116 protein-coding genes and 1 tRNA gene (1 of these 117 running past the window's edge) are annotated in these 115343 nt (G+C 49.7%); 88 read left to right on the top strand and 29 right to left on the bottom strand.

The window, feature by feature from the left end:
• From EKM73_RS06005 to EKM73_RS05995, 3 genes are all read right to left on the bottom strand, one after another.
• Positions 1 to 191, bottom strand: partial view of a cupredoxin domain-containing protein gene (locus EKM73_RS06005; protein WP_125701072.1) — the 5' portion only. It extends 181 nt beyond the left edge of the window; the window shows 191 of its 372 coding nt (coding positions 1-191); it begins with the start codon at positions 189 to 191; its stop codon lies beyond the left edge, outside the window.
• A 192-nt stretch (positions 192 to 383) separates the two neighbouring features.
• Complete coding sequence (locus EKM73_RS06000; protein WP_125701071.1) at positions 384 to 1214, bottom strand: DNA-binding domain-containing protein; 831 nt, start codon at positions 1212 to 1214, stop codon at positions 384 to 386.
• On the bottom strand, positions 1211 to 2509 hold the full coding sequence (locus tag EKM73_RS05995; protein WP_125701070.1) for a sensor histidine kinase: 1299 nt from the start codon (positions 2507 to 2509) through the stop codon (positions 1211 to 1213). The genes EKM73_RS06000 and EKM73_RS05995 overlap by 4 nt, the downstream gene beginning before the upstream one ends.
• Positions 2510 to 3148: 639 nt before the next feature.
• Between EKM73_RS05995 and argF the strand changes: the two genes are divergently transcribed.
• The 3 genes from argF to EKM73_RS05975 all read left to right on the top strand — a co-directional run bounded on the left by argF (position 3149) and on the right by EKM73_RS05975 (position 6842).
• On the top strand, positions 3149 to 4147 hold the full coding sequence (gene argF / locus EKM73_RS05985; protein ID WP_020089358.1) for an ornithine carbamoyltransferase: 999 nt from the start codon (positions 3149 to 3151) through the stop codon (positions 4145 to 4147).
• 15 nt (positions 4148 to 4162) lie between these two features.
• Positions 4163 to 5089: a carbamate kinase gene (gene arcC, locus EKM73_RS05980; RefSeq protein WP_125701068.1), complete on the top strand. Its 927-nt coding sequence runs from the start codon at positions 4163 to 4165 to the stop codon at positions 5087 to 5089.
• Positions 5090 to 5336: 247 nt separating this feature from the next.
• Entirely contained in the window at positions 5337 to 6842 is a 1506-nt protein-coding gene (locus EKM73_RS05975; protein ID WP_404819711.1) for a YfcC family protein, read from the top strand.
• A 98-nt stretch (positions 6843 to 6940) separates the two neighbouring features.
• Here the strand turns inward: EKM73_RS05975 and uidA are convergent, their stop codons facing one another.
• Positions 6941 to 8752: a beta-glucuronidase gene (uidA, locus tag EKM73_RS05970; protein WP_125701067.1), complete on the bottom strand. Its 1812-nt coding sequence runs from the start codon at positions 8750 to 8752 to the stop codon at positions 6941 to 6943.
• 188 nt (positions 8753 to 8940) lie between these two features.
• On the opposite strand from uidA, the gene EKM73_RS05965 reads away from it, so the two are divergent.
• Positions 8941 to 9612, top strand: a complete 672-nt coding sequence (locus EKM73_RS05965) for a hypothetical protein (protein ID WP_125701066.1) — start codon at positions 8941 to 8943, stop codon at positions 9610 to 9612.
• Positions 9613 to 9705: 93 nt separating this feature from the next.
• Here EKM73_RS05965 and EKM73_RS05960 read toward each other — a convergent pair whose 3' ends face one another.
• The gene (locus EKM73_RS05960) at positions 9706 to 10422 is read right to left on the bottom strand and encodes a sulfite exporter TauE/SafE family protein (RefSeq protein ID WP_125701065.1); all 717 of its coding nucleotides are present in this window, start codon (positions 10420 to 10422) and stop codon (positions 9706 to 9708) included.
• Positions 10423 to 10574: 152 nt separating this feature from the next.
• On the opposite strand from EKM73_RS05960, the gene EKM73_RS05955 reads away from it, so the two are divergent.
• Genes EKM73_RS05955 through EKM73_RS05945 form a run of 3 tightly spaced genes read left to right on the top strand, consistent with a single transcriptional unit; the run spans position 10575 to position 12419 of the window.
• Entirely contained in the window at positions 10575 to 10946 is a 372-nt protein-coding gene (locus EKM73_RS05955) for a GntR family transcriptional regulator (RefSeq protein ID WP_125701064.1), read from the top strand.
• On the top strand, positions 10943 to 11653 hold the full coding sequence (locus tag EKM73_RS05950; RefSeq protein ID WP_125701063.1) for an ATP-binding cassette domain-containing protein: 711 nt from the start codon (positions 10943 to 10945) through the stop codon (positions 11651 to 11653). Before EKM73_RS05955 ends, EKM73_RS05950 begins: the two co-directional genes overlap by 4 nt.
• Positions 11646 to 12419: a hypothetical protein gene (locus EKM73_RS05945; protein WP_125701062.1), complete on the top strand. Its 774-nt coding sequence runs from the start codon at positions 11646 to 11648 to the stop codon at positions 12417 to 12419. The genes EKM73_RS05950 and EKM73_RS05945 overlap by 8 nt, the downstream gene beginning before the upstream one ends.
• A gap of 85 nt (positions 12420 to 12504) precedes the next feature.
• On the opposite strand, the gene EKM73_RS05940 is transcribed toward EKM73_RS05945, so the two are convergent.
• Entirely contained in the window at positions 12505 to 13623 is a 1119-nt protein-coding gene (locus EKM73_RS05940; RefSeq protein ID WP_125701061.1) for an ROK family transcriptional regulator, read from the bottom strand.
• A gap of 384 nt (positions 13624 to 14007) precedes the next feature.
• Here EKM73_RS05940 and EKM73_RS05935 point away from each other — a divergent pair, with 384 nt between their 5' ends.
• The 10 genes from EKM73_RS05935 to EKM73_RS05890 all read left to right on the top strand — a co-directional run bounded on the left by EKM73_RS05935 (position 14008) and on the right by EKM73_RS05890 (position 25649).
• A complete protein-coding gene (locus EKM73_RS05935) occupies positions 14008 to 15414 on the top strand; it encodes a glycoside-pentoside-hexuronide (GPH):cation symporter (protein WP_125701109.1) in 1407 nt (468 codons plus the stop codon).
• A 158-nt stretch (positions 15415 to 15572) separates the two neighbouring features.
• A complete protein-coding gene (locus EKM73_RS05930; RefSeq protein ID WP_020089347.1) occupies positions 15573 to 16349 on the top strand; it encodes an SDR family oxidoreductase in 777 nt (258 codons plus the stop codon).
• 39 nt (positions 16350 to 16388) lie between these two features.
• Complete coding sequence (locus tag EKM73_RS05925) at positions 16389 to 17930, top strand: FGGY-family carbohydrate kinase (RefSeq protein WP_020089346.1); 1542 nt, start codon at positions 16389 to 16391, stop codon at positions 17928 to 17930.
• A gap of 112 nt (positions 17931 to 18042) precedes the next feature.
• On the top strand, positions 18043 to 18855 hold the full coding sequence (locus tag EKM73_RS05920) for a Cof-type HAD-IIB family hydrolase (RefSeq protein WP_125701060.1): 813 nt from the start codon (positions 18043 to 18045) through the stop codon (positions 18853 to 18855).
• Between the two features lie 437 nt (positions 18856 to 19292).
• Positions 19293 to 20501 (top strand): NAD(P) transhydrogenase subunit alpha, encoded by a 1209-nt coding sequence (locus EKM73_RS05915; protein ID WP_125701059.1) that lies wholly within the window; start codon positions 19293 to 19295, stop codon positions 20499 to 20501.
• A 2-nt stretch (positions 20502 to 20503) separates the two neighbouring features.
• Positions 20504 to 20818: an NAD(P) transhydrogenase subunit alpha gene (locus EKM73_RS05910; protein ID WP_020089343.1), complete on the top strand. Its 315-nt coding sequence runs from the start codon at positions 20504 to 20506 to the stop codon at positions 20816 to 20818.
• Positions 20815 to 22233: an NAD(P)(+) transhydrogenase (Re/Si-specific) subunit beta gene (locus tag EKM73_RS05905; protein ID WP_125701058.1), complete on the top strand. Its 1419-nt coding sequence runs from the start codon at positions 20815 to 20817 to the stop codon at positions 22231 to 22233. Before EKM73_RS05910 ends, EKM73_RS05905 begins: the two co-directional genes overlap by 4 nt.
• A 521-nt stretch (positions 22234 to 22754) precedes the next feature.
• The gene (locus EKM73_RS05900; RefSeq protein ID WP_125701057.1) at positions 22755 to 23114 is read left to right on the top strand and encodes a VOC family protein; all 360 of its coding nucleotides are present in this window, start codon (positions 22755 to 22757) and stop codon (positions 23112 to 23114) included.
• 206 nt (positions 23115 to 23320) lie between these two features.
• The gene (locus EKM73_RS05895) at positions 23321 to 23854 is read left to right on the top strand and encodes a MarR family winged helix-turn-helix transcriptional regulator (RefSeq protein ID WP_125701056.1); all 534 of its coding nucleotides are present in this window, start codon (positions 23321 to 23323) and stop codon (positions 23852 to 23854) included.
• A 28-nt stretch (positions 23855 to 23882) separates the two neighbouring features.
• Complete coding sequence (locus EKM73_RS05890; RefSeq protein WP_125701055.1) at positions 23883 to 25649, top strand: ABC transporter ATP-binding protein; 1767 nt, start codon at positions 23883 to 23885, stop codon at positions 25647 to 25649.
• A gap of 75 nt (positions 25650 to 25724) precedes the next feature.
• Here EKM73_RS05890 and EKM73_RS05885 read toward each other — a convergent pair whose 3' ends face one another.
• From EKM73_RS05885 to EKM73_RS05875, 3 genes are all read right to left on the bottom strand, one after another.
• On the bottom strand, positions 25725 to 27479 hold the full coding sequence (locus EKM73_RS05885; protein WP_125701054.1) for a phosphatase PAP2 family protein: 1755 nt from the start codon (positions 27477 to 27479) through the stop codon (positions 25725 to 25727).
• A 234-nt stretch (positions 27480 to 27713) separates the two neighbouring features.
• Positions 27714 to 28028, bottom strand: a complete 315-nt coding sequence (locus EKM73_RS05880) for a winged helix-turn-helix transcriptional regulator (RefSeq protein WP_125701053.1) — start codon at positions 28026 to 28028, stop codon at positions 27714 to 27716.
• Positions 28029 to 28049: 21 nt separating this feature from the next.
• Entirely contained in the window at positions 28050 to 29126 is a 1077-nt protein-coding gene (locus EKM73_RS05875) for a PucR family transcriptional regulator (RefSeq protein ID WP_125701052.1), read from the bottom strand.
• A 267-nt stretch (positions 29127 to 29393) separates the two neighbouring features.
• Here EKM73_RS05875 and pcp point away from each other — a divergent pair, with 267 nt between their 5' ends.
• Positions 29394 to 30005 (top strand): pyroglutamyl-peptidase I, encoded by a 612-nt coding sequence (pcp, locus tag EKM73_RS05870; RefSeq protein WP_125701051.1) that lies wholly within the window; start codon positions 29394 to 29396, stop codon positions 30003 to 30005.
• Positions 30006 to 30129: 124 nt separating this feature from the next.
• Entirely contained in the window at positions 30130 to 30780 is a 651-nt protein-coding gene (locus tag EKM73_RS05865) for an MIP/aquaporin family protein (protein WP_125701050.1), read from the top strand.
• 337 nt (positions 30781 to 31117) lie between these two features.
• Here the strand turns inward: EKM73_RS05865 and EKM73_RS05860 are convergent, their stop codons facing one another.
• The 3 genes from EKM73_RS05860 to EKM73_RS05850 form a co-directional block, all read right to left on the bottom strand.
• A complete protein-coding gene (locus EKM73_RS05860) occupies positions 31118 to 31462 on the bottom strand; it encodes an iron chaperone (protein WP_125701049.1) in 345 nt (114 codons plus the stop codon).
• A 188-nt stretch (positions 31463 to 31650) separates the two neighbouring features.
• The gene (locus EKM73_RS05855) at positions 31651 to 32028 is read right to left on the bottom strand and encodes a MerR family transcriptional regulator (RefSeq protein WP_125701048.1); all 378 of its coding nucleotides are present in this window, start codon (positions 32026 to 32028) and stop codon (positions 31651 to 31653) included.
• A 12-nt stretch (positions 32029 to 32040) separates the two neighbouring features.
• A complete protein-coding gene (locus EKM73_RS05850) occupies positions 32041 to 32784 on the bottom strand; it encodes an SDR family oxidoreductase (RefSeq protein ID WP_125701047.1) in 744 nt (247 codons plus the stop codon).
• Between the two features lie 180 nt (positions 32785 to 32964).
• Between EKM73_RS05850 and EKM73_RS05845 the strand changes: the two genes are divergently transcribed.
• The 4 genes from EKM73_RS05845 (at position 32965) to EKM73_RS05830 (ending at position 36806) form a co-directional block, all read left to right on the top strand.
• The gene (locus EKM73_RS05845) at positions 32965 to 34383 is read left to right on the top strand and encodes a subtype B tannase (RefSeq protein ID WP_225421318.1); all 1419 of its coding nucleotides are present in this window, start codon (positions 32965 to 32967) and stop codon (positions 34381 to 34383) included.
• Positions 34384 to 34624: 241 nt separating this feature from the next.
• The gene (locus EKM73_RS05840) at positions 34625 to 34951 is read left to right on the top strand and encodes a thioredoxin family protein (RefSeq protein ID WP_125701045.1); all 327 of its coding nucleotides are present in this window, start codon (positions 34625 to 34627) and stop codon (positions 34949 to 34951) included.
• Between the two features lie 22 nt (positions 34952 to 34973).
• Positions 34974 to 36314 (top strand): dihydrolipoyl dehydrogenase family protein, encoded by a 1341-nt coding sequence (locus EKM73_RS05835; RefSeq protein WP_125701044.1) that lies wholly within the window; start codon positions 34974 to 34976, stop codon positions 36312 to 36314.
• A 123-nt stretch (positions 36315 to 36437) separates the two neighbouring features.
• Positions 36438 to 36806, top strand: a complete 369-nt coding sequence (locus tag EKM73_RS05830) for a hypothetical protein (protein WP_125701043.1) — start codon at positions 36438 to 36440, stop codon at positions 36804 to 36806.
• Positions 36807 to 36867: 61 nt separating this feature from the next.
• Here the strand turns inward: EKM73_RS05830 and EKM73_RS05825 are convergent, their stop codons facing one another.
• The 5 genes from EKM73_RS05825 to EKM73_RS05805 all read right to left on the bottom strand — a co-directional run bounded on the left by EKM73_RS05825 (position 36868) and on the right by EKM73_RS05805 (position 40036).
• The gene (locus tag EKM73_RS05825; protein WP_125701042.1) at positions 36868 to 37485 is read right to left on the bottom strand and encodes a sugar O-acetyltransferase; all 618 of its coding nucleotides are present in this window, start codon (positions 37483 to 37485) and stop codon (positions 36868 to 36870) included.
• An 18-nt stretch (positions 37486 to 37503) separates the two neighbouring features.
• Positions 37504 to 37914, bottom strand: a complete 411-nt coding sequence (locus tag EKM73_RS05820) for a peptide deformylase (protein WP_125701041.1) — start codon at positions 37912 to 37914, stop codon at positions 37504 to 37506.
• Positions 37907 to 38455 carry a DUF1697 domain-containing protein gene (locus EKM73_RS05815; protein ID WP_125701040.1) on the bottom strand — a complete coding sequence of 183 codons (549 nt, stop codon included), beginning with the start codon at positions 38453 to 38455 and terminating at the stop codon, positions 37907 to 37909. The genes EKM73_RS05820 and EKM73_RS05815 overlap by 8 nt, the downstream gene beginning before the upstream one ends.
• 83 nt (positions 38456 to 38538) lie before the next feature.
• Entirely contained in the window at positions 38539 to 39081 is a 543-nt protein-coding gene (locus tag EKM73_RS05810; RefSeq protein WP_125701039.1) for a DUF1697 domain-containing protein, read from the bottom strand.
• 76 nt (positions 39082 to 39157) lie between these two features.
• Positions 39158 to 40036 carry a LysR family transcriptional regulator gene (locus tag EKM73_RS05805; protein WP_125701038.1) on the bottom strand — a complete coding sequence of 293 codons (879 nt, stop codon included), beginning with the start codon at positions 40034 to 40036 and terminating at the stop codon, positions 39158 to 39160.
• 456 nt (positions 40037 to 40492) lie between these two features.
• Between EKM73_RS05805 and EKM73_RS05800 the strand changes: the two genes are divergently transcribed.
• The 32 genes from EKM73_RS05800 (at position 40493) to EKM73_RS05650 (ending at position 71099) form a co-directional block, all read left to right on the top strand.
• Positions 40493 to 41959, top strand: a complete 1467-nt coding sequence (locus tag EKM73_RS05800) for a UbiD family decarboxylase (RefSeq protein WP_125701037.1) — start codon at positions 40493 to 40495, stop codon at positions 41957 to 41959.
• A gap of 15 nt (positions 41960 to 41974) precedes the next feature.
• The gene (locus tag EKM73_RS05795) at positions 41975 to 42538 is read left to right on the top strand and encodes a UbiX family flavin prenyltransferase (protein ID WP_125701036.1); all 564 of its coding nucleotides are present in this window, start codon (positions 41975 to 41977) and stop codon (positions 42536 to 42538) included.
• A gap of 1 nt (position 42539) precedes the next feature.
• Positions 42540 to 42950, top strand: a complete 411-nt coding sequence (gene lpdD, locus EKM73_RS05790) for a prenylated flavin chaperone LpdD (RefSeq protein WP_125701035.1) — start codon at positions 42540 to 42542, stop codon at positions 42948 to 42950.
• A gap of 352 nt (positions 42951 to 43302) precedes the next feature.
• Complete coding sequence (locus EKM73_RS05785) at positions 43303 to 43941, top strand: Firmicu-CTERM sorting domain-containing protein (RefSeq protein WP_125701034.1); 639 nt, start codon at positions 43303 to 43305, stop codon at positions 43939 to 43941.
• A 329-nt stretch (positions 43942 to 44270) separates the two neighbouring features.
• Entirely contained in the window at positions 44271 to 44963 is a 693-nt protein-coding gene (locus EKM73_RS05780; RefSeq protein WP_125701033.1) for a Firmicu-CTERM sorting domain-containing protein, read from the top strand.
• On the top strand, positions 44964 to 45560 hold the full coding sequence (gene xrtG, locus EKM73_RS05775; RefSeq protein ID WP_125701032.1) for an exosortase family protein XrtG: 597 nt from the start codon (positions 44964 to 44966) through the stop codon (positions 45558 to 45560).
• Between the two features lie 6 nt (positions 45561 to 45566).
• Positions 45567 to 46916, top strand: coding sequence for a TIGR03111 family XrtG-associated glycosyltransferase (locus EKM73_RS05770; RefSeq protein ID WP_225421316.1), 1350 nt, complete (start codon positions 45567 to 45569; stop codon positions 46914 to 46916).
• A 75-nt stretch (positions 46917 to 46991) separates the two neighbouring features.
• Positions 46992 to 48551, top strand: a complete 1560-nt coding sequence (locus EKM73_RS05765) for a TIGR03766 family XrtG-associated glycosyltransferase (RefSeq protein WP_125701031.1) — start codon at positions 46992 to 46994, stop codon at positions 48549 to 48551.
• A 153-nt stretch (positions 48552 to 48704) separates the two neighbouring features.
• On the top strand, positions 48705 to 49247 hold the full coding sequence (locus tag EKM73_RS05760; protein ID WP_125701030.1) for a hypothetical protein: 543 nt from the start codon (positions 48705 to 48707) through the stop codon (positions 49245 to 49247).
• 164 nt (positions 49248 to 49411) lie between these two features.
• Positions 49412 to 50080, top strand: coding sequence for a type 1 glutamine amidotransferase (locus EKM73_RS05755; RefSeq protein ID WP_125701029.1), 669 nt, complete (start codon positions 49412 to 49414; stop codon positions 50078 to 50080).
• 209 nt (positions 50081 to 50289) lie between these two features.
• Positions 50290 to 51255: an ADP-ribosyltransferase gene (locus EKM73_RS05750; RefSeq protein ID WP_125701028.1), complete on the top strand. Its 966-nt coding sequence runs from the start codon at positions 50290 to 50292 to the stop codon at positions 51253 to 51255.
• A gap of 144 nt (positions 51256 to 51399) precedes the next feature.
• Positions 51400 to 52146, top strand: coding sequence for a lysophospholipid acyltransferase family protein (locus EKM73_RS05745; RefSeq protein ID WP_125701027.1), 747 nt, complete (start codon positions 51400 to 51402; stop codon positions 52144 to 52146).
• Between the two features lie 3 nt (positions 52147 to 52149).
• A complete protein-coding gene (locus tag EKM73_RS05740; RefSeq protein WP_125701026.1) occupies positions 52150 to 52971 on the top strand; it encodes a glycosyltransferase family 8 protein in 822 nt (273 codons plus the stop codon).
• Positions 52972 to 52984: 13 nt separating this feature from the next.
• Positions 52985 to 53932, top strand: a complete 948-nt coding sequence (locus tag EKM73_RS05735) for a glycosyltransferase family 8 protein (RefSeq protein ID WP_125701025.1) — start codon at positions 52985 to 52987, stop codon at positions 53930 to 53932.
• 16 nt (positions 53933 to 53948) lie between these two features.
• Complete coding sequence (locus EKM73_RS05730) at positions 53949 to 54827, top strand: lysophospholipid acyltransferase family protein (protein WP_225421314.1); 879 nt, start codon at positions 53949 to 53951, stop codon at positions 54825 to 54827.
• A 35-nt stretch (positions 54828 to 54862) separates the two neighbouring features.
• Positions 54863 to 55462 (top strand): TetR/AcrR family transcriptional regulator, encoded by a 600-nt coding sequence (locus tag EKM73_RS05725; RefSeq protein ID WP_125701023.1) that lies wholly within the window; start codon positions 54863 to 54865, stop codon positions 55460 to 55462.
• Between the two features lie 207 nt (positions 55463 to 55669).
• On the top strand, positions 55670 to 56392 hold the full coding sequence (locus EKM73_RS05720) for an ABC transporter ATP-binding protein (RefSeq protein WP_125701022.1): 723 nt from the start codon (positions 55670 to 55672) through the stop codon (positions 56390 to 56392).
• Positions 56392 to 57627, top strand: coding sequence for an ABC transporter permease (locus EKM73_RS05715; protein ID WP_125701021.1), 1236 nt, complete (start codon positions 56392 to 56394; stop codon positions 57625 to 57627). The genes EKM73_RS05720 and EKM73_RS05715 overlap by 1 nt, the downstream gene beginning before the upstream one ends.
• A 151-nt stretch (positions 57628 to 57778) precedes the next feature.
• A complete protein-coding gene (locus tag EKM73_RS05710) occupies positions 57779 to 58417 on the top strand; it encodes a TetR/AcrR family transcriptional regulator (protein ID WP_225421312.1) in 639 nt (212 codons plus the stop codon).
• A 139-nt stretch (positions 58418 to 58556) separates the two neighbouring features.
• On the top strand, positions 58557 to 59744 hold the full coding sequence (locus EKM73_RS05705) for an MFS transporter (protein ID WP_125701020.1): 1188 nt from the start codon (positions 58557 to 58559) through the stop codon (positions 59742 to 59744).
• Between the two features lie 109 nt (positions 59745 to 59853).
• Positions 59854 to 61035, top strand: a complete 1182-nt coding sequence (locus EKM73_RS05700; RefSeq protein ID WP_125701019.1) for an MFS transporter — start codon at positions 59854 to 59856, stop codon at positions 61033 to 61035.
• A 54-nt stretch (positions 61036 to 61089) separates the two neighbouring features.
• Complete coding sequence (locus EKM73_RS05695; RefSeq protein WP_125701018.1) at positions 61090 to 61932, top strand: aldo/keto reductase; 843 nt, start codon at positions 61090 to 61092, stop codon at positions 61930 to 61932.
• 163 nt (positions 61933 to 62095) lie between these two features.
• Positions 62096 to 63124: an ADP-ribosylglycohydrolase family protein gene (locus EKM73_RS05690; protein WP_125701017.1), complete on the top strand. Its 1029-nt coding sequence runs from the start codon at positions 62096 to 62098 to the stop codon at positions 63122 to 63124.
• Between the two features lie 21 nt (positions 63125 to 63145).
• On the top strand, positions 63146 to 64510 hold the full coding sequence (locus EKM73_RS05685) for a purine-cytosine permease family protein (protein ID WP_125701016.1): 1365 nt from the start codon (positions 63146 to 63148) through the stop codon (positions 64508 to 64510).
• Position 64511: 1 nt separating this feature from the next.
• Positions 64512 to 65390 (top strand): PfkB family carbohydrate kinase, encoded by an 879-nt coding sequence (locus EKM73_RS05680; RefSeq protein WP_125701015.1) that lies wholly within the window; start codon positions 64512 to 64514, stop codon positions 65388 to 65390.
• Positions 65391 to 65753: 363 nt separating this feature from the next.
• Positions 65754 to 67487 carry an LPXTG cell wall anchor domain-containing protein gene (locus EKM73_RS05675; RefSeq protein WP_125701014.1) on the top strand — a complete coding sequence of 578 codons (1734 nt, stop codon included), beginning with the start codon at positions 65754 to 65756 and terminating at the stop codon, positions 67485 to 67487.
• Between the two features lie 213 nt (positions 67488 to 67700).
• On the top strand, positions 67701 to 67835 hold the full coding sequence (locus EKM73_RS12950; RefSeq protein WP_263853799.1) for a hypothetical protein: 135 nt from the start codon (positions 67701 to 67703) through the stop codon (positions 67833 to 67835).
• A 92-nt stretch (positions 67836 to 67927) separates the two neighbouring features.
• Positions 67928 to 68497: a TetR/AcrR family transcriptional regulator gene (locus EKM73_RS05670; protein WP_125701013.1), complete on the top strand. Its 570-nt coding sequence runs from the start codon at positions 67928 to 67930 to the stop codon at positions 68495 to 68497.
• A 135-nt stretch (positions 68498 to 68632) separates the two neighbouring features.
• Positions 68633 to 69061, top strand: a complete 429-nt coding sequence (locus EKM73_RS05665) for a MerR family transcriptional regulator (protein WP_125701012.1) — start codon at positions 68633 to 68635, stop codon at positions 69059 to 69061.
• A 14-nt stretch (positions 69062 to 69075) separates the two neighbouring features.
• The gene (locus tag EKM73_RS05660) at positions 69076 to 69486 is read left to right on the top strand and encodes a cupin domain-containing protein (RefSeq protein WP_125701011.1); all 411 of its coding nucleotides are present in this window, start codon (positions 69076 to 69078) and stop codon (positions 69484 to 69486) included.
• Between the two features lie 14 nt (positions 69487 to 69500).
• Positions 69501 to 69821 carry a carboxymuconolactone decarboxylase family protein gene (locus EKM73_RS05655; protein ID WP_125701010.1) on the top strand — a complete coding sequence of 107 codons (321 nt, stop codon included), beginning with the start codon at positions 69501 to 69503 and terminating at the stop codon, positions 69819 to 69821.
• Between the two features lie 147 nt (positions 69822 to 69968).
• Positions 69969 to 71099 (top strand): glycosyl hydrolase family 8, encoded by a 1131-nt coding sequence (locus tag EKM73_RS05650; RefSeq protein ID WP_125701009.1) that lies wholly within the window; start codon positions 69969 to 69971, stop codon positions 71097 to 71099.
• A 34-nt stretch (positions 71100 to 71133) separates the two neighbouring features.
• Here the strand turns inward: EKM73_RS05650 and EKM73_RS05645 are convergent, their stop codons facing one another.
• The 4 genes from EKM73_RS05645 to EKM73_RS05630 all read right to left on the bottom strand — a co-directional run bounded on the left by EKM73_RS05645 (position 71134) and on the right by EKM73_RS05630 (position 75602).
• Positions 71134 to 72462, bottom strand: a complete 1329-nt coding sequence (locus EKM73_RS05645) for an Nramp family divalent metal transporter (RefSeq protein WP_125701008.1) — start codon at positions 72460 to 72462, stop codon at positions 71134 to 71136.
• Positions 72449 to 73399, bottom strand: coding sequence for a ferrochelatase (gene hemH / locus EKM73_RS05640; protein WP_125701007.1), 951 nt, complete (start codon positions 73397 to 73399; stop codon positions 72449 to 72451). Before hemH ends, EKM73_RS05645 begins: the two co-directional genes overlap by 14 nt.
• A 159-nt stretch (positions 73400 to 73558) precedes the next feature.
• The gene (locus EKM73_RS05635; RefSeq protein WP_125701006.1) at positions 73559 to 74503 is read right to left on the bottom strand and encodes a GH25 family lysozyme; all 945 of its coding nucleotides are present in this window, start codon (positions 74501 to 74503) and stop codon (positions 73559 to 73561) included.
• Between the two features lie 172 nt (positions 74504 to 74675).
• The gene (locus EKM73_RS05630; RefSeq protein WP_125701005.1) at positions 74676 to 75602 is read right to left on the bottom strand and encodes a matrixin family metalloprotease; all 927 of its coding nucleotides are present in this window, start codon (positions 75600 to 75602) and stop codon (positions 74676 to 74678) included.
• Between the two features lie 218 nt (positions 75603 to 75820).
• On the opposite strand from EKM73_RS05630, the gene EKM73_RS05625 reads away from it, so the two are divergent.
• The 5 genes from EKM73_RS05625 to EKM73_RS05605 all read left to right on the top strand — a co-directional run bounded on the left by EKM73_RS05625 (position 75821) and on the right by EKM73_RS05605 (position 82667).
• Positions 75821 to 76393 carry a DNA-3-methyladenine glycosylase I gene (locus EKM73_RS05625; protein ID WP_125701004.1) on the top strand — a complete coding sequence of 191 codons (573 nt, stop codon included), beginning with the start codon at positions 75821 to 75823 and terminating at the stop codon, positions 76391 to 76393.
• A 5-nt stretch (positions 76394 to 76398) separates the two neighbouring features.
• On the top strand, positions 76399 to 77529 hold the full coding sequence (locus EKM73_RS05620; RefSeq protein ID WP_125701003.1) for an exonuclease SbcCD subunit D: 1131 nt from the start codon (positions 76399 to 76401) through the stop codon (positions 77527 to 77529).
• The gene (locus EKM73_RS05615; protein WP_125701002.1) at positions 77529 to 80690 is read left to right on the top strand and encodes an AAA family ATPase; all 3162 of its coding nucleotides are present in this window, start codon (positions 77529 to 77531) and stop codon (positions 80688 to 80690) included. The genes EKM73_RS05620 and EKM73_RS05615 overlap by 1 nt, the downstream gene beginning before the upstream one ends.
• A gap of 534 nt (positions 80691 to 81224) precedes the next feature.
• Entirely contained in the window at positions 81225 to 82208 is a 984-nt protein-coding gene (locus EKM73_RS05610) for a choloylglycine hydrolase family protein (protein WP_125701001.1), read from the top strand.
• A gap of 12 nt (positions 82209 to 82220) precedes the next feature.
• Positions 82221 to 82667, top strand: coding sequence for a GNAT family N-acetyltransferase (locus tag EKM73_RS05605; RefSeq protein ID WP_125701000.1), 447 nt, complete (start codon positions 82221 to 82223; stop codon positions 82665 to 82667).
• A 56-nt stretch (positions 82668 to 82723) separates the two neighbouring features.
• Here the strand turns inward: EKM73_RS05605 and EKM73_RS05600 are convergent, their stop codons facing one another.
• Complete coding sequence (locus tag EKM73_RS05600; RefSeq protein WP_125700999.1) at positions 82724 to 84973, bottom strand: glycoside hydrolase family 3 C-terminal domain-containing protein; 2250 nt, start codon at positions 84971 to 84973, stop codon at positions 82724 to 82726.
• Between the two features lie 417 nt (positions 84974 to 85390).
• Between EKM73_RS05600 and EKM73_RS05595 the strand changes: the two genes are divergently transcribed.
• The 7 genes from EKM73_RS05595 to EKM73_RS05565 all read left to right on the top strand — a co-directional run bounded on the left by EKM73_RS05595 (position 85391) and on the right by EKM73_RS05565 (position 93392).
• Positions 85391 to 87031: a peptide ABC transporter substrate-binding protein gene (locus EKM73_RS05595; RefSeq protein ID WP_125700998.1), complete on the top strand. Its 1641-nt coding sequence runs from the start codon at positions 85391 to 85393 to the stop codon at positions 87029 to 87031.
• A gap of 777 nt (positions 87032 to 87808) precedes the next feature.
• Positions 87809 to 88357, top strand: coding sequence for a DNA-3-methyladenine glycosylase I (locus tag EKM73_RS05590; protein ID WP_125700997.1), 549 nt, complete (start codon positions 87809 to 87811; stop codon positions 88355 to 88357).
• A 511-nt stretch (positions 88358 to 88868) separates the two neighbouring features.
• Entirely contained in the window at positions 88869 to 89684 is an 816-nt protein-coding gene (locus tag EKM73_RS05585; protein ID WP_125700996.1) for a MetQ/NlpA family ABC transporter substrate-binding protein, read from the top strand.
• Positions 89685 to 89883: 199 nt separating this feature from the next.
• Positions 89884 to 90945 (top strand): methionine ABC transporter ATP-binding protein, encoded by a 1062-nt coding sequence (locus EKM73_RS05580; RefSeq protein ID WP_125700995.1) that lies wholly within the window; start codon positions 89884 to 89886, stop codon positions 90943 to 90945.
• Positions 90946 to 91629, top strand: a complete 684-nt coding sequence (locus EKM73_RS05575) for a methionine ABC transporter permease (protein ID WP_125700994.1) — start codon at positions 90946 to 90948, stop codon at positions 91627 to 91629. It begins immediately after the preceding gene.
• 144 nt (positions 91630 to 91773) lie between these two features.
• Positions 91774 to 92745: a DMT family transporter gene (locus EKM73_RS05570; protein ID WP_125700993.1), complete on the top strand. Its 972-nt coding sequence runs from the start codon at positions 91774 to 91776 to the stop codon at positions 92743 to 92745.
• 23 nt (positions 92746 to 92768) lie between these two features.
• Positions 92769 to 93392 carry a histidine phosphatase family protein gene (locus EKM73_RS05565; protein ID WP_125700992.1) on the top strand — a complete coding sequence of 208 codons (624 nt, stop codon included), beginning with the start codon at positions 92769 to 92771 and terminating at the stop codon, positions 93390 to 93392.
• A gap of 61 nt (positions 93393 to 93453) precedes the next feature.
• Here the strand turns inward: EKM73_RS05565 and EKM73_RS05560 are convergent, their stop codons facing one another.
• Positions 93454 to 93669 (bottom strand): P8 family protein, encoded by a 216-nt coding sequence (locus tag EKM73_RS05560; RefSeq protein ID WP_125700991.1) that lies wholly within the window; start codon positions 93667 to 93669, stop codon positions 93454 to 93456.
• Positions 93670 to 93956: 287 nt separating this feature from the next.
• Positions 93957 to 94340 carry a glycine cleavage system protein H gene (locus tag EKM73_RS05555; protein WP_164508871.1) on the bottom strand — a complete coding sequence of 128 codons (384 nt, stop codon included), beginning with the start codon at positions 94338 to 94340 and terminating at the stop codon, positions 93957 to 93959.
• Between the two features lie 325 nt (positions 94341 to 94665).
• On the opposite strand from EKM73_RS05555, the gene EKM73_RS05550 reads away from it, so the two are divergent.
• A complete protein-coding gene (locus EKM73_RS05550) occupies positions 94666 to 95700 on the top strand; it encodes a lipoate--protein ligase family protein (protein ID WP_125700989.1) in 1035 nt (344 codons plus the stop codon).
• A gap of 1 nt (position 95701) precedes the next feature.
• Positions 95702 to 96016 carry a DUF7671 family protein gene (locus EKM73_RS05545; RefSeq protein WP_020089384.1) on the top strand — a complete coding sequence of 105 codons (315 nt, stop codon included), beginning with the start codon at positions 95702 to 95704 and terminating at the stop codon, positions 96014 to 96016.
• 317 nt (positions 96017 to 96333) lie between these two features.
• Here EKM73_RS05545 and EKM73_RS05540 read toward each other — a convergent pair whose 3' ends face one another.
• Positions 96334 to 97986, bottom strand: coding sequence for a peptide ABC transporter substrate-binding protein (locus tag EKM73_RS05540; RefSeq protein WP_225421310.1), 1653 nt, complete (start codon positions 97984 to 97986; stop codon positions 96334 to 96336).
• Positions 97987 to 98485: 499 nt separating this feature from the next.
• Here EKM73_RS05540 and EKM73_RS05530 point away from each other — a divergent pair, with 499 nt between their 5' ends.
• The 5 genes from EKM73_RS05530 (at position 98486) to EKM73_RS05510 (ending at position 101415) form a co-directional block, all read left to right on the top strand.
• Positions 98486 to 99613, top strand: coding sequence for an A/G-specific adenine glycosylase (locus EKM73_RS05530; RefSeq protein WP_125700988.1), 1128 nt, complete (start codon positions 98486 to 98488; stop codon positions 99611 to 99613).
• 77 nt (positions 99614 to 99690) lie between these two features.
• A complete protein-coding gene (locus EKM73_RS05525; protein WP_125700987.1) occupies positions 99691 to 100011 on the top strand; it encodes a hypothetical protein in 321 nt (106 codons plus the stop codon).
• Positions 100012 to 100022: 11 nt separating this feature from the next.
• Positions 100023 to 100631 carry an alpha/beta hydrolase gene (locus EKM73_RS05520; protein WP_125700986.1) on the top strand — a complete coding sequence of 203 codons (609 nt, stop codon included), beginning with the start codon at positions 100023 to 100025 and terminating at the stop codon, positions 100629 to 100631.
• Between the two features lie 193 nt (positions 100632 to 100824).
• Positions 100825 to 101028, top strand: a complete 204-nt coding sequence (locus EKM73_RS05515; RefSeq protein ID WP_011668621.1) for a cold-shock protein — start codon at positions 100825 to 100827, stop codon at positions 101026 to 101028.
• 147 nt (positions 101029 to 101175) lie between these two features.
• Complete coding sequence (locus EKM73_RS05510) at positions 101176 to 101415, top strand: cytochrome b5 domain-containing protein (protein WP_125700985.1); 240 nt, start codon at positions 101176 to 101178, stop codon at positions 101413 to 101415.
• 72 nt (positions 101416 to 101487) lie between these two features.
• Here the strand turns inward: EKM73_RS05510 and EKM73_RS05505 are convergent.
• Positions 101488 to 101561: transfer RNA gene (locus EKM73_RS05505), tRNA-Arg, on the bottom strand.
• 142 nt (positions 101562 to 101703) lie between these two features.
• Here EKM73_RS05505 and EKM73_RS05500 point away from each other — a divergent pair.
• The 4 genes from EKM73_RS05500 to EKM73_RS05490 all read left to right on the top strand — a co-directional run bounded on the left by EKM73_RS05500 (position 101704) and on the right by EKM73_RS05490 (position 103287).
• A complete protein-coding gene (locus tag EKM73_RS05500; RefSeq protein ID WP_125700984.1) occupies positions 101704 to 102009 on the top strand; it encodes a hypothetical protein in 306 nt (101 codons plus the stop codon).
• 120 nt (positions 102010 to 102129) lie between these two features.
• Entirely contained in the window at positions 102130 to 102282 is a 153-nt protein-coding gene (locus EKM73_RS12760; RefSeq protein WP_164508870.1) for a hypothetical protein, read from the top strand.
• Positions 102283 to 102422: 140 nt separating this feature from the next.
• On the top strand, positions 102423 to 103115 hold the full coding sequence (locus tag EKM73_RS05495; protein WP_125700983.1) for an NAD(P)H-dependent oxidoreductase: 693 nt from the start codon (positions 102423 to 102425) through the stop codon (positions 103113 to 103115).
• Positions 103108 to 103287, top strand: a complete 180-nt coding sequence (locus EKM73_RS05490) for a hypothetical protein (protein WP_125700982.1) — start codon at positions 103108 to 103110, stop codon at positions 103285 to 103287. The genes EKM73_RS05495 and EKM73_RS05490 overlap by 8 nt, the downstream gene beginning before the upstream one ends.
• Positions 103288 to 103370: 83 nt before the next feature.
• On the opposite strand, the gene thiD is transcribed toward EKM73_RS05490, so the two are convergent.
• On the bottom strand, positions 103371 to 104189 hold the full coding sequence (gene thiD / locus EKM73_RS05485) for a bifunctional hydroxymethylpyrimidine kinase/phosphomethylpyrimidine kinase (protein WP_125700981.1): 819 nt from the start codon (positions 104187 to 104189) through the stop codon (positions 103371 to 103373).
• Positions 104190 to 104442: 253 nt separating this feature from the next.
• Between thiD and EKM73_RS05480 the strand changes: the two genes are divergently transcribed.
• Positions 104443 to 104739, top strand: coding sequence for a hypothetical protein (locus tag EKM73_RS05480; protein WP_125700980.1), 297 nt, complete (start codon positions 104443 to 104445; stop codon positions 104737 to 104739).
• A 38-nt stretch (positions 104740 to 104777) separates the two neighbouring features.
• Positions 104778 to 106013 (top strand): cytosine deaminase, encoded by a 1236-nt coding sequence (gene codA / locus EKM73_RS05475; protein WP_125700979.1) that lies wholly within the window; start codon positions 104778 to 104780, stop codon positions 106011 to 106013.
• Positions 106014 to 106201: 188 nt separating this feature from the next.
• Here codA and EKM73_RS05470 read toward each other — a convergent pair whose 3' ends face one another.
• Complete coding sequence (locus tag EKM73_RS05470; protein ID WP_125700978.1) at positions 106202 to 106681, bottom strand: hypothetical protein; 480 nt, start codon at positions 106679 to 106681, stop codon at positions 106202 to 106204.
• Between the two features lie 278 nt (positions 106682 to 106959).
• Here EKM73_RS05470 and EKM73_RS05465 point away from each other — a divergent pair, with 278 nt between their 5' ends.
• The 7 genes from EKM73_RS05465 (at position 106960) to EKM73_RS05435 (ending at position 114184) form a co-directional block, all read left to right on the top strand.
• On the top strand, positions 106960 to 107856 hold the full coding sequence (locus EKM73_RS05465) for a ribonuclease H family protein (protein ID WP_225421308.1): 897 nt from the start codon (positions 106960 to 106962) through the stop codon (positions 107854 to 107856).
• 128 nt (positions 107857 to 107984) lie between these two features.
• Positions 107985 to 108449, top strand: a complete 465-nt coding sequence (locus tag EKM73_RS05460) for a VOC family protein (protein WP_125700976.1) — start codon at positions 107985 to 107987, stop codon at positions 108447 to 108449.
• Between the two features lie 799 nt (positions 108450 to 109248).
• On the top strand, positions 109249 to 109854 hold the full coding sequence (locus EKM73_RS05455) for a sugar O-acetyltransferase (protein WP_125700975.1): 606 nt from the start codon (positions 109249 to 109251) through the stop codon (positions 109852 to 109854).
• A gap of 310 nt (positions 109855 to 110164) precedes the next feature.
• Complete coding sequence (locus tag EKM73_RS05450) at positions 110165 to 111778, top strand: BCCT family transporter (RefSeq protein ID WP_382387371.1); 1614 nt, start codon at positions 110165 to 110167, stop codon at positions 111776 to 111778.
• Between the two features lie 322 nt (positions 111779 to 112100).
• On the top strand, positions 112101 to 112775 hold the full coding sequence (locus EKM73_RS05445) for a hypothetical protein (protein ID WP_125700973.1): 675 nt from the start codon (positions 112101 to 112103) through the stop codon (positions 112773 to 112775).
• 175 nt (positions 112776 to 112950) lie between these two features.
• Complete coding sequence (locus EKM73_RS05440) at positions 112951 to 113409, top strand: universal stress protein (RefSeq protein ID WP_125700972.1); 459 nt, start codon at positions 112951 to 112953, stop codon at positions 113407 to 113409.
• 97 nt (positions 113410 to 113506) lie between these two features.
• Complete coding sequence (locus EKM73_RS05435) at positions 113507 to 114184, top strand: HAD-IA family hydrolase (protein WP_125700971.1); 678 nt, start codon at positions 113507 to 113509, stop codon at positions 114182 to 114184.
• Here the strand turns inward: EKM73_RS05435 and EKM73_RS05430 are convergent.
• The gene (locus EKM73_RS05430; RefSeq protein WP_125700970.1) at positions 114138 to 114530 is read right to left on the bottom strand and encodes a DUF488 domain-containing protein; all 393 of its coding nucleotides are present in this window, start codon (positions 114528 to 114530) and stop codon (positions 114138 to 114140) included. The genes EKM73_RS05435 and EKM73_RS05430 overlap by 47 nt on opposite strands.
• 53 nt (positions 114531 to 114583) lie before the next feature.
• Here EKM73_RS05430 and EKM73_RS05425 point away from each other — a divergent pair, with 53 nt between their 5' ends.
• A complete protein-coding gene (locus EKM73_RS05425) occupies positions 114584 to 115213 on the top strand; it encodes a DNA-3-methyladenine glycosylase (RefSeq protein ID WP_125700969.1) in 630 nt (209 codons plus the stop codon).
• Positions 115214 to 115343: the final 130 nt, after the last annotated feature.

The following is a 115343-nucleotide window of genomic DNA, read 5'->3' as shown; positions in this document are numbered from 1 at the left end:
ATCTGGGCGGGAATCCCGCGTTTGAGGACGACGGTGCTGGGGGTGTAACCCCCACTGACGGCAACATCGACGTCTTGCTTATCGTGCGCCACAGCGGCGTCGACGGTAGCGGTGGTGTGCTTGCCGAAAAACCACCAGGCAATGAAGCTTATCGCAATAATGGCGCCGATCGTAACAATTAATTTATCCATGATGATCAAACCTGTCTTTCCTTTTAAGTTTACAAACGTAATCGATGTAAATAGCATACGGCTATCGTTTACATTTGTCAACGAAAAAATACGCTTCGGATTTGTCGCGCGTCTAGGGAACAAAAAAGCGTCACAGCTACTTGAAAGAAGTAGACTGTGACGTCAGTGGTTGAATTTGAAATGAAGTGTGTGTTAGATCTCCTGCACCAGGCCATCGAAGAAGCGTTTGAGGGAAATTTTCCCACGAGTACTGCGCTCACCTTCTAGATAGAGCATCTCGCTGCGAACGTTTTTGTATTCGTAGAGCGTATTGGCGTATTCGACGACGATCTCGTCCCCCATGTCATCGAGACAGAGGTGGGCGAGGTTGGTCAAACCAGTCTTGATGGCGCGTCGGACCCGCTGGAAGACAATCTTCTTTTCGCGGTCGTCGATGTGGTAGGCAACGTTGAAGTCAATTTCGCGAAAGCTCAACTGTTGATCAATCATGATCTGTGTAATGGCCAGAATATCGGCGGAACCAGCCTCGGAAGTGATGCCCAGGAAACGCAAAATCGATAGAATCTTGGCTTTTTGGGCTTGGTGGGGATCCACGGTCGGCGTTGCCGTGGGCATGCCACCAACCAGCGACTGAACGGCATTGAGTTTAGCGGCCATCTGGATGTTTTGAGATACTTTTTCCACAACCGTCTTGACCTCAATCAGGTTGATCGGCTTGTCGATGAAAAACTCGATACCTGCCTGATAGGCCTCAGCCCGTAGTTCGTCATCCTTAACCTGGGAAATCATGATGAAACGGAGGTCGGGATGGAGGTGCTTGAGCTTTTCAACCAGTTCAATCCCGGACATACCGGGCATCAACAGGTCAACTAGGACGATGTCGACGTGTTGAATCATGATATCGGCGATGGCCTTCTGGGCGTTGGGCGCCACGCCAATCACGCTGTTGTTGGCATCCTGTTCGAGAATGCGGCGTAGCATCATGGGAATAGCAGGGTCGTCGTCGACGATGTAGAATTTCATGCGGAAACCTCCTGTGCGAGTCGCTGTTTATTGAGCGTAATTTCAAAATTAGTTCCTTTGCCGAGTTGTGAGTGAACCTGAATGTCGCCGTCAAACTGTTCCTGAACAATAATTTTAACATGCGAGAGGCCGATGCCCCGGTAAACGTTCCCGGTAGTCTCATCGAACTTGGTACTGAATCCCGGCTGGAAGATCATGGCCTGGGTCTCTTCGTCCATGCCGGAGCCGTTGTCGCTGACGGTAATGATCACGTTTGGTCCGGCGTCAGCCACCGTGATGCGAATGTAGCCGTTGGTCTGGTCAAGCATGGCGTCGGCGCTGTTGAAGATCAGGTTGGAGAGAATTGAGACTACATAGTAGTGGTTGGGGATGACGATGTCGACGTGGCTGTGGGTATCAATAACGACACCTCGTTGCTCGTCCTTTAGGGCTTCGCGGATGTAGCGGGTGGTCACGCGCAGAATATCAGCGAGTTGCATGGGGGTCGCTTGATCGTTGCCAAAGGAACTGCCCAGTCCACAGATAACGTTTTGATAGTCCTTTTTGATTTCGTGAACGTCACGGGCGATGTCCAGGGCCATTTCGCGTTGTTCAGGCGTAACGTTGGCGTTTTGAAGCTGTTTGTTCAAGAGGTAGGCGTTCTTCATGACATTCTCAATTTCCGTAATATTCTTACGCATGAAGTAGACTTCACTCTTCACGACCGATGCCACCCAGATGAAGTGGTAGTACTGCTGCTCATGGTCTTCATCGCGGACGAGCAGGGTAAAGTGGTGGTAGAGGAAAGCCAGACAGCAGCTGAGTAGACTGCGCAGGAGGGCGGTGACAAATAGCAACTGAAACAGTCGGTAGTGGTAATCGGTGAACCCAGTTAAGATGCTGACTTCCAGCAAGTTGGCGAGGTAGTCGCAGACGATGATCGTCAGTAGAAAAGAGCTGTTGTTTCGCTGGCCCTTACGCCAGTACAACCAATAATAAAGCACGCCGTAACAGACGTAGAAGACCATGTCGGCCGCAACGTAACGCAGATTATCGGTACGGCTGACATCGTTGCCGATGAACAATAGGATTCCCCGGAAGATGGGGGAGGCTCCGGCGATGGCGAACGTTAGGTGAATCGGATTCAGGTCGCCGTTAAAGTAGAGAAAGATTGGTAGGAGCAGGGCGGATAACGTCAGGATAAACCCCGGCGTGTAGGCGGTAAAGTTGACTTGTGAGGCTAAGGCGATGCAGATGGCGGCAATGAGAATCCGCCGATAACGTTCGTGACTAATGAAGCGGGATTGTTTCAACATCTTGAAATAACTCCTAACTTATTATGGACAATGGACGTTGCAAATATATGTATGATTGTTTTTGACTTGTAAACGGTGTGGGGGTCGCCTGCGGTAGTCAGGGATTCTGCCGCTGTGGGGACCGCCTTCAGCCGAAGGACGGGCTTCCGGCTCGGTTTGAAACCTCGCGTAGTTCGTGCGAGTTTCCAAACGCGTCCCGCGATGTAAGGCCGGGAAAAATCGAACGCCCGGTCTAACATCGCCGTCACGGCTGGCGCCATCCCTGCCTACCTCCGGCTAAGCAAATTTACCGGTCAATAGCAATCGATTCTTGTTCAGTGTAACGTATTTGGCGGATTTCGCCGAGGGAATCCCTGTTCTAAATTTGCCATCATTGAGGAATGCTGATGAGATTGATAATTATATTCATTCTTTGGCGTGACTCAAGCGGAGGTAGTGCGTAAGTGAGTTGCACAGCAAAGGGCATGCAACGTTTGATGCATCAGCATTTACATCGGTTTGAATCACTAACTAGAGCTGGCAGACGAGGTCACACCAATATAATAAAAAAAGTATTTTCCTGACACTTTGAAGCTCCGTGAAGTTTTACGAAACCGATTACATATACTGTCATTGTAAATAACAAAGGAGGAATTAACAATGTACAATTTGCGGAATCGGAGTTTTCTCACTTTATTGGACTACACCCCTAAGGAAATGGGCTTCCTGTTACAACTGGCTGAAGATCTCAAGAATGCCAAGTATGCGGGCACGGAACAGCAAAAATTGAAGGGCAAGAACATCGCTTTGATTTTTGAAAAGAACTCAACTCGGACCCGTTGTGCATTTGAAGTTGGGGCCTACGACCAAGGCGCCCACGTGACTTACCTCGGCCCTTCCGGCACACAAATGGGTAAGAAGGAATCGGCTAAGGATACGGCGCGTGTCTTAGGCGGGATGTTTGACGGTATCGAATACCGGGGCTTCTCCCAACGGACCGTAGAAACATTGGCCGAATACTCAGGTGTTCCAGTTTGGAACGGGCTGACTGATGAAGACCATCCCACCCAAGTGTTGGCGGACTTCTTAACGGCTAAGGAAATTCTCAAGAAACCCTACAACCAAATCCACTTTACATACGTGGGTGACGGTCGGAACAACGTCGCTAACGCGTTAATGATCGGGGCGGCAATTATGGGGATGACCTACCACCTGGTCTGCCCACAAGAACTGAACCCATCGCCAGAATTACTGGCTAAGGTTGAAGCCATCGCTGAAAAGACCGGGGCAACCATCTTTATCACCGATGACGTGGACCAAGGGGTGAAGGGGTCCGACGTGCTCTACACCGATGTTTGGGTATCGATGGGTGAACCAGATGAAGTCTGGACGGAACGGATCAAATTACTCTCACCTTACCGGATTACCAGCGAAATGATGGCTAAGACCGGCAATCCAAACTGTATCTTCGAACACTGCCTGCCATCCTTCCACGATACAGAAACTAAGGTGGGTAAAGAAATCGCTGAGAAGTTTGGCATTACCGAAATGGAAGTGACCGATGAAGTCTTCGAAAGCGACGCATCGGTGGTCTTCCAGGAAGCCGAAAATCGGATGCACACCATCAAAGCGGTGATGGTAGCGACCTTAGGCGAATAAGCGGAGGACAAGCAAATGGCAAAAATTGTTGTGGCCCTCGGCGGAAACGCCCTAGGGAAATCACCAGAAGAACAATTACAATTGGTTAAACACACCGCAACCTCACTAGTTGGTCTCGTGGCAGCTGGCCACAAGGTCGTGATCAGTCACGGGAACGGTCCGCAAGTCGGGGCCATTAATCTGGGGATGAACTATGCGGCGGAACACGGCCAGACGGCGGCGTTCCCGTTTCCTGAATGTGGGGCGATGAGCCAAGGCTATATTGGCTATCACCTCCAACAGAGTCTGCAAAATGAACTCCACCAACGGGGGATTGTGAAGGATGTGGCGTCAGTCGTCACCCAGGTCGAGGTCGACGAAAGTGACGCGGCATTCCAGCACCCAACTAAGCCAGTCGGCGCGTTCTACAGCAAGGAAGATGCCGACCGCATCGTGGCCGAAAAAGGCTATACCTTCGTTGAAGACGCGGTCCGGGGTTATCGGCAAGTGGTTCCCTCACCACAGCCTAAATCAATTATTGAACTCAAGAGTATCAATGATTTGATTGAAAATGACAACTTGGTCATCGCTGGCGGTGGCGGTGGGGTCCCCGTCGTCAAGACCCCAGCAGGCTTGAAGGGCGTGCCGGCCGTGATCGACAAGGACCGTTCCAGTGCCTTACTGGCGGCCAACATCGCAGCGGAACAGCTGATTATCCTGACGGCGGTCGATGCCGTGTACGTCAACTACGGAAAACCGGATGAAGATGTTCTCCGTGAACTGACGGCGACGGATGCCAAACGTTACATTGACGAAGGTCAGTTTGCACCAGGCAGCATGCTACCAAAGATTGAAGCCTGCTTAGAATTCGTCGCTTCGGGTAGCAACCGGACGGCCCTAATCACCTCACTAGACCGGCTGGATGATGCGTTGGCTGGAAAGGTCGGCACACTGATTAAGTAACCGCAACAATCGCTATATTTTGGCAGACACATAGAGCGCGGTCCAAGGGATGTTGGCGTAGCACCCGTTCTTGGGACCGCGTTTTGGATTGGAACAAAGCTTGCCACCGCCTTACCGGGCAGCGTAAATTGGCTGGATCGCGTGGGCGGACGCCTAAAGCCACAGAGCGGTCTTTAGGCTTGGGTTTGAACCTCTGAGGAGCGAGTTTCAAACCCGCCGATCCCCTAAGCGGCTCGCCACTTAGGGGATTCCCACGGCTGAGCCAATTTACGCTGCCCTCACGGTTGCCGTGATGGCGACGTGGATAATTCCCGCGGGGTCCTATTCCAAGCTTGCCTACGAGTCGTCCAGTTCGTCATTAGTCATCACCAAGCCTTCGGGGAAGACGGAAAAGGTGGCGGCGACTCAGGAACAACTGGATAAGCTGGGTGTGAAGATTCAAATCAAGGAATTTACCTCAGGCGGCATCACCCAAGCTGTCTCGATTCCCAATACTTATCAACGTTTGAAACAACATCCGGCGGGACTGGGGGCCATCACCAGTAGTATGGTACGTGGGACCATCGAAGCCGTGGACATCATGGTCTTCATCTTCGTATTAGGGGGGCTCATTGGTGTGGTTAAAGCCAGCGGGGCGTTTGAAGCCGGCCTGCTGGCATTGACCAAGAAGACGAAAGGCCACGAGTTTATGCTGATCTTCATGGTGGCCGTCCTGATGATCTTAGGGGGAACGCTCTGTGGAATCGAAGAGGAGGCTGTGGCCTTCTATCCGATTCTGGTGCCAATCTTCATTGCGATGGGGTACGACTCCATCGTCTGTGTCGGGGCCATCTTCCTGGCGAGTTCGGTCGGGACGTCGTTCTCCACGATTAATCCGTTTTCTGTGGTGATCGCGTCCAACGCGGCCGGCATCAACTTTACGGAAGGGATCGTTTGGCGGATTGTTGGGCTGATTGTGGCGTCCATCTTCGTCATCTGGTACCTGCACTGGTACAGTAAGAAGGTTAAGAACACGCCAGCCTTCTCCTATACTTACGAGGACCGCACGTCGTTTAACAAGATGTGGTCGGTGGCCTCCGGTGACAGCGAAGAGGGTAGCGAGTTTACCTTCCGGAAGAAATTAATTCTAATTCTGTTCGTGGTGACGTTCCCCATCATGGTCTGGGGTGTGATGTCTCAGGGCTGGTGGTTCCCAACCATGGCGTCATCTTTCTTGGCATTTGCCATTATTATCATGTTCCTGACGGCGACTGGGAAATACGGGATCGGTGAAAAAGGCGTCGTGGATGCTTTCACCAACGGGTCCGCGAGTCTAGTCGGCGTCTCACTGATCATTGGACTTGCCCGGGGGATTAACCTGGTCATGAACGAAGGACTCATCTCCGATACAATTCTCCAGTACTCCTCAACGCTGGTGGCGCACGTGAGCGGATCGGTCTTCATCCTGATTCTGATGCTGATCTTCTTCGTTCTTGGATTCATCGTGCCTTCCTCATCCGGTTTGGCCGTGCTGGCAATGCCAATCTTCGCGCCGTTGGCCGATACTGTTGATATTCCACGGTTCGCCGTGGTGACGGCCTACCAATTCGGGCAGTACGCGATGCTCTTCCTGGCCCCAACCGGTCTGGTCATGGCAACGCTACAGATGCTGGACATGAAGTATTCGCACTGGTTCAAGTTCGTTTGGCCAGTCGTGCTCTTCGTCCTGATCTTCGGTGGCGCCATTCTGGTCGCAGAAGTGCTGGTCAGTTGAGTCTACTGAGTTGAAAGTAAATGGTTAGCAAATAGCCGCCATCTCCGTATCGCTGAAATGCGAGGGAGATGGCGGCTATTTAGATGGGATTAGCAACTTTACTTTTTAGTCTTATACCCGAAATCAGGAATGTTATGCCAGCGTTCAGAGAGGTACTGGACGGCTTGCTTCGGTTCGCGGGCACGGGTGAAGATGCCTTTCTTATTGCCTTGCACCCGTTGAATGCCAAATTTCGTTTGGAAATCGGCAAAGTTCCAGAGCTGCTCACCCACAAAGCTCGGCATCTCATCGAAGACCTTGCTGTAAGTGCGGTAGTAATCGGTCTGGTATTCTTCGGAGAACGGTTCGCCGTAAGCACTGTGGACCCCGGCGATGGTGTCGGCACCGTATTCGGTAAACATGATCGGCTTGTCGGGATATAGTTTTTGCCACGCCTGCAATTCGGCACGGAGGTGCGTCTCAGCGGCTGGTAGATCGCCGGTGTCGAGGTACCAGCCGTAGTAGCGGTTGAGGGCCAGCACGTCGACCAAGTCGGATGATTTATCGGCGGCTGGTGACGCTTGAATTTCGCCCACGTAAGTTAACGGTCGTTTCTGGGGGTCCAACTGGCGAGCTAACTGGAAGAGTGGCGCAAAGTATTCGTGCGCGCCCAGAGAGTAGTTGGCGGCCTCGTTCGCAATCGACCACATGACGACACAGGCGTGATTCTTATCGCGGTCGATTATTTCGTGAATGACTTGGCGGTGGGCCGCTTCGGTCTTCATCTTGGTCCAGGTCCCGTCGTTGAAGTCGGGTTGAACAACGGCGTCCATGTTGAAATCAAAGCGGGTCATCAGGCCGACCGCCGGCGTCTCGTCGATGACCACGATACCTTCGCGGTCACACAGCCGCATCATTTCATCGGAATAAGGGTAGTGCGAGGTGCGGAAGGAGTTAGCGCCCATCTGTTTCATAAGGTTGATGTCGAGGACGTTGTAGGCCTGATTGAGTCCCTTACCGTTGACGTAGGTGTCCTCATGCTTGCCGAAGCCTTTGAAGTAGAACGGCTGATTGTTGATCAGAAATTGACCAGCCTTGACTTCAACTGTGCGGATGCCAAAGGGCTCATCGTACTGGTCAATGACTTCGCCAGAACGGGTCCCCGTTACGTGCGCCGTGTAGAGGTAGGCGTTGCCGGGTTGCCAGAGATGGGCGTGTGGAATAGTTGCCATGTGGGTCGTTGGGTCAACGGTTGCCACGGCCTGACCGGCGGCGTCGCAGATGGTCGTCGTCAGGTCGAGACCTTCACCGGTGGCTGTGACCGTGACCGCTGCCGTTCCAGTGGTGAAGTCCACGGTTGGTACGATGGTGATGTCGCTGATAAAGTGGCGCGGTGTCGTGTAAATCTTGACGGGCCGGTGGATGCCGGCGTAGTTAAAGAAGTCGAAGTTTTCGTCGACGTGGCGGGTCACGCGGCCATCTGCATCGGTCGTTTCGTGATAGTTGCCGACGGGCAGAGTTGTGTGGTCGAGAAGGTTGCTGACTTTGACCGTTAAACGGTTCTTGCCGGGGATGAGGTGGTCGTTTAAAACGACTTCAAATGGGGTGAAGCCACCCTTGTGATGGGTGATTTCGATGCCGTTCACGAAGACCCAAGCCTCGTGGGTGACCGAACCAAAACGCAGGACGAGTCGTTGGTCTTGGAGAGCGTGCATGATGGAAAAGTCACGTTCGTACCAGAAAAAGCCATCGTGTTGGCGAATGGCGGGGTCCACCGTTTGATCGTTGAATGAGGCGGGAACGGCCATGAATGTGGTGGTGACGAGTGGTTGGGTGACATCAACGGGGTGTTGCTCGTCTTCGACCTTGAATTTCCAGGTGCCGTCGAGGTCGAGGACGGTGCGGTCAGTATTGCTGACGGGATAGAGCATAGATCATAATCTCCTTTGACTATCAATGTTGGGTTAGTGAAGATGCGGGATACTGCAAGGTTAGGATAGCACGCACAGACAGCGCTTACAACTGAGGGCTTATCCGAGCTATCACGGTTTTACGAGGGGTGTGATATACTGACTAAATGTAAGCAGTATAATCGAAAATCTTCAAGGAGGATGCCCGAATGTCACTGACGACCGCAAAGAATTATCTCTTATTAACTGAAAGAATTGGCAAGAAACCCATGCTACGAACGCGTTTTACCACCCAAGCTTATCTGATTCTGGCCACGTTACTGGATTTACGTGACCAGGGTGTTCTGACCGTGACGGCGGGTGAAATGAAGATTGCTGACCAGGCGAAGTTGGCGGCGCTCCCGCAGTATTTAGATGAGCTCAAGATTCGGTTGCAAAATGACCTGCAGCAGGATGCTCAGCTAAAGTCGGCATTGAAGCTCGTCACCAGCTGGAATATTGTCAACGAAATTTATGATGGCATCGGTGCTGAGTTAGAGCGGGATGGTCAGGTGGAGCGGGTCATCTTCCAAAATAATCTGAAGCCGCACGTCATCTATGAACCCACAGATGCCAGCCGCGCCCACGTCGCTGACAACTTGGCCGGGAATATAGACCGTCAGCAACTGACAGCGGCGGACATGAATCTGTGGTTGTTATTGCGCCAGCAAAAGGCGTTGCCATATCTCTTCAGCGACGAGGCACGCCTAGCCAAGCTGACTGCTGAATTTGACCGGCAAACGGCTACTGATGTGGAGGCTGCAACGACGCAGACATTGACGGAAACGGCTGGCGAAATCATTCAGATGAAGAAGTTTGAGATGGATGGTTGGCTGAGTTAAGTAGGCTGTGATAAAACAAACGGTCACCTCAATTTGCTGGGGTGACCGTTTGTTTTTAGTTTTAGAAAATCTCATATTCATTTGGCTTGCTCTCTAAAATAGCAAGTAATAAAGTCCGCTCGCCCCAATAAAGACGTAGATATACCGTTTCACGGTACCGATATTCAGGTGGTTCAGCAGGCGTGCGGCAATCACCGTTCCAATGATGGCGCCGACCATGCCTACCAGAATATAGGGAATCAGGCTGGTCGTTAGAATCCCGTTGAACACCCGCAGTGTGGTGATATAGACAGTGTCAATCAGAAAGAACGTTTGGATGTTTCCAATATATTCACCGGTAGTGTTGGCGAGTGAGAGGAAGTACAGGGCCATCAGCGGGCCACCGATGCCAAAGAGACCGTTGAAGAAGCCCGATATGATCATGAAGATACCGGCGATCAGCCACGGATAGGGCTTGGCCCCGGCCTTTTTATTAAATGTAAAGTAGAGGGACAGTGCAATCAATAGCCCACCGAGAAGCATGCGTAGCAGGTGGACGTCGAATATCCGCACGAGGTGGACCGACCAGGCCGCCACGCTGGCGTAGACCAGAAAGGGAATAATGATCCGCTTGATGTGAATGTCGTGGCGGTAACGCAGAACCAACGTTAGGACGCTGGCCACCATGATCAGTGAGGCCACACCGGCACTTTCCGCAATCGGCAGAATGCTGGGTAGAAAAATCATCATCATGATGGCCGCGCCGAAGCCCGTCAAACCCTGAACCATGCCGGCGAGAAAACCGAATAAAATTATGAGTAGCCAGGTCATTGCGTAAATCTCCTTATAAATCACTTAATCCTAGTGTGGGCGAATGCCGGGGAGATGTCAACGCGTAGCTGGATTTGAGCATGAGGGTTGCCAGCCAATGAAATTGATGTTATAGTGTAATAGTAAAATATAACACTAGGGAGGCAACGGACATGTATTTCGATGATAAGATCCCGATTTATTATCAAATCAAGAATCATATTTACCACGAAATTATCACGGGCGCACTACAGCCAGGGGAAAAGTTGCCATCAGTACGGCAATTGGCGGTAGACGTCACGGCCAATGTAAACACGGTTCAACGGGCGTTAAGCGAGATGATTGCGGCCGGAATCATTGAATCCAAACGTGGTAGGGGGAATTTTGTCACTATGGAAACGACAAAAATCACAGACTTAAAAACACAACTGGTGACGACGCAGCTGGCGCATGTCTACCAGCAGCTGCACGCCTTGAATCTCAGCGATGAAGAAATTTTAGCGAGTGTTCAGCACTATATTGAACGGAAGGGGCAAGCCAAATGACTGACAGCTTAAGCATCCAAAATGTGACGTACAAACGAGGAATGAAGACGATCCTACACGATGCCAACCTGACGCTGGCACCCGGAAAAATCGTCGGATTACTTGGCGAAAACGGTGCCGGGAAGACGACACTGATGCGCTTGATTACGGGCAGTGCCAAGGGCGCTGGTGACATCATGGTGAGTGGCGATACCGCCGAGGCAGATCGCAAACGCCACGTGAGCTTCTCTGAACAACTCCGAGGATTTGCCGGCAATACGAAGTTGACCCGAATCATTGCTTTCTATGAGACAGTTTACGAGGATTTCGAGGCGGACCGGTTCACGGAGCTAGCGACATTCTTACAGATCGATACCAGTTTAAAGCTGGCGGCACTGTCCAAGGGGATGAAAGAAAAGTTGGTTATTGCTCTGACGTTGGCACGACGGACCAATTTGTATCTGCTGGATGAACCTTTTAGCGGTATCGACAGTATGAGTCGTAAGAAGATTATCAACAGTATTATCCAGTGGAAACCGGAGAACGCGACGATGGTGATTAGTGATCACTACGTTTCTGAGATTGCACCAATCTTGGACGAGATCGTCATCGTCAAGGATCAGACCATCTACGCGCACCGGCAGGCTGATGAAGTGCGTGAGGAATTCCACATTGGAATTGAAGCTTACTATGAGAGCCTGTATGAGAGGGGCAACGACAATGACTAATTTTGGCAAATTATTTAAGGTGTTCAACCGCAGCAAGTTCTCAGCGGTCAACCAGTTAATGTTGATTGAATTGGCGGCGATTGCGGTCAGTCTCATCTGGACGCTGGTCTCGGGCCACATGTCACAGATGAACTTTCTGGGAGCCGTGAGTGGCTGGTCGGGGTTGGTCTACATCGTTGGGTTTGTTCTGATTGCGCGGCAGGCTGAATTGGCTTTCACGCGGGACACGTACCGGCTGATTCCAGCCAAGAACGTTACTTTTTACGTCGCAAACTTGGCTTCCTCGTTAGTGATGTTCCTGTACTTAATCCTGTTACAAGTCGGCTTACACCTGGTGGGCTTCGCCGTTGCCTGGCGTAAGATCAGCAGTGAATTAGGCGGCATGACCATGAGTCACCACTTAGATTTCAACGGTGGCGATGTCGCGCAAATTGCGTTGACTGTGATACTACTCATCTTGACAGTCTTCATCTTAGCGCTGACAACGGTCACACTGATCCATCTAACGGTCAGTGCGACGAATAACTTCCTGCCAGCTGCTGGTAAACGGGTCGTGGATGCTATCCTGTATATCGTAGTGATTCTGCTGGTGATGCGCGTGGGTGTCTTCCTATTTTCACAACTCAATCAGTTCATGACGACGCTCAACGTTCAAGGGTTGACGAACGTGGTGATCCCATTGGTTGGCATGTTGGTCGTGGCCGCGTTAGAATCTCTAATCAGCGTCTTTTTGATGAAGCGTTGGGTGGAGACGGTTGCGAACTAAGCGGATAATTAAAATCTGAAATAAATTAAACAACGAGGAACCGTGCTTAAATTAGCACGGTTCCTCGTTATTTTTGTGTTTTTATTTAGATATTCTGTAAGAGTTCTTGAATGGCCGGAATAGCTGCACCAACGGCAACGGCGTGGTCGACAACGGTGCCTCGTTGTAGGTATCCCTGTGTTTCAGGGAAGACGGACAGTTTACCTAAACGTTGTTTTAAGGCGGTGATATTGGCTTCACTGAGGTATTTCGTTAACTCACCAGCAATCACGATGGGCAGGTCGACAAACATGTGAAGGTTGTAGATGGCTTCAGACAGGTAATTGAGATAAGTTTCAAAGCGCTGTTCAATCTTCGCGTCGTGATGATGGAGATCTGCGAAGAATGTGCCGAGATCTTCGTTTGCTTGGAGCAGGGAGCTGACGGAACAATAGGTTTCAATGCAACCACGGCGACCACAGTAGCAGATGGGGCCATCAGTGGAGTTTAACGTGATGTGTTCCATCGTCCCACTCCGACCACTGGGACTTTTGAAGACCTTTCCGTTGATGATGATGGCCGTACCAATATGTTCACTGATTGACAGAAAAATCCCGTCGGTCGGCTGATTCGCGTATTCGGCTACAGCAACGCAGTCCGCGTCATGGTAGAAAGTGACGGGGAAGGGGAGGTACTGACCAAAATTATCGGATTTCATCCCAGTACAATCGAGAATCTTACCATAAAGAATCGTCGTCCCGTCATTCGAAATCAGCCCTTGAATGCCAATTCCCACGCCGCTGATCTGGGTCAAGCTGAAGCCCTTAGTTCGTAGAAAAGCCAGCAGCTGTTGGCTAAGCGCTTGGGCGTACTGGTCGTCATTGGCAAAGGGGAGATTCGTCGTGTGAATGTCGAGAACCTCATTACGAAGATTCAAAACGGCAATCGTGGCGTAATTTCGAAAAATTTCGACACCGACGCTTAGGCTGACATTGGGGTCGATGGCGTAGGCGGTCGCGCGCCGCCCAATCAGTGACTTCAATTGGCCATTCTTAATGATGAGGTGCCGTTCGGTTAGTTTTTGGAGATTGGAGCTGACCGTGGGCAGGCTGAGATTCAATTGATCTGCGATGTCCTGCTTGGAAAGTTTGTCGTTGGCATACAGCAGATGGTAAATATCCGAGTAATTTGAACGTTGAATGGATTGCATATTACTTGTGCTCATGGGGGGCTCCCTTCTGAATGATTGAATGACTTTAGTGTAGCACATTTGGACGAAATAGAAAGTGACTTACCACAATTAAGTAAGCGCTACCAAAATAATACAGTCAGGTCTTGCGACTAGTCGTCCTTAAGGCTGCCGACGAGGGATCGAGCTTCAGAAAACATGCAAGTGAAAATTTCACAGATGTAAATTAGTTTTACACAACTTGTAGTGACAGAGTACTGACTTAGCAGAGTTTCTGGCTGTTGGATGACATGTGAAATTGATATTTAAGTAGTTAATCGGTTGCTTATGAAAGCGATTGCAATTATACTGGTGCAGTAATAGGTTTTATCAAATGGGTTTGCAAAATGATTTATATTAATTATCTGTGGGGTGTTGAAATTGAAAAAGTACCTGTCCTATGCTTTAGGAACGTTCGGTCACGATGCGTTCTATAATACGTTGAGCATCTATTTCATGATGTTTCTGACGAGTCAGCTATTTACGAATAGCGGCGACGAGAAGATGGTGGGGATTGTCACAATGCTGGTTGTGGTGATTCGAGTTGGTGAGATTATCTTTGATCCCATGATTGGTGGGGTGGTTGATAACACGAACACACGGTGGGGGAAGTTCCGGCCGTGGATCATGATTGGGTCGGTCGTTGCTTCAGTTGGCTTGGTGTTCTTGTTCTCAGATTACTTCGGGCTGGCCTGGAGTAGTCCCACAATGTATTTGATTTTGATTGCGGTGACCTTCTTAATCGTTGATGTCTTCTATTCATTCAGTGATATTGCGCTGTGGTCGTTACTTCCAGCGGTTAGCTTGGATTCCAAGACACGAACCAAATTCGGAACGGCCTCACGGATTGGCTCTACGCTTGGGGCACAAATTGTGATTGTGATTATTACGCCAGCAATCATGCTCTTTTCACACTGGATTTCTAAGGTGCCATTTGGGCAACAAACCCGTGCAGGCTGGACCGGTTACGTGTTGATTGTGGCCGTGTTATGTACAGGTGGAGCACTGATTACCTCGCTGAATCTGAAGGAAGAACATAACGTGATTCGGGCCAACGTCAAGCACACCACGTTGTCTGATATCTTTCGGGCAATCGGTCGGAACAAGCAGTTGTTGTGGATTGCAGCGTCATATTTCCTATTTGCGTTTAGCTATGTGGTCACTAATTCCTTGCTGATGTATTACTTCCGTTATCGTTTGGGCAATGCTGGTGCCTATACCTGGGTTGGCGTGATCACCTGTGTTCTGGGCGTGATCTCGGTTGCCCTGTATCCCGCACTGGAGGCCTTGATTCGACGGAAAGCGATTTACATTGGTGGGATTGCCTTTATGTTGATCGGCTATGTTTTATTCTTGTATGCCGGTCAAAGCTTGCTGTTGGTTCTACTAGCAGTGTCGTTTTATTTCTTCCCATACCCATTGATCTTCCTGGCAACGTTAATGACGATTACCGATAGTGTTGAGTACGGGCAATTGGTCAACGGTGTGCGGAATGAATCCGTGACGTTGTCGATTCGGCCGTTGATCGATAAGCTTGCCGGTGCAGCATCTAACGGGATTGTTGGTATCGTTGCGGTAATGGTTGGCATGACGGGTAATGCTAAACCCAGCGATATTTCCGCCAGTGGTGTCAGCCAATTCAACATGTTTATGTTCTATATTCCAATTGTGTTGTTAGTGATTGCCGCACTTATTTTTTGGCTCAAAGTGACCTTGACTGAGGAAAAGCACGCTGAAATTGTGCGTGAATTAAAGAAACGGTTAAAGTCACAGCCAGCTGAAAGCTAGAACTGGCGGGGCTAACGGCGGAGTTCGATGATAAAAATCAAAAAATGTTGAAAACGGTACCAAAAAGGATTGACTTCTAGAAATTTTGGGTTTATGCTTAATCGTGAATTAAAGAAAGTCATTTTACAAAATACATTTATCTTTTAGGAGGAATTATCATGGGTATTTTAGATAAGATGCGTCTTGATGGTAAGAAAGCATACGTTACGGGTGGCGCTCAAGGTTTAGGTAAAGCCATGGCAACTGGGTTAGCCGAAGCTGGTGCCGATGTCGCAATCGTCGATATCAACATTGCCAAGGCCCAACAAACCGCCCGGGAAATTGCTGAAGCTACGGGTCAAAAGGCCATTGCCATTAAGACCGACGTTACTGATCCTGAACAAGTCCAAAACATGATCGATACAGTCGTTAAAGAATTAGGTGGGTTGGATGCCGCCTTCAACAACGCTGGCATGTGCTTGAATGTCCCAGCCGAAGAAATGACGTTTGAACAATGGCAGAAGGTCGTCAACTTAAACTTGAACGCCGTCTTCCTTTGCTCCACGGCTGCTGGTCGCTACATGTTGAAGCAAGGTTCAGGTTCAATCGTGAACACCGCTTCAATGTCAGCCCACATTGTTAACCGGCCACAACCACAATGTTCATACAACGCCACGAAGGCCGGTGTCATTCAATTATCTAAGTCATTAGCCATTGAATGGGCTAAGAAGGGCGTGCGGGTCAACACCATGAGTCCTGGTTACATGGGGACTGATTTGACCTTGAACTCACCTGACCTGAAGCCATTGATCAAGACTTGGAACGACTGGGCACCACTTGGCCGCTTAGGTAAGCCAGAAGAATTACAAGGGATGGCCGTATACTTAGCTAGCGATACCAGCAGCTTCTCCACTGGTTCCGATTACTTAGTTGATGGTGCCTTCACGGCATGGTAGACCGTCGCAATTAATAGTTGATCAAAGAGGGGAATAACGATGAAATACTTGATTGGTACTGATATTGGGACATCGGGGACGAAGAGTATCCTGATGGACACGAACGGCAAGTTAATTGCGCAGGACTTGGAGGAATACGACGTTCTGACACCACGTCCACTCTGGGCTGAGCAGTGGCCAGATGTCTGGCTGAAGGGCGTTAAGGATTCCATCCGGGCGGTCGTTAATGAAAGCGGTGTCTCACCGGATGATATCAACGGAATTGGTCTGAGTGGCTTGTATGGTGGCTCCGGTGTTCCAGTGGATGCCGACATGAATCCTGTGCGGCCAGACCTGATTTGGATGGATCGGCGCGCTGCGGGTGAAACGGAATGGGTCAAGGAACATGTTGACCTAGACCGGTTATCCGAAATTACGGGTAATGACGTGGTTGATCCGTACTACGGTTACACGAAGGTACTGTGGATCAAGAATCACGAGCCAGAAAATTGGAAGAAAACGGCGATGTTCTTACCACCGAACAATTACGCTATCTACAAATTAACTGGTGAAGTCTCCATTGACTACTCGGCTGCTGGGAACATCGGTGGTTTCTACGATGTGAACACGGGTACCTGGTCTAAGGAAATGATGGATGCAATGGGTGTCCCGATGAACAAAATGCCACAGAAGTTCGTTGATGCGACTGAGATTGCGGGTCGGTTGACCGCGGACGTTGCCGCAGACTTGGGATTGAATGCCGGAACGCCAGTCATCGCCGGGGGTGTCGACGTTGGTGCTGCGAATATCGGGATGGGTGTCTTTGAACCTGGCCGGTACGTGGCTGCCATCGGGTCATCCATGAACGCCGCACTTGTCAGTGAAAAACCAATCAAGGGTAAAGGACTCATCGTTTGGCCGTATCCTTATAAGTCACGAGAACTGGTTTATAACTTTAGTGGTTCGGCTACGGCAGGGGCCATTACGAAGTGGTTCCGTGATAACTTTGGGGATGCTGAAGTTGCCGTTCACAATCAGGGTGGACCGAATGCCTACGTTACCCTGGGGGCGGAAGCTAAGGACGTGCCAGCTGGTAGTCGTGGCTTAGTGGTTCTTCCCTACTTTATGGGTGAACGAGCCCCCGTCTGGAACTCTGATGCCAAGGGCATGGTCTTCGGATTGTCACTCGTTCATACCAAGGCTGATCTGTTCCATGCCTTCCAAGAAGCTGTCTGCTACGCCTTACGCCATAGTATGGAGAGTACGGGCCGTGACCTGGGTGATTACATTGTGATTGCCGGTGGTGTCACGAACTCACCAGACTGGGTTCAAATGTTTGCCGACGTAACCGGTTATGCAGTACGAACACCAGTCGATGATGCAGAAGCCAACCTGGGTGATGTGATGCTGGCTGGTTTGGCAACAGATACCTTAACCGTTGATGAAGTTCAGAAGTGGCAAGTTCTGGGCGATAAGATTGAACCACGTGCTGAACAGCATGCAACCTACAATGACTACTACAAGCTGTACCGGAAGCTCTATGATGATTTAGGCGATGACATGCACACTTTGTCGTTAATCTCCGGTATTGAAGAATCTTAAGACGTTATGATGATCGATTGCTGACGAGAGCAGACTCGAGAGTAAACGTGAACGATTAAATGAGGAGTTCGGGAACTATTCTCGGACTCTTCATTCAATTGGGGGAATGAAAATGTACCGAATGATTACGAGTGATCTGGACGAAACGCTGCTCCGAGCGGATGGTAGTATTTCAACTGCAAATATTGCTGCCATCAAGCGAGCCACACAAATGGGCATTAAATTTGTGCCGAATACGGGACGGAGTTTCTTGAGCATCCAACCGCTCTTACGCCGCCTTGACTTGTGGAATCAACCCAATCAGTATGTGATCTCATACAATGGTGGGGCAACCGTCGAAAATTGGGACAATCATGTCTTGATGAGCCATGAACTTCCTTATGAAGTGGCCGCAGCAGTCTTTAAAGTTTTACAGCAGTTTGATGTGGCAATTCATGTGTATACGTTGCGGGGATTGGCAATCTATCATCCGAAAGTAGATGATTTGGCTTACCTGAAGACGCGAGGTGTGTCTGCAACAACCATGCGTGGTGATTTCTCGCAGTTTCGATTGGGACGAATCATGAAAGTAATTGCGATGAGTCCAAATGGGGAAGTTCGTCAAGCAGCGAGAGTAGCGGTGAAGCAACAGGTCACGCAACCGGTAACGTGTACTTTCTCATCGGGCCGTTACATGGAAGTGAACCCCGTGGGTGTTGATAAGGGGCAAGCGACAATCGCGCTAGGACAGCGCCTAGGTATTTCGCCAGCAGAGATTATGGGCATTGGCGATAGTGCCAATGACTTGGCGATGCTTAAGCAAGTCGGCGGCGCCATTGCGGTACGAAATGCTTCAACGGCAGTCAAAGCGGTAGCAACTCACGTGACCTTAGCAGATTTTGAATCTGGGGTGAGTGAGGCGATTAATCGCTGGGCCTTGAATTAGCAAAGGGGTGCGAATGAAAAATAGCAGTGATACAACTGAAAAGAGTCGTAAATTGCACCTCGAGAGTGGTCGAACCAATGAGAAACCGACACAATGGGATGGTAATGAGTCGGTTGGAAATTAGGCATGGTCAATCTGAAGTGCGTAGGTAGACAAATAAGCCGGGTCTAGGCCAATAAGTTACATTTGAAAAAAAGTCATCACTTTTATTTGTGAATGTTAAAACTTGTTATCAAGCCCACTTAACTAATTGTGTCGAAAATTCAGTGCTCAAATGGAAAAATATTTTGTGATATCATTGAACTCTGGAAGCACTTACTGCCGCGTGGCACAAAGAATTGTTGCTTGTGCACAAATGGAGCTGAAAGCATTGTTTTGTAACCTAAAATGCTTTATAGTTAACTTGTGAACAGCTTATCAAAAAGGGGATGTGTTGAATGGCAATTACCATTTCGGTTTTAAAAGAAGCGCCTGGTGAAAACCGGGTCGCATTGTCACCGGACGTCGTACGTAAGCTCGTCAAGAATGACTACCAAGTACTGATTGAACAAGGTGCTGGGGAACGGTCCTTCTATCGGGATGTAGTCTACACCGAAGCCGGTGCCAAAGTCGTTGACCGCGCAGAAGCGATTATGCAAGCAACTGTAATCGCCACGATTGCTCAACCAGATGATGCAACCATTGATCAGATGAAGGCTGGACAAGCACTGATTGGATTGTTATCACCACTGACGGATACTGATTTTGTTAAGAAATTAGCCGCCAAGAAGATTACAGCTTTAGCGTTTGAACTCTTACCTCGGACGGTTTCGCGGGCCCAAACAATGGATGTTTTGAGTTCGCAAGCCAGTGTTGCTGGTTACAAGGTAGGCCTGATGGCTGCGGATCATTTCTCACGGTATTTCCCAATGATGATCACCGCCGCCGGGACTGCCAAGCCAGCTAAGGTGTTGGTCTTAGGGACCGGGGTTGCCGGACTACAAGCCATTGGGACCGCTAAACGGTTAGGGGCCATGGTTTCCGGTTACGATATTCGGCCAGCTTCACGGGGCGAAGTGGAATCGTTAGGGGCAACTTTCCTGACGACCTCCGTTTCTGCCACCGGTGAAGGGGGCTATGCTCGGCAATTGACCGAGGAAGAAACCGCACAGCAACAAGCAGAATTGGAAGGATTTATCGCCCAAAACAACGTGATCATCACGACCGCGCAAGTGCCTGGGCGGCGGCCACCACTGCTGGTTACCCAGAAGTCTGTGGACGAAGCTAAGACCGGGACGTTATTTATGGATTTAGCCGCCAGTGATTTAGGTGGGAACGTTGCCGGATCGAAGCCGGGTGAAACGGTCACAACGCCAAATGGTGCCGAAATTGTGGGTGCCGGCGATATGGCCAGTCAATTACCAGCCTCCGCTTCTGACATGTACGCCAAGAACGTGCAAGCCGTCTTAAATGATGTAAACGAGGACGGCAAGTTAGTCTTTGACATCGACGATGAGGTGGTTGGTGAACTCTTGGCAACCTATGACGGTGAAATCATTAGTAACCGGCTACGGTCTGTCATGGAACTGCCGGAACGTAAACCAGCAGAACCAGAAGAACCTGAAACGCCGGCTGAAGATCAAGACGACGCGAAAGGAGCTGATTAGTGATGAGTGAGGAATTATTTACGAATCTAGCAATTTTTGTTTTAAGTCTATTGGTTGGGTTTGAAGTTATGAGTAAAATCCCAGCAACCCTGCAAACCCCTATGATGTCCGGGGCCAACGCCATTCATGGTGTCGTTGTGGTTGGGGCCTTTGTGATTGCCGCTGAAGCCAATAGTTGGGTCTTCTACATCTTGGCATTCTTTGGTGCCGTGTTTGCGGCGATCAACGTGGCGGGTGGTTATACCGTTACCGACCGGATGCTCGGCATGTTCGACCGTAAACCAAAAGCAAAATCAGAGGGGGATGATTCCAAATGAGTACCCTACAAACGATTGCCTCTTTAATTTACTTAATTTCCGCGGTGTGCTACGTCCTGGGTGTGCACATGATGCGTTCTCCTAAGACTGCCCGCAAAGGGAATGGGCTTTCCGCCATCGGTATGTTTATGGCCGTTATTATGATTATTATCGAAGTCGTGGCCGATGGTAAGATTACCGCTACTGGTTGGATTGTCCTTATCGCCGGCTTAGCAGTTGGACTCTCATATGGGGTCATCAAAGCACGTAAGGTGCCAATGACCGATGTCCCACAATTGGTTAGTCTGTTCAACGCCGTGGGTGGTGGTGCCGCTGCCGTTATCGGGATCTTCGATTACCTGATGAAGGGTGACGGGGTTGCTTTAAGCCTTGCGTTCTCGATTCCTGTATTTCTTGACGTGATCATCGGGGGGATTACCTTCTCGGGTTCGCTGATTGCGACTGGAAAGTTGTCTGGGAAAGTTCCAGGGAAACCAATTACCTTCCCTGGCGCCAAAATAGTTAACATTATCGTGGTCTTAGGGATGCTGGTCGCTGCCTGGTTCATGCTGGCAACGCCAACCAACATCTGGTTCGTGGTTCTTGGTTTAGCCATGGCGCTGATCTTCGGGTTACTGATGACCTTGCCAATTGGTGGGGCCGATATGCCGGTTGTCGTTTCACTCTTGAACGCCTTTACCGGTTTGGCCGTTGCCTTTGCTGGGTTCGTTATCAATAACCAAGTCCTGATCATCGCTGGTGCCTTAGTTGGGGCCGCCGGGACGATCCTGACGTTGCAAATGGCCGAAGCAATGAACCGTTCCGTTGCCAATATCTTAGCCGGTGGCTTTGGGACTGGCGATAGTGACAGTGGTAGCGCTGGTCCAGATGTGCCAGTTGATGTTAAAGAAACTTCAGCCGATGATATTGGTCTGCAGCTGGCCTACGCGCAGAATGTCATGATTGTTCCTGGGTATGGGTTAGCCGCAGCGCAAGCCCAACACGAAGTTGCTGAATTGGCAACGGTTCTGACGGAAAAGGGTATCAACGTTAACTACGCTATTCACCCGGTTGCTGGGCGGATGCCTGGGCACATGAACGTGCTGTTGGCCGATGTTAACGTCCCTTATGATCAGATGAAGCAGTTGGACGATGCCAACCCAATGTTTGAAAGTACCGACGTTTCCCTGGTTATCGGGGCCAACGACGTTACCAACCCACTGGCTCGTGAAAGTGGAAATGAGATTTCTGGGATGCCTATCCTGGACGTCGACAAGTCGAAGTCTGTGGTTGTCATTAAGCGGTCAATGAGTACCGGGTACGCAGGTATCCAAAACCCACTGTTCTCGTTGGATAACACGCAGATGTTCTTCTCCGATGCTAAGGTTGGGCTGCAAGACATTGTGGCTGCAACGAAGCAGTACTTAGACGACTAGTCTAAAAATGCGTAACAGAAAGGTTCGCGAAACGTGCCGGTTGGCGGGGCGTTAGCGAACCTTTTTTGATGCCGGAAAACGGTGATGGCTGACAGGGAAGCTTGTGATTTTCCCAGGAGAATCCGGCATGGTATCGAACTGTGATCGACTCGTTAACCAGAAGTATACGGGAGTGAAATAGGTAAAGCAAGGACAACTGAAACAGCCTGGAATACGTTAAAAAGGTTCATGATCGGCGTCGTGATTGGCGTGGATCATGAACCTTTTCGTTGGTAATGGTTAGTCTTGTTTTGCGGGGTACAATCAAAATGAGCGCAAAAAAAGCCCCCATCAATCCTAGATGAGGGCACCAGTTGATCCATAGGATACATCTGGAATGTACAGAGCAACTGGACAGGCGTGGCCTGCATTACCTAGTGTACGCGATATTTAGGAGAATAGCCAGCTAAATTTGGAATTGGCATCAAATTCTTTTCATGATAGGATGAACGTAATCAAATAAATCAGTGAGGTGACGGGTCATGCAGAAGATGCGGACAATGCTGTATGTCGATGATGTGGAACAGGTTGTGCAGTTCTGGCAGGATGAGTTGGGTGCAAAAGTGGTTGAGGTTAATGCTTTGCCAGATGAATCTAACAATATTGTGGTAGAAGTCGCACCAAACGTGGAGTTATCCTTCTTTGCAAAGGCGTTTATTCGGCGGTATTCACCAGAGGTCTTAGGGAACACACCATCCTTAATGTTCTATAGCAAGGACTTCAATGCCCTACATGACCGATTGGCAACTGCGGGTGAAATTGTGAAGAATGCTGGAACCGCGACCTTTAATTTCAGAGATCCCGAAGGCAACTACTTCGTGATCGCGCAAGCTAAATCGTAAATTTAAGCAAACGATGCGGGGAACGCATCGTTTTTTGTTATAGTTTTAAATTATTTTTGTTGTGCTAAACGTTGGTATTAATGGGATACGAGATTATATATATCGAATCAAGTCATAAACATGTTAGTTTTTAGTTAGTTTTAGTTTACAAAAGCTAACTAAGATGCTAATATTGTCAGCATCAAGAAAACGAGGAGGAAATTAACATGACAGATTCGAGTCGTGATTTATTAAAAAGTTTTGGGAAGCTCCTGCAAAACCGGGCTTTTTTGATGGCAGTGGGGCATCAGGCCGGGATGGGTGGCCATGGTGGACCACACGGTGGTAATCGTGGTCAGGGTAAGTTGCTGAAGGTCTTGGCGCAGTCACCGAATGGTCTTACGAATGCCGAGATTGCTGAATTGCTCGATATTCGGCCAAGTTCCGTGAGTGCAACCATTAGTCGGTTAGTTGACGCTGGCTTCGTTGAACGGATTCCCAGTTCAACCGACAAGCGGGCGGTCATTGTCCAGCTAAGCGAACGAGGGAAAGAGCTTTTCGCTCAGTACGATGAGCACGTTGATACGACTGCCGATGAATTATTTGGTGGATTGACACCGGATGAGCAAGCGCAATTGGAACAGTTATTAACGAAGTTGACGCATCAGGTCGCTGACCTTGATTGGGGCGACTTCATGGGACACCGGCCAACAGACTGGCCACACCGCGGCATGGGTGGCATGGGTCGCCCACGCTTTTAAATTTTAGCAATACCGGAGGCAAATAGAGATGGAACGTAGAATGGTAGCGCCACGGACCGCCAAGCAACGGCGAACAGGCAAGTTTGATTTCAAAGGATTTTTACACTTGATTCGACAGACTAAGCCGAAGTATTGGCAGCTCTGGGTCGGCTTGACCCTAGGCTTGATTGCAACGGGTGCCCAATTAGCAGTGCCTAAGTTTGCGCAGTCGCTAATCAATGGCTTGGGGCATACAATGAACAAGCCATTACTGATTGGTGTCGTGATTTTATTTGTCGTGAGTGCCGCTGTTAGCGCTGTTTCTGGCGCCTTGTTGGGGTTCTTCGGCGAGAACGTTGTCGCCCGTTTACGGAGCAACCTCTGGCAAAAGTTGGTACGACTCCGTGTGAGTTACTTTGACAACGTGAAGACCGGGGAGATGACTTCACGGCTGGTCAACGATACTATGCAGATCAAGAATCTACTGGCAAATTCGTTTCCCCAGATGGTGACCTCACTCTTTCAACTTGTAGGAGCGCTCGTCATTATGCTTCTGATGGATTGGCGAATGACGGCCATTATGTTCAGTGCCGTTCCTCTAATGATGCTTGTCATGTGGCCGATTATGCGGCAATCCGGTAAGATTGGTCATCAACGGCAGGATGCCATGGCTGCCTTTAGTGGTGAGACTGACGAGACGCTCAGTGAAATTCGTTTGGTCAAGTCATCTAATGCCGAGGGCTATGAAACACAGACGGGGACTCAGCAGATTCAGGACCTTTACCAGATTGGCCTGCGCGAAGCAATTTATGATGCCATCGCTAGTCCCGTGATGACGGCGACCATGTTGGCGGTCTTTGTGGGCGTGCTGGCTTACGCGGCTGTGCGGGTATCCGCAGGAACAATGAGCATGGGGACAATGTTTTCCTTCATGATGTACCTGTTCCAAATCATCGGTCCCGCAGGTACGTTGGCCCGGTTCTTTACCGACTTGTCCAAGGCTAATGGATCCACTGAACGGGTTCGCGAGTTGCTGAGTGAACCGGAAGAAGCGCTGAGTGAGGGGACGGCCCAGTCCGTTAGCGATGCTACATTGGCTATGGAACACGTTGACTTTGCTTACGAAGACGGCCAGCCAATCTTACACGATGTGAATTTTGAAGCCAAGCCCAACACGGTCGTTGCGTTTGCAGGACCATCCGGTGGTGGGAAGTCCACAATCTTTGGCTTGCTGGAACGCTATTACCAGCCTCAGAGTGGTCAAGTGACCATTGGTGGTGCGGATGTGCGGGACTTCAACCTCAGCGATTGGCGGTCACAGATTGGCTACGTCAGTCAAGACTCCGCGATTATGGCTGGCACGATTCGTCATAATCTGACGTATGGTGCGGACCGAGAGTTTACGGATTCGGAGTTGTGGCACGTACTGAAACTGGCTTCTGCGGACGGCTTCGTAGCTAAGATGACGGATGGCCTGGACACCCAAGTGGGTGAACGGGGTGTGAAGGTTAGTGGTGGTCAACGCCAACGGTTAGCGATTGCACGGGCCTTTCTACGTGATCCTAAGATTCTTTTGTTGGACGAAGCTACAGCCAGTCTGGATTCTGAGTCGGAAGCTATGGTACAACAAGCTCTGACGGAGCTGATGAAGGGCCGAACAACGTTAATTATTGCCCATCGTTTGAGTACTATCGTTGATGCTGACAATATCTACTTCATTGAAGATGGCCACGTCAGCGGTCACGGCACGCACCATGAACTGATGGCAAGCTTACCGTTGTATCGAGATTACGTTAAGATTCAATTCAAAGAATAGGGCAACTCAGGTGAATAGAGAGATAAAGCGCCGAATCCTAACGATTCGACGCTTTATTGTTTGGAGGATTAGAAATTATTTGGCGAGTTTTACGGCATGCGGCTTGTAAACCACGTGCCACCCCTTAGGTAGGCCGCTAACGTGTTTGAACTTACCAGTGTGTTTCTTGTAGGTAATCAGTTTGGCGCCCTTTTTGAGTTGTCCCTTGGTAACCTTTAAGGTCCCATTGAACTTAGCAGTCTTCTTGATCGTTAAGCGACCGTCGCGACTCATCGTCAGCTTACCAGCCTTAGCTTGTTGGAATTGCCCACGAACGGTGACATTAGTCGTTGCTAATTTCAGGTTACCCTTAGCTAGTTTAACGTTCCCTTTACCCAAGCCAGTGGCGTTGGCAATTTGAAGGGTACCACCTTGGAGTTCAGTACCACCGGTGTATCGGTTAGCGCCGCTCAAGGTGAGTTGGCCAGTACCAGCCTTAGTCAGCTTACCAGTACCACCGATTTGGTTTTTCCAAGTATCCTTAGCGTTGAAGGTGCCCTTCTTGGCATCCATGTTAACTTTGACGTTGTTTAAGAAGGAACCGTAGCCATTAGCCGCGGAGAAGAGGTCCAAGCGGCCCCAACCCTCGGCATCGTCCATCCCAGGATAACCAGAAGGCATTCCCGTGGTAAAGAGGACAGCGCGACGTTGGGTGTCATTTAAATAAGGTAAGCGTGTTTTAAGCAAGACTTCGGCACCTTTAGGGACGCGCATTTCTTGAGTAGTATCGCCGGTTTGATCGAAGCCATAAGTCATGCGATAACGGTAATCTTGACGGTTCTTTTCGTAGCTCTTAAAGTCGTCTTGAGCAGTGGTATCTTTACTGCCCAACAGCGCGTTAGATTGCGCGGCTTCATAGCCGGCCTTGGCGGCGTTTTGGTTGGCGGGATCGTTCAAGACAGCAGCCGCAATGGCTGTACCAGTCATCCGGCCACCCATGACGGCTAATGGTGAATGACGGCCAGCGATGATTCGGTCATAACCCACTTCAGAAGAACGGGTTACCAGTTGTTGGAAGCGTTGTGGCAGGGCATAGGCAAAGGCGATACCGCTATCGAATGCAGCGGTAGTATGGCCACTTGGTAAGTCAAAGGAATCTGGCTTAGCATGGGCCATGATGTTCTCAACGGCTGGTAATGGTTTGACAGCTTTACTTAGGCGGTAAGGCCGCGGCATGGCTACATAGTGTTTAGGTGAATTGATGCCAGAGTAAGGAGAACCCTCAGCGACATCGACAAGTTTAACGAGTGCGCCCAGTTGAGAGTCCTGAGTCGCCCACTTGGGGTTCTTTGGACTGTAGTTGGCAGGTAGTGGGGTACTAGGCATGGAAAGGTAATTTGTTTGGGCGTTGGCATTTTTAATGAACGCTGGGGCGTAAGGTCCTAATCCTGAAATTAAATTGTAACGCAGGTCACGACGGTCACTGAAGTAGGCCCGTTCCATCTCACTATAGGAACGTTCTTCGGTAACCTTAGCGGACTTGGCAAGGTTGAGATCAATCATGTCCTTATCGATCACTTTTCCCTTATCCCAATACTTAGTAAATCCTGTAATGACGCCAATTACGGGGTCACTAGTTGGGGTCATGTAGGTCATGTTATCCAAATTTTGGTGATATTCGTCTACTAAGTACCCATAGTTCGCCTCATGGGGCTCCAACAAAGCCGCCACGTTAGGTTGCTTCGTCTTAGCACTTGCGGTCGTCACGTTGGTTACCATGGGAAGGGTGACAGCAACCAATGAGAGCATGGCCGCTGCCCGTCTGGTCCAAGTCCGTTGTCTAATTTTCATGAAAATACCTGCCTTTCAAAATTGAGAGTGCGTTTTCATTTTTTGTTACAAATTCAGCATACCTGATGGCTACCCCTTTGTCAGCAGGCTTAGGCAAACCAATACAAGAACCATACGAAATTGATACACAGCGTTCGTGTATCCCCTAAATAAGTATGATAATGCTTATAATGATGCGCTTTCACAAACAGATTAATAAAAAATGACGACCGGTTTAACGGGTCGCCATTTTAGTTATATCGCTAAATTATTCTCCAAGGTGTCGTTACCCCAGTCCTCTAATTCCCGTAAAATCTGGTGGAACATTTCCCCAGCCTTGGTTAACCGATAGCTGTAATCATCTTCGGGGAGTGTTTCAATTAGCCCCCATTCCTTCAGGCGCTTGAGCCGCAATAGGAGATTGAACGTTGAGATACCGCGGACTGTGACTCGCAGATCCATGAAGTCCGTGGGGGCTGGATCGAGCTGATAAAGAACTAATGCGTACCAGCGCTGGTGGAGAATCTCTAGGCCGAGTTCGCTGCCTAGATTGAGTTGAGTTAGAGCCATTTAAAACCGGTCCTTTCATCGTTAAATTTGTAAGAAGTTGAATAGGCGGTAACTAAGTCGGAGGCCAAAGGTCTTGTCGGGGTCATCGAAGTTGATGGCAATGAGGTCTTGAACCTTCTGCAACCGCTTGGTTAAGCTGTTGCGGTGCAAGTGAAGCTGGTCAGCTGTGACGCTGATTTTGCAGTCATTTTCCAGAAATTCGAAGAGAGTTTTGAATAATTCACTGTGGTGTTGGCGGTCGTATTTTTGGAGGAATAGGAGCTGCGAGCACATGGTATTCTTCAATAGGGATGCATTATCCACTTGAGAAAGAATCACATAAATATTGTATTTTTGTGTGAAATTGACCACTGCCAACGTGCGCAATTTCTGAGCTATTTGGGCGGCCTGTTCACAGATACTACGGAACTCAGCCGTTTTGCTGACATCGCTGTAAGCCTCTGAAATGAAGAAATAATGGTGGAAGAATGTTCCCAACTGGTTTAACTTCGGTCGTAACTGGGACAGGTCGTCCGCGTTCAGCAGAAAAATCAGGTGCTGGTGATTCTCAGCCACTGGCATTGGTGAGATGAGATCACGGAGCTGTTGAACAAAGGCCGTTTGGTTAGTGGCGCCAGCTTCAGGCGTAGCGGTCACGCAGACTATCTTGTCCCCAAGAAGTGGCTGCAAGAGGGTCGTATCCGTTTGTGCTGGCTGAGTCAATAACTGGCTAAAGAGGCTGTTGACCTCACTCTGATTGGGATTTAGCGCATACCGGTCGATGAAACTATTCATGACCCGGATGACGAGTTGGGCTTGATCGGGGACAGCCGGGTACGCCTTGGTTTGTGATATGAAGAGGTACCATTTGTTCAATGCCATTGGATTAATGATATGACGCGTGAATTCTAGCCGATCGTGACGATACAGAGGTAAGCTAGCCTTGGGATCCAGCCAGTCCGTGGGAACCTGAGTTAGAGGAGTACGACTGTTGCTGATGATGCGACCGGATTGATCAGCTAGCATGATTGCCTGGTCGAGATAGGTTACAGCTAAGTCCGTCAGTGCATCGATGGTTGAACATTGAATTGATTTTAGAAGAAAATCTTCCCTATTCATCTGACAGGTCCTTTCGATGTGCAATCCGCACACTGCTTAATTTAATTGATAGGCGTTTAGCACTATGCATGCCCGTTTTCACTGATATTACAGCGATAAAGCAATGAGAGTATGATATCAGTTAGTGGGCGACTTGTCTACGGAAGATGATTGTTAGCTGATTTCGTCTATCTATATGATTTGGCAATTAGTGAGAACCCGGATGAATCGCCGTTAGGGTTGCGAGAGCAGTATAATTGAAATCAAACAATTCGGGAGGTCATCGACATGAAAATATTAGTCACAGGATTCGATCCATTTGGTGGTGAGACCACCAATCCAGCTATTGAGGCAGTTAAACGGTTGCCGGACAAGATTGCTGGAGCCGATATCGTTAAACTAGAGATTCCAACGGTATTCAATCGCTGTGCCGAAGTGGTTCGAACGGCTATTATCGCGGAGCAACCAGATGTTGTCTTGAGCATTGGCCAGGCGGGAGGACGCGCGGCCATCACGCCGGAACTGGTCGCGATTAATTTGAGTGATGGTCGCATTCCGGATAATGCTGGGCAACAGCCTGTGGATCAGCCGATTCAGCCAGCAGGGGATGCTGCATATTTCACGCAACTGCCAATTAAGGCGATGGTTCGGGCCATCCAGGCGGCTGGGTTGCCGAGTCAGGTTTCAACAACGGCGGGGACTTACGTTTGCAATCACATCATGTATCAGGTTCAATACCTACGTGCTACAGAGTTTCCCACGTTACGAGCCGGGTTCATGCATATTCCATTTCTACCGAATCAGGTCACAGACAAGCCAAATATGCCGTCCTTGTCATTAGCAGATGATGTTCACGGCATCTCAGCAGCCATTACGGCAATCGTTGCAGCAGAGGCATGAGACTAGAGAAAAGTTACGTGTTAACTAGCGGATGCGTTAAGTAATTTGCGTATTGGGAGCGTTCCCGAAATATTTATATTATAATAATGTTAGTTCGACAGAGAATTTGATTGGAGGAATTAACATGCAGAAATATACTGCAGAATTTTTGGGCACCTTCATGTTGGTGTTCTTAGGGACCGGTGCCGTGACCGTGGCAGCCGGTAGCACATTAACGATTGGGCTGGCCTTTGGGCTGGCCATTACGGTATCAGCTTATGCCTTTGGTGGCATTTCCGGTGGACATTTTAATCCAGCCGTCACCACGGCAATGTTGATCAACCGGCGAATCTCCGGGCGCGATGCCATCTGGTATATCGTGGCGCAAGTCTTGGGTGCCACCGCAGCATCAGCTATTATGAAATTATTTGTCGGTGGACTGGGCCTGGCAACGAACCAATTAGGTCAAACGGACTTCCCTAAGATTTCCACGGGGTTAGCCTTCTTGGTTGAGGCACTCGTGACCTTCCTGTTCCTGCTGGTTATCTTAAACGTGACGAGCGACCGTCACGGCAACGGTGACTTTGCGGGGCTGACAATTGGGGTGACGTTAGGCTTCCTGATCATTGTGGCCCTGAATCTGACCGGTGGATCGTTGAACCCAGCACGGTCATTCGGACCCGCAGTGTTCGCTGGCGGCAGTGCGTTGTCTCACTTATGGTTGTACATTGTTGCCCCAGAAGTTGGGGCCATCCTGGCAGCGTTTGTCGGCCGGATGATGGGCAGTGAAGACTAGCAAGCGAATGGTGAGAGTTGTCGCCTACGGCTGCCGAGGATTCTGCCGCTGTGGGGATCGCCTGCAGCCAGAGAGCGGGCTTCCGGCTCGGTTTGAAACCTCGCTGAATTCATGCGAGTTTCCAAACGCGTCCCACGGAGTAAGGCCGGGAAGAAGCAGTCGCCCGGTCTAACTCCGTCGTCACTGCAGGCGCCATCCTCGGCCTCCTCCGGCTAAGCAAACTGTCACATTGGCAGCTGTAACGATGGCTTGTGTGGTCTCGAGACAGGTATTTGGAGCGATAATTTAAATCTACTAAAAAGTGGTCGATTCTATAGAAGAACCGACCACTTTTCATCTATTTATGTTGAATTTCATCTAGCTTAAACTGAACCATTTTCGTAATCAGGTCCGCGGGCAACGGCTTGTTATAGTCGAATTGAATGGCACCTTTGGAATATTTATAGCGGCCTTCCAAGTCATCTTCAAACTGAATGATCGGTGTGCTCGTGGGGTAGAATCCCAGGTGATTCTGCATTGCCGCAAAGTAAACGATGTCCTTGCCTTGGTGAAAGGCGGGCATCCCATAGCTCATCTTTTCGGTGGCTTCGGGCAGTAATTTTTTGAGAATCTGATACATGGCGGTTAACTGGGGCTGTTGTTTAACATCTGTATCTTCGATATAATCAGTAATGACAGTCATGAAAGCGCCTCCTAATTGGTGATGAACACCTTGTCCTGATAGTACCATAGATGGGGAAGCCTGCGGTAAGTAAAACGGGTTACCTAAAAATTTGTCACGAGAAAAAACATACCATCTGCTTGTCTATTTAAAGCGGCGTTTTGTGCTTAATCATTGCTTCTAAGTCTTAGTAATCCGTCTCTAAAAGATTACTGTAATAACTTCCCACGATATCCTTCAACATGAGCTTCATAGTGATCAGCCTTATCCTTAATCAAGTCATACGTGTGCTGAATTTCATGGAGACGTTGCGCAATCGTATCTAACTGTTCATGTAGCAAGTCCTTGCGTGCTTGGAGCGTCGCATCTCCCTGCTTGAACAGGGTAATATACTCGATTAAATACTCGATGCTCACGCCAGCTTCACGCATACACTTAGCAAAAGTAATCCAATCGATATCTTCATCATCGTAGTCCCGATAGCCAGCTGCGTTACGGTTAACGGGTGGGATGGCGCCCACTCTTTCCCAGTAGCGCAGGGTGTCAGCGGGAACGTTAAATTTGGCAGAAACTTCTTTAATCTTCATAATACCCATAGTTTACCATGGTTGATCAGTAGGACCTACCGTGAATTCGCTCACGTTGGTGTCATCCGGTTGGTCGATTGCAAAGGCAATCACGTTGGCCACTCGCTCAGGGCTGATTTGATATTCATCGTAAAGGGCCTGAGCACTCTTGAGAGTTGTTGGGTCAGTTGTATTTGCGAGTAACTCCGTCTTGATTGCAGCGGGGTAAATCGTAGCCGTTCGGATATGGCTATTTTCTTGAGCTGATTCCATCCGCAACACTTCCATCAGATCGCGGACAGCCCACTTAGTTGCGCCGTAGACTGCGCCACCGGGGTAGGCCTTGAGGCCAGCGACTGAAGACGTAGCGATGACGTGCCCCGACTTCTGAGCTTTAAACGTGGGAAGAACCGCCGCAATCCCATTGAGGACGCCTTTAATGTTGACATCAACCATGCTGTTCCATTCGTCAGTCTTTAATTCTGAGAGGGGAGAATTTGGCATCAAACCGGCATTAAGGAAGATAACGTCGAGCTTACCAAAGGTTTCCTTGGCAAACTGAACGATTCGCTTGTTGGCTTCAGCGTCGGTCACATCAATAGTTTGGTAAGCGACCGTTCCGCCCGCGGTTTCAATTTCTTTAGCTAAGTGTTGAAGCTTATCTTCTCGGCGCGCCCCTAACACTAGTTTGGCACCCTTACTTGCTAGCAGCTTGGCAGTAGCGGCACCAATTCCTGAAGAGGCACCCGTAATCAATACAACTTTATCTTTAATCATCGTTGAAAACTTCCTTTCGAAATTCAATAAACGAAGTATAAACCTTTGAGTCGACTCCAAGGCAAGAAGAAATATTGTCCAATAAATTTCCGATAGCGCAACAAAGCAACCCGCATTCATTGCACCCGCCACAACTTTCCACTAAGCTAAGGGAAACGATCCCCAATACAGAATGGAGGAATGGCGATGACGACCCCACTGAAATTTGATGAAACACGTTATCAGTCGGCACAGGTGACCATTGATGGGCAAGTCTTGCGGTACCGCGCCTTTCTTGGCCTGGACTACGTGACCATGCCGGTCGATGCTATTCAGCAGCTCAATGTCTTTGTGCCCGAGCCATACTTCACGGGTGGCCGGGTCAACGGCTACACACGCGTCACGGCGCCCATCTTCATGCCCAACACGGTTGGCGGTTACCTGCCCGGACCGCGTGATTTTCCCGGCAACCAGGAATCCTTTAGTCGAGGAGCGACAATTCTACAAGCCTTGGTGCGCGGCTACGTCGTCGTTTCCGCCGGCCTACGTGGTCGGACCTCCAAGACGGCCCAGGGGGAATATAGTGGCAAAGCGCCCGCATTTATCGTCGATATGAAGGCGGCCATTCGTTACGTCAAATTCAACGCTGGTTGGCTACCCGGCAATCCGGATCGGATTATTACCAACGGCACCAGTGCCGGTGGGGCGACCGCAGCCCTCGCCGGTGCCAGCGGTAATGCCGACTTTTTCGAGACGCCGCTTCAAGCTTTGGGGGCAGCCCCGGCGACCGATGACATCTTTGCTGTCTCTGCCTATTGTCCCATTCACAACCTGGAGCACGCCGATGCCGCTTACGAGTGGCAGTTCAACGATCTGGCTGAGTGGCACCAGCAGCGCTACACTGTCGTGAATAACCAAGCTCACCGGACATCGCTCTCCGGCGAATTGACGGCAACCGAGCAACAGCTTTCCAACGAATTAAAATCGGCATTCATTCCCTATCTCAATCACCTTGAGTTGAAGGATCATGCCGGCAACCCTTTACAACTTCAGGCTGATGGGGCCGGTAGTTTTCGTCGGTTTATCGCGGATTATCTGACTGCTTCTGCCCAGCGAGCACTCGCAGCTGGGACTGACGTGACGATTTTTCAGGGAGTTAAGGTCAACAACGGTCGGGTGGCGAGTCTGGATTGGTCGGCCTATCTCCGCGGTATTACCCGGATGAAACGGGTGCCAGCTTTTGATGCGCTCGACTTGAGCAGTCCGGAAACGAGTCTGTTCGGCAGTCGGCTGATAGCGGCGCGGCATTTCACGGCTTTTGCACAGAAACACAGTGCGGTTCCCGCACAGTGGGCGGATGCCAGTCTGGTAGCGGCCATCAATCCGTTGACCTATCTCACGACTCATCAGAGTCAGATTGCCCAGCACTGGCGGATACGTCACGGGGCTGTCGATCGGGATACGGCGTTTGCTATTCCTGTGATTCTAGCAACTAAATTACAAAATCTCGGTCTTGACGTGGATTTTGCCCTGCCATGGGGTCGGCCTCACAGCGGTGACTATGATTTGCCAGAACTTTTTGATTGGATCGACAACCTTTGCCGACCCGCAACAGAGTAGGCTTTATCAGCGCACAGCACGATAGATGTTGTGCGCTTTTTGCTTACTTTTAAATAAAAAAGCTTGCATTAAAATACCTATGGGGGTATATTGATAAACGTTGTTGATTGCGAAGAGATAATTAATCAAAATTTACGATAACCGCGATTCTATACGGAATAGGTGCGTTATTGTATGCTCTTAGCCGAGAACTTCACAATCAACCATTAAATACCTAATAGGGTATCCAGGAGGGCTACAAATGATTAAAGGAATTCATGACCAAAACTTTGAACAGGAGACAAATACCGGGGTTACCGTCGTTGATTTTCGGGCCGACTGGTGCCCGCCATGTAAGATGATGGATCCCATCTTAAAGAGTCTTTCCGAAAGTGATGACTTCAAAACGAAGGTTACCTTCACATCACTTAACGTCGACCACGACCAGGAAGTTGCTAGTCGCTTCAACGTTCAAGGAATCCCGACATTTCTAATCAAAAAAGATGGCCAAGTGGTTGATCGCCTGGTTGGTGCTCGGCCGAAACCATTATTCGCAGCAGCGTTACAGAAAGTTTTAGACGCAGACTAATTTAAATTATATGAGGTGAAAGATGACAAAACAATTTGACTACATCGTGATTGGTAGCGGTCCAGCTGCCTTTGGCTTAACGACGGCGCTTAAGGAACAACAGAGTACCAAGACTGCACTGATTATCGATAACGACCGGTTCGGTGGGACCTGCCCCAATTACGGATGCGAACCTAAGATTTTCCTCGAAGGGGCCGTCCGCAACGTCCTGATTGGACAGCAACTACAAGGTCGGGGCATTCAACAAGCCGCTAAGATTGACTGGGCAGCGCTGATGGCAGCTAAGCAGGCCACGTTTGCGCCGTATCCCGACAACGCACAGTCAGCGATGACCACGGATTACGTACAGACACTACAGGGGACGGCAACCTTTGCCGATACCAAGACGGTGCTGGTCAACGGCCAAGCCTATCAGGCCGACAAAATTGTCATTGCAACCGGGTTGAAAGCCAATCATTTACCGATTCAGGGGCAAGAATACACGCACTCTAGCAACGACGTCTTAGACCTTGCCGAGCTTCCCAAACGGGTAACATTCATTGGGAGTGGTTATGTGGGCATGGAACTGGCCACGGTCCTCAGTGCAGCTGGCGCTCAGGTGGAAGTTATCGAACACTCGCCGCATGCCTTAGGTGCCTTTTATCCCGATCATGCCGCAATAGTTGTCAAGCAGATGACGCAGCGGGGGATTCGTTTCCACTTCGGGCAGTCCGTCAATGCCGTCCGGCAAATGGCGACTGGTTTCACCGTTGAAACGGCCGAGGGACAACACTACGATTCGGATTATGTCATCGACTCATCCGGTCGCGTACCCAACATCGATCGGTTAGCATTGGATGTCGCTGGGGTTGCCACCGACCGTCACGGTATCTTGGTGGATGATCACTTACAGACCAACGTCGCCGGCATCTATGCGGCCGGGGATGTTATCAGTAAGGATCCTGCCGTGGCCCCACAATTGACGCCAGTTGCCCAGTTTGAGGGCGAATATTTGGCGGCAGGTGCACAGGCACCCATCGCATATCCCGTGATGGCGACTGGTTCATTTACCTTTCCTCAGATTGCGCAAGTCGGCATGCCCGTTGCCCAAGCAGTCGGCAACAGCGACTACCGAATCAAGCGCTTGGCATTGTCACCAGACTTTGCCTATGCTGGGACGAACGACGAGGATGCCGAATTAGTCGGGATCTTTGACCAACAGAATCGCTTGGTTGGGGCTTCAGAGGTCAGTCAGACGGCAACCGACGACATCAACCAGTTGGCTGGGGTCATCGGGTCGGGACAGACCGTGGCTGATTGGCGGCAACAACAGCTGTATATCTTCCCGACGTTAGCCAGCAAGATTAAATACTTTTTAGCCTAGTATCTGAGGCCACGTTGCGGCGTGGCCTTTTTTACTGACTGCCGTAACCCCCGCATTTCAGTTTACTTTCCGAGTTAAATCACCTATGGTTAGCGCAAACACTGAGAAAGGGTGGCGTGAGTCATGAGTAAACTTTACGGGTACGTACCGCTACTGACGGGGCTCGGCAGTCTATATTTCTTGTTAGTCATGTCGCTGGTTCCCTCATCGACGAGCAGTCTTGGCTTGGACTTTAGCTGGCACAATCCAGACGTCGTGGCGGTTTCCTTAATCCTGGTCGTGGTCGTTGTGACGGCTTGCGCCAAAAGTCTAATGGCTAAACGCATCGGGTTGCTGGTCAACGGTCTCATCATCTTGGGCATGACCGCCGACCTCCTGCACACGCAACATTCACCGTTGCTCACGGATTATTTGTGGTTGTGGGGAATTCTGATGTTATTCGATTTCGGGTTGCTTTGTTGGGGTAGTTATCAGCTGTGGCGTCATAACTAAGAAAAAATAACTCACCGGAAATCCTGTTAGAACGGGATTTCTGGTGAGCTATTTTTAGTTTCTAGTGAATTTCGGGTTTGTATTTGATCGAATCTTCCTCGGTAATTTCACGCACAACGCGGCAGGGATTGCCGACAGCCAGCGAGTTATCGGGGATATCACGGGTGACGACCGAGCCAGCACCGATGACACAGCCGTTGCCGATTGTGATGCCGCCGATAACCGTCACGTTGCTACCGAACCAACAATTGTCACCAATCTTGATGGGCTTGTCGTATTCGATGTCGAATAGTGAGCCGTCTGCGTGCGGTTGAAGGTTCCGTTCCTGGTAGCGCAGGGGATGCATGGGCGTTACCAGCGTGACATTGGGACCGAACCAGACACTATCGCCAATCGTCACGTACCCGCAGTCCAGCACGGTAAAGTTGGCGTTGGCGTAGAAGTGCTTACCCAGGTGAGTATAACTCCCGTAGTCAAAGAAAATCGGTCCCTGAAGGTAGGTACCTTCACCGTGGTTGGGAACCAATTTCTGGAGAATTTCTTCACGCTTGTCGGTCTCATCATCAAAGGTCCAATTGTATTCCTGAGACAGCCGATGAGCGTAGTGGAGTCGTTCTTGAAGCTGAGGGTCGGATGGGTCGTAGAGTTTACCCGCTAACATTTTTTCTTCTTCAGTCATGTTCAAAATCCTCCTTTGCTAAATGACGATACCCTCGCAGTGGTCAACCTCGTGTTGAATAATCTGGGCCACGAAACCGGTAAAGGTCTGGTGCTGACGCTGGAAGGTCTGATTTAAAAAGTCCACGTCAATCGTTTGGTAGCGTGTCGTTGGCCGTTCACCGGTCAGTGACAGGCAGCCTTCGCTGGTCTGAAAGGGACCGGCTTTTTTGGTAATCTGGGGATTGATCATGGCTACAGGGAGCACGCCCATGTCGACCACGATGATTCGTTTGTTAATGCCGATCATGTTGGCGGCCATGCCGACGCAATTCTCGCTATTGGCTTTTAGAGTATCGAGTAGGTCCGTGACGACCGCTGTGTCGAGTTTGGTGGCTGGTTGGGCCTTCGTACTGAGTTGCGTGGGATCGTGAACAACATTTCTAATCATTGGTTTCCTCCAAAATTTGTTTAAGTTTATGGGTTGTATTGTAGTTGCGGGCACTGGTCTGCTTGTAGAACGGGGTGCCCATGATCTTTGAGTAGAACGAGCGGCTGAAATGGGTCCGCAGTGTCGAGGTCCAGAAGATGACATTGGGCGTAATCAGCACCTGGTCATAGTCGGCGGTCACGTGGTCGACGAGCCAGCTGTCATGAGCCTCGTCATAGGTGTTCAGCTTGAACAGTGCGTTGTGACGTAGCGTGTTGTCAGCACCCCACCAAGTCGGTGACTGGGCGAGGTCGGCGAGAAACTCCGGCTGGGTCAACAGGCGAAAGTCGATGGGAAAGTCAAAATTACGGTTCAGTATTTGGGCAACGAGAACATTGCAGTCCATAACGGAACGATCACTGGTGAAGAACAGATTGCCACTGTTGATGTAGGACCGCACAGCCGTAAACCCAGCGGTCGTCAGGAGGTCGCGCAGGGTTGCCATCGGAACTTTGTGATTGCCACCCACGTTGATGCCGCGTAGAAGTAAGAGATAGTTCATGCCAACAATTCCTTTCCTGCTATGAAATGCTGAGGCCCATCACCATTGCTCGATTCATTAATGTAAGCGTCTTCTCAATTATATCATGTTGTGCGTTCTTGTAGAAGTTGCCAGAGTCTACGGGTCGTTCGATAGCTACGCGTGCTGGTTTGAGCGTAGAAGGCGGTTCCCCAGACTTGGCCATACCAGGAATGCTGGAAATTACCGCTTGCTACGACCGACCAGAAAATAAGATGCGGTGTCGTCGCTACTTGATCGATTGGTGTCAGGTGGTCGCGAAGCCAGCCATCGTGCTCCGCGTAATTTTTTAGTTTGAATAGACACATGTGTTGGCGATTGTCCGGACTACCCCACCATGCTGGGGCCTGCTTAAGCTCAGTAAGGAAAGTCGTTTTGGTGAAGACACCAAAGTTGATAGGGAAGTCAAAGTTGGTACCGAGAATGGTGGCAATCTGTTGCTCACAAGCCGGTTGAGACTGGTCGCTGGTGAAGCAGAGATTCCCGCTATTGGCGTACGAGGTGACATTCACGAGGCCCCCGGCAGTTAACAGAGCTCGCAAGGTAGCCATTTTGATCTGATGGTAGCTTCCGCCATTGATACCACGCAAAATGAGCAAGTAGTCCATTAGTTAAGTTCCTCCTAAGAAGTAAAAAAACGTGCGACTGATCCAGCGAAATTTACATTAGTAGTAAGTAGGGGCCTTATTCAAGGTAGCTCACAAAGCGGCGGGCGGCCTGAGTGAGGGTGCCACGAGGATAGACGAGCTGTAGGTGGCTGATCAGTGGTTGACTGAATGGTCGGGTCACGTAATCCGGGGTGAGGAAGGGCTGCGCGGCCTTGGCGAATAGGAAGGTGACGCGTTGCGTATGGGCAATCATGCCCAGCAAAGTTTCAATGTGCGGGGTGGTAAAGCGAATGTTGGGGGTGAAACCGGCCGCTTGATAGAGAGCCTCCATCTTTTCGTAAACACCAGAACCGGGATTGAGCGTGACAATTTCAATGTCGCGCAGGTCGGTCATGCTGATTGCCGCTTGCTGGGCCAAGGGATGGTCGGCGGGCAAGACGACTCGCAGCTCATCCGTGTCCAGATTAACTGCTTCAAATTGGGATTTGTTGAGTTGCTGACTCTGGACATCGCGGAGAATTCCCAGGTCAAGTTCCTGATTCTGGAGGTGTTTGAGGAGGTCGGCTCCCTGTAGCTCCTCCAAGCGAATATTGATCTGCGGGAAGTCGTGCATGAACTGACTCATCTTGCGAGTTAAGCCGTACTGCGACATGACGGGAACGCTCCCGATGTGTAAGGTGCCTCGTTGTAAGGTCTTATAGTCCTGGAGTTCAGTCTGCATCAACTGATATTGAGATGTGATGGTCTGGGCATAGCGAAAGAAGACCTCGCCACTTTCTGTGATGGTCAGTTGGCGCTTATTCCGCGTAGAAATCAGTTTGGTATTCAGCTCGTCTTGCATGCTACGTAGGCGTTTGGACAATGCTGATTGCGTGATATTGAGTTCGACGGCGGCATCGGAGATATTACGAATCTGGTAGAGTACGATGAAGCTGTAGAAATCATCTAGCGTCATGGGAGGCCGTCCTTTCTGACAGGCAATAAAGCTTAAAGCTCTGTTATTCCATTTAAGCATAACGTTAGTCGAAACATGATTTGTTTGCAAGAGTTTTGGAGATTAAGGTTGAGATATAAAGTGATTGAAAGTTGAACGCAGTTGGATGGTGATTGTCATTGAGAAGCGAGCCATAAGGTAGTCTGATAAAATGTTGCACATTCGATTTTTGGATGTATTTATGGCAGAAAGTTATCTTAGCCGGAGGAGGCCAGGGATGGAGCCGGCCGTGGAGGTGGCGTTAATTGGTGATTTTTGCCAATTTACACCACGGGCAATCTTGAAGACACGTGTTTTTTCGTGGCTTCAAATTGAGTCGGAAGCCCGTTTCTCAGGCTGGAGCGTCCCCACAGCAGGTGGAATTCCTGGGAGCCGCAGGCGACAACTTTTCACAACTGACATGTAGGAGGTAATCAAATGACAAATGAACCCTATGATTTACGCAAGGTGTTGGCCGAATTGCAGACGCATCCCGGTCAGTACCATGCGACCGATGTGGCCGTCGATCCCAACGCCGAACTCTCCGGTGTTTACCGCTACATCGGTGCCGGTGGGACCGTTGAACGGCCGACGCAGGAAGGTCCCGCGATGATGTTTAATAACGTGACTGGCTTCCCCGGGACCAAAGTCTTGACGGGACTAATGGCCAGCCGCAAGCGAGTTGGCATGATGTTTCATCATGACTATCACACGCTGGGACAATTTCTCAACGATTCCGTCGAGAACCCTATTCCACCAGTGATGGTTGACGATGCACCCACTCATGAAGTCGTCCACAAAGCGACTGATCCCGACTTCGACATTCGCAAGCTCGTGGCGGCGCCGACCAATACACCGCAAGATGCCGGCCCGTACATTACCGTAGGGGTTGTGCTGGGGTCCAACAAGGCTAAAACGATGAGTGACGTGACGATTCACCGGATGGTGCTAGAAGATAAGGATAAATTGGGCATTTACATTATGCCTGGTGGTCGGCACATTGGCGCATTTGCTAAGGAGTACGAGGCGGTTAACGAACCGATGCCCGTGACCATCAATATCGGCCTAGATCCCGCCATTACCATTGGCTGTACCTTCGAGCCACCGACCACCCCGCTCGGGTACAACGAATTGGGTGTCGCCGGTGCGATTCGCCAAGAAGCCGTTGGCCTAACACCAGCGCTGACCGTCGATGAAAATGCTATCGCGCGTTCCGAATTTACGTTGGAAGGTTACATCATGCCCAACGAACGCATTCAAGAAGACATCAACACCCATACTGGGAAGGCCATGCCCGAATTTCCTGGCTACGACGGCGATGCCAATCCAGCACTACAGGTCATCAAGGTAACCGCCGTGACTCACCGCGAGAATCCCATCATGCAGAGTGTTATCGGTCCTTCCGAAGAACACGTCAGCATGGCAGGGATCCCCACCGAAGCCAGCATTTTAGAGTTGACCAACCGGGCCATTCCCGGCAAGGTCCGCAACGTCTACAATCCGCCAGCAGGTGGGGGTAAGTTGATGACCATCATGCAGATTCACAAGGAGGACGAGGCCGATGAAGGGATTCAGCGACAGGCGGCCCTGTTGGCCTTCTCGGCGTTTAAGGAATTGAAGACGGTTATTTTGGTCGGTGAAGATGTAGATATTTTCGATATGAATGATGCGATGTGGACCGTCAATACGCGGTTCCAGGCCGACCAAGATCTCCTGGTGCTGCCAGGTATGCGAAATCATCCGTTGGATCCATCCGAACGTCCGGCGTACGATCCTAAGTCGATTCGAACGCAGGGGATGTCTTCCAAGCTGATGATCGACGGGACGGTGCCGTTTGATATGAAGGATCAGTTCGTGCGAGCCCAATTCATGAAGGTGCCGGACTGGCAAAAGTACTTAAAGTAAAGGGAGTGATGGGGAATGAAGAAGATTGTGATTGGCGTCACCGGGGCTTCCGGAACGATTTATGCGGTCGATCTGCTTAAAAAGTTACGAGACCTACCCGATGTTGAAACGCACCTGGTCATGAGTGCCTGGGCGAAGAAAAACTTGGCGTTGGAAACGGACTACACACTGGAGCAGATTAAGGCGTTGGCCGATGTGGTCTACAGCGACCGCGACCAGGGGGCCACAATTGCCAGTGGGTCATTTCTAAATGATGGCATGGTGATTGTGCCCGCCAGCATGAAGACAGTGGCCAGCATTGCCTATGGGTTCGGTGAGAACCTGGTTGCCCGGGCGGCCGATGTCACGATCAAAGAACAACGTAAGCTGGTCATTGTGCCGCGAGAAACGCCGCTCAGCGTAATTCATCTGGAGAATCTAACCAAGTTGGCCAAGCTCGGTGCACAGATCATTCCCCCGATTCCGGCCTTTTACAACCATCCCCAGACGATTCAGGATCTCGTCGACCATCAGACGATGAAGGTGCTCGACGCCTTCGGGATTCACGAGGTTAGTGCCAAACGTTGGGAGGGGGATTAGCATGCCCAAGTTCAGTGTGACACAGGAAAACTACACGATTGACGCCGACGTGACGGTGATTGGCAAGGACTTGCTGATCGTCGTCACCGGCGGTAGCAATCCCCATATTGGGGACGTGACCACGCTGACGCGGGATACGACGATGCAGACTATCAAGTATCCCAGTCACGACGGTCGGTTCCACAAGGACAATTTTGTTGGTGAACGGGTTGCTAAGGTGGTTCAGCCGATGCTTCTAGGTAGCTGTACGGTGACGGCTGGGATTCACGTCAATCAGATCACGAAGGCCCAGATTGCGGCGTCCGCACCGATGGGTGAGAATTTAGGCCATCAAATCGTGGCTTGGTTGGCGCAACACCCACTGAGTGCGCCAACGCCGCAATATTATAGCGATAGCGAACAACCTCAGTAGAATAGTTGAGAATCAGTTCAGGTCAGCCTCTGGAAATGGAGCTGGCCTTTTGGTTCTAAAGAATTCGTAAACTTTGACAAAATAATGCGACTAAATTGGCCGAAATTACATTAGTAGTAAGTAGAGGGGGGGGCGGAAAAGACAGATAATGATGCAGACTTTTAGGACTATTTTAAGGATAAGGAGAACAAGTTTGGTGAACCTTAAAACTAGCTTAAATGTTTACACACATCCTTTAAGTCGAGGGTATCTTCGTTAAAAATACAGCGTACACTTGAGGCAACCATTACGTGGCCAAAATATTTGAGCCGATGTACGAATTGCTGGGTGATGGCGATTGGAGGAGATTTCTATGCGTAAGGCATTTTGGATTCTGCTAACTTGTGTAAGCCTTGTTTGGATCGGCAGTGCAGCCACTACCGCACGAGCGGCAACGACTAGTAGCAAGTTGAACATCAGTATTGATGGTGATTTTAGCGACTGGAGTGACAAGCCGATGACGAATCTGGACGGAGATGCTAAAGCCTCACTCGTGGCGGATGATAGCACCGTTTACTTCTATATGAACACGAATCCTAACGATAATAAACACGGATTTGTGTCATTGCCCAGCAGCTATTCATTGAAGGTTGGTGACAAGACCATCAGCATTGCCTTGAGTAAAGCTAAAGGCCTTGGGGCCGGCAAGGCCAAGGCCGTAACGGTTAGCGCCAACGGTCGGACGATTAGCAGTGCACAGGCTATGATTTCACGTCCCAAGGATAGCCACGGCAACTATGAAATTGTTGAAATGAGCTTACCCTTGAGTGATCTTGGTGTGGTTGCGACCTCGAGTCAAAATATTTCGATGACCAGTAGTGATGCTACCTTTGGCGGTGCCACCTTGACGACGACCGGTGGGAGCACGGGTGGTGTGATCCTGGTAGCGGCTGGCTTTGGGATTGCCGTTGTCGGTGTTGTGAAGGTTGCTCGTCGGCGAAAAGTGGCTTAAATAATGCTCGGTGAGTGACTTGGAGTCAAACAGAAATGAACAATCGGTTGCAATGGGATAGCAATCGAAATTAATTCGCTTACATCCATAATTACGTCCTAATTCCTATAGTAATGTCACACTTATTCGGTTATGATGGAAAATCAGTAGAAATTTTGTAAAAAAGTGACTACAATAAAGGCGAATAATGATTGGCTAACAGATTAAACTATCTTTTGATGATGGTGGGCAAAGGTTTCGGCTAACAGGTAATTGTTACCAGTAATTAGTCGGAGCCTGTAAGAAGCGGTTAGCACAATCAGGTGTGACAGTGTTAAGGAGGAATTAGTGTGCGAAGAGCCATATTATTAATTGTTACCCTGTTTGGGGCGTTTTGGTGGGGGACCAGTACCACGATGGCTAACGCGGACAGTAATCGCACAGCGACAAATAAATACGATATTACTATCGACGGTAACTTTGACGACTGGTCTGGCAAGCCGATGACCGAGGTTAAGGAACCCGGAGATGATTACAACATCAAGCGCGAGTCCTTAGTCGCGGATGATAACAACATTTACTTTTATCTCAACATGTCACCAGAGCATGGTGGCGGGTACAGTACCCTCCAGCCAGCTGGGTATGTCTTGAACGTTGGTAGCAAGACGTTTTACGTGACGTTTAAGACAGATGGGACGTTGTCTGATGGCACAACAGTTTCTGGGACCGTCAATGCTTGGAATAGTGAAAATGGTGGCAATGGTGATCTCAGTCAGGCGACGATGAAGGTTCACCGTTACAAGACGGCCAATGGTCACAATGACATCATGGAAGCAAGAATTCCACTGAGCGAGCTCAAGGTCGCTGGTGGTTCACAGACGATTACTATGAAGAATGCCAACCTGGGGACGCAAACGCTGACGGCAACCGGTGGCTCAACGGGTCCCTTCATTCTGGCCGGTATCGGCATGGTAATTGCACTGGGGGGGACTGGCGCATTTATCAAAACAAAATCTAAATCGAAAAGACAGAGGAATGCTTAGATGAGTAGCTACCTGTTATTAGGTATTATTGGGTGGCTCTACGTTATTTCGGTGTTAAAACGGGCCCACCTTTCCGCGTATTACTTTATCGCGGGTAGCGTTGGCCTGTTCTTTATCCTGATTACGTTGGGCAACCCATACTGGGTGTGGTTTATGACCCATTTAGTCATCAATGGTGTGTCCACGCTGGGAGACTTAACACACTGGTGTCAGGTCTTCACGAAGTACGGCATTGTTTATATTGGCAACGGCACGAATCCCGTGACGATGTCGATCGACTATGAATGTTCCGGAATCATTGAGACCACGGCATTCGTAGGGCTCTTAGCCTTCTTCCCGACGTATAGTCGTCAAGAGAAGGTGTTTTACTTGGTCATGGGGGCCCTGTGGATCTACCTGTCCAATGTGATTCGCTTGATGTTGGTCGTCTCGTTGGTCTACTTCGGGGGTGCCGGTTGGTACTTTATGGCACACACGCTTCTTGGCCGAATTGTCTTCTACGTGTTGGTCATCATGCTGTATTACAATGTTTTTACCTATTCGCAATTGTCGCAGAGTCTCTATGCCAATTTCAAACGACGCTTTTCGAGAGGGTAACCATTCGTGAATTACTTTATTAATTTAACGCTAACGCAAATGGGCTTTTGGATTACCTGGGCCCTGATTCCCATTGTTGTTGAAATCATCCCATCGCTGATCTCGGCGTTTCATTTGATGCGTCAAAGTCGGCACATGAAGGATCTTTCCGCGCCGGCTAAATTACCCTTTATCTCAATTATCGTGCCAGTCTACAATTCTGAGGATACGCTTTTTGCGTGCCTGCAGTCGATCAATGACTCCACGTATCCCAATGATAGTATGCAGATCGTGCTGGCCGATAATCAGAGTACCGATGATAGTTTTAGTTCCTTTGCCCGAGCACAGAATCACTTCAATCTCAATATGCAGTTCATTCAGACGGATCAGGGAAAGGCTAAGGCATTGAACGGGGCCATCTATCAGTGTATTGGCACCTATATCGTCAATATTGATAGCGACGGGGTCCTGGAACAGAATGCACTGATGAACATGGTGCTGCACTTCGAAAACGACATTGATCTGGCCGCCATGACGGGAACAATCCTCACCCAACGGTATCAGATCAAACGCACCAAGGACCGCTGGCTGCGTTTTATCCAGAAGACGGAATATTTTGAATACGCTCAAGCCTTCTTATCTGGACGGACGATTGAATCGGATAATAACGAATTGTTCACGATGTCGGGGGCGTTCTCAGCCTTTCGTAAGGACACCCTGTTGGATACATTTATGTATAATACAGATACGGTTGGCGAAGATACCGATATGACCTTTCAAGTACGGCAACGACTGAAGCGCAAGGTGATGCTCTGTGCTGATGCTATCTTCTACATTGAACCGCTATCCGGACTGGAACAGCTCTACAAGCAGCGTCAGCGTTGGATTCGTGGTGAGCTGGAAGTCTCCAAGCAATACATGCAGCAGAACGCGCAATTGGGCCAGTTCTTTAAGAACTTTTTGGTTCGGCGCATGATTATCGATCACACCTTCGTCTTTCCCAAGATGATCTGGATGTTTGCTAGTATCGTGTTGCTATTCTTCCGGTATTCGCCCGTCGTCTTAGGGTTATCGTATATTGTGATCTATCTCCTGTACGTCTTCGTCTCGCTGGTCAATTATGTCAGCGTAGGTCGATTACTGGCTAAATTCACCAATGAACGAAAATTTTATCGCAGCATCAGTTGGGTCATATGGTCCCTGCCACTCTATAATTTCTTTGTTTCCTGGATTCGACTAGTGGGCGTCATCAATTCAATGTCATTACCCGGTGTCTGGAACACGGCGACCTTTTCAACGGAAACGCACGAGGCGAAACACGTTGTTCATCACGATGTGCATTATCTCCGCAGTAAAAAGGGCAGTGAGTGGAACTAAGATGCAACCGGCAATACGATGGTAGCAATAGTATCAGCTATCTTGGGCCAATAAGCAATAAGGGAGGAGAACGGGATGGACCATCAGTTATTTAATTACGGTAACCGATTCATTCGGGGCTTGTTTTACTTCTTCTTCGGCTTAACCACATACTTCGCGATTACCTCAGCCAACTTGGTTTTGGGTGACAACGCCAAGACGGGGAGCGAAACAACGGTCGTTACAGCAATTGTCCTCATTGTGGCCATTACCGTGTTGATCGTGGGTTTCGCTTATCCTCAGGTGTCACGCGTGTTTAAATGGCTCTTCGTTCGCCACCAAGCTGTGACGGCGGGCACGCTTTTATTGCTGACCGTTGCCTGGCAGGTGGTTTTTGTGTTGTGCGTGCATCCGGCTATTGGCTTTGATGTGAGGGCCATTCATGAGGCTCTGATTGCCCCCAAGAATGCCGATATGATGTCGTACTTTAGTCAAAACTCGAACAACTTGCCGATTCTATTGGCCCAACACTGGTTAGCGACGGCCTTTCACACGACCTCTTGGTTGTTCTTTGACTGGGCCACACTGATCTTGACGGATCTCTCCGCCGTATTCAATATCCTCAGCGTTGCCGTGATCGACCACCGCAAAGTTCCAACGGCCATGTACATTCACGCCGGTTGGCTGGCGCTCTTTCCCATGATCATCGTGCCCTATACCGATGCCTGGGTCTTGCCGTTCGTCTCGGCCTACATCTTCTGTTACTGTGTGCTGAGCTATGCCCAGTGGCCTTGGTCACTCAAGTTACTGGCGGCAGTTGGCTTAGGACTAAACGTGGCGGCCGCGTACTTCATGAAACCTTCCGCCATTGTGGCCCTGATTGCCATTGTTTTAGTCGAACTGCTTCAGGTGGTTCGCCGAGAATACTGGCAGGGGCTGACGCGACGCAAAGGATTCATCGTTGTCGCTTGTCTCTTAGTCAGTGGTATGGCCGGCGGTGGTGCCTACGTTGCCGGTAATCACGTTCTCGACACGCAGAGCTACATTAAAATTAATACGGCGCGCGCCATTCCAGCGGTCCATTTCATGAGCATGGGGATTTCAGGGGATGGTGGCTATAACGCTAAGGATGCACTGAAGATGGCCCAGTTGCCGACGAAGAAATCGCGAGCGGATTGGTCGAAAAAGATGTATCTGAAACGACTAAAGCAACGCGGATTTTGGGGCTATCTGGCTTTCTTGGTGAAGAAACAACGCAATAACAGCGCTGATGGGTCCTTTGCCTGGATCAAGGAAGGTCATTTTATTTTACACGGCACGAAGCCCAAGGGCACCGGATTTGCGCGCAGTATTCGTGAATTTGTCTACTTGTATGGGACCCGATTGGGTGATTTTCGCTATTTAGCGCAGGCTTGGTGGATTGTCTTGCTAGTTATCATCTTCTTTGGCTGGAGCAATCAGCACAAGTTTACTCAGGTCCTGCGCCTCACCATTATTGGGGCGTTTATGTTCTTACTGCTGTTTGAAGGTGGTCGGAGTCGGTACCTGATTCAATATTTACCAGCATTTCTGATCTTGGGAACGCTATCCTTTCGCCGGTCACTCACGATATTACGGCAATTATTTGGCTGGGTTAAACATCCCGTGCAGTCGTAGTATCACCTGGTAAATCAACAACGTCTAAGGATAAATAATGGCCGAATCTTTGGGGGCTGTTATTTATTTTTTTATACGGTAATTGCGTGGTCAGCTGGTGTATACTATGGCTGTATCAATCACACGACATAATCCTGGGGAGGATCTTGACTGATGAAAAAACAGCTTTTATTCATGGCATTACTGGGTGGTTTAACGCTTGGCGGGACGCAGATTGTAGCACCAACCACGGCACAAGCTAGCACGCAAAAGAGTGTGAAAGCTTTTCCTAAGAAGCTACAAGGCGCCTGGTACCATTACGATGGTCACGGCAAGTACGACAAAGTAAAGTTTACAGCAACTAAATGGCGGACGGTGGGTTATCAAAATGGTAGTCGCTATGCCAGCACTTCTAAGCTTCACCAACGCAATCTCAACGCTGACCCGGACAAGTTGGCGCGGCATGCCAATTGGGTCGTTGGCTGGAAAATGACCGTTCGGCGAGCCAATTGGACCGATCTTCGCGGGTGGAACCAATCAGCCGGGGATGGGACCTATTATAAAGTGGCCAACAAACGGTATCATGGGCAAAAATTTGCGGTGCTCAGTGAAGCTGGCGGAGCTGGTGTTTGGGTCACCCAGCACTACTATGCGTCGAAGCAAGTTGCTAAGCAGATGAAGAATCATCGCTTCCACAGTGAAGTGTACTACGCATAAATGCTGTATTTAAAGGAACTACCACTCGGGTTGGTGATAGTTCTTTTTGTCACCAGGTTGCGAGGAAAAGCTTTGCAAGCTAACTCAGTTAACCGACGGCTTGGTGGCACGCTCATCAACGCAACCTGCTATAATCGCCTAAAATGAATCGGGGAGGTCTTCACATGCGTGTGAATATTTTGCAACATACACCAGAGGAGGGACCGGGAGCCATTCGTATCTGGGCCCACGCTCGCGGCCATCAGGTCTACGTTTACCATCCGGCGCAACACGGCAAGCTGCCGTCAGCGGCGGAAACGGACCTACTGGTGGTCTTGGGTGGGCCAATCAGTCCCAACGACGATGCACCATGGATCGCAGCCGAGCGTTACTTGATGCGCGAAGTGATGGCGGTCCATAAGCCCATTTTCGGGGCGTGCTTTGGCGCCCAACAGATTGCCAAGCTCTTAGGCGCAACGATTAGTCCGGCGCCGGTCAAGGAGGTCGGCTGGGCACCGGTCACCCGACAGGCCGATGTGATTCCGGACTTGCCAGAAGAGCTGAAAGTCCTTCACTGGCATCAGGACATGTTTGCGTTACCAGATGATGCGACACGATTGTTTGCCAGCGAGCAGATTCAGAATCAAGGCTTAGTGGTTAACGGTAACGTAGTTGGTCTGCAGTTTCACCTGGAGGTCACGGAAGATAATGTGCACGCAATGGTGGTCAACGATGGCGACTACGTGGCAGATTCCGTGCTGAATCAGACGGCGCAATCTATCGAGACGACGCCAGTGCCTGAGGAAAATCGGGAGGCCATGTTCCAGATTTTAGATTATATCACGCAATACTAAATAGGATTGTCTGCGATGGACGATGGGGAGTGACTGGAAGGTGGTCGCTCCCTTTTGTGTGGGTAGTGATGAGTCTATAACCAGGGTAAAAATTAAATTTGCCCCTAAATGGTTCAAAGGGCGTTCAACCGTGCTATACTCATGAGCGGAGGATTGACGCATTACCGGCGGGGAAATCCGGTGGTGCTCACTCCAGAGGAGGAAATTTCATGAATAAAGTTACCCGTTTATTAGGGTTAGTAGCCGCTGGACTCACATTAGGTGGGGGGACAATGGGGCCACTACCGGTGAGCGCCAAGGCCAAATCACCCGAGCTGATCTACATCGACAGCGAGTCGTCGACCAATACCTCGGCTGGGACGCAACAGGTAGTTACGAACCGCGCAGTGACAGCACTGACGCAGCCTACCGACCAGTCGACACCTGTCAGTGTGGCGATTCCCAAGAATACGGCACTCAAGGTCGTGCAATGCACGGCCGCTGGTACGGTGGTGACCGTGCCTGGGAACGCCCAGTCACTCCTGATTGCCGATACCGGTAGCTATACCTACAGTAACCGGGCCATTAAGCTGACCAAGCACGATTATCGGGTATTGGTCAAGCGCTCCAAGGCGTGGGCTGGTAAGCTCAGTAAGCGTCAGATCAAGGTCATTGGCAACTATACCGGCAATGGCTCCGATAAGTTAAATAACGCGCTACGTTATCCCAAACGGGCAACGACAGCCAAGACGCGTCAACGGGTCAAAGATCTGCGGGCAAGTCTCAAGACATTCAAGTTGACTCATCCCATGACCGTCTACCGAGGTACGTCGAATAAGGTTGCGCGGCTTGCACTGCATCAGAAGGCCCTCAAGCCAGGAGCCGTGTATTCAGATCCCGGCTTCGCCTCGACCAGCACCAGTCACGCGGTTGCGACAGAATTTACCTCGCAAGTTTTGCTCAAAATCAACTTTCCCAAGGGGTATCACGGCGCCTATCTGGATCCAATCTCTACGGTTCATGGGGAGAAGGAATATCTGCTTAACCCCAATACCAAGCTGATCGTGACTAAGGTCCAACACGTGACCGGACACACGACGACAACCATGATGACGGCGACCGGCAAAAAATCCAAGACGCAGGTTGACCATGAAAAATTATCGTATCAACTGGTTACTTTAAATTTATTGCAATAATAGTGAGCGCTAGTCCTCGTGGGGATTGGCGCTTTTTTGTCATAAAAGCTTTAACTTTGGTCTTGCATTCTGAAAAGAATATGCTATATTGAAGTTGGTAATTGAGCACTCACTTAATTTTTAAAAGGTGGAGGAGGGATTGCCATGAGAAAGCGGATCTATCACAGTTTTCACGATGATTTGGTAACGAGTCGTCATCAAGATTGGCGATTACCCGGCGATTATAATTGGCGGTGTCCCGGGAAAGGATGGCAGCAGCGACTGGTTCGCACGACGGCTAAGGTCATCAGTGTTCTCTACTGTCGTTTAGGCCGAGCCATCACGTTCAAGAATGCTTGGCGGTTGAAGGCAGGGGGCCCTGGCGGTTTCGTCGTATATGGTAACCACACGCAGCCCACGGGTGACGTCCTGATTCCTTATTACCTTGGGAAGCGGCAGACATTCAATGTCCTAGCTAGTCCCGCTAACCTGGGTATCCCGGTGCTTGGTCCGTTGACGACGCTGGGGGGCGCCTTACCAACGCCGCAGACGCTCCACCAACTGGGATTGTTCAATCGGACAGTTGTGGGGAAATTAGCGGCTGGCGAGTGGGTGATGATTTATCCGGAGGAACACGTCTGGCCGTACTACACTGGCATTCGGCCCTTCAATCCTGGGGCGTTTCACTTTCCAGTGGTCGCGCAGGTGCCAGCCTATTGTCTGACGGTGACCTACCGTAAGCGTCGGTGGCGGCGACCGCGGTTAGTCGTGTATCTGGATGGACCGTTTGAAGCGGACCAGAGTTTATTGCCGAAACAACAACAGCGAGACCTCCAGCAGCGGATTCAAGCCCAGATGACCAAGCGTGCGGCAACCAGCAACGTCCAGTACGTAACCTATGAGGAGGGATGAAAGGTGAATGTTTTGTATTGTGGCGATAACAATATGAAGCCGGGGCTGTTAATCTCAATTCTTTCGTTATTGAAGCAGACTCGTGAACCGTTAAATATCACCATTTTGACGGCATTTATGCAAAATAAATCGCGTCATTTCTATCCGTTGACTGCCGAAACGACGGCCGAACTGGATGCACTGGTCAAGCAGGATAATCCAGCTAACCGGGTAACTCGAGTCGACGTGACGGCCTTGGTCGCTGCAAATCCACCGACCGCCAATCTCGAGACGATCTTTACCCCGTGCTGCATGCTCCGGCTGTACGCCGATCAAGTGCCAACGTTACCAGATAAGCTCCTGTACCTGGATACTGATGTCATCTGTCGGCGCAATTGTCAGCTGTTTTATCACCAAGACATTCAGGGCATCGAGGTAGCGGGAGTCCTCGATCACTACGGGCGCTGGTTCTTCCACCAGAACTGGGAACACTTCGACTATCTGAACTCTGGTGTTCTCTTGCTCAATCTCAAGGAGATTCGGCGGACGGGGTTATTTGCCCGCAGCCGTGAACTTTGCCGGAACCGTGAGATGTTTATGCCTGATCAATCGGCAATTAATAGTCTAGCGGCGCATAAACGACTGATGCCACGGCGTTACAACGAACAACGTCGTTTGAAAGCGAACACCGTTTTTCAACATTTCACGACCAGCTTTCGTCTATTCCCGTGGGTACACACGCTCACGGTCAAACCCTGGCAGGTCGCGGACGTGCACAGTAAGCTAAAGCTCCATGAATATGATGATATTTTGACGGAATATGAAAAATTAATTGTGACCCTGTAAGGAGGAGATTAACATGACCCAACCAATTCCAGTGTTCTTTTCAATCAACGATGCTTATGCCCCGTTTCTTTCGGTGGCGATGACCTCAATTATTACCAATGCCGATGATCAGCAGCAGTACGATCTCATTGTTTTATACGAGGACCTCAACGCGGAGAACCGTGAGCGGTTGGGTCAGCTGGCGACCGATAACGTATCGATTCGCTTTGTCACAGTCAGTGATGACTTGATGAAGCAGCTCGCCGGCGAGCACATGAAGCTGCGGGGAAATATGTTCACCTTGACCATCTACTACCGGCTCTTCATTGCCGCAATGTTCCCGCAGTATGATAAGGCCATCTATCTCGATGCCGATGTCGTCACGACCACGGACCTCGCGGAGTTGTTCCAGATCAACTTAGGGGATAACTTGGTTGGAGCCGTTCAGGACACCTTCGCAGCCGATAATCCCCAGAGTATCCAGTACGTCACGCAACACTTGGAGTTACCCATCAGCGATTACTTTAATTCCGGGATGATGTTGTTGAATCTGAAGCAGATGCGCGCAGAAAAATTCAATGAAACCTTTACGCGTTTGCTCACGACCTATCACGTGGAATTCATCGCACCAGACCAAGACTATCTAAATGAATTGTGCCGCGACCGCGTGACTCATATCGACCGGGCGTGGAATGTGATGCCGACCAAGCACGACCGGGTGACGGCCCCAAAGCTGCTGCACTACAGTCTTTTTGGGAAGCCGTGGCACTACGAAGATGCGCAGAACGGCCAATATTTCTGGGATTACGCACCTAAGTCACCTTACTTCGCAGAGATAAAGGCCATCCAACAGGCCTTTACCGATGCAGATCGGGCTAAGGACCACGAGGCAGAACAGGGCTTATTAGGATCACTTCACACCTTCTCAGAGAAGAATAGCGGGGACGTCCAGCAGATTAGAAAAGAATTGGAGCTGATCTAACATGATTATCGGTGGGATGAAAGAAAAAGTGGTTGAAAACATTGAACACGATACTTTGACTGGCAATCTCAACGCTAAGGTTGAAGTCAACGATCCCCAATTTACCAAATCCCAGCAGCAGGCGGTCCTCCAACGCTACCTGCGGCGGGATGGGTCGCTCACGTATCGCTTTAACAATCACGTTTCGCGCCAGGTCGCGGGATTGGCGACCCGTTATTTCAATCGGCGGACGCGCTTCGAGGGCTTGGATAATCTCCGTGAGGTGACTGGCGGGGCGATTATTACCAGTAATCACTTTAATCCGTTAGACAACACGGTGGTGCGGCGCATGGTCCAACGCACCAGTAAGAAGCGACTTTACATTGTCAGCCGGGATACTAACCTTGAGATGGGCGGCGTCATCGGCTACCTGATGAACTACTACGATACGATTCCCATCAGTGATGATAAGGAATACGCCGGTCGCATCTTTCCTAAGTTTGTCCAACAGGCACTCAATCAGAAGCAGTATGTGTTGATCTATCCGGAACAGGAGATGTGGTTCAACTACCGCAAGCCACGGCCGGTTAAGCGCGGGGCTTATTACTACGCCGCCAAGTTCCAAGTGCCGATTATTTCCTGCTTTGTGGAAATTCAGGATTTGCCACACGTTGACAATGCTGAATTTGACCAGGTCAGCTACGTGATGCACGTGCTCAAGCCGATATTTCCGGATCCAGAAAAGTCCGTACGCGATAACAGTCGTCACATGATGGCCGTGGATTACCAGCAGAAGAAGACCGCGTACGAGCAGGCTTACGGCAAACCACTGACTTACCAATTTGAACCCGGCGATGTTGCTGGCTGGCGTGGTGAACGGATGCCAATTGCCCCAAGCACAGGGAAAACGGTATAATAGACAGTAAATACGTGAGTGGAGCGACGAAAGCTATGACGAAAAAAAGTGACCAGCAGCGACAGAATATTATTGCAGTCAGTCGCGAGTTATTTACGCAAAAGGGCTATACGGAGACGTCAACGCGCGAGATAAATGAACGCGCTGGGATTGCCGAAGGTCTGTTGTACTATTATTTTCCTAAGGGCAAGCGACAGTTACTGGATGTCATCGTCCATGAGGGTGTTGCGGATCGCGTGCGTATCGCCAAAAACATGACGGCGGAATGGACTCGTGACAGTATCGAGCAGGACGTCATTGGGCTGTTTGAAAATATGTGGCAACTGTTGGGCAACGGTATTGGCTATCAAGAGTTTATTATCACGATTCGCAACCGGGCAATGCTCTCCGATGAGCAGTCGGCGTGGCTGATCACGTCTTTTGAGAATGTCCAACAGCATGTGGCGGAACGGCTCTTTGAAGTGACGCCGGCCGAGGTCAGCCTGGAAAAGGCCACACAATTGGCAACGGCCATCATGGCCACGTTTCAGAAGGTTATCTTTGATGAGTTGTTGATTCGCAATCGTCGCAAGCTACCGGACGGTACGAGCAAATTTATCACGGGTCAGATTCATCTCTTAATGCAGTTGATTTAGAAGTCGTCACATGGTGGCGGCTTTTTTTGTACGTCTGATTTTCATCAATTATCATAGAAAGAATAGGCGGTTCTCGTTGCTTGCAGTCATAATGATTAAAAAGTTACCAGGAATCGTTGACAAAAATCACAGGTGAGTATATACTCACTTTATCAGGTAAGTAAGTAATCACTCACCTATTCAAAACTTGTTTTGGGAGGCACTATCATGGGAAAAGCAATTATTGATTTACAACATCTCGCCAAGAAATTTGGCGATCAAACCGTTTTAAAAGATATCAACCTCACCGTGAACCCCGGTGAAATCGTTGGGCTTATCGGACCTTCAGGGGCCGGGAAGTCGACCGTCATAAAAGTGACACTGGGCATGGAAGTTGCCAGCGGCGGTTCCGCTAAGGTCTTCGATACCACGATGCCAAACCGGGAGTTGCTAGGGCGAATCGGGTACATGGCTCAAACGGATGCCCTGTACGATTCGCTGTCAGGTTTAGAAAACCTCAAGTTCTTTGGTTTGATGAAGGGTATCGCTAAGTCAGATATGAAAAAGGAAGTTATGCATGCGGCAGAAGTCGTTGACCTAACGGCAGACCTGAACAAGCGCGTTTCCGGTTACTCCGGTGGGATGATGCGGCGGCTTTCCCTGGCGATTGCCTTGTTAGGCAGCCCGGAATTGTTGATTCTGGATGAACCGACCGTCGGAATCGATCCTGCATTACGCCGACAAATCTGGGCGGAACTGGGCCGGATTCGTGACGAAGGTCGCAGCATCCTGATTACGACCCACGTGATGGATGAAGCCGAACTGGTTGGCCGGGTGGCTTTGCTCTTGGGTGGCGAAGTCATGGCATTCGATGCGCCAGCTGTGTTGAAGCAACAGTACGGGGTTGCCACGATTGAAGACGTATTCTTAAAGGCGGAGGGTGTTGAATAATGAGAACGATTGGAATTATGAACCGGGTGCTGAAGGAACTCTTCCGGGATAAGCGGACGTTAGCGCTGATGTTTATCGCACCCATCCTAGTGATGCTGCTGATGAGCGTGATCTTTAATACCAATTCCTCAACGGACGTGAGTGTGGGGACGGTCTCCGTTTCCCAGAAGTTGAATAAGGAAATGGGCGGAATCAAGCACGTGACGGTCAAGAGCTATGACACCAAGAAGGATGCCAAGGCGGCCATGGATGATGAAAAAGTCGATGCGATTATCAAGAAGAACGGCAAAAACTACAGCCTGACTTACGCTAACACGGATTCTACTAAGACGGCGACCGTCAAGTTAGCCTTCAAGAATGCCCTGACGGCGACGAGCATTAACCAACTGAAGTCGGCACTGAAGCAGAGCACAAAGGCCACGGTTAAGCTGCAAGCGCAATTACAAGCGTTGCAAAAACAACAGGCCGCAACAAGTGCGACATCGGCCACGGCGGGGAGTGCAGCTGCAGCCAAACAAGCAGCTGCTAAGCAGGCCGCAGTGACCAAAGCCAAGTCGACGAACCATGCCACGAAGAGTTCCAGTCAATCGACCCCTAAGATTACGAATCACTACGTTTACGGGGATAAGAACACTGGCTACTTTGCTAAAATGTTACCAATTCTGATGGGTTTCTTCGTCTTCTTCTTCGTCTTCCTGATTTCTGGGATGGCCCTGTTGAAGGAACGGACGACTGGCACCTTGGATCGGTTACTGGCAACCCCAGTAAAGCGGTCATCCATTGTCTTTGGGTACATGTTGAGTTATGGGGTGCTCGCAGTCATCCAAACCATCGTCATTGTCTTGACGACGGTCTGGTTGCTGGGAATCGAGGTTGTCGGCAGTATGGCCAGCGTGGTCGTGATCAACTTGATTCTGGCGTTAGTGGCCTTGGCTTTCGGGATTCTACTCTCGACGTTTGCCAACTCCGAATTCCAGATGATGCAATTCATCCCACTAGTGATCATTCCGCAGGTCTTCTTCTCCGGAATTATTCCACTGGATTCCATGGCCGACTGGGTCAAGGATATCTCTTACATCATTCCACTGAAGTACTCCGGGGATGCCGTCAACGACATCATCATGCGGGGGACATCCATCTTCGACCTCGGTTTTGACATTATGATTCTTCTGATCTTTCTGATTGTCTTAACCATTCTCAATGTTGTTGGATTGAAGCGTTACCGGAAAGTTTAATCGAAATCACAAGAGATTATGTCGTGATTCGCGTATAATAGTTGGATAGGAACGATTACCGTCTTGGTAGGCTAGCGGCCGTTCAAGACGGTAATTTGTTTAAGGATTCGCAGGCTGAAAATAGTCGATGTGATCAGAAAGGGTGAACGGTGTGGAACCAAATATTTTTGTCAATTACCGCGATTGGCTGGAACAACAGAAAATGCCAAAGGGTAAGAAGGCAGCTTTGGTGGCTGCCATGGAGCTCTTCTCGGAGGACGGCTTCGATGGCACGTCGACCGTTGATGTGGCCAAGAGGGCCGGCATCAGTCAGGCGACCATCTTCAAGTACTTTCATACGAAGCAGGATTTGATGTTAGCCATTGTTCGCCCCGTCATGGAGCACTTCTTTCCCAAGTACCGGGACGAATTCTTTGCGGACCTCGGTAAGCAAAAGTCATTATCGGAAATGGTGCACTTCTTTGTGACCGACCGGTATGCGTTTATTAGGGGCAACGAAGAAGTGGTTAAAATCATAGCGATGGAAATGATGACCAATGCTGATATGCGGGCGCTGTTTGGCAAGGTGGTTCGCGGCAATGACTTTGATTTCTTGGGGGAACTGTTACGAATCTTTCGGGATACTGGTGAGCTACGTGACGACATTGACGCGGCAGGCATTGTCCGCATTATTGGTGGCCAGGTAGTGGTCTATCTGATTCAATCGAACTTTGCGCCCGTTCTGGTGCACGGTGATGAGCAAGACCTACAGATCATTTCGGAACAGATTGTCCGAACATTAAAAAAGTAGTGAAATGAAACGGTTAGTTGCCTGAGGGGACTAGCCGTTTTTTAGTTTGTCGTGTAATCTAGATAGTAACAGCTCTTTTATTCGGTGGAAACCGAACGGGTATTCTATCTCAAAAAATTACGTGGAAAGGAAGTTTGTCGTGTCTAAATACCGTCTCCAAACCATTATCTTTGTACTGACTTCATTCATGCTGGGATGTAATGAATTCATTGTTGTCGGGGTCATTTCGGATATCTCAAAATCACTGAATGTTTCCGTAGCGACCGTGGGCTACCTGGTCACAATCTTTGCGACGGTCTTTGCCGTCAGCACGCCTTTTATTACGGTGCTGACCAATCGCTTCAGTCGGTATAAGACACTAATGGTGCTCGTCCTGATCTTCTTAGTGGGGAATACGTTGAGTGGGTTTGCGACCAGTTATGCCATGTTGCTGGTAACTCGGGTAGTGACGGCTTCCGTTGCCGGGGCGATCGAGTCCTTTATCATTTCCTTTGCCAACGACATTGCGCCTCACGACAAGCGTGCCGTCCTGATTGCCTGGATCTCGGCTGGTTTCAGTATTGCTTCGGTTATTGGGGTACCGATTGGGGTGGCCATCAGTACCGCAGATAGCTGGCACACGGCGTTTCACGTTATCTCCGGTATCACGCTGGTCACGGCGCTACTGTTAGCTTGGTTGCTACCGCGTAATGTCGCGCAGGTCAAGGGTGGCGTGAAGGATCAGCTGGTCTTTCTCACGGATAAACGGGTCTATTTGGGAATTGTGGTCAACCTCTTTATGGCGGCCACGATGTATGCCTACTACACGTACATTCGGCCCCTGATTACCACCAGCATGGGCTTTGACCTGACCAGTCTGAACTGGTTGCTCTTCGCACTGGGTATCATGAGTATTATCAGTAATCGCTTGTCAGGAGCGTTGGCGGAACGTCATGGGTTACAGAAATTGCCATGGTTCTACGTGGCCGACATGTTCCTACTGCTGGCGTTACCAGTCGCCCTTAACAGTCAGGTGGTGGGCTTCGGAATCTTGCTAATCCTTACACTGATTGTGACCATCGCCGGGGCACCCATTCAGATTCACTTCCTGGATGTGGCTGCCGAAAGTTATCCGCAGGCGACCATGTTGGCATCGTCGGTCAGTGCGATTTCGTTTAATATTGGCATCTCGATAGGGTCAGCCACGGCCTCGTTAATGCTGAGTCAGGTGGGACTTCAAAATATCAGTTTTGGTGCTGCCGGTTACGCGCTGGTTTCTCTGATTTTAGTCGTGGTTTTGAACCGGGTTATCGCGGCCCATCAACAATCTGTGGCCCTGGAAAAATAATTTTCAATTGGGGACGTTTTCATGAGACGTCCCCCTGCTTATTTTCTGAAAGATAGTGTATTCTGGTAGGTAACGAGTGAAAATTTTAAGATTCAGAGGAGAAAATATCGTGAACAAGTATCGTTGGCAAGCCATCGTCTTTGTCCTGGTGGCGTTTATGTTGGGGTGTAATGAATTTATCGTGGTCGGGGTCCTCTCCGACATTGCCAAGGAATATCGCATTCCGGTGGCGACTGTGGGCTATTTGGTGACGATTTTTGCCACGGTTTACGCGGTCAGCACGCCGTTTATCACCGTTTTGACGAGTCGGTTCAGCCGCTACAAGACGTTAATGACCCTGATGGGCATCTTCTTGGTAGGGAACACGCTGAGTGGTTTTGCGATGAACTATCCCGTGTTGTTGCTCTCTCGAATCATCACGGCGATGGTGGCCGGGGCGATTATTTCATTAATTATGACCTTTGCCAGTTCGATTGCGCCGCGTGAAAAGCGGGCGAGTCTGGTGTCGTGGATTTTTGCCGGTTTCAGTATTGCCTCCGTTTTTGGGGTGCCGATTGGGACAGCCATCAGTACGAGCTATAGCTGGCACGACGCCTTCTATTTAATTTCAATAATTAGTGCTGTGACCTGTGTTCTGCTGGGGTGGTTGTTGCCTCGTGAAGTCGAACAGGTGCAGAGTAGCGTGAAGAATCAATTGGTCCTGTTGAAGGATCCCCGGATCTACGTGGGGATTGCCTTGGTCCTGTTTACGGCGGCCACGATGTACGCCTATTACACGTATATTCGGCCATTGCTGACGACGGCACTTGGATTTAGCACGCAGAGCCTGAACTGGTTACTCTTCTTAATTGGGATCATGAGTATTATCAGTAATCGGTTGTCAGGGATGCTAGCGGAACGAAACGGATTGCGTATCATGCCTCGATTCTATGTGGTCGATGTGATTTTGCTGGCACTACTGCCAATTGGCCTGAACTTTAAGTTTGGCGGCTTAGCGATTCTGTTAGCCATGAGTCTGATCGTAACGATTATCAATTCACCCATTCAGATTCATTTCCTAAACATTGCCGAAGAGGAGTACCCGCAGTCAACGGTGCTAGCTTCTTCATTGAATTCCATCTTCTTTAACTTTGGTATTTCCCTGGGGTCGGCCACGGCTTCTGGCCTGTTAGGCACAGTCGGCTTGAATCACATTAGCTTGGGTGCCGCCGGCTATGCCGGAATTTCGCTGATTCTCGCACTGGTTCTGAACCGGGTGATCAAGCAACACCGGCAAAATAGTTTCAATTAAACAAAATTCGCGTTAGAGTTGACTTTAGAGACCAATTAAACAGGAGGTTATTTGATGACAAAAGTACCTGTAGTCACGTTTAATGATGGTTACCAGATGCCAGCTGTGGGCTTGGGCACGTTCCAAGTCCGTGGTGGCCAAGGAGTCAACCAGATTCTAGCTGCGATTCGCGATGGCTATCGGAGTCTCGATACGGCGACAAATTATGACAACGAAGGGGCTGTCGGTGAAGCTATTCGGCAATCCGGATTGCCACGGTCGGCATTCTTCGTGACGTCGAAGCTGCCAGGCAAGTATCACCGCTATGCGGATGCGACGATGGCGATTCAAGAGTCCCTGTATCGCATGGGATTGGACTACTTTGACTTGTTTTTGATTCACTGGCCACTGCCTAAGCGCGACCATTACGTGGAAGCTTGGCAGGCCATGATTGATGCCCGGGCGCGCGGCTTTATTCGCTCGATTGGGGTCTCAAACTTCGAACCGGAACATCTGGATCGATTGGTTAAGGAAACTGGTGTGATGCCAGCGGTCAACCAGATTGAAGCCCACCCGTATTGGAACAATCAACGAATGTTGGCGGCGGACCAGGAACGGGGAATCATCACCGAGGCTTGGAGCCCATTGGGTCGTGGGAGTGCGGCATTGAAGGAGCCTCTGATCCAGAAGTTAGCGAAGAAGTACGAGAAGAACGTGGGGCAAATCATCCTCCGTTGGCACTTCCAACGCGACATCGTGCCCATTCCAAAAGCTAGCAACCTCTTGCATCAGCGGTCCAATCTGGACGTCTTCGACTTTAACTTGACGCCAGAGGAAATGACGGCAATCGATGCCTTGAGTCGGGCTGACGGCCGAATCGACGGTCAAGACCCTAATGAGTATGAAGAATTTGACTAAATAATTATTTTGGCGTGTGACTAATTGGCCACACGCTTTTTTTACGGCTTAATAACTATTATAGACGAACAATATTATAAATAAATTTGTAAGTGTTCAGTTCTGACAAGCAATTGAAATTCCGGTATAGTGGGGACATTGACTTTTTTAAAGGAGGTGGCAAATGGACGATAAGAGTCAGGCTTACGTGGCTAATCGGGTTCGCGGTGTTCTATACGGCCAGGCCGTGGGCGATGCCATGGGAATGCCGACCGAGCTTTGGTCGGTGGCCCGGATTCGCCAGCGATACCCCGGGGGTGTGACGGATTTCATGGATGGTCCACAGGAAAACGACATTGCCATGAACTATTTGCAGGGGCAATACACAGACGATACCAGTCAAGCACTGCTAATCCTGGATAGTTTACGGGCCAACCAATGGGAGGTCCAGCCGGAGGACTTGGCACAGCGATTATTGACTTGGGCCAAATCGATTCATGCGTTTGAACGAAATATCTTGGGGCCTAGTTCGAAGGCAGTCTTACTAGCAATTCAGGCGGGGCAGGATTCGCGGACAATTACGCAGAAAGCTGTGACGAACGGCTGTGCCATGCGAATTGCGCCAGTTGGGGCCTTGTTTAGACCGCAGCAGTTGTCCGAGCTGGTGACCATGGTCGTGGGCGTAACGCGTGTGACTCATGCGACGGACGTGGCCTTTAGTGGTGCGGCAATGGTAGCGGGGGCGGTGACTGCTGCGTTGGCCGACTATGATTGGCCGGCATTACTGGATTGGGCGTTGCTGGCAGGTGATACGGCCGGAAAACTGGGTGCTCCCACTTGGGAGGCCAGTCCACAGGCACGTTTACGTTTAGGCCTAGAGATTGCCCGGAATACGCGGCGTGATCCGGCTGAGTTTACACGCCAACTGGCGGCGTTAGTCGGAACGGGAACGGCCGTCAGTGAGTCCGTTCCAGCAGCGTTAGCAATAGCCTACTACGGTCGGGATATACGACGCTGTGCGCTACTCGCGGCTAATCTAGGCGGTGATACCGACACGATTGGGGCCATGGCGGTCGCAATTTGCGGGGCCAAACAAGGTTATCAGCAGCTCCCCATGGGGTGGGGCGCACTGATCGATCGACAGAATCCACAGCATCATTTAGCCGACTACGTGACGGCTATTCTAGATTTTCGGCAACAATCAAATACATAACAATTGAGGAGTAAGGATTTTATGAATGGGGAAACAATTAAGGTACCACAGAAAGACAAGACGCTGACACCAGGGGAGCTATTTTATAACTGGTTCGCGGCAAACATTGGCATTATGGGAATTGTCTTTGGGGCAATCATCGTTAGTTATCATTTATCCTTTGTACAAGCCACTTTGGCGTCACTGGTGGGGGCACTTTCGTTTGTCTTTCCCGGATGGGTCGCGATGATTGGGAAGCGCGAAGGCGTGACGACGTTTAAGCTGTCACGGGCGGCATACGGGACGCAAGGCAACAAGTTGCCCAATGGGATTGCGTGGATCAACATGGTAGGTTGGCTCGCCGTGAACGTGATTACCGGGACACTCTTGCTGGTAGCGCTCCTCCGGGTAATGCATATCGCCAAGTCAGACTGGACGGTTGCCGTGGCATTGGCCATTTTTGCCGGTATCGTGATTCTCTCTGGGCTGGTGAACGAAACCGTTTTGGCCAAGATTCAGACCTGGCTGTCCTGGCTATTCGGAATCTTAACAGTCGTGATTTTAATTCTATTCTTGATGAAGGCCAACTGGCAACAGGCCCTAGCCCAGCCCAGTGGCAAATGGTTAGGTGGCTTCTGGCCCGCTGTGTCGATCGTTGCCGCGGGTTCCGGGATCAGCTGGTCGATGGCTGCGGCCGATTGGGGGGCTTACGTAAAGCCTCAGGCCAGTCAGAGTGCTACATTCTGGCATACGTTGTTAGGTGGCGCCGTGCCTCTGTTCGTCCTGATGTGGGGTGGCGTGCTACTGAGTACCGTTGAACCGGGGTTGGCCAGTGCCGCCAACCCCATCGAAGTGATGAGTCACGCACTGCCATCGTGGATGACGGTTATTTATTTCTTAGTAGCGGCGGGTGGGCTGATTCCACAGTGCATGATTAGCCTGCGTTCGGCACGGATTAATCTGGAGACCGTGGGGATTCGAATTTCTCAACGTAACTCCCTGATCTTACACGGGGCGATTGTGATTTTGATTCCCGTGTACGTGCTGTTTGTTTCGGAAAACTTCATGGGGAACTTCGAACTCTTCCTTGGTTTCTTGGGAACGTGCCTGGCCGCCTGGGTTGCCGTCTTCCTGTGTGATAGTGTTCTCTATCGCCGTGAAGGGTACGCCATCAGCGAGATGATGCCCGCCTCGGTCAACCGCTACAATTGGAAGGGGATTAGTTCGTGGGTAATTGCGGTGATCACGGGCTTTCTTTTTACCAACAATGCCGTTTGGACGGGGCCATTTGCCCATGGTATCTTTCGGGATAATAGTCTAGGTGTCTTTATCGCAGGGATTGTGGCGGTGATTTGCATGGTGGCGTTGAAGCCATTAGGCAAACGCCTGACTGAGGAGGTCGACTAGGATGGCACGGGTACTCGTGATTGGAGCGGCTTACGTGGATGTCGTCGTCAACGTTCAGCATCTCCCGCAGAGTGGTGAAGATGTTGCTGGCGATTGGCGCAGTACGCAGGTGGGCGGCTCGGCTTTCAATGTGCAGCGGGCACTGACCTATGCTGGCGTTACGGCGGATTTATTTGCGCCAGTCGGTCTAGGTGAACACGCCACGATTGTGCGAGACACCTTTCAGCAACTGGGCATTCCAGTATTGGTGCGGGATGAAAGTGCCGATAATGGCTGGGATGTTTCCTTCGTCGAGGCCAATGGCGAGCGCGCCTTTCTGTCGATTATGGGGGTTGAGCGTCGCTGGCAAGCTGAATGGTTCGAGCACATCTCACTGGCTGACTACGACTACGTTTATCTCTCCGGATACGAACTGGAGGATGCACGAGCCGCGGATGTGATTTTGACCGCGTTGAGTCGGCAGCCGAATTTACGCGTCCTATTTGATACGTCACCACGTATTGGTAGTCTTGCACCAGCGGTACTTCAGCGGGTGATTCGCCCGGGAATGTTGATTCATGGAAACGTGGTGGAGATTCAACGGCTGGGAACTCCGACTGAGACCTATCGGGAGATTGCCTTACGACTCAACGCCATTACTGGGGAATTAGTTGTGGTTACGCTCGATGCCCAGGGCAGTTACTACGTCGAGTACGGTCAGGGGCACATGGTTCCGGGGACGGCGACGCAGGTGGTCAATACGATTGGCGCTGGTGATACCCACTGTGGGGGCCTGCTAGCCGAGTTGGCTGCCGGTCACGGTACTGAACAGGCCGTCCAACGGGCGAATACATTAGCGGCGCTGGTTGTTGGCCAACAAGGTGGTGCGTTAGAAGAATAGGAAATTTGTCACGGCTGATCCTTGATGGGATCAGCCGTTTTTGGGGTGGCCTCTATGGGCCGTTTAGTTGTTTACTAGCGGAGTAAATTAACCATCAAACCGCGATAGGCCAACGTTAGTGGTTATGAATTTCGTTGTGAGTCAAACTAAATACACTTAAAATGGGGCGTTGCCATTTTCACAGGTAATAACTACACGAAATGTTTCTCGCTGAGATACTGCTTTTTTCGAGAGCAGTTATAGTAAATACAGAGCGGTAGAAGTATTGTCAAAATGAATGGGTTTGTGCTGCGAGCAGTTGCCATAATTGATATTTCGTCAATAAGCCGACTGTTGGTGACAGGTGATTGGAGGAGGATTACGATGCGAAGGAAGATAACTACCGTCGTGATTGGTGTTCTGATAGTCATTGCCGTCTTTTTGGTTGGCGGCTTCGCTACCGGCGGTGTTACCGCTCAAGCCGGTAGCGTTGAGGTCTCCGGATTAGGTGGTGGTGACGCGATCATTACGGATGCCAACGGCAAGGTCGTTTCGAATGGAACCGACCTGAGTAAATGGGATAACTACACGTTGGATTACAACTGGAGTATTCCAGATGGAGAAGCCATTAAGGATGGCGATACCGTCACCGTCACGTTCCCTCCGACTGCGGTTGGTCGGCGAGATGTGACGTTCCCACTGTACGACGATCACGGTCAGCAGATCGGGACGTTTAGCATTAAGGAAGGTGAAAGCACCGGGACGATTACGTTCAACGGGGCTCTCGCAAACACCACGAAGGATCGGAAAGGTACTTTACAATTCTACGTTAAGGGGAGTGCTGAGAGTAACAACGTTGACTTAGACTGGGGAATCAACAAAGTCGGCTGGGTTGCTGAACGGAATCCAGATGGCTCGCCCGCAAAGTTAACCTGGAATATCGCCTTTAATCCGACCAGCTCTAAGATGGATAAGGCCGTCGTCACGGATAGCCTGGGACCTGGTCAAACTTATATCCCAGGAAGTGTTCACGCACAGACTGGAAGTTATGATTCAAATGGCTTCTTTACCAGTGATGGTGGGTCGATTACCCCTGAAATCAATGTCATGGGGAACACGCTGACCTTTACCTTTAGTAATGTGACAACAGCAGTTAACATGACGTATCAAACGACACCAGAGGTCTCCGGAACTGGGGGGACATGGAAGAACAATGCTTCCCTGAACGGCCAGAGTGTTGGGTCACGGATCGTTTGGGGCGGTAGTGGTACTGGTAATGGTGGTTCTGATCAACAAGCTGGTGAAGTCATCTTGAAGAAGACAGCAAAGACTAATGGTGAAGTTCTAGCCGGTGCCGTCTACGAATTGCAAGATGTCAATGGTGAAGTCATCAAGTCTGATCTGGTGACCGATGCTGAAGGAATCATCAAGGTCGATGGCTTAGCCGCCGGCGATTATCAATTCGTTGAAACGACTCCTCCAGCAGGCTTTGAACTGAACAAGACGCCGATTCCATTTACCATTAAGGACGGTCAGACGGCCGCAGTAACGGTTGCCGCAGAAGATGTTCGGGAGAATTCAAGCTCTGAAGGTGGAGGTAATCCTGAAAATCCTGGCGGTGTCACGCCACCAACCAATCCTGGAACGACGAATCCTGAGAATCCTGGAACCGAGACGCCAGTAAATCCCGAGAATCCTGAAAAACCTGGGACGGAAACGCCGACGAATCCTGAAAATCCTCAGAAACCAACTAAGCCAGTTAAGCCAACGAAACCACAAAAGCCAAGCAAGCCAGTGAAACCAGTTAAGCCGGTGAAGCCAACAACGCAGAAGCCGGGTAGTTCATCGACTTATCAGCCGGGGGGCAGTAGCCAACAGCCGGTTAATGGTGGTGCCGGTGCCTACACGACTGGTGGCACCAGTGGACAAGAATCTGCAATGAACGGTCAGCAGGCTGGTAATACCAATGGTGTTGGTACTGGTTCTGGTACGGGTCGATACGTTGGCCATACTTTACCACAGACCGGTGAACGCTCGACTCAGCCGTTGATTTGGGCTGGTTTAGTTCTGTTAGTGGCTAGCGGATTTGGGCTCGTTACTTTGAAGCGCAAGAACTAATTTCATTATAAATAGGTCCTCATTTGGCGGCAGACTGTGGAGCACGCAGGCTGCCGTTTTATCGAAATATTTATAACAGAATTAACTATCTTAGCTGACAACTATATGCTATACTGAGTGAAATTCAAGTTCAGCTTATGAACCATTCTTCGGGGAGTTAGCATATTTGTCATTGAGCAGTTTGTCTGGCGGATAGTTAAATAGGAGGACGACATGGAACAATTGGAGGAGTTCAAGCGCAATTGGTTATTAGCGGTGCTGGGGAGTGCGTTGATTGGTGGTGGCTATGGTCAGGCGTGGTTACCTATGACCGAATTATTTCGGCACGAGAAAAACATATTAAGATAACAATGTTTTAGGTGATAAACAGGTAATGTAGTTTAAGTTAAAGCCCTTTCAATGTATAATGATAGAGAAGAAATTTAGGAAGAGGCGAGAACATGGTAAAACGGCGAACGTTGACTAGAGAGATTGTCCTGGACCGTGCGGATCAGCTGATTGCAGATCACGGATTGGATAATCTGACGATTCGGGCATTGGCTGATGCGTTAGAAATTCGACCGCAGTCCGTCTATAACTATGCAGATAGTTTGTCGGATCTAGTGGATCAGGTGGGATTACGGTTCGTTAATCAGCTCAGTGAACGACTGATGCGACGTTTATTTGGGGTAGGGGGTAAGGAGGCCTTAATGGTCTTCGCTCAAGAGTTTCGCAAAGGGTGCCGCCATGAAAAACACTTGGCGCCCATTTTAATCAATCCCAACAATTTAAAGCAATTGAAACGTACCCACCAAGCGTTAAGTGATTTGTATAATCAGATGTTTCGGAGTCTCCATGTCTTAGACGGGGCAGATAATCATAGCCTAGTAGAATCAACCCTCTATCGGTCGGCCTTATTTGGTTTTATCATGCAAGAGCTAGGTGGTTATTTAACGTTGCCGCAGCGTAAAATTGACGAACGTTTCCAGCTGATGATGCAGTTAGCAATCAATCAAATTGCAGTAGAATAATGACGAGGGGAGTTTGGGACAGGGTCTCAAGCTCTCTTCACGTATTTAGATAAGTTTTTTTCGGAACAAGGGTTGACTTAAAGTGCACTCGAAGGTGTTTACTAGATCTTGTAAGGAAATCAAGGAGGCGGTTCGATGGCTGAAGAACAGCGGCGTTACCGGATTGGTGAATTTGCCAAGTTAGTCGGTTTGTCCACGTATACGCTGCGGTATTACGAGGATCAAGGGCTGGTGAAGTCTCAACGCGATGAGAATGACGTGCGGTATTACACCGATGAAGATATTCGGTGGGTCGGTTTCATTCTTCATCTGAAGGGAACTGGGATGCGGCTCAATGATCTGAAACGTTACGTTCGGCTGCGGGCCGCAGGGGACGCAACGATTCCTGAACGGCGAGCAATGTTGCAGAAGACCAAGGATGATGCCGAGGCGGATATCGCAGAGTTGCAGATGCATCTGCAGGTGTTGGGCCGTAAGATCGATTGGTATGACGGCAAGGTCGAGCACACCATCGCCGATTCCGAAAGTTTCCAAGAGTATTTACAACGATTCAACGACAAGTAGAGGAGCACTTTAAGATGGCAAAAAATGAAGAAGTTAAGAATGGCGTTATTTTTCCAGTTGGCGATAAGAACGTGGCGTACCAAGATGTTTTCACCGGTCAAAGCTACTTACAAGGCTTAGTGAATGATCCAGATGTTAATGTCGGTGTCGGCAACGTGACCTTTGAACCTGGCTGCCGGAACAACTGGCACATTCATCACAATGGTTTCCAGATCTTGTTGGTTACTGGTGGAGAAGGCTGGTATCAAGAAGACGGTCAACCTGCGCGGCGGTTACATGCCGGTGACGTGGTTGTGACGAAGGATGGCGTCAAGCACTGGCACGGCGCAACCAAGGACAGCTGGTTCAGTCACGTTGCGATTACGGCTGGAACGCCAGAGTGGTTGGAACCCGTTGATGATGCGCATTACGATGCTTTAGACTAGGAGGCTCATAAATTATGGCAAAGAAACAAACTGCTGGTCGGGATAACTTGGGTGAATTTGCCCCTAAGTTTGCTGAACTGAATGATGACGTTTTATTCGGGCAGGTCTGGTCGCGCGAGGAACAATTGTCCGCGCACCAACGGAGTTTGATTACGATTTCCGCGTTGATCTCCGGAGGGAACTTTGAACAATTACCCGCCCACATGAAGATCGGTAAGGGCAATGGCATCACCAAGGATGAAATCTCTGAAGTGATTACCCACTTGGCCTTCTACGTTGGCTGGCCTAAGGCGTGGTCAGCATTTGGTATTGCGAAGGAAATTTTTAAAGACTAAATCAAGAGGAGTCTCACGACCAGTGATGGTGGTGGGACTCTTTTTCGGGTCAAAAGTGTGGGGATGGGCTATTTCCAGCGACAACTTTGGGTAAATATTGCATAATTAAAAGTAGTAACCTATTCTGAAATTGAGGAGTCAGACAATATGCGAAAACGGAAAATTTTAGCTCATTTATTGGGTATTGCGTTTGTCGGCGGCCTCGTCTGGGGATTAACCAGCGTCCAACCAACACCGGCCCAGGCCAAGACTAGCCAAGCAGTTACTCAGTACAAACAGTGGCAAAAAACTTACGTGGGTGGTAAGACGCAGAAATATGTGAAATCCAACAATGGTCAAGGGGCCACGACGGCGCTGTCCGAGGGGCAGGGTTACGGGATGCTAGCGGCCGTATTGGCGGCTAAGAAGGGAGCCAATACTCACGCGACCTTCAATCAGATGTACAAGTATTACCGGGCTCACCGCGTCTCCAGTAAGGTGCCATTGATGCAGTGGCAACAGACCAAGCGTTCCGGCAAGATGACGAGTACCGGTTCACAGAAGAACTCGGCGACTGACGGTGATTTAGATATTGCTTACGCATTAATTTTGGCGGATAAGAAGTGGGGCAGTAAGAAGACTAATTATCGGGCTGCGGCTAAGAAACTCATCAAGGCCATTAAGCAAAAGGAAATCAACAAGACAACCTATTTGCCGACGATGGGGAATTGGGCCACGAATAGTTACGATGTCAGCAAGCTGCGGTCCTCGGACCTGATAACTGGCTACTTCAAGACGTTCGCTAAATATACCAAGGATAGCACCTGGACGACTGTCGCTAAGCGCAGTCAGATCGCCGTTAAGAAGCTTAGTGCACGGCATAAGACAGGACTGTTCCCTGACTTTATCTTAGCGACTGGTAAGAGTATCAAGCTTAAGGCCGTTAAGCCTTACAGCATCGAATCTGGAACCGATAATCAAGTCGGTTACAATGCCAACCGGGTGCCTTGGCGGTTAGCACAGACGTATAAGATCAGCAAGGATAGTGCGACCAAGAAAGCCTTGACGAAGCAACTGACCTTCTTTAACAAGAAAAAGAAGATTACTGCCGTCTACACGTTAGGTGGCAAAGCCGTCAATAGTTACGTGAATACGGCTTTCACGGCGCCGGTCTACTTTGCGGCTAAGACCTTGAAGAAAACGTCGCTGAAGAATAAGACGGCTAAACAAATGCCAAAAACAATTGAAAAACACAACTACTATTCCGCCACGTTACAGGTGGTCACCGGGTTGTCGTAAAGGAAAAGCTCTCAGTATTTGCTGAGGGCTTTTTTCATAACACGTCTAATAAGAGTTGTAGATTAAAAATAGTGATGACCGCAGTTAACAGGTAGCCAACAAGCGTGACCCAGCGGCGATTGGCGTGGTTCCCTAGAAGGTGTCGACTGCCGGTTAGTGCGACCATCGGAAATAGCGTAAATGGCAGGGCAATGCTGAGTGTTACCTGAGCGTAGACAATCAGGTGCTCAAAGGTACGGTCGTCAAAGCCAATCAGCCAACCGATAATTAGGATAGGAATCAGTGTCACAAACCGAGTCAATAGACGTCGTTGCCAGAGTGGTAAGCGGATGTGGATGTAGCCTTCCATCACAATTTGGCCGGAAAGAGTGCTGGTGATGGAAGAAATCAGGCCGGTGATTAGGAGGGCAAAGGCAAATAGCCAACTCATCAAAGGACTGGCAAGATTGCCGACAATGGTTGAGTTCTGTAAACCGTTAAAAACGGCCTGCAGACTAGTCAATTGGCCTGTTCGCCCAAAGAAGAGGGTTCCGCCAAGAATTAGGAGGAGGCCATTCACAATCAGTGCGGCAATCAGGTGAACGTTGGAATCCCATTTGCCAAAACGCAATGCCTCGTTGACCTGGGCAGGGTCGTGCGCGTCGTAGCGCCGACTCTGAGCTAGTGAGGAGTGGAGGTACAGGTTGTGCGGCATGATGGTCGCTCCAATGATCCCTACACTCAGGATTAACTTGGCGTGGTCCGTCAGTAAACTTGGCGTGGGGATGACACCTTGTAGAATAGCTGGAACCGCTGGGTGAGCCCGAGCAACTTCGATGGCAAAGATTACCCCAACCGTCAAAATAGCCACTAAGACAATGAATTCAACGCGGCGAATGCCAAAGCGTAGGAATAAGAGCACAATCAGGACATCCGCAATCGTGAGGAAAATGCCGTAAACCAATGGTAGACCCAGTAATAATTTTAGGGCGATGGCGGTCCCCACAACGCCGGTCAGATCAGTAGCCATCATGGCAATTTCGTTGAGCAACCAGAGAGTATAACGAATGGGTGTGGGTACCCGTTCCGCGATAGCCTGCGCGAGGTCGCGGCGGGCCACAACACCTAATTTGATGGCAAGGGTCTGCATGAACATGGCGACGAGAATGGCAATCACCAGAACGGCTAGGAGCTGATAGCGATATTGACTCCCACCGGCTAAGGATGTTAACCAGTTGCCGGGATCCATGTAACCCACGGCTACCAGGGCACCGGGGCCGCTGTACGCGAGAAACTTTTGGAGAAATGATGCACCGTTGTTAGGAACGGCAACGCTGCGATTGACCTCATCGAGACTAGGCCGGTCGGGTTCAGGCATGGTCATCACGGACCTTCCGTTGGGCGAGATCGGCCAGAACTGTGGCGAAACGGGGGTCGTCGTTCATGGGTGGCACCATTTGAAAGGTGTCGCCACCGCTGGCTTTAAACACTTGGTAATTCTGAACATAGTCTTCTTCCAGTGTTTCTAGACAATCGGCCACGAAGGATGGTGTTGCAATTAAGACGCGCCGTTTGCCAAGCTCGACCAATTGCATTAACGTATTCTTGAGGTAGGGTTTTTGCCAAGGCATCGGACCAAACTTAGACTGGTAAACGGTCTGAACTTTAGTGGCGGGTAGGTTGGGCAGTCGATCGAGAACCCCCTGCGTCGTGGCCTCACATTCTGTAGGATAGGGGTCGCCATGAGCAACCATGGCACTGGGAATACTGTGGTAGCTAAAGAGAACGGCATCAAAGTCTGCCTGACGATAGGCCTGCCAAACTTGATTGGCCAACAGATCGAGGTAAGCACCGTCTTGATAGAAGTGGCGAATAGTGGTCAGTGGGGCCTGACTGGTCGCTACCTGTTTGAAGATCGCGTCGTGAGTACTTTGTGTGTATTGCGGAAAGAGAGGGAGGAGGACAATGTTATCGCAGCCTGCCTGAACCATGTTTTGTAGGGTTTGCGCAATGTCTGGGTCACCGTAAGTCATGGCGTAACGAACATCCCAATTGGGGAGCTGTGATTGTACCTGTTGCGTAATGCGCTGGGTATAGACAATCAGTGGTGAGCCTTCCTTAGTCCAGATGTGTTGATAGAAGGTCGCTGACCGCCACGACCGCAGTGGTAGAATCATCCCCCGTAGAATGGGTTGCCATAACGCAGGTGGCATTTCAATCACACTACGGTCACTGAGAAACTTCTTGAGATAGGTTCGGACATCCGCAGTCTGTGGCGAAGCCGGTGATCCGAGATTGACTAATAGCAAACCTTGTTGCATAACAAGACCCCCCAGGTATTAATAAGTTTATGATAGCATAATTAACCGCTTTCATAACCGGTGATGCGCTCAAATTTTGTGTGGGCACCATAATTGTGCACCAACAGTATTTACAGATGAAAAAAGACATCCCGCGGGATGTCTTTTTAACACTTCATTTTAGTAAGCTGTAACGAATGCCTTGTTGGCTGTCACGTAATTACCGTTCGTTAATTGGAAACGGTAGGCATTTTTATTGTTCTTGGTGATGGCCTTAACGGCTAACTTGGTGCCCGCCTTGACCTTGGTGCTCCGTTTGTTGCTGGTAAATGACGTAGACTTGTATTCGTAAACGGTCTTCTTCGCCTTGATACCGGCAACATCGTCAGCACTCTTATAGTAACTAGCAGCGGCCTTCTTGTCGCTACCAGAGAACCACTTGTTGACGGCAGAACTGTTCAAGACCTTGTTCAAGTCAACGTTACCACTGATACCGGAAACCCGGCCTGAACTGGTGTATTGCCACAGATCGACAGAAGTACCGGAAACCTTAGGCTTAGCGGTACTGTATTTCGCAATCCAAGTCCCATCGAACTTGTCGAAGTTCAACTTGTGAGAGTTGGCGTAGTATTCGCCGGCATACATGATCAGAGGCTTGTCAGTCAAGCCACGCATCGTCTTCAACCAAGCGTTAACGTAGGTCTGTTCACTGCTAGATGCAGATGGCATCCGCTTTTCTTCGTCAAGAACAAAGAACTTGGTGTGCTTGTTACTGCGCTTGTAGAAGTCTTTGGCTTCTTGTTGGGCATCCTTAACACTCGTGAATTCAGCAAACATGTATTGGCCGAATGGCACGCCGTACTTGTAAGCCCCGTTAGCGTTGACGTTTCGCTTGCTGTCGATCATGTAGCCAGCATCGCCCTTGCTCCCGTGTTGCACACGAATAATGGCGTACTTTAAATCTTTAGATGCTTTCTTCCAATTAACGTTCCCTTGATATTGCGAAATGTCGGCAACTTTCTTACCAGCGGCATTAGCAGTAGTCGTGTTTAATCCAACCCCGACGGCTAATACGGCAGCAAAGGCCGCAACACCTGCAACTAAATTATGTAACTTAATTTGCATGAATACATCCTCCTCAGTCTTTGTCCCCATTGTACACGGTGTGACCGGCTAACAGGTTACTACAGATTTACAATTGATTACAGTTAGATTGCAAGGGTAAAGAAATCATCTGGTCAAGAAATTAATAAAAAAGCCATTCGGAAAAATCCCGAGTGGCTAGGTTCGTGTAAATTTAGTGGGTAGCTGTGTAGATCTTTAAAGCGAGTTTAGCTCGGTTTTTATCGGTCTTGGTAATCGGATTGTACTTAGACAAGCCTTGGTTGACCTTCTTATAGCTGTAAACGTTGTTGCTACCGCTCTCAAAGTACATGAGGTCGGACTTGTTAGGGGAGTGATTCAATCCCATCACGTGGCCCAATTCGTGGGCAATCGTGCTAGCATATTCATACATTCGACCATTCTTGGCGACAGTATTGACACCCTTAACTTCGTTTTTCAGTGTCGAATAGGCCGGTAGGGATTCCTCGACTGACTCGGCTTCGGTGTTGAACTCAGTTTGATAGTTGCTGTCAGCGGATGTGATACCCTTGGCAACTAGATTTGCTTTGGCCTTGGCTTCAATGGTCTTGGCGTACTTCTTGTAGAAGGCGTCGTTCAATTGATTCGTCATGGCAATGCCAATATTCTTAGTTTCGCCTTGGTAGTAGGACCAACGTACCTGCAAACTCTTCTTGCCAGGTGTCCACCAAGCGTCACTCTGGTCATTCTTTGTGGCTTGTGCTTTGGAAACGGAGAACGTCAAAGTATGATTTTTCTTAGAACCCTGGACGAATTCTTTCTTACCCAGTTTTTTATTCCAGTAGTTCATTGCAATCTTGACGCTACTCTTAAGCTTGGCGTCCTTAGTGTTGATATAGACAGTCGCTTTACCATTCTTTTTGAGACCAGTTTGAGCGTCAAATGCCAGCTTGTACTTTTTCCCTAAAGTCTTAGCGTGTTTTCGGTAATAGCTTGCCGACTTCTTTAGAGTTGCCGATGACGGGTTCACACTAGCCGCTTGAGCAGTAACGGAGCTGGTGGCAATAGCTGGTGCAAATAATAGGGCCGATGCTGCCGCAATCAGTAAGGACCGAACTTTTAAATGGTGTGATCTGTGCATGATGCTAACCTCCTCAATTCCCCAAAACGTAACATTTACAATAGCATAGACTTTTCTGCGGAGGGGGTCAAGTAAAAAAATCCACAAAATATTTTGTGGATTTTTCAATAATGACGGGGATGATAACGATTTCAAAAATATAAAAGTGAACGCTTGTTCGGGCGTTTCTGCTAGTTATCTGGTATAGTAAAGTCAGCAGAAAAAAGGGAGGTTTCATGATGGTTAAGCGGTGTGAATGGGCTACGTCTTCGCCCGAAATGCAACGGTATCACGATGAAGTATGGGGGCGGCCAGAGTATGATGAGCAGAAGTTATTTGAGTTACTGTGTTTGGAAACGTATCAGGCCGGGCTGAGCTGGCAGACTGTGTTGAAGAAACAAGCGGCTTTTGAAGCGGCCTTCCATAACTTTGATGTGGAAGCCGTCGCCGTCATGAAGCCAGCAGAAGTCGACCAGTTGATGACCAATGCTGCTATTATTCGCAATCGACGCAAGCTGGAAGCAACGGTCAATAATGCCCAGGCATTGGTCAATTGGTCGGAAGAAATGAACTTTTCAACTTGGTTGTGGGCGTTTGTGGGCAATCAGCCAATTCGGCATCAGTTGACAAGTGCGAATCAGATTCCTGGGACGACTGATCTTGCACAGCATATTTCCCGAGAAATGAAGAAGCACGGATTCAAATTTGTTGGACCTAAAACGGTCTATTCATTTCTACAAGCAGCAGGATTGGTCAATGACCACATTCTGACGTGTGATTGGGCGCCAGAAAACCAACGGGAAAGGGGCTAACTACGATGCGATTTTTACATACCGCCGATTGGCACATTGGTAAGAAGCTTCATGGGTATGACCTGCTGACGGAACAAAAGGACGCTTACGAGCAGATCAAGGCGATTGCAATTGATGAGAAGGTGGATGCTGTGGTGATTGCTGGGGATCTCTATGATCGTGCGCTCCCGAGTGAAGATGCGGTTAGCGTGCTGGATAGCATGTTGGTTGATCTGAATCGAAAGCAACATTTTCCGCTGTTGGCGATCAGTGGTAATCATGATTCCGCGGTGCGTCTGAGCCAGGGGAGCGAGTGGTTCAGTAGTACCGACTTTTATCTGAATACGCAGATTGCCGATAGTATAAAACCAGTTATTCTTGGGGATACTCAGTTCTTTCTATTACCCTATTTTGAGCCGTTTGCTGTCCGTCAGTATTTTGAAGATGACAGCATTAAAACGGTAGCTGCGGGGATGGCACGCTTAGTCACTGCGATGCAGGAACAGTTTGCACCGGATAAAAAGCATGTGCTGATTGCCCACTTCTTTGCTGCAGGCAGCCAACACAGTGATTCCGAGACGCTGGTTCAAGTGGGGGGCTTGAACGCGGTTCCTGTTGACTTGCTGGCACCGTTTGACTATGTGGCGTTGGGCCATTTACATCGCAAGGAAGCCTTGCAGAACGAACCGGTCATTAAATATAGCGGTTCACCGCTGAAGTTCTCGACCAGTGAAGCTGAAGATACTAAGGGCGTCTGGATTGTTGATACGGATCAGACGCCGGTATCCGTGACGTTTAAGCCCTTAAAGCCCTTAAATGACCTGATTGTATTGACTGATTCGTTTGATCACTTGATGGACCCTGAGGTCAGTTATCCCGTAAAGACCGACGATTTTATTGCGGCAGAGTTAACTGATACCACGCCAATTGCGAATGTGATGCAGCGACTGAAGACACGCTTTCCCAGGATTATTGAGTTGCAGCGGGTCAACCAACTAGATGTGACACCTGAGACGCTTAACATTGAAGAAGTTCAGCGAGATCCTCTGACGTTGTTGGATGATTTTTTTAAGACAGTAACGGAGCATGCCTTGACGACGCAACAAGCGGACTGGGCGAAGCAAACGTTACAACAAGCTATGAAGGAGGAAGACTAATGCGACCACTAAGCTTACACCTCCAATATTTCGGTCCGTACCGTGATGAAGAGATTGATTTTCAAAAGTTTGACGCGACACCGTTATTTCTGATTAGTGGTAAGACTGGGAGTGGCAAGACCACTATCTTTGATGGAATGTGCTATGCCTTATTTGATCAGTCTTCTGGCGTAGACCGCGAGCCACAAGAGATGCGTTCAGATTTTGCCACGACCGCTGATCATACGCGGGTGACTTTTGAATTTAATCACCGCAATCGTCGCTATCGTATTATTCGAGAACCCGCTCAAACCTTGCAAAAAAAACGTGGGTCCGGTGTGACTAGAGCCGCTGCTAGTGTTGAACTTACGGTGTTTCAAAACGGCACCGAAATAGATCAGTTCACGAAAACCCGACAAGTCAATGACTACCTGCAAGACCTTTTGCAGATGGATGGTAAGCAATTTGCCCAGATTGTCCTGCTACCGCAAGGAGAGTTCCGCCGTTTTCTAGTGGCTCCGAGTGAGGATAAAGCCGCTGTGCTGGAGCAGTTGTTCAATACGGAAATTTTTGCCCAGTGGACGGATAAATTACGTGATAAATTACGCCAAGATCGGACCCAGAATGCGGAGGCCGCAAAAGAATTGGAGCGATTGGAAGCGAGCCTGACTTGGACGACGTCTAATCAGGCTCGTGTGACTTCTTTCTTGCAGGCTCACCAGACCACAGAAGTCTTAACCCTGATGGCGGCGCAACAGACTGCAACGCAAACGGTAATTCAGGAGCTCTCAGCACAGGCAACAGCTGCGCAACAACGAGTTACGCAGTTGACGCAACAGGATACGCGTGAAGAGCAACTGGTTCGAGACCAACAACAACTAGCGAAACAGCAGGAGCGACAGCAAAAACTGTCGACCCAAGAACCGGCTATGAACGCGCTGAATCGATTGATTACGGAGCTGGAGTGGACGCAACAGATTCGGCCACAGTGGCAGGAGCGCACATCGGCTCAGGACAATCATCAACGTCGACAGTTAGCAGTTGAACAGAAACAGATGGGGTTGAAGGCGGCACAAGCGGTGCAACAGAAGGCATTGGCGGCGCAACAAAAGCTAACATCAGTGGAAGCGCGCATTAATACCACTAAGGACCAACTTGCCCAGCAAGCTAAAATCAAACCAATCTATCGGCAGATTGCGGAGCTCAGCCAACAGGTCGTTTCAGCTCAAGCAGCTTTAGATACTGTGCAACAGCGCGTAACTAAGGCACAGCAACAACAGCAGCAGAATCAGCAAGATCAGCAGTCAAAACAAGCTGTGATTGCAACCCAGACGCAACTCTATCAGACGCAACAGGCATTGACCAAACAGGCAGGGCAGCTAAAGGAATGGCGTCGACAATTAGCTGATTTGCAGGCGGGAGACCAACGGCAACGGGATCTAACTCAGCGGGTAGCCAGCTTGGCGTCACAGGTGACCACACAAACCCAAGCAACACAGGTCGCGCAACAACATGCTGAAGAATTGAATCAAGAACTTTTGGCTCATGAGATTGTCCGATTAGTTGGTCAATTGAAGCCGGGAAGTCCGTGTCCGGTTTGTGGATCGACTGAGCATCCGGCACCCACCGCTATCGCTGATACGACGATTACGGAGGCGGAGGTTCAGGCCGCACAGACCCAAGCGCAGAAGGAACAGGAGCAGTTGGCGAAGCTGACGACCCAACTACAGAACCTCCAAACAACATTAACCGAATTAAAGGAACCACAGCAACGCGGGTTGGCTGCACTTTTGGAAAATGTTGGTCTGTCCGAGACTGACGAGAATTCCAATCAGTTTGATCAGTTAAGTCAGCATTTTGCCCAGTTAGCGGCCACACAACAGGCTAAACAAACGCAGAATGACCAACAATTGCGGGCAGTAACGACCGCTCAGCATGCTCTTGAACAGCTGACCGTTTCAGCGTCCAAGCTGACTCAGCAATTGGAAGCAGACCAGATTGCCCAGCAGAACGAGACCAGTCGGGTGGATCGGTTGACGGCACAACTGACGACTCAGAAACAACAATTGCCGGCTACGGCACCGACGTTGGCTGTATTTCAGCAACAAGAGGAGAACTTGCAGCAGCAATTACAGTCGGACCAACGGACTTGGGAAACGGCAGTTAAACAAGTGACGCAGGCCAATGAGCGACTGACGGTTGCCACGACCGAGAAAAAGACGGCCTCACAAGAACTTTCGCAGAGTGAACAGCGACTAGCTCAGGCCGTCAGCGTGGTACAATTGTTGCTGGCTAAGCATTTCGAGACAGTTACTGATGAGACAGAAACTATTGTGACAACCCAACTAGCACAAATCGACACGTTGACTGCCAAACGCCAGAAGTTGCAAGATTTTCGTACACAACAGGAACAGGTTACAACGACGATTACCGAACTGAAGAAACGTGTGTTGGACCAGCCAGAACCGGACCGTAATCAAACACAAGTTGTATTGAAAGCGGCGGCAGAAAAGGTTGCCATCTTGCAGGACCAACGACACGGACAGCAAGATCAGTATCAACACAACCAACAGGTGACGACGCAGCTGCAAGAACGGATTGACCAGCAGGCAGCTGCTCTCAAAGAATCACAGGAACTCACTGAGCTTGTAGGGGTCGTTAATGGGGATGGTCCAAATAGTAAGTTGGGGCTGGAACGTTATGTGCTGCAGACTTATTTACGCCAGATTTTGACGGTGGGAAACCAGCGTCTACAGCAGCTGACTAATGGTCGTTATCAATTTTTGGTGGACGATCAGCCGGCCACGTATAAGAAGAACTCCGGTTTGGAAATCAATGTTTATGACGATCACGTTGGTGAGCAACGCAGCGTGCATACACTGTCCGGTGGGGAAAGCTTTATTGCAGCCCTAGCGTTGGCACTGGCCTTGGGTGAAGTTATTCAGCAGACTACAGGTAGCGTGGATGTCGATGCGTTATTTATCGATGAAGGATTCGGTTCTCTCGATGAAGATGCCTTAATGACTGCGCTGGAATCACTTGAAACCGTTGAGGGCAAGCACCGCATGATTGGGATCATTAGTCACGTTAGCGAGCTACGTGCTCAGGTTCCCAATCAATTGCAGGTCGTCAGCAATGGTAACGGTGAAAGTAAGATTACTTATCAAATCGACGAGAGTTAGAAAAAGAGTCGTCAGTAGTGTTGGTGGCGGCTCTTGACAGAAAAGTATGGGGTTAGTGACTGGTCCGTTTCGGAAAAATTAAGGGGTAATCTTGGTGACTCATAAACAAATAGAGTCATAGCTTAGAAATTGGTTAGCTAGGTGTTCTGGTAAGCTATACGCACACATTTTGGAGGTGTAATCAAAGATGATTAGGTGGTCAAACCAGTCAGCTTGGTTCTCTGGGGGGACTAAAAAGTCTAACGGCCATACTTTTCACGCTAAGGATACCTGAGCCGCTTTGAAATGGATACCGGAGAACCACGAGATGAACTAGAAATGTCCTGTTTTCCTAGTGAACTTCTGACGGTAAGCTAATTTTGGTAGGTAACCATTTCGGTGTAATACGGTTATAGCCTTGAACCTTCAAATGGCGGCATTATGCGATTTTACGGGTTTTTAAAAAATAAGTTATATAATCAACGATTATCCGTGCACAACGTCTAATTTAGGTTTAAAATAATGAATAATTAAATTAGAAACGGGATGATTTTGATGTGTACTAGTTTGACCTATGAAAATAGCCAAGGTGATCATTTCTTAGCGCGGACCATGGATTTTGGCTTCGAGTTGGGTGGTCAGCCGATCTTTATGCCACGGCAACAAAAGATTCAGGGAGACGCAGGTGAATTCACCACGAAATACGGCTTCGTAGGTGCCGGTCGGAATCTGAGTCATTATATCTTTGTGGATGGCGTTAACGAATATGGATTAGGTGCAGCCGCACTGTACTTCTCCGATTACGCCAAGTATGCCAAAGAAGCCCCAGCTGATAAATTGGGCATTGCACCACATGATTTACCAGCTTGGGTATTGGGAAATGCAAAGAGTGTGGCTGACTTACGGGAATTGATTACGACCGTTCAAATTGTGGATAAGCCGGTTGCTCTGTTAGGTATCACGGCACCACTGCACTTCATTTTCAGTGATCCTACAGGGGATACGGCGGTCTTAGAAGCTACTGATCACGATCTCCACTTGATTGATGATCCCGTTGGAGTAATGGCCAACTCACCACAATTAAGCTGGCACTTGCAAAATCTGAGCACGTACGGCACCTTAGTTGCTGATACGCGGCCACTGCATGATTACCAGGGCTTTGATTTAAAGACGGTTGGACCAGGAACCGGGGCATTTGGGATGCCTGGGGACTACACCTCACCATCTCGCTTCGTTCGGACTGTCTTCAACAAGCACTATAGCAAGCCAACGGCAGATACGCCATCGACGATGAATCTGCTGCAACATTTACTGGATGGCGTGACGATTCCTAAGGGCGTTAAGCTCAAGCCGGATGGTAGCAGTGACTACACCCAATACCGTGGTTACATGGCGCTGGACGAACGGGCCTACTACATGGAACCTTACGATAACTTGGAATTACAACGGGTAGAAATTACGGATAAGATGTTGACTGACTGGGACACACCAGTTGAATATCCCTTGGAACACAAGAATCACATCAAGCACTTAAACTAGGCGGGTGAGTGAATGGCAGCTTTTCAACAAAAGTCGTTTGAACAATTGACGACAACAGAATTATTTGAAATTTATCGTGTGCGGGTGGCTGTGTTTGTTGTAGAACAAACCTGTGCCTACCAGGAAGTCGATGGACTCGATGTCCAGGCGCAGCATCTGTTTACGCAGGATGCGGCTGGCGCGATTACGGCCTATGCTCGGTTGATGGATGAAGGTCAGCAGGTCCGAATTGGACGCGTACTGGTGGCACCTACCAATCGTGGGAATGGTGCAGGACGTCAGTTGGTCAGCGCGGCTATTGCTGCGGCACAACGGACCTATCCGGCAGCCCAAGCCATTGTAATTCAGGCGCAGGCTTACTTGCAGAAATTCTACGCCTCATTTGGATTTCAGCCGACGAGTGCCGTTTATTTAGATACCGGTATTCCGCACATTGATATGGTGTTGCCATTAACTTAATCACACGCAAAATGACCGTCACTCCAACAATTGGGGTGACGGTCATTTTTATACAATTAACGTGTGTTAGCAGCACGGATAAAGTCTTCAATCAGATCAGCAGGAACACCTTGAGCAGTTAATGCCCGCAATGGCATGTTAAGGAACATGCGGTCCTGCAGAACGGTTGGGTTACCATCTGCATCCGTTGCCCCCAATAGGCTGGTACCATCTTGGCTAGCAGGCGCAATGACCTTTTGCTTAAAGAGGTCCAACAAGCGTGAATTCCACGCAATGTTGGTGAGATAGGTCTCGTCCGTAACAGGTGCTGGTGAATTCTTGAAGTCCATGGTCAGCTTAGTCTGTAAACGAATGTCACGGGATGACTGGCCAATCATGACTTCATAGTCACCGGAGTCAGCTTGCCAACGATGTTTGCCCTCACGCCACCAACTGAAGTCTTGACGGGTCAGTTTCAAAGTTACTGACTTGGTTTCACCAGATTCAACCGCAATCTTAGTGAATCCACGGAGTTCCTTCGTTGGCATCGGTGCGTGCGAGGTGTGGTTAGCCACGTAGAGTTGTGGCACCGCTTGACCTGCACAGTCACCAGTGTTGGTGACGTCGAAGGTCACGGTCGCACCGTGTTCACTTTGTTCAATTTTTAAGTTAGTAAATTCAAATTCAGTGTAGCTTAGGCCATGACCAAAGGCGTAGAGAACGTGCATTTCATGCGTATCGTAATAGCGGTAGCCCATGAAAATACCCTCTGAATAGAGCTCGTGGCGCGGGTCTTGCGCAAACGTTGGGGCCATTGGCGTATCTGTCAGACGAACTGGGAATGTTTCGGTCAAGTGACCGGATGGATTGACAGCGCCCGTCAGGATATCCCAAGTAGCCTCACCCACGGCTTCACCAGCCAGATAGGTTTCAACCACCGCGGCAACGGTATGAATCCAAGGCATTTCAACAGCAGAACCATTTTGTAAGACAACCGTTGTGTGTTCGTTTAATTTAGCCAGTGAGCCGATTAAATCAGTTTGGTTTTCGGGCAACAAAATTGAATTTTTGTCGAAGCCCTCTGATTCAGCGGCGGCTGGGTAACCAGCAAAGACGATGACATGATCGGCGTTCTTAGCGGCATCGAGTGCAGCTTGGGCCAGTTCGTCATCCGTTTCACTTTCATCCAGTTGATAGCCAGGGTAGTAATCTGCCTGTAAGCCGGTGTCTTGCAAGGCTTCCAGTGGTGTCACTACTTTCGTTGGATTGACGTGAGAACTTCCAGAACCTTGGTAACGCGGGTGCTCAGCCAGTTCACCAATCACCACGATTTTACCAGCCGTGGCCGGTTTCAGCGGTAATTCTTGCTGATGATTCTTCAACAGGATGATACTATCGTCGGCTAATTTGCGTGCAAAGTCATGATGGGCTTGGTGATCGTAAGTGCCCGCCTTATCAGCTGGTCGCCACTTATCGACCACGTGCAACAGGTGCCGAACAGCCTTGTTCAAGGTGCCGACGTCTAGTTCGCCCGTTTGGACGGCGCGGATAATTTCATCGACTGAGGCTTGGCCTTTCCCAGGCATTTCCAAGTCGAGGCTGGCCTTCAAGGCCTCTGCATGGTCGGCCACAGCGCCCCAATCGGACATGATGGCACCATGGAATCCCCATTCGTCCCGTAAAATGTCGCGCAATAAGTGGCGGTTCTGCGAGTTCAAAACACCATTAGTCCGGTTATATGAGGTCATAATGGTCGCCGGATAAGCAGCCTTAGTGATAATCTCAAAAGTCCGTAAATAAAGTTCACGAAGGGTTCGAGCCGACATGTCACTGGAGGCCGTGAACCGTTGATTTTCTCGGTTGTTGGCAACGAAGTGTTTGACCGAAACCCCAACGTGTTTGGATTGAACACCATCGACGTAGGCGCTTGCTAGCTTTCCAGCAACCAGGGGATCTTCGGATAAATACTCAAAGTTCCGACCGCCTAATGGGGATCGCTTCAAGTTAACCCCGGGTCCCAGCAGCAGACTCACTTGCTCTGCACGAGCCTCTTCACCAAGATGTTCCCCCAGTTGACGCATCAGGGTAGTGTTCCAGGAGCTGGCACTCAAAGCCGCAGCGGGATAGGTGATGGCTTGAACCGAATCCGTAATGTCGCCGGCCGAGGCCGTGGGCTTTTGCTTCCGTAACCCAGAAGGTCCGTCCGTCATCATTAGTGCTGGGATGCCTAAGCGATCCACAGCAGCGGTATACCAAAAATTCTTGCCGGAGACCAGTGCGGCCTTCTCCGGTAACGTCAGTGCAGCAAGCGTTCGTTCGATGTCCATACGTTCAAATCCTTTCTACTAATTCAACTATCACCAGTATACAGTTTTCCAGGGGGAGATGTTAGTGACGAGTTTTTTCTTTTGACAAATCGAAAGAAGAAGGCTATCTTTAATCTTGTGCAATCCAATTCGATTACAAAAAGTTAGGAGGGAAAATCACGATGTTCGTAAACGCCAACCAACAACAAATGATGTTAGCCGCATGTTGCCAATGTAACGTGCTTGTTTGTGTTGCGTTTAATCGTGATTTTCCGGCTAACCAGTAGACCTACATAAAGACGACAACAGCGATTGTTGTCACTGTAGGCGGGTTTCCCATCACGATTATGTGAAGGGAGACCCGCCTTTTTCTGTACTTAAACACGAATTTGGGGATTGCACACCACTAAATTTGAGGAAAAGGGAGCTATGAATTTTATGAAAAAATGGACCAGTATTGGCTTAGTCGCCGCAGTTATTGCAATGGGATTAGGACTAGCTGCCTGCGGTCAAACGGCATCAACGACTAAGCCATCACAAGAGTTAAAACTTCCCGCTACGGCACAGCTCGACACTATCGACCTGGCCAAAGCGACAGGGTATGGTCAGACGGGAAATGTCTTTGAAAGTTTCTACCGTCTTGGTAAGAACGGGAAGGTTGCACCAGGCCTAGCGGATTCTGCCAAAGTTTCCAAGGACAAGAAGACATGGACTTTTCACATTCGCGACAATGCCAAGTGGAGTAACGGGGACAAGATCACCGCACAAGACTTCGTTTATTCCTGGCGACGGACGTTAACGCCGGCAACTAAGGCGTCCTACACGACTATGTTCTCCGGCATCAAGAACGGCGATAAAATCATTGCGGGCAAGGCTAGTCCGGATACCATTGGGATTCGCGCTAAGGACCAACAGACCGTCGTGATTCAGTTGGACAAACCAATTGCGTACTTCAAGATTCTGATGGCTTACCCACTATTTGCCCCCCAAAATGAAAAGGTCGTCAACAAGTATGGCAAGAAGTATGCTACGAAGTCACAGTACATGGTCTACAGTGGTCCCTTTAAGATTACGAACTGGAGTGGGACGGGGAATACTTGGTCCTTCGTCAAGAATAACCACTACTGGGATAAGAAGGTAGTTAAGCTTCAGAAGATCAATTACCAAGTGGTCACCAATCCACAGACTGGATTGAGCCTGTACCAGAACAAGAAGCTTGACTTCGCACAGCTTTCGACGGAACAGGTTAAGAATTACAAGAACAACAGTGCCTTCAAGGAATACCCGTATTCCATCGTGATTCATCTGAAATATAACTTCAAGGATGCCAATCAAGAGAAGCGGCGGATCATGAATAATCGCAATATTCGGCAGGCCATTGCCCTCTCCATCAACCGTAGCCAGTTGACTAAGAAGGTCTTGGGGGATGGTTCCGTGACGCCAACCGGATTCGTTGCCAGTGGCTTAGCGAGTGATCCCAAGACGGGTGAAGACTTCGCCAAGCAACAAACAGTCAAGAACGCCACGACCTATAATCCCAAGTTGGCCAAGCAGAAGTGGGCAGCCGGTCTGAAACAATTGGGTATTAAGAAAGTTAACTTGAACATTTTAGCCGGCAACGATGATGTTGCGGCCAGCACTGTGACCCAGTATCTGAAGAGCACGTTAGAAAAGAACTTGAGTGGCTTCAACCTGAAGATTGAAAACGTCCCAGCTTCCGTTGCACAGTCACGCTCGACCAGTGGGGACTTTGACCTCTATCTGTCTCACTGGGGGGCCGACTTCAATGACCCAATTTCCTTCTTACAGATTCCAGTCAGTTCCAATGCCTTGAACTACGGTAAGTGGTCCAACAAGCGCTACGATGCCTTGATCGATAAAGCGCAGGGTGCCGATGCTGGGAACAATGAAGCCCGGTGGCACGACATGGTTCAGGCGTCTAAGCTGATCAACAAGGAACAAAGCTTTACGCCACTCTACCAGGCGAACTATGCCTACCTGCAGCGGTCAACGATTAAAGGTGTTATTCACAACACTGCCGGTACGCAGTGGAGTTACAAGTACGCTTATATTAAATAGCAGGTGGATCTCGCCTGCGGCTGTCAGAAACGCCACCTGCTGTGGGGAGCGGATCAAGCCTGAGAGCGGTCTTGATCCTCGACTTGAAGCCACGAAAGGCATGTGTTTTCAAGTGCGTCCCATGACCGGTTACGTTTCTGACCTCCTCCGGCTAGATTTACCGTCAACTATTTATTAATCGTGAGTACTTGTTGTTATTCATATTGTAGATATAACGGGAAAATTTCAGTCAGCTGAAAGACTGTCGGTTCATGATTCTCTAACAAATCATCAGTGGTGGGCACGGAATGATTTTGGGGTAGCTTTCCCAGCTAGAGTGTCGTGATGCCGTACAGTTATTTCCCAAGAAGACCATTAATTCTGGACCAAACGCCAGGATTAATGGTCTTTGTCTATGCGTGAATGTTCAGGAATGAAGAATGATAGGGATGGCTGGGTAAGTTCATGACGTGACGCTTATGACTTGAAAGCTTCTTGTTGTGGACTCGGTGTGGCATGTTGAGAGCTGTTTTAGCTGGAGGAGGTCAGGGATGCAGCCAGCCGTGGAGGTGATGTTAACTGGCGTTTTAGGCCGGTTTACATCACGGGCGACTTTGGAGACACGTGTTCTTCGTGGCTTCAAATCGAGCGAGAAGCCCGTTTCTCAGGCTGAAGCGTCCCCACAGCAGGCGGAATTCCTGGCAGCCGCAGGCGACAGGCTCGCAAACCCAAGGTCAATCGCAATCTGCCCTAGCTTCGTGTACAATGGATTTTAGCAATCAAAGGAGGCGGCTGAACATGACTATCAGTCCAAATGACGGCCAAGACTGGCATACGGATGGCGTGCAGGAGTACCACGCGTATTTCGGAACACCCACTTACGATGACCACGTTCTGTTTGAGCTCCTCACGGTTGGTGTGTTCCAAGTCGGCTTGAGTTGGCAGGCGGCGGCCAGCAAGCTACCAGTCTACCGGCGGGTTTTTGCCGGCATGACGATTCCCAAAGTGGCCGCGATGATTGATGAGCTGGCAATTCCCGAGATTGCTACCGATCCCGAGATGATTGGCAATCAGCGTAAAATCCATGCCGTTTTACGGAATGCACGGGCCATCCTTAAAGTACAGGCGGAGTTTGGTAGCTTCAGTGCCTACCTGTGGGCGTTTGTTGATGGGACACCGTATCTTCTACCGGCAGTGACCCGTGATGCGCTGACCAATCAGTCGGCTATTGGTAGTGCCGTCGCCAAGGATTTAAAGCGACGGGGCTTCAGCTTTGTCGGTCCAGTCGTGACGCACATGTTCTTACTGGCAGCTGGCATCTTGCAAGAGCAGATTATCGGGGATTAAGTGAAATTTACGTGAGAATTTCCGTACGCTTGAAACCGATTGAAAAGTAGACGTAGCGGTAAAAGCCCGGTGGGACGGGGCTCCTTATAAATAAATTTATTAAAGGTTTTCCTTGACAGCGGATTAAAGTTGCATTAGACTTGCTATTAAATTAAGCGATTGAAAACAATGTGATCAGGAGAGTAACCACCGTCAATGGTTTCAAGAGAGCTCGCGTTTTGCTGAAAGCGAGTAACCCACGGCGGGGTGAAGATGGCCTGAAATGAATTGGTACTGCTAAGTCCTAGTGATGAAGTGGTAATGCTTGGCACTCATTATCGTGCACGCACTTTAAGGCGCAAGCTGGCGAGTGTTAATGAGGGGTCGGCATACGTCTGACTTGAATTAGAATGGTACCACGACAGAGTTCGTTTCTATTAATTTAGAAGCGGACTCTTTTCTTTTGGTCACCGTTTTCTCTCGCGACATTTAAACAAATTAATTATGACTTATTATAAAGGGGATATTGAGTATGAAGAAATCATTTAAACACTTTAGTTGGCTCTTGGTATTATTGATTCCATTGTTAATCGTTGCTGGTTGTGGTAAGTCCAGCAGTAGTTCCAGCAACAAGACTGTTAAAGTTGGGATCATGGGTTCCGACGAAAAGATCTGGAAACCTATCCAATCAAAGCTGAAAAAGCAAGGGATCAACATCAAGCTGGTGACCTTCACCGATTACAACCAGCCTAACGCTGCGTTGACGAACCACGAAATTGACCTGAACTCTTTCCAACACACGTACTTCATGGACCAATGGAACAAGGCGCACAAGTCTAACATCGTTGCCATCGGCAAGACCGTCCGCGCACCACTACGGTTATACTCCAAGAAGGTTAAGAACGTTTCTGACATCAAGAAGGGTGACCAAATAACCATTCCTAATGATTCAACCAATGAAGGCCGGGCTTTACATTTACTGCAATCCGCTGGCTTGATTAAGGTGGATTCCAAGGTTGAATTACCAACACCAAAGAACATCACGCAAAACAAGTTGAACTTGAAGATTACCGCCGTTGACGCTGCGCAAACACCACGTTCATTGACCGATGCTACCGGGGCCGTTATCAACAACGAGTTCGCTGCTGAAGCTAAGTTGCCAAACAGCGAAACCATCTTCAAGGAAAAGATCAACAAGGCTTCCATTCCTTACATCAACATCATCGCTACCAACAAGTCTGATAAGAACAACAAGACCTACAAGAAGATCGTGAAGGCTTACCAGACTGAAGCCACGAAGAAGTTGTTGACGAAGTACTACCACGGCTTGACCATTCCAGCTTGGTAAACAGAAGCGCATTGTCAAAGGCATCACGTTAATTTAAGCTAACCAACTAAAGATCGTTGATGACTGACGGGCACCGTGCTGTGCTGATGATGGTATCCTCACAGCAATGGTGCCTGAGCGCTGTCGACGGTGGGGTTGGAGAGTTAACACATAAGTAGAGAGAAAATTGCCAGCATAGGCGAGTAAGGAGAACGAAGATTTGACTAACGAAGCGATTATTCAGTTAAAAGATATCGACGTCACCTTCCATAATAAGGGACAGACCGTTGAAGCCGTTAAAAAGGTTTCGCTGACGGTAGAGCGCGGCGACATCTACGGGGTCGTCGGGTATTCCGGCGCCGGGAAGAGTACGTTGGTGCGGGTCATCAACCGGCTCCAACGGCCTACTGCCGGTTCCGTAGAGGTCAGTGGTCAGGACATTCTGGCCTTGAATCCCCGCGAGTTACGGACTGCGCGGACGAAAATTGGGATGATCTTCCAACACTTTAACCTGATGGCTTCCCGGACGATTGCGGATAACGTTGGCTACCCCTTAAAGGGTCGGCTTGCCCGCGATGAGCGGAAGAAGAAGGTTGCTCACCTGTTGGACCTGGTTGGCCTGAGTGAAAAGGCCGAGGATTATCCTGCCCAACTTTCTGGTGGCCAGAAGCAGCGGGTCGCCATTGCCAGAGCCTTGGCGAATGATCCAGAAATTCTGATCAGTGATGAAGCAACCAGTGCGTTGGACCCCAAGACCACTTCATCCATTTTGGAATTACTGAAGCGGTTGAACAAGGAATTAGATTTGACGGTTGTACTGATTACCCATGAAATGGAAGCCGTTAAGGAAATTTGCAACAAGGTTGCCGTCATGGAAGCTGGGGAAATCATCGAACGGGGCGATCTGGTCACAATCTTTAGTCGACCAGAAAAGCCGCTGACGCAGGACTTCATCAATACGGCGACGCAGATCAACCAGGCGCTGGAAAAGATTTTCCGGCAAGCGGCAACCCTCAATCTCAGTGAGAGCCAGCAATTGGTTCAGCTACAGTATGTGGGTGCTAGCACCGATGCACCACTGATTACCGAGTTGTATAAACGGTATGGTGTGGTCTCAAACATCTTATATGGAAACGTTGAAATTCTGCAGGACACGCCGTTGGGTAACTTGATTGTGGTGATGTCTGGTGAACCGGATAAGTTGGCTGCCGCTTGGCAATACTGTCAGGATGCCGGCATCAACATTACCCATTTGAACCCTAACGATTCGGAGGTGGCCTAAGTGAATTTATTAGCAAAATACTTTCCTAACGCGGTCACGATTAAGAGTGACTTCCTGCAGGCGACCGGCGAAACCCTCTACATGACGGCTATTACGGCCATTGTTGCCGGGATTATTGGGATGGCTATCGGGATTGGTTTGATTGTCACCCAACCCGGTGGCATCTTGGAAAATCGCGTCGTTTATAACATCTTGGATAAGCTGGTTAACCTGTGCCGGTCGATCCCATTCGTTATCTTACTGGCCGTGATTGCACCGCTGACCCGGATCATTGTGGGGACGGCGATTGGGACGACCGCAGCCATTGTGCCGCTGGTCATTGGTTCCGCACCGTTCTATGCCCGTCAGATTCAAAACGCCTTGGCCGAAGTTGACCATGGGGTGGTTGAAGCTGCCGAGTCCGTTGGTTCTGGTCCGATTGCCATTATCTTTCGCGTTTACTTAAAAGAAGGGCTTCCGGATATTATCCGCTCGTCCGTCCTAACGTTGATCAGTCTGATCGACCTGACCGCGATGGCTGGTGCCATCGGGGGTGGTGGTTTAGGTAACTTGGCCATCAACGTTGGTTACAGTCGATTTGAAACCGACGTGACCGTCATGGCGATGTTGATTATCTTAGTTATCGTGTTTGCTATTCAATTAATTGGAGACTTACTCGCCCGGCGTGTGGACCACACAGCCTAGGTGGGCTTGTGGACGTGACGCGTTGTGAAGTCACGTCCATTTTTGTATGATGTTAGGCAATTGAAAAAAGTTGGCCACAACCGATCTTTTTCGCCGTTTTACCATCAAATTCTAATGAACATCGGGTAAAATTGGAGAATTATAATGCACGCCGTGAGTGTGAGAGAGAAAGGATTCACAGGTTTGAAAAATTCAGAGGTATCGACGGGGAACGTCATCAAGGGTATTTTCTGGGCCACCATTGCTTCAGCGATGTTTGGGGTGTCCGGAACAGTTTTGCAGTTTATTTCACAGGGGCAATCCATTCCGACCAATTGGTTCTTGTCAGCGCGGACATTAGGCGCTGGTGTGGTGTTGCTCATTATTAGCTTTATCTTGTATGGCTGGAAGAAGACTTTTGCGGTCTTCAGTAGCTGGCGTGAGGTTGGCTGGCTGGTTGCCTACGCGGTCATTGGACTGGGTGCAAACCTACTGACTTTCTACATCGCGGTTCAGACCGGGAATGCCGCTGCGGCGACGATTCTACAGTACTTGAGCCCACTATTTATCGTGTTAGGGAGTTTGCTATTTAAACATAATCGGCCACTACGTAGTGACCTGATTGCGTTTGCCATCGCGATGGTGGGGGTCTTCTTGGCCATTACGCGGGGAAACTTATCTCAGCTGGCCATTCCATTCGATTCGCTACTTTGGGGAATCGGTTCTGGGATCACCGCTGCCTGCTACGTAGTTCTGCCACGGCCGTTGGTCCGGGGTGGTCACTCGCCAATCACCGTACTTGGGTGGGGAACGTTTATCGCCGGGATTATCTTTAACTTGCATCAACCCGTGTGGGTCAGCACGCCACCATTGACGGGGACGCTGATTGCTTCGATGGCCACAGTTATTGTTTTTGGGACCATCGTGCCTTTCTCACTGATTCTCTACAGCACCCACTTTGCGCCATCTGACGTGATCAGTATCGTGGATGCCGTTCAGCCGGTGATGACCTTCATTCTGTCGATCATCTTCCTCGGCTTGGCCATCTCGGGTGCCGAGGTGATTGGGTCAGTCTTAGTGATCGTAGCAATTTATTTACTCCAGCGGGGTCGACGAAACACCGCGAAAGAGCTCTAATGGGAGTAGGAAGTGACTAACAAATGACGACTTTCGATTGGGTACGCCACGGGCAAACACAGGCCAACGTGGATCAAATTATGCAAGGACAATTGGATACAACGGCCACCCACTTGACGGTCCGCGGTCTGCAGCAAGCTGAGCATCTCGCGCAGTGGCTGCACGGCGAGCACTACAATCAATTGATCAGTAGCCCACTGCACCGGACGCGACAGACCACTGCCGCGCTGACAACGATGATGGCCTTAACGCCATCATTTGATGACCGACTGATGGAAGCCGATTACGGCGACTGGACCGGTAAAAGTTTACTGGCGGTCAGCGAGCAACGGCCGCAGGATTTTGATGCGGTCACTGGCGAGGCGCTGCCGGATGTTTTGGCGTCCGTAGGTGGTGAGTCTTATCTGGCGATTCAGCACCGGGTCGGCCAGTGGTTGGCCGAGCAGGTCGTGGATCATCCTGATGATCACATTCTGGTCGTTAGCCATGGCCTGACCATCAAGGCGACGGCACTGTTGATGTTGGCGGCACCGGCGACCACTGCGTTACCAGAACCGACCAATACCAGCGTGACGCGCATGGTAATTGATCCGGCCACGGGCCATCGCTATTTAAAATTCTATAGCGTGAGTCCGCAATTAAATTAAAATAAGGTAACAAAAATAACCCCACCAATTGGCGGGGTTATTTTTAGGTTGAAACAGCCGGTTACTTCTTGAGGTTTTCTTCAACGTAAGCCCGAACTTCATCGTCGGACTTCGCATCGATTTCCTTCATTGAAGCTTCACTTTCATCGGTGTTGTGACCATTGGATTCCATGAAGTGATCCCACAGAGCATCCCGTACAGGAAGCTTTTGATCGGACCAGTCAAACGTATCATTCATCGGTTCATCCAATAAAGCAGTCTTTTCTACAACAGCCATAACCATTACCTCCAAAAAAATTTTGGGGTCAGCGGATCTGTGATTGGCATGGGTACCACCGGCTTCAATTCTCATGGTAGTCCTCTCAATCGAAAATGGTAAATATTTTGTCTAAATGAATTGAAGACATAGCCGATTTTCTTTTTAAAAAATATTAGTGAGTCGTCATTTCCGTTAGCAAGTAGGCTTTGTGAAGGGGCCATCCGGCCTTTAGGGTTTGACTAGAAAAGGGGCGCAACCACCAAAAGTATTTCTGGCGATAACGCTCCTTCTATAAGGCGTTTAGATTAGTCAAAATCGATACGGATATCTAAGACCCAGTTTTCCAGTTGACGGTTAGAGTTGATGGCGTCAGGATTCTCAATGAGAAAATGATTGACGTCCACGACGGTCCCAGCAAATGGCGTCTTGAAATTCTGCACGGTCTTGTCGCTTTCGACCTCAAGAATATCTTGATCCTGATCCATAACTTGATCGGGCTCGACAAGCAGATCGGCAAAGCTAATCTTACCGAGTTGTTGAATGGCATCGCTGGTGATTCCCAAGCGGTAGATGGTGTGGCGCTGCTCCCACCAGACCCCGTTGAGTGTCGTGACTTTTGGTTCGGCTTTCTTGGGGTGAAAGAAGCTCTTAAATAGTTCCCAAACGGATGGTCTTTGTTGTTCAGGCATGGTAAATTCCTCCCTTAATCTCATTACGTTCTTTAGTATACCCTTATGCTGTAACCGCTGACAATATGTTCTTACCCAAGTTGTTGCCGACAAAGGGATATGCTAAACTGAAATCAAAATTGTATTGGAATTGATTTTGCCGTTAGGCACTTTTCATAGAAGCGTTTGAAATATTAATTTGATAGCTATGCTGATAACTTAGCTAAGTTTGAGTTGAAATTTACTTAGCCGGAGGAGGTCAGGATGGAGCCGGTCCCCCAGCAGGCGGAATTCTGGCAGCCGCAGGCGATGATTTCAACCGAATTAAACCAAGGAGGGTTCACCTATGTTTCTAATTGATACGAATCGGCAGGGCCAAGTGGTGACCGATGCCGTGGTCAATCAATCCATCGATAATTACCTGGTCAACGACCTCAAGCTCCCCGGGCATGGCCTGATGATGTACGTCAACCGGCCGGCCGTCATCGTTGGGATTAACCAAAACGTTACGGCCGAGGTGGACTTTCACTATTTGGCCAAGCATGACGTACAATTGGTGCGGCGGACCTCCGGTGGGGGCGCGGTTTATCACGATGAACGAAACCTAATCTTTGAGCACATCGTCAATGGTGATCCTCAAGATGGCTCGCAGTTTGGAGACTACACTGGGTTTGCGGCGCCAATCTTAAAGGCGCTGAAGGCCATGGGCGTGCCCGACTTGGCGATTAGCCAGAAGAGTAATCTAGTTGTTGGCGATAAGAAATTTTCCGGCATGACCATGTTTAAAAATGGCGATGGGTACGCAGCTGGTGGGACCATCATGTATGATTTGAACGTGGACGCTGCCCATCAGGCGCTGATTCCGGTTAGCGAGCGGCGACATCGGGGCGTGGCCTCCAACCGCGTACCAATTACCAATCTCCGGCAGTATCTCGCACCGGCGTATCAAGACCTGGATATTCAGGACTTTAAGACGGCGCTGCTTCAGCATATCTTCGAGGTCGACCGACTGGATGAGGTGGAAACGTATCACTTGTCCGCGCACGACTGGGAGATCATTGATCAGCGACTGGCAGAAAAGTATCAAACGGATGCCTGGAACTACGGGGCTAACCCCGGTTTACGGGCCTACCACCGTTTGCCACTTGCTGCGGGCCAACTACATGTGAATTACACGCGGCACGCCGGTGAACTCCGCTCGGTCGCATTGTTCGGGACGGTTGGTACGCCAGCGGAACTGTTGGCAATCACGGATCAATTGACGGGGCAATCGGCGACGACCGAAAATATTCAGGCGATTCTACAGCAACCAGCGGTGATTGCCGTATTAGGGGTGGATGCCGTGGCGCCGTTGACCAAAATTTTAGTAGAAGAGGCATAGCATGAAGGCAAAGTACGAAGTGAATCAATACGTCGGGGTTCCGGTGGCAGCCAATGCCTCCGGTAAGTACGAGATCAAGCGTGAACCCGACGGTGATTTTAAGCTCCACTCGTGGCGCACGGGCCGTCACAGCAAAGGCAAGTACCGCGGTGTGGGCCAGATCTTTTTGACCGAAAACAACTTGAAAGTTGCCGTGGTGGCAGCCTATCCGGTTCCCTACAAGGAACGGCATGGCTATACCCCGATGGCGCGGCTGACCAGTGAATTCGTTGGTGAAGACGTGCTGGCAACGGCTCAGGAACAATTGAAAGCATAAGAGGGGATGGCAATGCTAAAGATCAAATTAAAACGGTACTTTGTTTTTTACTTGGTATTCCTTATTGGGTTCTTCCTACTACCAATTATGTGGCCGACAGTATTTAGTTGGGATTCAATGACCATTGTTTGGATTTCAGGTGGGATACTAGTTGGTATTATCGCAATTATGGTGATTGAGAAACTGAGAAGTAAAAATTAAGTAATGAAAGCATGCTAAGATTAGCTCTGTAATTAGAGCAGGTGTGTTGGCAGCGATTCAAAAAATAATTAAGAGCGTAAAAAAAGGCGTCCAACTTGGTCGCCTTTTTTCGTAACTTATTTTACAAAGTAAGCACTCTTGAAGTTTGACTGAGTGCCAATGGTATTGTAGAGCACCCCATTGAGCTTGGGGTCGACCAGGTAGGTGCTGGCAGGCTGTATGAGCGGCGTGACCCCCTGATCGCGCATCAGTAAGCCCTCGGCACTTAATAGTGTCTGCCACCGCTTAGAATTGAAGGTAGGGGCATTGCTGGCCCGGTCAATCAACTGGTCGTAGGTCTTGCTGGACCAGTGGCCAACATTTGCGCTGTTATTACTGGTAAACAGGGAGAGCACCGCCAGTGGATCGGCGTACTGGGCCCGTTGGGTTGTTAAGGTGAGATCTGACGTAACTGGAACTGCCCGCGCATTGAGAGCCTGTACGTGCTTTTTAAGGGAAATCGTCAGGCCGGGCAGGTTGGCTTCCAACTGATGTTTGAGCGTTTTGACGACGGCAGGGCTATTTGTGTCGCCCACATAGCCCAGCGAGAGGCCTATGTGAGTGACACCGGCCCGCTTGGTCGCGGTCTGCCACTCTGCTTTGGCTGTCTTGGGACTGTAAGCAAGAGTGGCTTGTTCGGGCTGTGCGGCGGCAAAGTCGGCCGTTCCCTTGAGTCCGCGGCTCAGGCCAGCTGGGACGACACCCTGAGCGGTCAGCGAGGTGTTCCCATAGGCTTCTTTGACCAGGTGCTTCCGGTTGATGGCGTGGGAAATGGCTAACCGGGCGAGCTTTTGTTGAAGCAGACGGTTTGTCTTCGAATCCTTCCCCGTTTGGCGATAATTGAGGAGGACCATTTTGGAGTAAGGTCGGGCAGTGTAGTCGGCCTTTTTTTCGTAGTATTTGACGTCGGATTTCCCCATGATGCGCATCTCGTCTAAACGACCATGGTCGTAAGCGTCCCACGCTGTTGAAGCGGACTTATAGGTCACCACGTTGATGCGGCTAAGGTAGACGTGCTTACGGTCCCAGTAGTGAGGGTTGGGAATCATATGCCAGCGCCATTTGGAGCTGCCACGATTGGCGACCATGAAGGGACCGGCATAGACTTGGTAGCGCGGCTTCGTAGCGTAGCGCTTGCCGTATTTGACGGCGATGCGTCGATTCTGCGGGCCAAAGAGGGGATAGGTCAGTCGTTGCGGGAGCTCCGCCATGGGATGGTCGAGGCGCACGACCAATTTGAACTTACTAGGTGCCGTGACCCCTAGCTGGCTTGCCGGCAACTCGCCGTCCAGAATTTGCCGGGCGTTCTTAATGCCGTCAAAAAGGTCGGCCTCAGGTGCCTTGGTTTGTGGCATCAAGGCACGTCGCCAGGAGAAGACGAAGTCGGGAGCAGTAATCACGTCGCCGTTACTCCAGTACGAATCCTTCCAAAGCGTAAAGGTATAGGTCTGCTTGTCGGCGCTGATTTTAACCTTTTTAGCCAGGGCCAGTTCGGTATTGTTGTTGCTCGTGGCCTGGTAGAGCCCCTCAATGGTATTGTTCAGTCGACCAAATTGCGTGAGCTTGTCGGTGTCCAACGTGGTCAGGGGATGGTGGGAAGCCAGATTTAAAACCTGATCCTGGGACATGACCCCTTTGCTATCACTAGGTGTATCCGTTTCGTGACTGATCGTGCAACCACTCAGGGCGCTACAGATCGCTATAATAAGAAGTATTCCCCAACGTTTCACGATGTTTCCTCCGATTGTTAACCTATTTGTTTTCTTTATATGTAAGTGATTATTGTCAGCGATGGCTGGTATGCCATAACTGCCAATGGTTTAAGAAATGCGAAAATGAGTGTCCACAGACGCTTTTATTTTGTTCCGCCTTCAGGATAAGAAATTGATTAAATGTTAGCTTAGCCGGAGGCGGTTAGGGATGGCGCCAGCCGTGAAAATGGTGTTAGACCGGGCGGTTGGTTCTTCCCGGCCTTACAGCATGGGACGTGTTTGGAAACTCGCTGGAACTTTGGCGAGGTTCTAAACCGAGCTGGAAGCCCGCTTCTTGGCTGCAGGCGGTCCCCACAGCGGCAGAATCCCTGACCGCCGCAGGCGAAAAAACATTTAACCAATATTCTTCCCTGATGATAGGGGAGCAATGGCGGCGCGTCAAGGCTTAGTTGTGCGGGATACTTGTCGGCAGGCGGGGGATTCGCTAGAATGGGGAGAACGAGGACGGAGGGACACTATGGAAAAATGGTCAGCGGCAACGATCCGCGACTTTCGGAAAACTTTATTGGCCTGGTATGACGATGAGGGGCGGGACTTACCTTGGCGGCATGGCCGTAATCCGTACCACACCTGGATTAGCGAGGTTATGCTACAGCAGACGCAGGTCAATACGGTGATTCCCTATTATCAGAATTTTCTAGCCACCTTTCCGACGGTTACAGACTTGGCAAATGCCGAGGAACCTACATTACTCAAGGCGTGGCAGGGGTTAGGGTACTACTCGCGGGCCCGGAACTTACAGCGTGCGGCCCGGCAACTGGTAGACGACTATCATGGGGAATGGCCCCGGACGGCCGCTGAGCTGGAGGACCTTGTGGGGATTGGACCCTACACGGCCAGTGCCATTGCCAGCATTGCCTTTGATCAGGTGGTGCCAGCGGTGGATGGCAACGCCTTTCGCGTATTTGCCCGGCTACTTATGATAGATGATGACATTGCTAAGCCCAAGACGCGTCAACTCTTTACAGAAATTATTCAGCCAATCGTCGATCCGCAACGTCCGGGAGCTTTTAATCAAGCCATTATGGACCTTGGGTCGAGTTATATGACGGCTAAAAATCCTGATCCGGGGCACTCACCAGTTAAGGAGTTTGACGCTTCTTACCGGGCGGGACGGGTGCTGGACTTTCCAGTGAAGACCAAGGCACCGCGGCCTAAATCGATGCCGTACTATGGCCTTGTAATCCACTCGCCAGCCGGTTATCTGATGGTTCAGCGTGGTGCTCAGGAAATGTTGACGGGTTATTGGAGTTTTCCGCTGGTCTTACAGGCGGATCTGCACACGGAGAATCCGGACGCGACGCTTGCCGATGACGTCGCAGAAATCACCCGGCGTTGGGCTAGCGACTATCAGATTCCACTAGATCTGGCTGTGGTCGGCGGTCAACCTGTCAGCCACACTTACACGCACCAACGTTGGCACGTGAAGCTTTTAACGGCGGACTTACCAACCGTGCCCTCTCTTGAGTTTCTTCCCGGGAAATGGGTTCCAGCAGCAGAGATTGCGGCACTGCCTTTGCCCAAAGTTCAGGAAAAAATGATGGCCCGTTTTGCCAAACAGCAAGATTTACCGTTATTTGAATGAGAATTAGTTTCCGTCGGCCGTAATTTGCTGTATCATCTAGTTAAACTGAAAACGGATTCGCGAGGGAGTGACTGGTCGTGTCAACAATTTTTGATGTCTTAAAAACAGTTTCAGTAAATCACCAGGAAGTCGAAAGTCACCAGGTCGTGGTGACTAACGTCCAGGGTAAGCCGAATAGCTTATTGACAGATTTGTTGCGAGACTTAATTGATAACGCCTTATTGTTTGTTTCATTAACGGACGTGAACTCAGCCGAAAATTTAATTGCCCAGTTGAAGACGCACACGCCACTGCCTGACGACGTTTTAGCCGAATACGGTAAGATCCTAGGCGAACCGTGTGACGGGCTTAATTTCGCCCCGCAGAAGGGTCAGATTGAGCTGATCGTTCGACGCTAGGAGGCAGAGCCTTGACTGAAGATTTAATTGAAACGGCACCGGGGGCCAATACTGAGCCGCCGGTGTTGCTGTTACAGGGAACTGGCGGCACGAATACAGAAATGTTGAATTTTGGCGGCCGATTAGCCCCGCAGAGTCCACTGGTCACGATTGCCGGTCGTAGTGGAGTCGGTGCGCAACGCCAATATTTCCAGCAGACGGCAGCAGGTCCGGTCGATCCACAACAAATTATGACCGAATCGCTGTGGCTAGCTGAAGAAATAAAAATAATTTGTGCACACCATCATTGGGCCGTTAATCAGCTCATTACGGTGGGGTATTCTAACGGTGCGGCGATGGCTTCATATGCGATTCGTACCGGAATTTTACCTGGAAAACGGGCCCTTTTATTCCATCCATTGTGGTTGGCAGTGCCGCAAAATGAGCAACTGGTAGACTACCAGGTATGGCTCTCTGCCGGGCAGCGCGACCCGTTGGTGTCGGTTGCGACCGTTGAACAAGTTGCGGCGGATTGCCGTAAAAGTGGGGCGAACACGACCGTCTATCAAACAGGGGGCAGTCACATGCTCACCCCTCAAGAAGTTTTGGCCGCGAAAGAATGGTTATCAGAGAATAATTAGGCACTTATTGCAAAATACTTTAAAAATATCGGCGTTTGCATTTGCTATTCTGGGAAATACCTGTTATCCTATGGTTAATGTATTTATGGTTCGGAAGTTTTAAAGGCTCGACGTTCTTATAAGAATGGCTCCTTTTTACCCCAGCTTTCAAATGCAAATATTATTGCGCTATGCGCATGGAGGTTTCATTCTTATGGAACAAGGTACTGTTAAATGGTTCAACGCTGATAAAGGTTACGGCTTCATCACTTTGGAAAACGGCTCAGACGTTTTCGTTCACTTCTCTGCTATCAACAGCGAAGGCTTCAAGACGCTTGAAGAAGGCCAACACGTTTCCCTTGATGTAGAACAAGGCGACCGTGGCCCACAAGCTGCTAACGTATCAGTTGTCGACTAATTTATTAGCCTAAACTGAGTCGTAGAAAACACCAACTTCGGTTGGTGTTTTTTTATTGTCTCTAGTTATCACCCGAAAGGCGAATTGTTTGAGTTGTTGGGGCGGTCAGTTTATGATGGGAGTAACTAATTAAGGTGGTGGTTTTACGTGAGTGAAAAAGTATTTGATCGCACGGAATTGGCCAAATTTGATGGTCAAAACGGGCAACCGGCCTACGTGGCGGTAGATGGCGTTGTTTATGACGTTTCTGGTGTTGAGGCTTGGGCTGGTGGCAAGCATCACGGCAACCTGGCTGGCCAAGAGTTGACCAGTGTGATTGATGGCCAATCACCACACGGTCGGAAGGTTTTGAAGAAGTTACCCGTTGTAGGCCAGTATCAAGAGTAACCAGATATCGAAAAAAGTTTAAAAAAAGAAGTTCCCACGATGACGTGAGGACTTCTTTACGTTGTGAATTGATGTCGCAAGAGAGATTCGAACCCTCGACCTACGGTTTAGAAGACCGTTGCTCTATCCAGCTGAGCTATTGCGACCTAATAAGGTCTGACGACCAACAACTTCTTAATTATAGAGAAGCCGTCGCGCCGTGTCAATTGTGGATTAACCAGGAGTCGTCAGTTGACAGTCACCCTGTGCCTCCAGTAGAGTGAAAGGTATTCAGAGGAGGCGGAAACCATGCAAGTACTTCACGTCGTTGCTGAGATTGCGGTATTCTTTTCCGCTATCTGTATTATTTATTATTTCTTTCAGATTACGCAGGGGCAGGGCGATAGGCACCGAAATTTAGTGTACTGTCTATCGGCTGTCATTGTACTGTTGTTAGCGGGTCCAGCGGCCAATCTGTCACGGCAAAAAACGGTCAGTCCAACCGATCAGGTCTCCAATCAGGTCCGCAAGGTTCAGAAGAAACACCAGTCGCAGCGTGACTCCCAGCAAAAAAAGCCTGCGCAGAAATCGTCAACGAGTACGACTAATAAGTGAACAATCTAATTGCTGATTGAAAATATCAAGATTTTCTTATTTTCATAACAACATGCTTGCAATGTTCCTGTAACATTTAGATAATATAACTGTAACCTAAAGTTGACGGGGGGAATTGCTATGTATGCACTAGTTATTATTTTATTCATTATCATGTTGGCCGCGGTGGGTCAGCTGTACCTGAACAACCGGGAAACTTTCCGGAAGAACAGCAAGCATCTGGCTACCCGGGAAAATAAATTCCACGATGATTCTGATCGCCGCTTAAGTTAATTCAAATCAACTGGTCGTTAGCGCTGTTGCTAAAGGCCTTTTCTTTTACGCTAATTTTAGTAAGGCGCGGGTGGTAAAAAATCCGTGCAACTGTGCTAAAGTAGTTTTAATGAAAAAAACGTGAAGGGGTTGATGGTACGATGACTACGCTCGTCTTGGTCTCCCATCCGCAGTTGGCGGATTCGACCAGTCAACAATTTTTGAAGGAAAGTTTGCCCGGTGAAGGCATCATTTGGGAGCATATCGAGGGGCAAGCCACCTTGGATGTTGCCAAGGAGCAGGAACAGTTGCGTCACGCCGACCGGATTATTTTACAGTTCCCGTTGTACTGGTATGCGGCACCGGCGGGACTGAAACAGTGGGAAGATACCGTGCTGACGCGGACGTTTGTCTACGGCGATCATCGCTATCCCTTGGCCGGCAAGGAGCTGGGCATTGTGGTGACTACCGGTATGCCAGAACAGGCCTTTCAGCGGGGCGGCGCCGAAGATATGACGCTGGACGCCGCGCTGGCGCCATTGGCGGCGCTGACCCATCGCGCCAAGATGACTTGGCTGCCGATATTTCCCATCTATCAATTTGGCTATCTCGAGGAACCGGAGAAGCTGCAACTGGTCATCGATTACCAGCGCTACCTGACCCAGAAACAACCGGACAGTCTAACAAATCGACAGGACTGGTTTGCCCACCGGCTGTCAGCGATGGTGGACCAGTTACCGGCGGAACAACAGACAGCAGGTAAATTAATCGCCAATGTTTTCGACCAGAACCGGGAGCATCTCGATCAGTTGACGGATACTTTAGCCATGATTAAGGAGCAGGAAGATGACTGAACAATCAGCGTGGTTACGCCAACAGATCGACCAATTGGCGAACCAACAATCTAAGTTTACCGACCGGGCATTCTGGCTGGCGTTAAAGCGGGTCGTTGCCGAACAAGATCGGCGCAGCGAGCAACTCGGCGGTGAGGTCGATGGCCGAACGTGGCGGCCAGATCGGTGGTAATATTTTTTAACGAATCTAAAATAAAGCGACTGAACAAGCAGCTAGGTCTTCTCGTCTTGAGAATGACCTAGCTACTTTAGTTTTTACTTAAAATTGCGATCCATTGCTGCCCAGTGGTTAACCGGCCCAAATTTGTGGCCGACTTCAATTGGCGAGCCAATCGCAGCGTTGACGAATTGCTTGGCAATTTCGATGGCCCGTTTCATTGGCGTGCCCTTGGCCAGTTCCGCCGTGATGCAGGCGGAGAGGGAGTCCCCGGTACCGTTGACCCGGTCAGTTTCGTGGTAGGGTTCACTCAGCCAGAAGCTCTCGCCGGATTCCAGTAAGACAAAGTCCTTCACGACCTTCTGGGTGGGGTCGGCATGACTGCCCTTAGCAATCACGTTCTTGGCACCCATCGCTTGAAGCTTGTGGGCCGCTGTTTCCATATCGGCATCAGTTGTAATCGACATCTCGGCTAGCTTTTCAACCTCAAAGAAGTTCGGTGTCAGTACCGTTGCCAGCGGGATGAGTGCCGTGCGTAGTGTATTGAAGGCACTTTCTTCCAGGAGTTGGTTGCCGTGTTTGGTCATGATGACCGGATCGACCACTAAGGGGCCGAAGTCGGCGGCTTGGTAGTTCTTGACGACATCGTTGATTAACTCTGAGTCGGCCAGCATCCCAGTCTTAGATGCTCTGATGTGGTAGTCGTCCGCTAGATCCTTGAATTCCTGATCGATAAAATCTGTGGGCATTGGGATGCTAGCGTGAATACCGTAAGAGTTTCCGGCCACGCAGGCGGTCATGACCGAGGCACCATAGACGCGCCGCGCAAAGAAGGTGTGCAGATCAGCCTGCATGCCGGCACTACCATCGCTATCGGAACCCGCGATGGTGAGGGCTTGTGGGTATGAATTTACCATGATTAAGTAACCTCCGCTGTCAGTATTATAGCTTCCAGCATAGCACAGACCATGGTGAAAAGACGACCGGGAAGTTTGATAAATATATTTGTTAGCGCAACGGTGGGTTGCGGCGGCTAGATACTATCTGCGGCAATGTTCGGTGACCCCGCGAACAAGGGTGGTTTGCTCGCTAGTTCGCGACTGGCCGAGTAAGTTGAAGCTAGTTAAGTTATTGCTAGCGACAGAAAATGGGGACGAGGGGATGAAAACGATGAGACGTGAACAATGGTCTGTATTAGGATGGAGTTTGATTGGATTCGTCGTGAGCTGGTACGCACTGGTCGGCGCCGTTCAAACGGTTTACCGTTGGTTTCCCCACGAACCCGCGACTTTATTGTTCGGATTCGTCCTAACTGTGATAAGCTTAGTAGGGTTAGTTCGGTCCGCGAAAAGGGGCCCCTGGTGGTGCCTAGTCCCCGCTACGGTGAGTATCATTGCCGTAGCCTTGGGGTTGGTTGCCGACAGTACGATTCTTTTGCTCGGACTGACCATTCCCGGTTTTTATTAATTTTAAGATGAAAAAGTGTAGGAGGTAGGTTAACGCGCATGTTAATTCAACAAGGTCTCATCGAAAACGCAACGCAGCCACAGGATATTCGCATTGAGGACGGTAAATTTACCGCCATTGCCGATCATTTAACGGCCAAGGATAATGAACAGGTGATCGATGCACACGGCAAATTGATTTTGCCACCATTTGTTGATCCACACGTCCATTTAGACAGTACCATGACGGCGGGGGATCCCGAATGGAATCAATCCGGCACATTATTTGATGGTATTCGGATCTGGTCCGAACGGAAGAAGACGCTGAGCATTGAAGACGTTAAAACCCGTTCTCGGCAGGCATTGGAATTGCAGGCGAGCCATGGGGTTCAGTTTGTCCGGTCCCACGTGGACGTGACCGACCCGGATTTGACGGCGCTGAAGGCCTTGATCGAGATGCGCGACGAAGTGAAAGACTTTATCGAATTGCAGCTGGTGGCCTTCCCTCAAGAAGGTATCCTGTCATTCCCACACGGTAAAGAACTGATGGAACAAGCTGCTAAGCTGGGCGTCGACGTTATCGGAGCCATTCCGCACTTTGAATTCACGCGTGAATACAGTGTAGAATCCCTACACTTCGCCGTTGAGCTGGCACAAAAGTATGGCAAGCTGGTCGATGCACACTGTGACGAGATCGATGACCCTGCTTCCCGCGGCTTGGAAACGTTAGCCACTTTGGCCTTGGAAACCGGTTTGGGCGATCAAGTCACGGCCAGCCACACCACGGCGATGGGTTCTTACAACAACGCTTACGCTTACAAGCTGATGCGCTTACTGCAGATGTCACACATCAACATGATTTCTAACCCCCTGATCAATACCCACTTAGGTGGCCGCTTCGATACTTATCCTAAGCGTCGGGGCTTGACGCGGGTCAAGGAACTCAACGCAGCCGGAGTCAACGTGGCATTTGGTGAAGATGATATCAAAGATCCTTGGTACCCAATGGGCGATGGTAACATGCTCGATGCCCTTCACATGGGGATTCACGTCACCCAGATGATGGGTTATGATGACATCAACGAGTCCTACAAGTTTGTCACGACAAACGGGGCCAAGGCCATGCACGTCGGCGACCATTACGGTATCGCCGAGGGCAAGCCAGCCAACTTGGTCATCATGAACAACGATAACTTCTATAACGCGTTGAACAAGCGCTCAGAAGTTCTGTATTCGATTCACCACGGTAAGATCATTGTTAAGACGGACCCCAAGCAGGTTCACTTAGACCTCTAGGTTCTTGAGTAGTGGAACTTGGCGAAACTGCTAGTTTACTAGTAGTTATACGCCCGTTCTTTGGCTGCAGGCGGTCCCCACAGCGGTAGAATCCCTGGCAGCCGCAGGCGATGCAGAACACAACAAACAATATAAAAAGCGCCAACGATAACCACAAATGGCTATCGTTGGCGCTTTATGTAATGCCGCTATTTCTTAGCTTTAGCGTGCTTTACTTTTTTTACAGTCGTTACGGTTACCGGTTTCGGTGCCGCAACGGGCCTTTTCTTTTCTTTGTGTTGCGCGCGGAGTTGATCCTTCAGCACTTCAATCTCAGCGACGTGTTCTTCCTTCCAGCCCTGGTAAGTGCCGGCCGAATCCGTGTCGTTGGGCTTCAATCCGGTGTTTAACCAGAAGCAGGCCTCGGACAGGCTTGGGAAGTTGTGAATCCACAAGGTCTGACCATTGTCGGAATCAAATGCCACGTAGGAACGGAAATGTTTCTTTAAAAAAGTATGCCGACGAATCTTAAAGGCCTCACGCTTACGGGTTAACCGATAGTCTGGTAAGATATATTGGCCGGAGGCGGCCAGCTGTGGAAAACGTTCGTCACGTTGTTCTCGCTGGTCCTTAAGCATCGCGCGGGCTTGGTCGACGGTAATAATGGACGCATGGATTGGATTCTTCATCAAAAACCCCCTTAAAAATTTTGAAAAATGAGTAAATTAGGACAGTCTCCGACCAATACTCACACCTACTAGGTTAGCATAATCTAAAAGTTATGGAAACAATTTACACTTTGAAATTATTGATTTTTAAGGTTTGCGGCAAATTTATTTGAGAAAAAATTTTTCCCAGCCCTAATAATGTTGGCAACGGCTTCATAAGTCCTGTAATGACGGATTTGGTCGCGTTGGGAAAATCTATGGTAAACTAATTTAGATTAGGTCGAAAGCGAGGAATGAATTTGGCACAGAAATACTATGCAGTTCGCCGCGGTCGTAAGCCCGGCGTCTACCGAACCTGGGCGGAAACACAGGCGCAGGTCACCGGTTATTCCGGGGCCCAATACAAGAGTTTTACGTCGGCGAGTGCCGCAGACGCCTTCATGCAAGGCCAGACAACGCCGAGCGCACCCAAGAAGGTACACCACAGTTCACCCCGGACGGCTACGACTTCTCAGAGTGATTCTGCGGCGATTACCGTCTATACAGATGGTGGCTCGCGAAATACCGGTAACGTCGCTGGTGGGCACGTAAGAACCGGTGATAAGGCTGCTTGGGCCTACCGCATCGAATTACCGAATGATGTCGTGACCGGCTCCGATGGTGAGTTTGGGGCTAGCAATAATCGGATGGAGATCATGGCGTTTCGCAATGCGCTCCAGAAGTTGGTTGACTTGAATCAGAATAAGACCAGTATTGTATTTATCTTAGACTCGCGTTACGTGTTAAACGCCGTCACTGAGGGCTGGCTAGCCGGCTGGAAACGTCGCGGTTGGAAGCGTAGTGCGGGACCTTTGGCCAATGCAGAGCTGTGGCAGGACGTGGATCGCTTATTGCCACAATTTACCCAGCTGAGCTACCAGTGGACCAAGGGACACGCCACCAACCAAGGGAACGTGTTCGTGGATCACTTGCTGAACGAGACGATGGATGGAATGGGACAAGAACGCCATCACGCCGCGGTCAAGCCAACGGTAAAGCGGCCGGCAAAGACGACACTTTCACGCCCAGTGACGCCAGTCAGTTCGACGGCCGATGAACAACCGAAAGCAGCTGCCTCACAGGCACCGCTGAAGCATACAACGGCCGAGCAGTCACTTGCTGACATTGCAAAAGGCTTGCGTGACCTACCGTTTTAGGGCCATTAAGGGTATAATACCAGCTAGAGATAAAATACGGTTCATCTAATCGAGGAGACTAGCACCGGACTAGCGGTGACTAGACAGTCGATTTGTTTCTAAACTATGTCATGAATGGGGTACCGACGATGCAAGCAAAGTTAATTCCATATTTGGAATTTGAAAACGCCAAAGAAGCCATTACGTATTATCAGAGCGTCTTTGGGGCAACCAACGCCTACCGGGTCAGCCCGACGGCCGAGGAAGTCGAACAGTTTGGGTTAGCACCTACCGTTAACCTGGACGAAATGACCATGAGCGGTGGTTTTAAGATTCTGGGCTTGGACATTCAGTGTGCCGACGCCTTGATGGGGCAACCCACGTCTTCTACGCTGATTTCGTTAATGATCGACGTCGATGCGGATGACTCTGCCAGCGTGAAGGAATTGGCGGGTCTGTACCAACGGCTGCTCAAGTCCGACGTGAAGGTCATCAGTCCTTTCGGCGAACAAAGCTCCGGAGGCAAGATGGGGCAGGTCGTCGATGCATACGGCATCACGTGGATCTTGCGTGAACAGACCATGCCAGGAGAAACGGCGGACGACAACGCCTAGGCATCGTGGCGTGCAATTAAATAAGTAATTTTGTAGGAATGAGTGTTAGTGGCTCATTCTTTTTTTATGGACAAACCGAAGCAGTTAAGGTTTATTGAAGATCTTCAACGCTGAACTGAGGTGATACCAGATAGGCCTATAATTTAAGGTGTTTCAGGGGAAACTAGGCTTAGAGTCATCTGAAGACTTAGATCTAAAGGGGAGAACATTTTGAAGAAGACATTTTTAAGTCTATTCACATGGGTGAACGTATTTTCCAAATATCCAAAATGGTTCAAAGTTTTGGCATGGGCCACGGGACCAGTGGCCACCTTGGATCTCGTTTGTTTCTTGTTACCACTGTCGTTGTCGTTCTGGATTGAAGTTTTCTGCACGGTATATGTGGTCTTGTTCATTCTGATATTAATTATTGAGAGTCTGAAAATCTGGATTGGCACGTTGATCAGAGCTAACCGCCAATGAACTAGGGGTTTATTCGTGATGAATACCCACTATGATACGATGCTACGGGTGTTTGACAGGGTAATAGCTTGTCGTAGCCGGAGGAGGCCAAGGATGGCGCTAGCCGTGACGACGTTGTTAGACCGGTGGGCTTTCCGGCCTTACAACGTGGGATGAGTTTGGAAACTCGCCTGAACCTGGCGAGGTTTCAAACCAAGCCGGAAGCCCGTCCTTTGGCTGCAGGCGGTCCCCACAGCGGCAGAATTCTTGGCAGCCGCAGGCGAAGACTGACTATTGCCGATTTAGAGAAAACACCTAGCAAGTGGTATCATGAAAGCCAAGAGGAGTGATTTATGTCATGGCAACAGAACGGGAAAAAATGACGGCGGGGCAACCCTACAATCAATTCGATCCAGAACTGATTGACCGGCGAGTCGCCGCACGAAAGCAACTGCGTGCCGTTAACCAATTGGACGACAACGCTGAGCGCAACGATGGTTACCGGAAGTTAATCGCGGATAGTGGGGATGACTTCTTCATTGAAGCCGGCCTCGAATACGATTACGGCTGGAATATTCACATTGGCGACCACTTCTATGGTAATTACAACATGACCCTGCTGGACACTTGTCCCATCACCATTGGTGAGCACTGCTACTTCGGCCCCAACGTTGGGCTTTACACGCCAGTGCACCCACTGAACGCGATGGCCCGGGTCAACGATGTCGAAATGGGCGCGCCCATTACCATTGGTGATAACGCCTGGTTCGGTGGTAACGTCACGGTCCTACCTGGTGTCACGCTAGGGAATAACGTCGTTGTTGGTGCCGGTGCCGTTGTTACGAAATCCTTTGGGGATGACGTGGTTCTGGTCGGAAATCCAGCCCACGTTATCAAGAAAATTGATAACGGTCCCACTGGAAATGCCGCAGCCAAGGCGCAGTGGCCAGAAAAGCTTGACTGAGACAAAGAGTTAAGCTATTGCCTAAAATCTAATCAAATTCTTAGAATGCAATAGGCATTGGCTATGTAAACGCTTTAATTCCAAAAGAAAAAACTTATCCATCAGCAAGATTTTACTAATCCTAGCGACCGCGTATAATAGACTTTGGATATTGATTCAAAGAGATTTGCGTAGGCAATTTGTATTCAACCGTAATGGCGCTGTACAGGTGGCTCGTGTAACGACCCCGTTTAGCGCTTTTTTCGTACAATCTCTTCTGAACATGACCGCTGGGAGTTCACTCCCAGGAAACAAATGAGGAGGATTATTTATTTTAGCGCGTAAAAATATTGATAAGTTAGTATTCGTACCAACCATCGTTTTATTTATTCTCGCGTCATTGCTATTTATCTTAGGTGGTAACCAATTACAAACCACTCTGAGTTCTCTATTGAACTGGATTGATACTCGCATGTCATGGGCCTATATGATGGTGTACGTGATCAACTTCTTATTTTTTATGTATTTAGCATTTGGTAAGTTTGGTAAAATTAAGTTGGGTGATGCCAATGACAAGCCCCACTACAGTAATTTTCAGTGGGGGTCAATGGTCTTCGCCACGGCGATCGATGCCAGCATTTTGATGCTGTCCATCGTTGATCCACTGCGGTACCTGCAACACCCAGCTTTCGGGTTTAAGCCATTCTCAAGTAACGCCTACAGCGCTGCCCACATGATGGGGCAGTTCAACTGGGGGCCAATGGCTTGGATGATGTTCGCACCAGCAACGATTGCGATTGCTTACGTCCTGTACGTGAAGCACGCCAAGGTTCAACGGGTCAGTGCCGCTATCACCAGTCTCCAAGGTGACAGCACGGGGAAAGTTATTGCACGGCACGTCGTCGACTTCTTAGTTGTCTTTGGAATTATGGGCGGGATCGGTTCGTCCGTCGGGATGGAAATTCCGATTATTTCCAAAGTTCTCAGCCGGTTGACTGGGGTTCAAGATAACCTCATGCTTAAAATTGAACTCTTTATCATTTTGTTTATTCTGTTTGCGGTCACCGTTTTCCATGGGTTAAACGGGGGAATCAACCGCTTGAGTTCCGCCCATATTTGGACGGCGCTGGGTCTATTAGCTATTATTTTAATCATTGGACCCACTGTTTATATTTTAAATTCTGAAACCAACAGTATTGGGTTAATGGCCCAAAAGTTTATCGCAATGTCAACGAATACCATGCCTAACGGTGGGGATAGTACCGCTCAGCAGGAAACCATCTTCTACTGGGGCTGGTGGTTATCCTACATGCCCGTCATGGGTCTGTTCATTGCCCGGATCTCCAAGGGCCGGACGATTCGTCAGGTCTTAGTTGGGATGTTAACTTACGGTGCCTTAGGGTGCATGAGTTTTTACGCCATCTTCGGGGGCTACTCCCTGTGGCTCCAACAGACCGGTGCCGTTAACTTGGTTCACATTTTAAATACGCAAGGTCAAGCCGCCGTGGTCGCCACGGTTATCGCAACGTTGCCATTTAAGATGATTATCTTGGCACTGTACTGTATCTCTTGTTTCATCTTCTTGGCCACGACGATTTCATCGTCAGCCTTCATCGTGTCATCTTTCACCAGTCTTCACTTGGATGACGGTGAAGAACCAAGTCGTTGGAACCGAATGATCTGGGTCATCGTCTTCATCATCTTCTCCTTCGGGATCGTGATGGTCGGTGGGTTCAAGACCGTTCAAACGGTGTCAACGATTGCTGGATTCCCACTGATGTTTGTCTGCATTCTGTTGTTGCATTCAATCTGGCACATGTTGGCAGCCAAGCCAAAGCCAGCACCAGTGGTTGTCCCACAACCAGTCGTCGTACGGCGGATTACCGTCGAATTACCACGTGCGGTACGGGGCCCGATGATTTTGTCGCCGGACCATGCAAGGTAGAGTGTGACTGAGGGCGGTTAGGTCCTGAGCATTAACGGGCCTAAGTGCCCGCCCGGTGGAACCGGGCCGGTGCTTAGGCGGGTTAAGCGCAGGGGCCTGCCCGAAGGAACACGTTTCGGAAGCCGCTGTTTTCACTAGAGAGAATTCAACGGCACCAAACAACTATGAAATCAAACACGAAACGCCTTCTAAAAATTGGAGGGCGTTTTTTCGTGGGCTATTGAAGAAGTGAAAATCTGGCAGTGAAATGACGCTAAACGGAAATTGAAATTATTATATAATGTCATTATGAAAGAATAATTTTATGTGAGGAGTAATTACAATGGATCACGATTTCAGTTTTAATGATAAACCAGCCTATGTTGGAACGAGTTCCGAATGTCGTCGGCTTGGGAAGTACTCTAGTTTAGCTAGAGTAGATATGTATCGGCACCATTCAGTTGTTTGTGTCAATAAAGAAGGCGGAAAAACAGTACTTGCAGTTGGTTTTAATCCTAAGTCGGTCGATACTTCAGTACCCTCTAAGAAGGGCGACAACAGTGATAAAGAAAATATGGAACCAACACGTGCGCGGGGAATCTATCTATTTACAGATAAATTGCAGAGTATGGATGAACAAATTGGGCATTATGTTCAATACGATTTATATACAGAGCCATCAGATAATGCAAGTGGACTATCTAAAGAAGCAAAGCATATAAGTGAGATGTCACTCAAATCTTTAGCAATGGCCTTGGAGGCTTCCGACTATGTTTTACTAGCTTGGGGAAGAGATGGAAGTACAGCATTGCAAGGTGACGGAAAAGATAAAGTAGATAACGACTCGGTTCATAAATTGCAGGAGATTTTAAAACGTCATGAGAAGAAGATTTACTATCTTCAAGGAAAAGACGTGAATTTATGCTATGCTGTCACAGCTTCGGTAAAAAAGCAGCTCGTTTCAATTGCAAAGGCAGGTAAATCGGTGGCACAACTTGTAAGTGGTAAAATGGATTGATTTTTTGTTGATGTAGGCATTTCTTTGGATTGATAATTTCTATTCGAAGCAGCATTAATTTAGAGTCGTGTTTGGTTAAAATTAATTTGGCATTATCGTTTATTGCCAGAAAGTATTTTATTCACCAGGTATGATACAATAAGGCCGTGTCACCATTGATTGCAGGAGGGTTTTTATGGCAGACGAAAGTAATAATCCACTATTTTTCCGGCGAATTTTAATCACGATCGACGAGGACGACCGGCCCTCGACTAGCCGCGCATTCCGATTCGCGATGACGATGGCGCGTGATTACCAAGCACACTTGGGCATTGCCTCTGTGCTGGAAAGCAATGACATCAGTATCTATGAGTCGCTGATGCCAGACAAGCTTAATGCAAAACGCGATGAGCTAAAGGCCATCGTCAAGGAGTATGCCGACAAAGCAACGGCTTTTGGCGTGAATGATGTGCGGTCCATCGTGGGCGAAGGGGGCGACGTCGATGATGTCGTGCTCGACAAAATTATTCCGGAGTTCAAGCCGGACTTGGTTGTTTGTGGCGCGGACGTTGACTTCGCTAGCCACGGGCATCCCGGTGCTATCGGATTGCGGCTCGCCAAGAAGTCGGACGTTTCAGTTATCGTAATTCGTTAAATTAACAATGGTTCACCGCATAGTTTAAAGCGGTGAACCATTTTGTTTTGGTGTATAATAGTCGTAAATTGAAACGCTTTCACGAGGGGGAGTTCTCATGCAAACACGACATTTACGCGGCTTTCTGTTTGATTTACACGGGGTGTTGGCCGATTCTTGGCAATACCATTTGGCTTCTTGGCAAACGATTGCACAGGAGCTACACATTCCGTGGACCGACCAGCTCGCGGCAACTTTACCAGGGATGAGCAGAGCGGATTCACTGACGGTCATATTGGCCTCTGTGGGCCGTGAGAGCGAGTTTACACCCGAACAGCGACTACGGCTCACAAATCACGAAAACGACCTGTACCGACAGTATGTGGCGGCTCTGACGCCGGCTAACTGTCTCCCCGGCGTCACGGCGTTCCTGGATGAACTCGTGGCGGCGGAGTATCCCATGGCCTTGGCGTCCGCTTCGGCCAATGCTCCGGCGGAGATTTCCCATTTGGGACTAGCCAAGTACTTTCCACGGATTGTACCGGCAGCGAGTTTGAAGGCCAGCAAGCCAGCGCCGGACGTCTACTTGGCAGCGGCGGCGTTGATCCATCAGAACCCGGAAGACTGTGTGGCCTTTGAGGATACCGTGACCGGCGTGCGGTCTGCCAAGGCAGCGGGGTGCTTCACGGTGGGCATCAACGCTAAGAATCTCCCACAGGCTGATGCCATGCTGGCCAGTACCCGGGAGCTTAGTCTGTCAGCCGTTCAGCGGGCACTTGGTCAGCTAAGTGTTTGAGCAGAAATTCCTTTAAGATAATCGCTTGGTTGTGTTCTTCATCCTTGGCGCCGTATAATAGAATAACATCTTGGTCGTTGAGTTGTTCGGCGACTAAGTCCAAGAAGGCGGGTAACGCTTCGTTAGCTTCGAGTTCAGTAACGTAGCGTTTTTTGAATTCTGGAAATTTTTCGGGTTCATGGTTGAACCATTTCCGCAGTTCGGTCGTGGGGCCCATTTCCTTTTCCCAGGACGCCAGTTGCGCGTTGACCTTGGAAATTCCTCGTGGCCACAGACGGTCGACGAGGACCCGGTAACCCTTGAGGTCAGCGGGTTTTGTATAGATTCGTTCACATTTAATTGCCATCACGTATCATCTCCATGGCTCCATTCTAACATAGTAAATTGGAGGAGAAGTTAATGTCAGATTCCTTATCAGAATTCTTTACTGGGCGCTCCACGCCACAGATTGCGCAGGAGTTGCTGGGTCACGAGTTGGTCTACGACAGCCCAGCTGGAAAAATGAGTGGGTGGATTGTTGAGGCCGAGGCCTACCTAGGTGAAAAGGACACGGCGGCACACGCGTTCAATGGCCGCTACACGGCCGCCAACGCCGCTTTGTATGATGCACCGGGGACAATCTACATCTATATTCTGCGGGGCTACTACATGTTTGACGTCGCCACGCAGGCCGAGGGGACACCCCAAGGAATCCTGATTCGCGGGATCGAACCACACGAGGGCTTAGACCTGATGCAGCAGAATCGAGACAAGCCGGTGCCAGATGTGACGAACGGTCCCGGTAAGCTGATGGCAGCGTTGGGTATTCAGTCCAAGGACTTAAACCGGACGATGCTCGGTGCCCAGAATCTGACAATTACGTCTGAGATGACGCGGCGGCCTAAAGAGATCGTGGCCACGTCACGGGTCGGTGTCTCGGCCGGAAGTTGGCAGGACCGGCCGCTACGTTTCACAGTTGCGGGTAACCCCTTTGTCTCCGGGAGTCGCAAGCGTGACTGGGACCGCGAGAACCATGGGTGGAAAAACTAGAATAATAATATCAAAAAGGGAGAATCAGCAAATTTCGCTGGTTCTCTCTTTTTAAAGTGCGCCCGGCATGGGCGCTAACTAGGCGGTGAAAGTCCGCTGTGGGCCGTAGTAGTCGGAACCACGAGCCGAA

It is taken from the genome of Levilactobacillus fuyuanensis (assembly GCF_003946395.1).
Taxonomy (GTDB): Bacteria; Bacillota; Bacilli; order Lactobacillales; family Lactobacillaceae; genus Levilactobacillus; species Levilactobacillus fuyuanensis.
Note: the sequence above shows the minus strand (reverse complement) of the source record. Positions and strands in the feature narration are given on the sequence as shown.

Bases quoted from the DNA above. Each gene is read 5' to 3' on its own strand.
- EKM73_RS05765 (WP_125701031.1), top strand. From the start codon at position 46,992: ATGGACCATCAGTTATTTAATTACGGTAACCGATTCATTCGGGGCTTG.
- lpdD (WP_125701035.1), top strand. From the start codon at position 42,540: ATGCCCAAGTTCAGTGTGACACAGGAAAACTACACGATTGACGCCGAC.
- EKM73_RS05570 (WP_125700993.1), top strand. From the start codon at position 91,774: ATGCACGCCGTGAGTGTGAGAGAGAAAGGATTCACAGGTTTGAAAAAT.
- EKM73_RS05825 (WP_125701042.1), bottom strand. From the start codon at position 37,485: ATGACTGAAGAAGAAAAAATGTTAGCGGGTAAACTCTACGACCCATCC.
- EKM73_RS05920 (WP_125701060.1), top strand. From the start codon at position 18,043: ATGTACCGAATGATTACGAGTGATCTGGACGAAACGCTGCTCCGAGCG.
- EKM73_RS05645 (WP_125701008.1), bottom strand. From the start codon at position 72,462: ATGACCATGCCTGAACCCGACCGGCCTAGTCTCGATGAGGTCAATCGC.
- EKM73_RS05610 (WP_125701001.1), top strand. From the start codon at position 81,225: ATGTGTACTAGTTTGACCTATGAAAATAGCCAAGGTGATCATTTCTTA.
- EKM73_RS05445 (WP_125700973.1), top strand. From the start codon at position 112,101: ATGGATCACGATTTCAGTTTTAATGATAAACCAGCCTATGTTGGAACG.
- EKM73_RS05960 (WP_125701065.1), bottom strand. From the start codon at position 10,422: ATGACCTGGCTACTCATAATTTTATTCGGTTTTCTCGCCGGCATGGTT.
- EKM73_RS05460 (WP_125700976.1), top strand. From the start codon at position 107,985: ATGCAAGCAAAGTTAATTCCATATTTGGAATTTGAAAACGCCAAAGAA.
- EKM73_RS05865 (WP_125701050.1), top strand. From the start codon at position 30,130: ATGCAGAAATATACTGCAGAATTTTTGGGCACCTTCATGTTGGTGTTC.
- EKM73_RS05425 (WP_125700969.1), top strand. From the start codon at position 114,584: ATGTCAGATTCCTTATCAGAATTCTTTACTGGGCGCTCCACGCCACAG.
- EKM73_RS05855 (WP_125701048.1), bottom strand. From the start codon at position 32,028: ATGAAGATTAAAGAAGTTTCTGCCAAATTTAACGTTCCCGCTGACACC.
- EKM73_RS05925 (WP_020089346.1), top strand. From the start codon at position 16,389: ATGAAATACTTGATTGGTACTGATATTGGGACATCGGGGACGAAGAGT.
- EKM73_RS05910 (WP_020089343.1), top strand. From the start codon at position 20,504: ATGAGTGAGGAATTATTTACGAATCTAGCAATTTTTGTTTTAAGTCTA.
- codA (WP_125700979.1), top strand. From the start codon at position 104,778: ATGTTAATTCAACAAGGTCTCATCGAAAACGCAACGCAGCCACAGGAT.
- EKM73_RS05695 (WP_125701018.1), top strand. From the start codon at position 61,090: ATGACAAAAGTACCTGTAGTCACGTTTAATGATGGTTACCAGATGCCA.
- EKM73_RS05890 (WP_125701055.1), top strand. From the start codon at position 23,883: ATGGAACGTAGAATGGTAGCGCCACGGACCGCCAAGCAACGGCGAACA.
- EKM73_RS05590 (WP_125700997.1), top strand. From the start codon at position 87,809: ATGACTATCAGTCCAAATGACGGCCAAGACTGGCATACGGATGGCGTG.
- EKM73_RS05810 (WP_125701039.1), bottom strand. From the start codon at position 39,081: ATGGACTACTTGCTCATTTTGCGTGGTATCAATGGCGGAAGCTACCAT.
- thiD (WP_125700981.1), bottom strand. From the start codon at position 104,189: ATGGTAAATTCATACCCACAAGCCCTCACCATCGCGGGTTCCGATAGC.
- EKM73_RS05785 (WP_125701034.1), top strand. From the start codon at position 43,303: ATGCGTAAGGCATTTTGGATTCTGCTAACTTGTGTAAGCCTTGTTTGG.
- EKM73_RS05685 (WP_125701016.1), top strand. From the start codon at position 63,146: ATGAATGGGGAAACAATTAAGGTACCACAGAAAGACAAGACGCTGACA.
- EKM73_RS05725 (WP_125701023.1), top strand. From the start codon at position 54,863: ATGACGAAAAAAAGTGACCAGCAGCGACAGAATATTATTGCAGTCAGT.
- EKM73_RS05840 (WP_125701045.1), top strand. From the start codon at position 34,625: ATGATTAAAGGAATTCATGACCAAAACTTTGAACAGGAGACAAATACC.
- EKM73_RS12950 (WP_263853799.1), top strand. From the start codon at position 67,701: ATGGAACAATTGGAGGAGTTCAAGCGCAATTGGTTATTAGCGGTGCTG.
- EKM73_RS05630 (WP_125701005.1), bottom strand. From the start codon at position 75,602: ATGCACAGATCACACCATTTAAAAGTTCGGTCCTTACTGATTGCGGCA.
- EKM73_RS05435 (WP_125700971.1), top strand. From the start codon at position 113,507: ATGCAAACACGACATTTACGCGGCTTTCTGTTTGATTTACACGGGGTG.
- EKM73_RS05715 (WP_125701021.1), top strand. From the start codon at position 56,392: ATGAGAACGATTGGAATTATGAACCGGGTGCTGAAGGAACTCTTCCGG.
- EKM73_RS05620 (WP_125701003.1), top strand. From the start codon at position 76,399: ATGCGATTTTTACATACCGCCGATTGGCACATTGGTAAGAAGCTTCAT.
- EKM73_RS05755 (WP_125701029.1), top strand. From the start codon at position 49,412: ATGCGTGTGAATATTTTGCAACATACACCAGAGGAGGGACCGGGAGCC.
- EKM73_RS05930 (WP_020089347.1), top strand. From the start codon at position 15,573: ATGGGTATTTTAGATAAGATGCGTCTTGATGGTAAGAAAGCATACGTT.
- EKM73_RS05880 (WP_125701053.1), bottom strand. From the start codon at position 28,028: ATGGCTCTAACTCAACTCAATCTAGGCAGCGAACTCGGCCTAGAGATT.
- EKM73_RS05490 (WP_125700982.1), top strand. From the start codon at position 103,108: ATGACTGAACAATCAGCGTGGTTACGCCAACAGATCGACCAATTGGCG.
- EKM73_RS05660 (WP_125701011.1), top strand. From the start codon at position 69,076: ATGGCAAAAAATGAAGAAGTTAAGAATGGCGTTATTTTTCCAGTTGGC.
- EKM73_RS05530 (WP_125700988.1), top strand. From the start codon at position 98,486: ATGGAAAAATGGTCAGCGGCAACGATCCGCGACTTTCGGAAAACTTTA.
- EKM73_RS05875 (WP_125701052.1), bottom strand. From the start codon at position 29,126: ATGAATAGGGAAGATTTTCTTCTAAAATCAATTCAATGTTCAACCATC.
- hemH (WP_125701007.1), bottom strand. From the start codon at position 73,399: ATGCAACAAGGTTTGCTATTAGTCAATCTCGGATCACCGGCTTCGCCA.
- EKM73_RS05585 (WP_125700996.1), top strand. From the start codon at position 88,869: ATGAAGAAATCATTTAAACACTTTAGTTGGCTCTTGGTATTATTGATT.
- EKM73_RS05860 (WP_125701049.1), bottom strand. From the start codon at position 31,462: ATGACTGTCATTACTGATTATATCGAAGATACAGATGTTAAACAACAG.
- EKM73_RS05950 (WP_125701063.1), top strand. From the start codon at position 10,943: ATGACTGACAGCTTAAGCATCCAAAATGTGACGTACAAACGAGGAATG.
- EKM73_RS05430 (WP_125700970.1), bottom strand. From the start codon at position 114,530: ATGGCAATTAAATGTGAACGAATCTATACAAAACCCGCTGACCTCAAG.
- EKM73_RS05650 (WP_125701009.1), top strand. From the start codon at position 69,969: ATGCGAAAACGGAAAATTTTAGCTCATTTATTGGGTATTGCGTTTGTC.
- EKM73_RS05760 (WP_125701030.1), top strand. From the start codon at position 48,705: ATGAAAAAACAGCTTTTATTCATGGCATTACTGGGTGGTTTAACGCTT.
- EKM73_RS05555 (WP_164508871.1), bottom strand. From the start codon at position 94,340: ATGCCTGAACAACAAAGACCATCCGTTTGGGAACTATTTAAGAGCTTC.
- EKM73_RS05745 (WP_125701027.1), top strand. From the start codon at position 51,400: ATGAGAAAGCGGATCTATCACAGTTTTCACGATGATTTGGTAACGAGT.
- EKM73_RS05815 (WP_125701040.1), bottom strand. From the start codon at position 38,455: ATGAACTATCTCTTACTTCTACGCGGCATCAACGTGGGTGGCAATCAC.
- EKM73_RS05455 (WP_125700975.1), top strand. From the start codon at position 109,249: ATGGCAACAGAACGGGAAAAAATGACGGCGGGGCAACCCTACAATCAA.
- EKM73_RS05995 (WP_125701070.1), bottom strand. From the start codon at position 2,509: ATGTTGAAACAATCCCGCTTCATTAGTCACGAACGTTATCGGCGGATT.
- EKM73_RS05690 (WP_125701017.1), top strand. From the start codon at position 62,096: ATGGACGATAAGAGTCAGGCTTACGTGGCTAATCGGGTTCGCGGTGTT.
- EKM73_RS05655 (WP_125701010.1), top strand. From the start codon at position 69,501: ATGGCAAAGAAACAAACTGCTGGTCGGGATAACTTGGGTGAATTTGCC.
- EKM73_RS05605 (WP_125701000.1), top strand. From the start codon at position 82,221: ATGGCAGCTTTTCAACAAAAGTCGTTTGAACAATTGACGACAACAGAA.
- EKM73_RS05635 (WP_125701006.1), bottom strand. From the start codon at position 74,503: ATGCAAATTAAGTTACATAATTTAGTTGCAGGTGTTGCGGCCTTTGCT.
- EKM73_RS05515 (WP_011668621.1), top strand. From the start codon at position 100,825: ATGGAACAAGGTACTGTTAAATGGTTCAACGCTGATAAAGGTTACGGC.
- EKM73_RS05750 (WP_125701028.1), top strand. From the start codon at position 50,290: ATGAATAAAGTTACCCGTTTATTAGGGTTAGTAGCCGCTGGACTCACA.
- EKM73_RS05480 (WP_125700980.1), top strand. From the start codon at position 104,443: ATGAGACGTGAACAATGGTCTGTATTAGGATGGAGTTTGATTGGATTC.
- EKM73_RS05625 (WP_125701004.1), top strand. From the start codon at position 75,821: ATGGTTAAGCGGTGTGAATGGGCTACGTCTTCGCCCGAAATGCAACGG.
- EKM73_RS05670 (WP_125701013.1), top strand. From the start codon at position 67,928: ATGGTAAAACGGCGAACGTTGACTAGAGAGATTGTCCTGGACCGTGCG.
- xrtG (WP_125701032.1), top strand. From the start codon at position 44,964: ATGAGTAGCTACCTGTTATTAGGTATTATTGGGTGGCTCTACGTTATT.
- EKM73_RS05805 (WP_125701038.1), bottom strand. From the start codon at position 40,036: ATGACGCTAGATGATTTCTACAGCTTCATCGTACTCTACCAGATTCGT.
- pcp (WP_125701051.1), top strand. From the start codon at position 29,394: ATGAAAATATTAGTCACAGGATTCGATCCATTTGGTGGTGAGACCACC.
- EKM73_RS05905 (WP_125701058.1), top strand. From the start codon at position 20,815: ATGAGTACCCTACAAACGATTGCCTCTTTAATTTACTTAATTTCCGCG.
- EKM73_RS05500 (WP_125700984.1), top strand. From the start codon at position 101,704: ATGCAAGTACTTCACGTCGTTGCTGAGATTGCGGTATTCTTTTCCGCT.
- EKM73_RS05820 (WP_125701041.1), bottom strand. From the start codon at position 37,914: ATGATTAGAAATGTTGTTCACGATCCCACGCAACTCAGTACGAAGGCC.
- EKM73_RS05940 (WP_125701061.1), bottom strand. From the start codon at position 13,623: ATGAGCACAAGTAATATGCAATCCATTCAACGTTCAAATTACTCGGAT.
- EKM73_RS05915 (WP_125701059.1), top strand. From the start codon at position 19,293: ATGGCAATTACCATTTCGGTTTTAAAAGAAGCGCCTGGTGAAAACCGG.
- EKM73_RS05735 (WP_125701025.1), top strand. From the start codon at position 52,985: ATGACCCAACCAATTCCAGTGTTCTTTTCAATCAACGATGCTTATGCC.
- EKM73_RS05545 (WP_020089384.1), top strand. From the start codon at position 95,702: ATGAAGGCAAAGTACGAAGTGAATCAATACGTCGGGGTTCCGGTGGCA.
- EKM73_RS05440 (WP_125700972.1), top strand. From the start codon at position 112,951: ATGGCAGACGAAAGTAATAATCCACTATTTTTCCGGCGAATTTTAATC.
- EKM73_RS05665 (WP_125701012.1), top strand. From the start codon at position 68,633: ATGGCTGAAGAACAGCGGCGTTACCGGATTGGTGAATTTGCCAAGTTA.
- EKM73_RS05850 (WP_125701047.1), bottom strand. From the start codon at position 32,784: ATGATTAAAGATAAAGTTGTATTGATTACGGGTGCCTCTTCAGGAATT.
- EKM73_RS05600 (WP_125700999.1), bottom strand. From the start codon at position 84,973: ATGGACATCGAACGAACGCTTGCTGCACTGACGTTACCGGAGAAGGCC.
- EKM73_RS05800 (WP_125701037.1), top strand. From the start codon at position 40,493: ATGACAAATGAACCCTATGATTTACGCAAGGTGTTGGCCGAATTGCAG.
- EKM73_RS05835 (WP_125701044.1), top strand. From the start codon at position 34,974: ATGACAAAACAATTTGACTACATCGTGATTGGTAGCGGTCCAGCTGCC.
- EKM73_RS05595 (WP_125700998.1), top strand. From the start codon at position 85,391: ATGAAAAAATGGACCAGTATTGGCTTAGTCGCCGCAGTTATTGCAATG.
- EKM73_RS05560 (WP_125700991.1), bottom strand. From the start codon at position 93,669: ATGGCTGTTGTAGAAAAGACTGCTTTATTGGATGAACCGATGAATGAT.
- EKM73_RS05495 (WP_125700983.1), top strand. From the start codon at position 102,423: ATGACTACGCTCGTCTTGGTCTCCCATCCGCAGTTGGCGGATTCGACC.
- EKM73_RS12760 (WP_164508870.1), top strand. From the start codon at position 102,130: ATGTATGCACTAGTTATTATTTTATTCATTATCATGTTGGCCGCGGTG.
- EKM73_RS05895 (WP_125701056.1), top strand. From the start codon at position 23,321: ATGACAGATTCGAGTCGTGATTTATTAAAAAGTTTTGGGAAGCTCCTG.
- EKM73_RS05615 (WP_125701002.1), top strand. From the start codon at position 77,529: ATGCGACCACTAAGCTTACACCTCCAATATTTCGGTCCGTACCGTGAT.
- EKM73_RS05795 (WP_125701036.1), top strand. From the start codon at position 41,975: ATGAAGAAGATTGTGATTGGCGTCACCGGGGCTTCCGGAACGATTTAT.
- EKM73_RS05900 (WP_125701057.1), top strand. From the start codon at position 22,755: ATGCAGAAGATGCGGACAATGCTGTATGTCGATGATGTGGAACAGGTT.
- uidA (WP_125701067.1), bottom strand. From the start codon at position 8,752: ATGCTCTATCCCGTCAGCAATACTGACCGCACCGTCCTCGACCTCGAC.
- EKM73_RS05680 (WP_125701015.1), top strand. From the start codon at position 64,512: ATGGCACGGGTACTCGTGATTGGAGCGGCTTACGTGGATGTCGTCGTC.
- EKM73_RS05720 (WP_125701022.1), top strand. From the start codon at position 55,670: ATGGGAAAAGCAATTATTGATTTACAACATCTCGCCAAGAAATTTGGC.
- EKM73_RS05885 (WP_125701054.1), bottom strand. From the start codon at position 27,479: ATGAAAATTAGACAACGGACTTGGACCAGACGGGCAGCGGCCATGCTC.
- EKM73_RS05955 (WP_125701064.1), top strand. From the start codon at position 10,575: ATGTATTTCGATGATAAGATCCCGATTTATTATCAAATCAAGAATCAT.
- argF (WP_020089358.1), top strand. From the start codon at position 3,149: ATGTACAATTTGCGGAATCGGAGTTTTCTCACTTTATTGGACTACACC.
- EKM73_RS06000 (WP_125701071.1), bottom strand. From the start codon at position 1,214: ATGAAATTCTACATCGTCGACGACGACCCTGCTATTCCCATGATGCTA.
- EKM73_RS05830 (WP_125701043.1), top strand. From the start codon at position 36,438: ATGAGTAAACTTTACGGGTACGTACCGCTACTGACGGGGCTCGGCAGT.
- EKM73_RS05945 (WP_125701062.1), top strand. From the start codon at position 11,646: ATGACTAATTTTGGCAAATTATTTAAGGTGTTCAACCGCAGCAAGTTC.
- arcC (WP_125701068.1), top strand. From the start codon at position 4,163: ATGGCAAAAATTGTTGTGGCCCTCGGCGGAAACGCCCTAGGGAAATCA.
- EKM73_RS05730 (WP_225421314.1), top strand. From the start codon at position 53,949: ATGAAAGAAAAAGTGGTTGAAAACATTGAACACGATACTTTGACTGGC.
- EKM73_RS05565 (WP_125700992.1), top strand. From the start codon at position 92,769: ATGACGACTTTCGATTGGGTACGCCACGGGCAAACACAGGCCAACGTG.
- EKM73_RS05470 (WP_125700978.1), bottom strand. From the start codon at position 106,681: ATGAAGAATCCAATCCATGCGTCCATTATTACCGTCGACCAAGCCCGC.
- EKM73_RS05965 (WP_125701066.1), top strand. From the start codon at position 8,941: ATGTCACTGACGACCGCAAAGAATTATCTCTTATTAACTGAAAGAATT.
- EKM73_RS05675 (WP_125701014.1), top strand. From the start codon at position 65,754: ATGCGAAGGAAGATAACTACCGTCGTGATTGGTGTTCTGATAGTCATT.
- EKM73_RS05550 (WP_125700989.1), top strand. From the start codon at position 94,666: ATGTTTCTAATTGATACGAATCGGCAGGGCCAAGTGGTGACCGATGCC.
- EKM73_RS05845 (WP_225421318.1), top strand. From the start codon at position 32,965: ATGGCGATGACGACCCCACTGAAATTTGATGAAACACGTTATCAGTCG.